Origin of the sequence: Curtobacterium flaccumfaciens (assembly GCF_013359815.1) — a bacterium.
Classification (GTDB): domain Bacteria; phylum Actinomycetota; class Actinomycetes; order Actinomycetales; family Microbacteriaceae; genus Curtobacterium; species Curtobacterium flaccumfaciens.
On sequence record NZ_JABMCF010000039.1, the window covers coordinates 336,201 to 447,804 of the forward strand.

Here is a 111,604-nt window from a genome sequence, read left to right on the forward strand (position 1 = left end):
CAACCGATTCCACAGTGGGGATAATCACACTGGTGTAACTCACCAACTTCTCCACACCTGTGGATAACTCCCAGTGCCGCTGTGGACAGCTGTGGATGAGCAGGACGCGGACAGCCCTGGGAACGACGAACGCCCCGCCGCAGTGCGACGGGGCGTTCGGGGAGCGTTGTGGCCGCGTCAGCCGATCGTGACCGCGTACCCGACAGCGGTGAGCGCGATGCCGAGCACCGCCGCACCGATGATCAGCGCGATCTGCAGCGGACGCTTCCGGATGTTGCGCGTCTGTGCGAAGACGAAGCCCATCAGGAACCCGCCGATGATCCCGCCCACGTGCGCCTGCCACGAGATGTTGACTCCGGGCAGGAACCCGATGACCAGGTTCAGTCCCATGAGCACGAGGAGCTGCACGGCGTTGTTCCCCAGGCTGCGCTGCAGCACGAAGAACGCGGCGAACAGCCCGAAGATCGCACCCGAAGCACCCACCACGGTCGTCCCCGGCGCCAGGAAGGTGACGAGCATGGACCCGAAGATCCCCGTGATGAAGTACAGCGCCACGAAGCGCCAGGTGCCGAGCATGTTCTCGAGCATGCGACCGAAGATCCAGAGCGCCCACATGTTGAACAGGATGTGGAAGATGCCCGAGTGCACGAACAGCGAGGTCACCACACGCCAGGGCTGCGTCGGCAACAGGAACGAGTTGTAGGCGAGCAAGCTCGTGAAGAACCGCCCGCTGACCTGGTCGAGCAACCAGATCGCCACCGTGATCGCCACGATGACGGTCGTGCCCTTCTGGTCGAGCATGGCGAAGCGCCGCCGAGCGACCGTGAACCCGCTGGGGGCTCCGGACGCTCGACGGTTCGCTGCGAACTGTGCGCGCTGTTCACGCACGCACTCCGGGCAGTGCACCCCGACCGCCGCCGGCGTCTGGCACTCCGGGCAGATCGTCCGCCCGCAGCGCTGGCAGAGCACGAAGCTCTGCCGGTCCGGATGCCGGTAGCAGGTGTTGTTCGGGTTGTACGCCTGGTCGGTCACGTGCTGGTCAGACGCCTTCGACGTCGATGCTCTGGATGACGACGTCCTCGACGGGCTTGTCACGACCGTCGGTCTGGACGCCCTCGATCGCGTCGACGACCGCGCGGGACTCGTCGTCGGCGACCTCACCGAAGATGGTGTGCTTGCCCTGCAGCCACGGCGTCGCCACCGTGGTGAAGAAGAACTGCGAGCCGTTGGTGCCGCGGCCGCCCTGGATGCCGGCGTTCGCCATGGCGAAGATGTAGGGGTTCTGGAACGTGAGCTCCGGGGAGATCTCGTCGTCGAAGCGGTACCCGGGGCCACCGATGCCCTGGCCGAGCGGGTCGCCGCCCTGGATCATGAAGTCCTTGATGATGCGGTGGAAGATCACGCCGTCGTAGAGCTTGTCGGTCGAGACCTTGCCCGTGCCGGGGTGGGTCCACTCCTGCTGGCCCGTGGCGAGGTCGACGAAGTTCTTGACGGTCTTCGGTGCGTGGTTGCCGAACAGGTTGACGCGGATGTCGCCCTTGTTGGTGTGGATCGTTGCGACAGCGGTGTGCAGAGACATGTTCCGATTCTCGCATGTACTCCTGACCGCGGACGGATTGCACAGCTGCGGTTCCGTGACCTGTCAGGCAGTGTGGTGGCAGGATGGGGTCACGCCGATCCGATGGAGGTACCAGATGACGACGATCGAGATCCCGCGAAAGCGTCGGAAGCAGATCAAGAAGCTCAAGGGCCAGACCGCCTCGCTCCTCGGCGAGCAGCGCAAGGTCCTCGAGCACGCGAACGCGATCCTGGCTGAGGCCCGGTCGAACGCCGCGGACGCAGCTCGCAAGGACATCGCACCCCGCGTGCAGAACGCGATCGACAACGGGATCCGTCCCGCGTTCGCCACCGGCGTGCACGCTGCCACCTCGGCAGCGCAGAGCGCTTCGCACAAGTTCCAGTCCGAGGTGGTCCCCGGACTCGTCTCGACCGCTGGCTCGGTGCTGAGCGTGACCGACCTCGCGAAGGACCCCCGGGTCAAGAAGATCGTGAAGAACGCCCAGAAGAAGGGCAAGAAGGCCAAGAAGGCCGCTGCGAAGTACGTCCCGTCGCAGCAGAAGAAGGGTCTCGGCTTCGGCGGAGTCGCACTCATCATCGTCGGCGTCGTCGCCGTCGCCGGTGCTGCGTACGCCGCGTACCAGACGCTCCGCGCCGACGACGACCTGTGGGTCGCCGACGACGCTGACACGGCGGAGAAGCCCGCCGCCTGACCTCCCGGTTCGTACGAAGGGCCCCGGCTGCTGCCGGGGCCCTTCGTCGTTCCCCGGGCCTGGCGTCCACAGACCCGCGCACGACGACCGGCCTGGAGCGCGCCCACCTACCTGCCTGGAGGCGCAGACCGGCCTGACCCCGCGCCTCCCGTCCGCCATGCGCTTGCGCAACACGCCCCGGGGCAGCCACCGAGAGGTCGCAACCTGTCGCTCAGACGACGCGCAGACGACAGTTCCAGCCACCTCGGCGAACCGCACACGGCATGTCGCGACCACTCAAAGGCGATGAAGCGGTCCGGCGGACCCGACCATCGCGGAGCGGCGCGTCGCCAAAGGAGCGCAGACAAACACGACGACCGAAGACGGCGGAGCGAGGAACGAGCGAAGCAGCACTCGTGCAGAGGGAGTGGAGCCTGGGAGAATCGAACTCCCGACATCCTGCTTGCAAAGCAGGCGCTCTACCAACTGAGCTAAGGCCCCGAGTGCCACCGAGGTGATCGGCGACGGGATGGAATTGTCGTGCTGTTCCGGAGAACTGGTGGGGCTACAAGGACTTGAACCTTGGACCTCTTCGTTATCAGCGAAGCGCTCTAACCGCCTGAGCTATAGCCCCTCAGACCGGATGAAAGCCTACCGTACGATCCCGCCGGAACGAAATCGAGCAGTGGGCCCATCCGGCCCGGGTGTGTCAGTTGTTCGTGAAGCCCACGAGCAGACCGCCCGTGATCCGAACACTGAGGTTGTAGAGCACGCTCACGATGGCGCCGAGCACGGTGCCGACGACCACGTTGAGGATGCCCACGACGATGGAGAACCCGAGGACCTGGCCCAGCGAGAACTGGTCCATGATCGAGTAACTGTTCTGCCCGGTGACGTCCTTCAACAGGGCGTCGACCTGGGTGAACACACCCGTCTGGTTGAGGATGACCCACACCAGTGCCGTGGCGACCACGATCACGATGCTGCCGGCCAGGGCGATGAGGAAGCTCAGCTTCACCATCGACCAGAAGTCGACGTAGACCAGTCGCAACCGCACCTGGCGGGTGCCGACGGGTCGCTTCGCCTTCTTCTGGAGCTTCTCGGCGACACTACTCATTGCTTGACTGGTCCTCTCCGGCCTCGTCTGCGACGGGCTCGGTGTCGATGGGATCAGTGGAATCCGGGGCCGCTTCGGCTGGGCTGACCGTCTCCACCGGGCCCGCGGGCTCGATCTCGGCGTCGTCCTGGTCGTCCAGGTTCCGCTCGGTGTTCCGGGCCACCGCGATGATCCGGTCGTTCTCCGCGAACCTCGCGAAGACGACGCCCATCGTGTCACGGCCCTTGGCAGGGACCTCGGCCACGGCAGACCTTACCACCTTGCCCGATTGCAGCACGACGAGCACCTCGTCGTCCTCGCCGACGATGAGAGCGCCCACAAGATCGCCTCGGTCGAGCGCCAACTTGGCCACCTTGATGCCCAGACCACCACGGCCCTGCACCCGGTACTGGTCGACCGCGGTGCGCTTGGCGTAGCCACCCTCGGTCATCACCCAGACGAAGCCGTCGTCGGAGACGACCCGGGCCGCGAGCAGCGAGTCGCCGTCGCGGAAGGACATGCCCTTCACACCCGAGGTCGAGCGACCCATCGGACGCAGGGTGTCGTTCGTCGCCGTGAACCGGAGCGACATGCCTTGGCGGGACACCAGGAGCAGGTCGTCGTGCTCGTCGACGAGCAGCGCCTGCCGGAGCTTGTCACCGTCGCGCAGGTTGATCGCGATGATGCCGCCGGTGCGGTTCGTGTCGTACTCGGTGAGCGCGGTCTTCTTCACCAGACCGTGCTCGGTCGCGAGGACGAGGTACTGCGCCACCTCGTAGTCGCGGATGTCGAGCACCTGCTGGATCTGCTCGTCGGGCTGCATCGCGAGCAGGTTCGCGACGTGCTGGCCCTTCGCGTCGCGGCCGGCCTCCTGCAGCTCGTACGCCTTGGCACGGTAGACCCGGCCCTGGTCGGTGAGGAACAGGAGCCAGTGGTGCGTCGTGGTGACGAAGAAGTGCTCGACGATGTCGTCGGCGCGGAGCTGGGCCCCGCGGACACCTCGGCCGCCACGGTGCTGCGAGCGGTACTGGTCGCTGCGCGTGCGCTTGACGTAGCCACCGCGGGTGATGGTGACGACCATCTCCTCTTCGGGGATCAGGTCTTCCATCGACATGTCGCCGTCGTAGCCGAACATGATCTCGGTACGACGGTCGTCGCCGAAGCGGTCGACGATCTCGCTCAGCTCGTCGCGGATGATCGAGCGCTGACGGCTCTCCGACCCGAGGATGTCCTGGAAGTCGGCGATCTTGCGCTCGAGTTCTTCGGCCTCGTCGTGGATCTTCTGACGCTCGAGGGCGGCGAGACGACGGAGCTGCAGCTCGAGGATCGCGCGCGCCTGGATCTCGTCGACGGACAGCAGGTCCATCAGGCCGGTGCGGGCCTCTTCGACGTCGGGCGAGCGACGGATGAGCGCGATGACCTCGTCGAGGGCGTCGAGCGCAGCCAGGTAGCCACGCAGGATGTGGGCGCGCTTCTCGGCCTCACGCAGACGGAACTGCGTGCGGCGGACGATGACGTCGACCTGGTGGGCGACCCACGCCGAGATGAAGCCGTCGAGCGGCAGGGTGCGGGGCACCCCGTCGACGATCGCGAGCATGTTCGCGCCGAAGTTCTCCTGCAGCTGGGTGTGCTTGTAGAGGTTGTTGAGCACGACCTTGGCGACGGCGTCACGCTTCAGCACGATCACCAGGCGCTGCCCGGTACGACCGGAGGTCTCGTCACGGATGTCGGCGACACCGGCGAGCTTGCCGTCCTTGACCAGCTCGGCGATCTTGATCGCCAGGTTGTCGGGGTTGACCTGGTACGGCAGCTCGGTGACGACGAGGCAGGTGCGACCCTGGATCTCCTCCACCGAGACGACGGCACGCATCGTGATCGAACCACGGCCGGTGCGGTAGGCGTCCTGGATGCCCTTGGTGCCGAGCACCTGTGCACCCGTCGGGAAGTCCGGGCCCTTGATGCGCTGCATGAGCGCGGCGAGCAGCTCTTCACGGGTGGCGTCGGGGTTGTCGAGCGCCCACTTGGCGCCCTCGGCGACCTCGCGCAGGTTGTGCGGCGGGATGTTCGTGGCCATGCCGACCGCGATGCCGACCGAGCCGTTGACGAGCAGGTTCGGGAACCGGGCCGGCAGGATCGCCGGCTCCTGGGTGCGGCCGTCGTAGTTGTCCTGGAAGTCGACGGTGTCCTCGTCGATGTCGCGGACCATCTCGAGCGCGAGCGGCGCCATCTTCGTCTCGGTGTACCGCGGGGCGGCGGCGCCGTCGTTGCCCGGCGAACCGAAGTTGCCCTGGCCGAGCGCGAGCGGGTACCGGAGCGACCACGGCTGCACCAGGCGGACGAGGGCGTCGTAGATCGCCGAGTCACCGTGCGGGTGGAACTGGCCCATGACGTCACCGACGACGCGGGAGCACTTCGAGAACGCACGGTCCGGCCGGTAGCCGCCGTCGAACATCGCGTAGATCACACGGCGGTGCACCGGCTTGAGACCGTCGCGGACCTCCGGCAGGGCGCGACCGACGATGACCGACATCGCGTAGTCGAGGTACGAGCGCTGCATCTCGAGCTGCAGGTCGACCTGCGAGATGCGGTCACCGGAGACGACGATGTCCCCACTGTCGCCGTGGACGATCTCGGGCAGCTCGTCGGCGCCGTTCTCGTTGTCGTCAGCCATGTGGCTTGGTTCCCTTTCTGGACAGCCTGGAGGCTGTGGTTCCGTTGGTCGCGCCGGGCGCGACCACAGGTGGTCAGGACTGGTCGACGCGGCTCACGCCGCGCCTCCTGGCCGTTAGATGTCGAGGAAGCGGACGTCCTTGGCGTTCTGCTGGATGAACTGACGACGTGCGTCGACGTCTTCACCCATCAGCGTCGAGAAGGTGCTGTCCACCGCAGCCGCGTCCTCGAGCGTGACCTGCAGGAGCGTGCGGGTGTCCGGGTTCATCGTGGTGTCCCAGAGCTCCTTGTAGTCCATCTCGCCGAGGCCCTTGTAGCGCTGGATCCCGTTGTCCTTCGGGATCCGCTTGCCGGCTGCGAGGCCGGCCTGCATCAGGGCGTCGCGCTCCCGGTCGCTGAACACGTACTCGTGCGCCGAGTTCGACCACTTCAGGCGGTACAGCGGCGGCTGCGCGAGGTACACGTAGCCGTGCTCGATGAGCGGACGCATGTAGCGGAACAGCAGCGTGAGCAGCAGCGTGGTGATGTGCTGGCCGTCGACGTCGGCATCGGCCATCAGCACGATCTTGTGGTACCGGGCCTTGTCCGGGTCGAAGTCCTCACCGATGCCGGCACCGAACGCCGTGATCATCGACTGGATCTCCTGGTTGGCGAGGGCGCGGTCGAGCCGGGCCTTCTCGACGTTCAGGATCTTGCCGCGCAGGGGCAGGATCGCCTGGGTCATCGGGTTGCGGCCCTGCACGGCGGAACCGCCGGCGGAGTCGCCCTCGACCATGAAGATCTCCGACACGGTCGGGTCCTTCGACTGGCAGTCCTTGAGCTTGCCGGGCATGCCGCCCGACTCGAGCAGCCCCTTGCGGCGGGTGGTCTCGCGCGCCTTGCGGGCGGCGAGCCGCGCCTGCGACGCCTGGATCGCCTTGCGGACGACGTCGCGTGCCTGCGTCGGGTTGCTCTCGAACCAGTGGGTCAGCTCGGTGCCGACGACGCGCTGCACGAACGACTTCGCCTCGGTGTTGCCGAGCTTGGTCTTCGTCTGCCCCTCGAACTGCGGCTCGCCGAGCTTCACGGAGATGACGGCCGTCAGCCCTTCGCGGATGTCGTCACCCGTGAGGTTGTCGTCCTTCTCCTTGATGATCTTCGTGTCGCGCGCGTAACGGTTGACGAGGGTCGTGAGCGCTGCACGGAAGCCCTCTTCGTGGGTGCCGCCCTCGTGCGTGTTGATCGTGTTCGCGAAGGTGTGGACGCTCTCCTGGTACGAGGTGTTCCACTGCATCGCGACCTCGAGCGCGATCTTGCGCTCCGGGTCCTCGGACTCGAAGCCGATGACGTCCGGGTGGACGAGGTCGGCCTTCTTCTGCGCGTTGATGTACTCGACGTAGTCGGCGAGACCACGCTCGTACATGAACGTGTCGTTGCGGGCCTCTTCCCCTTCTTCCGGGGCGCGCTCGTCGCGGAGGTTGATCCGCAGGCCCTTGTTCAGGAAGGCCATCTGCTGGAACCGCGTGCGCAGGGTCTCGTAGTCGAAGACGACGGACTCGAAGATCTCGGCGTTCGGCCAGAACGTGATCGTCGTGCCGGTCTCGTCGGTCTCTTCGTCCTTGGAGACGGGCGCGACGGGGACACCGTCGGTGTAGCTCTGGCGCCAGACGTGGCCCTGCCGACGGACCTCGACGTCGAGCTCGGAGCTCAGCGCGTTCACGACGGACGAACCGACGCCGTGCAGACCACCGGAGACGGCGTAGCCGCCACCACCGAACTTGCCGCCGGCGTGCAGGACGGTGAGGACGACCTGCAGGGTCGAGACCCCCTCGGCCGCGTGGACGTCGACCGGGATGCCACGGCCGTTGTCGACGACGCGGACGCCACCGTCTTCACGGATGCTCACGTCGATGGTGTCGCAGTACCCGGCGAGGGCTTCGTCGACGGAGTTGTCGACGATCTCCTGGACCAGGTGGTGCAGGCCGCGAGGGCCGGTCGAACCGATGTACATACCCGGGCGCTTGCGGACGGCCTCGAGCCCCTCGAGCACCTGAATCTGGTCTGCGCCGTAGGACGGTTCGCTCTGCGGGGTCTCCGCACCGAGCGGGTTCTGCCGGTCGTCTTCAGATTCTGCTGCCATGTCGAGCGTGCTCCTGCCTGCGCGCGGAACGCCCGCGCACTGCACCTCCCAGTCTACCGCAGAGCCCCCTCTTTCGAGGGCTCATCTGCCCCGCAGACGGGCTTTTCTGGCACTCCAGGATGATTTCGTCGCCTCAACCGTAGGTGTCGCGAGGACCGCGCCCCTGGACCGTCCTGGGGCCGCGTTTCCACGTGGGGGCGTCCGGGCCGGAAACCCTGATCGACTCGACCCCTGCTTCTGGGTGCCGTTCCGCGATGGTCGTCGTGACCGTCGCACGCATCAATCGGAGCTGGGTCGCCCAGGCCGTCGAGTCGCACCGGATGACGAGTGCGCCGTCCTCGATGGTGACCGGTCGGGAGTGCTTCGCCAGCTCCTCGCCGACGACGCTCGGCCAGTCCACGAAGAGCTCGGAGCGGGCGAGGGGTTCGGTCCAGCCGAGTTCCTGAGCGAGCGAACCGACGATGTCCGCGAGGCCCTTCGGCTCGCGGCCGCGCCCGTACGGCACGGTGTCGGCGTCGAACTCGCGGGCACGGCGGCGGCGGGCATCGGTGCCGCGCTTGGACGGGTCGCCGAACACCGCGCGCAGGTGGCGGTACACCTGCGAGGGTTCGGTGGGCTTGCGGGGCTTCGGCATCAGACGTCGGCTTCGGTCGGGTCCGTCTTGCTGTCCGCGACGGTCGCGTCGGTCCCGTCCGGCGCGTCGATCGCGTCGGTCCCGTCCGTCGCGTCGATCGCGTCGGTCCCGTCCGTCGCCGGACTGGAGGCCCGGGTCGCGTCCGCCTCGTCGGTCACGATCGTGCCCGCCTCGATCCGCACGGTGTGCGCCGCCAGCTTCCCGGGCACGTCACCGAAGACCGCGGCCGTGATGAGCACCTGCTCGTAGTCCGCGACGGCGTTCGCCAGCCGTTCCCGCCGCGATTCGTCCAGTTCGGCGAAGACGTCGTCGAGGATGATGATCGGATCGCCCAGGTTCGACTCGGCGCGCAGGATCGAGGCGCTCGCGAGCTGGATGGCGAGCGCGAAGGACCAGGATTCGCCGTGACTCGCGTACCCGCGAGCTGGTAACCCGTTGAGCTGGAACAGAACGTCGTCCCGGTGCGGCCCCACGAGGGTGAGCCCGCGGTCGAGTTCGTCACGGCGACGACGCTCGAGGGCGGCCGCGAACGCTTCGGCAGCCGACGCCACCGTGACGGGCTCGTCGGGGGTCCCGAGCACGGGGTCGGTGGCTGCCGCGGACTCGGGGTCGCCCCCGCGGATCGACAGGACTCCGGTGATCGAGGCGTCGTGGTGTTCGCCGGCGACGGTCGCGTAGGCCTCGGCCACGAAGGGTGCGAGCCGCCGGGTCAGGTGGTCACGCGCCGCGACGATCTCGGCGCCGAGCCCGACGAGCCGGTCGTCCCAGACGTCGAGCGTCGACAGGGCGTTCGCCTTCGCGCCGGTGGCACGGGCCGACTTCAGCAGGGTGTTCCGCTGGCGGAGCGTGCGGTCGTAGTCGGCGAGCACGCCCTGCATCCGCGGTGCGATCTGGCCGAGCAGCTCGTCGAGCATCCGGCGTCGCCCGGCCGGCTCGCCCCGCACGAGCGCCAGGTCCTCCGGAGCGAAGAGCACACTCGTGCAGTAGCGCGGCAGCTCACGTGGCTTGATCGCCGACCGGTTCACCTGCGCACGGTTCGCACCGGTGCGGTTGATCTGCACCTCGGCGAGGATGCTGCGGTCCTCGTGCGCGAGACGAGCCCGGACGATCGCAGCGTCGCATCCTTGACGGACGAGCGCTGCGTCGGTGGGGACGCGGTGCGAGCCGAGGGTGGAGAGGTACCCGATCGCCTCGACCAGGTTGGTCTTGCCCTGTCCGTTGCGCCCGACGAACAGGTTCGGCCCGCGTGCGAGGTCGACGTCCGCCTCCCGGTAGTTCCGGAAGTCGGTCAGTTGGAGATGGTCGACGTGCACGCGGGCCGAGTCCGGGTTCCCCCGGGAAGTCCTAGGACTTCTTGACGGCGTGACCGCCGAACTGGTTGCGGAGCGCCGCGACGGCCTTCATCGTCGGCGAGGCGCTGCCCTGACGCGAGACGAAGCGCGCGAAGATCGACGCCGAGAGCGCCGGCATCGGCACGGCGAGCTCGATGCCCTCTTCGAGCGTCCAGCGGCCCTCGCCCGAGTCCTCGACGTAGCCCTCGAGCTCGTCGAGCTTCGGGTCCTCGTTCAGCGCGAGCACCATCAGGTCGAGCAGCCAGGAACGGACGACCGTTCCGCGCTGCCAGCCGGCGAACACGGCGGGGACGTCGGTGATCAGGTCCTTGGCCTCGAGGAGCTCGTAGCCCTCGCCGTACGCCTGCATGATCGCGTACTCGATGCCGTTGTGGACCATCTTCGTGTAGTGGCCGGCGCCGATCGGGCCGGCGTGCGAGAAGCCCTCTTCACGGGGACCCTCGGGGCGCAGTGCGTCGAACACGGGCATCGCGAACTCGACGTCCGCGGCGTCACCGCCGACCATGAGGCCGTAGCCGTTGTCCTTGCCCCAGACACCACCGGAGACGCCGGCGTCCATGTAGCGGATGCCGCGCGCAGCGAGCTGCTCGGCGTGCGTGGTGTCGTCCAGCCACTTCGAGTTGCCACCGTCGATGACCAGGTCGCCCTCGCCGAGGACACCGGCCAGGTCGGTGATCACGTCGTCGGTGATCTTGCCGTGCGGGACCATGACCCACACGAGACGCTTGCCCTCCGGGAGGGCAGCGGCGAGGGCGCCGAGGTCGGCGACGTCCGAGACGGCGGGGTTGGCGTCGTACCCGGTGACCTCGATCCCTGCGTTGCGGAGACGGGCACGCATGTTGTTGCCCATGCGACCAAGGCCGACAAGACCGATGTGCATGATTTCCTCTTCTGTTCGTCGTCGCGCTGATGCTGCCGGTGGTGTGCGCCAGCGCAGGTTGCCTGTTGCGCCTATCGCAGCAGCAGGTTCGGCTGCAGCAGGTACCGGTATCCATCGGTCGCTGCGGCCTCTTGCGAAGTCTGGCCGGTGATCAGCACCGGGCCCGGCTTGTTGGGGTTCTCCGTCTTGGTGAAGGAGATGCGGACGAACTCGGAGTGCACCGCGTTCAGCCCGTCCAGGAGGAAGGCGGGCTTCAACGAGACCACCGTTTCCTCGCCGGTCAACAACGCACTGATCGACTCTGACGCCTGCGCTTGTTCGGATCCGATCGCCTCGAGCGTGAGCCCGTCGACCGTGAAGGAGAACCGGAGCGCCGCTTCGCGCTCCAGGACGAGGGAGACCCGTCGGACCGCTTCGACGAGCTCCGCGGTGTTGATCACCGCGTGGTCGTTGACGGTCTCGGGGAAGAGGCGGCGGACCGGCGGGTAGTTGCCCTTGATGAGCAACGACGTCACGGTCTTGTCGTCGGCGTGGAACGCGATGAGCTCGCGGTCGGAGTTGCCGCTGATCGAGACCGACACCGTGGACGCCGAACCGAACGTGCGGCCGACCTCCTGCAGGGTGCGGGCCGGGACGAGTGCGTGCAGGGGGTCCGAGCCGACTCGGCCGGAGTCCCACGCGATGGTGCGGACGGCGACGCGGTAACGGTCCGTCGCGATGAGGGAGAGGTCATTGTCGCCGACCTCGAGCTGCACGCCCGTGATGACAGGGGTGACGTCGTCGCGGCTGGCGGCGACGGCGACCTGGGACACCGCTTCGGAGAACGCGTCGCCGGGGATCACACCGGTCTGCGGCCCGATCTCCGGCAGCGTCGGGTACTCCTCGACCGGCATGGACAGCAGCGTGAAGTGCGCGGACCCGCAGGAGACGGAGATCTTGGCGTCCTCGGTGGTGAACGACACGGGGGCGTTCGGCAGCCGGCTCGCGATGTCGTTCAGCAGTCGACCGGAGACCAGGACCGTGCCCGGCTCGTCGATCTGGGCCGAGATCGACGTCTGCGCCGACACCTCGTAGTCGAACGACGAGAGCGTCAGACGATCTCCGTCGGCGTGGATCAGGACGCCCGAGAGGATCGGGAGGGTCGTGCGCTGCGGGAGGAGCTTCACTGCGAAGGAGACGGCTTCGGAGAAGACGTCCCGGTTGACCTCGAACTTCACAGCTGGAACCCCTGTCGATCGGCTTGGACTGTCCGGCCGCCCCATTCTGGCACAGGCGGACGGGGGCCGGATTTCTTGTCATCCCGCCGTCCACAAGGTTGTCCCGCGGAGATTGATCGTTAACCAGGAGTAATGGTGTTAACGCCTGTGCACACTGTGGATAACCCTGTGCATCCCGCTCCGCAGTAGGGAACTACACGCTTGTGACTTGTGAGCGGTGTGTGAGCGTTAACGGGATGAATGAATCTCATCTATCCACTTCCATCCCCAGTCTCCACAGGTGACCCCCCACCTGTGTACAACCGGGCGGCGTGTCCTCCACAGTTATCCACAGGCTATCCACACTGTGAGAAGTCCGGCCCATGGAACCGTCTCAGATGGTGGATGGGGCCGGGAACGGGCCGATCTCAGCGGTAACGGCGGTCCTGCTTGATGCGGCTGGTGAGCTCGGTGACCTGGTTGTAGATCGACCGACGCTCCTTCATCAGCTCGGTGATCTTCTTGTTCGCGTACATCACCGTGGTGTGGTCGCGGTTGCCGAACAGCTGCCCGATCTTGGGCAGGGACAGGCTCGTCAGCTCACGGCACAGGTACATCGCGATCTGTCGTGCCGTGGCGATCGCCTGGGAGCGGGACGACCCGTAGAGGTCGTCGACGGAGAGCTTGAAGTACTCCGCGGTGTGGTTGATGATGTCCGTCGGCGCGACGACGTTGTCCTCGTCGAGGGTGATCAGGTCCTTGAGGACCGTCTGCACCAGGGCCATGTCCACGGCCGTCCGGTTCAGGCTCGCGAACGCGGTGACCCGGATCAGGGTGCCTTCGAGCTCGCGGATGTTGCTCGACACCTTCGACGCCATGAACTCGAGGATGTCGTCGGGCACCTGCAGGTGGTCGGACTGTGCTTTCTTGCGGAGGATCGCGATGCGGGTCTCGAGCTCGGGCGCCTGCACGTCGGTGATCAGGCCCCACTCGAAGCGCGATCGCATCCGGTCCTCGAACCCGGTCAGGTGCTTCGGCGCGACGTCGGACGTGATGACGACCTGCTTGTTGTGGTCGTGCAGGGTGTTGAACGTGTGGAAGAAGGCCTCCTGCGTGGAGTCCTTGCCCTGCAGGAACTGGATGTCGTCGATCAGCAGGATGTCGATGTCGCGGTACCGCTGCTGGAACTGGTTCGAGCGGTTGTTCGCGATCGAGTTGATGAAGTCGTTGGTGAACTCCTCGCTCGACACGTACCGGACGCGGATCCCCGGGTAGAGGCTCTCGGCGTAATGCCCGATGGCGTGGAGCAGGTGGGTCTTGCCCAGCCCGGAGTCCCCGTAGATGAAGAGCGGGTTGTAGGCCTTGGCCGGTGCCTCGGCCACGGCGACCGCTGCCGCGTGTGCGAACCGGTTCGACGAGCCGATGACGAAGTTGTCGAAGTTGTACTTCGGGTTGAGTCGCGACTCGGGCCGACCGCTGGTGCCGGGAGAGTCGATCTGGCTCGGGACGAACGGCGCCTCGATGTACTGGCGCGGAGCGGCACTCTGCTCGACGGCTTCCTGCACGGGCTCGGCGTACTCGGGGACGTTCGGGTCCACCCGCGGTTCCGACGCCATGTCGGGGTTGACCGTGATCGCGAAGTTCGCGACCGAGTCGTCACCGATGCGCGCGACCGCCTCGGTGATCGGGATCCTGATGCGCTGTTCGAGCATGCCCCGGGTCAGGTCGTTCGGGACCTCGAGGTACAGGGTGCCGGCGAGCACGCCCTTCGGCTCGACCAGGTTCAGGAACCCGTGGAGCTGCGGCGTGATGCGGGGGTCCTCGGCGAGGAGTCCGAGTACGGATGACCAGAGGTCCTCGACGGGGTCGGCCGGCATCGTCATGTCGCGCTCGTCTCCAGGGGTCGTGTCGTGCGTTCACTGCCGGACGAGGGTGCGTCCTGCGGGGTCGGACATGCCGTGGCATCCTCGGCGACCGCACTCGGGACCAGGTCGTCGCCGGCGGATCGTCGGTGGCTCCGGGGGCTTCGTCGACGCCTCGTTGCCGCGGAGGTTCCCACAGGGTTGTCCACAGTGTTGTCCACGACCACCTCGAGCCGTCCGACAGGAGTACTTCCCTGTCGTACCGGCCATCGGGGCGATCGATCACACCACTGTAAAGGACCGGACCGAGTCCCACCGAACGGAAGTTGTCCCCAATGTGGAGAATGGGCTCGAGCGACGGCAGACCCGACGGCGCCGACGCAACCGGTCCGGGCGGGGTTTGACCTGCTCGCCGCTGTCACGTACCGTTAACCAGTTGACTGCGGCCCTTTGGTCGCGCCCATCTGCGTCGTTCGACACCCGGACGGCTACACATACGTGACGGCTCGCCGCGAGCAGCCGTGTGGAGAACATCATGAGCAAGCGCACCTTCCAGCCGAACAACCGCCGCCGCGCCAAGAAGCACGGCTTCCGCCTCCGCATGCGGACGCGTGCCGGCCGCGCCATCCTGTCGGCGCGCCGCGCCAAGGGCCGTACCGAGCTCTCGGCCTGATCAGGCTCATCGCCTGATCCGGTCCTCGGTCTGACCCCGGCGTCGCAGTGTTGGCCAGCGCCAACCGCATCGTGCGCGGGGATGACTACCGGAACGTCGTGCGTCGTGGTCGCAAGAGCGCCACGGCGCACGTCGTCGTGTCCGTGGTCCGTCAGCCGGCAGACCGCAACGGACCGACGCGGTTCGGCTTCATCGTCGCGAAGACGGTGGGGAACGCCGTGACCCGGAACCTGATCAGGCGGCGGCTGAAGGCGATCGCGCACGACCTGCTCGCCGAGACCCCCCAGGGCTTCGACGTGGTGGTCCGTGTACTGCCAGCCGCATCGCAGGCCGGATGGCCTACCCTGCTCGAAGACGTCACGCGCTCCTTCGCGCGCGGGGTGGAGAAGGCAGCATGAACCGCACTCTGTGGACCCGGCTTGCCTGGGTCATCGCGTTGCTCCCACGCAACGCGTGCGTCGTCGTGCTCCGGGCCTACCGTGCGGTGATCTCCCCGCTGTACGGCAACGTCTGCCGCTACCACCCGTCGTGCTCCCGGTACGCCCTCGACGCGATCCAGCAGTACGGCGTCGTCCGCGGATCCGCCATGGGCGCCTGGCGCATCGCCCGTTGCAACCCCTGGGCTGCTGGTGGCATCGACGACGTCAAGGAACGTCGTCACCCGTTCGTCGTCAACCGGTTCGGGTTCGTCCTCGCGCCGATCCCGCAGCAGCCGCACCCCGCGGTCGGAACGGCCCGGCCGGTCCTGCTCCCCCAGCGCACTCGAAAGGCGTAGCCGTCCCCATGGACATCATCGGATTCGTCCTCTGGCCGCTCAAATGGGTGGTCTCCGCCATCCTCGTCGGCTTCCACTGGATCTTCGAGAGCATCGGCATGGACCCGAACGAGGGCATCACGTGGGTGCTCTCGATCATCTTCCTGACGTTCGTGGTGCGCGCAGCGCTGATCCCGATCTTCGTCCGGCAGATCAAGTCGCAGCGCCGCATGCTCGAGGTCGCGCCGCAGCTGAAGAAGATCCAGGACAAGTACAAGGGCAAGAAGGACCAGTTCTCGCGTGAGGCCATGAGCCGCGAGACGATGGCGCTCTACAAGGAGACCGGGACCAACCCGCTCAGCTCCTGCCTGCCGCTGCTGCTGCAGATGCCGATCTTCTTCTCGCTGTACTCGGTGCTGCACGAGGCCCAGATCAACAAGACGGGCATCGGCCTGCTGACGAACGACCTCGCGGGGTCGTTCGGCAACGCGGCCCTGTTCGGCGCTCCGCTGCACGAGACCTTCACGAACGCCTCCGGCTGGGAGGTCCGTGCGATCGCGGGCTTCATGATCGTCGTGATGACGGCGTCGCAGTTCATCACGCAGCTGCAGCTCGTCGCCAAGAACATGTCGCCGGAGACCAAGGAGTCTCCGATGTACCGCCAGCAGAAGATGATGCTGTACATCCTCCCGCTGGTCTTCGTGATCTCGGGCCTGAGCTTCCCCCTCGGCGTCATGTTCTACTGGCTGGCCTCGAACCTCTGGACGATGGCGCAGCAGTACTTCGTCATCCGCAGCATGCCGACCCCCGGCTCCGAAGCCGCTCTGGCTCGTGAAGCCCGCCTGGCCAAGAAGGCACAGCGTCGCGGAACGGCCACCCCGGTGCTCGCCGAGGCCGGTGCCGGCGCCGGTGCGACGGAGATCGAGCCCGTGCGCGTCACCACCCAGCGTCAGCAGCCGGTCGGCAAGCAGCGCCAGAAGAAGAACGGGAAGAAGTAAGTGACCGAGCAGGACACCGCAGGCGCCGTCGAGACGACGGACACCGAGACCGAGGATGCCCGCGACGAAGCGGACATCGCAGCGGACTACATCGAGGAACTCCTCGACATCTGCGACCTCGACGGCGACATCGAGATCGAGGAACGCGCCGGTCGCGTGTACCTGTCGGTCACCGACGACGGCGAGGCGCTCCGCGTGCTGTCGAAGCCCGACACCGTGACGGCGCTGCAGGAGCTCACCCGGATCGCCGTGCAGGCGGAGACCGGCGAGTTCAGCCGGCTCATCCTCGACGTCGGTGGCTCGCGGGATGCCCGTGCTGACGAGCTCCAGCGGCTCGTGGACACCGCTGTCGAGCGCATCGAAGCCGGTTCGTCGTCGGCTGCGCTCCCCCCGATGTCGTCCTACGAGCGCAAGCTCGTCCACGACCTGGTCGCTGAGAAGGGCTTCCACTCGGAGTCCGAGGGTGAGGGTCGGGACCGCCACACGGTCGTCACCCGATGACGGACGCACCCGTCCCGACCGACGCAGCACCGGTGCTCGAGGCTGAGCCCACGGCGGCTGCAGCACTCTTCGGTGACCAGATCGAGGTTGCGCGCTCGTTCACCAACGAACTCGCGCGGCGGGGTGAGGAGCTGGGCCTGATCGGCCCGCTTGAGCTGCCCCGCCTGTGGACGCGACACATCCTCAATTCTGCGTTGCTCGCACCCCTCCTGGAGGCTCGGGGGCGCGTTGCCGACGTCGGTTCGGGAGCAGGGTTGCCGGGTCTCGTGCTCGCGATCGCCCGTCCGGACGTCGAGTTCGTCCTCATCGAGCCAATGGAGCGCCGGACGGATTGGCTTCGCGCTGAGTCTGACCGGCTTGGCTTGCAGAACGTCACGGTGCTCCGTGGCCGTGCTGAGGACGTAGCGGACGACGTCGTGGTCGACCAGGTCACCGCGCGCGCCGTCAGCGCCCTGTCGAAGCTCATCCCCCTCACCGTGCCGCTGGTCCGTTCCGGCGGCCAGCTCATCCTGATGAAGGGTGCGCGGGTCGACGAAGAGATCGAGAAGGCCCGCAAGGTCATCCTTCGGAAGCGCCTCTCTGATGTCGAGGTGCTCGAGCTCGGAGAAGGTGTGGTCGACGAGACCACCCGCGTCTTCCGGGCTACAGTTGACTGACGCTGCGGCTCGGGCCGGGTCCTCCGGCCGCCAGTGGCTCCGCGTTCCACGTGAAACATCGAACCGGGGAAGAGGCACTCGTTGAGTTCATCGACCGACTACGACGCGTCGACACCGCTCGCTCGCGAGATCGCCGACCTGAACCGTCGCCGGCGCGCGATCGCCACGCAGCAGTTTCCACTCCCTTCTGAGACACGGATCATCACCGTCTCGAACCAGAAGGGTGGCGTCGGCAAGACGACCACGACCGTCAACCTGGCCGCGGGTCTCGCCCATGGGGGCGCTCGTGTGCTCGTCATCGACCTGGACCCGCAGGGCAATGCCTCGACCGCGCTGGGCGTCGATCACCAGGCCGAGGTCGCGAGCATCTACGACGTGATCGTCGATGAGGCACCGATGGCCGACACCGTGCAGGCCTCCCCCGAGTCGGACACCCTCTGGTGTGTGCCGGCCACCATTCACCTCGCCGGCGCCGAGATCGAGCTCGTGTCACTGGTGGCACGTGAACAGCGTCTCCGGACCGCGCTCGACATGTACCTGCAGTCGCTGGACGAGCCGTACCACTACGTCTTCATCGACTGCCCGCCGTCTCTGGGCCTGTTGACGATCAACGCCTTCGTTGCGGCACAAGAGGTACTCATCCCGATCCAGTGCGAGTACTACGCGCTCGAGGGCCTGAGCCAGCTGCTGCGGAACATCGAGTTGATCGAGCGACACCTCAACCCGAACCTCCGGGTCTCCACGATCCTGCTGACGATGTACGACGGCCGTACGAACCTGGCGAACCAGGTGGCGAACGACGTCCGGGAGCACTTCGGGGACCAGGTACTCAAGGCCATGATCCCCCGCTCCGTCCGCGTGAGCGAAGCACCGAGCTACGGCCAGAGCGTCGTCGCCTACGACGTGAACTCCACCGGGTCGCTGTCCTACCTGGAAGCGGCCGCCGAGATCGCAGCACGAGGAGCGAAGCACTGATGGCACCGAAGCGAACCGGACTCGGCCGAGGCATCGGCGCCCTGATCCCGACGGCGACCGATCAGCAGGACCGTCCCGTCGACGTGTTCTTCCCGACCGGTGGCTCGCCGGCATCCGCTCCGACGGTAGACGAGTTGGTGGCCGTACCGGGAGCCCGTCTCGCCAACCTCAATCCGCTCGACGTGATCCCGAACGCGCAGCAGCCGCGGAAGGAGTTCCGCGAGGAGGAGCTCCAAGAGCTCGTGCACTCGATCCGTGAGATCGGCGTGCTGCAGCCCATCGTCGTCCGGCCCATCCCCGGCGCGACGGGTACCGAGCCCCAATACGAGCTCATCATGGGTGAGCGCCGTCTGCGGGCCACGAAGGAACTCGGCCTGAGCACGATCCCCGCGATCGTGAAGGACACCCCCGATGACGCAATGCTGCGGGACGCGCTGCTGGAGAACCTCCACCGGGCGCAGCTCAACCCCTTGGAAGAGGCATCGGCGTACCAGCAGCTCCTCGCAGACTTCGGGATCACCCAGGAGCAGCTCGGGCAGCGCATCGGTCGATCGCGCCCGCAGATCACGAACACGATCCGACTCCTGCGGCTCCCCTCCCCCGTGCAGCGGCGAGTGGCCGCAGGCGTGCTCTCTGCCGGACATGCTCGTGCCATCCTCGCCGCTCCGGACGCCGAGGCGATGGAGTACCTGGCCGAGAAGATCGTCAACGAGGACCTGTCCGTGCGCGCGGCTGAGGCGATCGCGCAGCAGCTGTCAGCCAAGACGCCGGCCACGAAGCCGAAGCCCGAACCGTCGAAGCGCCAGGCACACTTCAACGATCTCGCTGAACGGCTCGGTGATCGCCTCAACACGCGGGTGAAGATCGCGGTCGGTGCTCGCAAGAGTTCCGTCACGATCGACTTCGCGAACGGCGACGACCTCAACCGTATCCTCGGTGAGCTCGGGGTAGAGGACCTCGAGGGCTGAACCAGGCCGTATGCGGCGCTGCGCGGCGCTGTGAGCCCCTGCGACGGTCGGGCCGGGGTCGATGGACCAGCGACTCCTGCCGAGCGGTCTTGCGGCAATGCAGCGCTCGGGACGACGCCTTCGTCGGACGCGATCGGACTCAGCTGAGTTGGTCGTGTCGTGACCACCATCGGCTCGCCCTTCATGCCGGCGATCCGAGGGACGTTCTTCCGAGCGGTCGACCCGAGGTCCCGTGAGTTCACTCTCGAGGGATCGTGTTCAGCCAGCCGCTACTGCAGAGCGTACGATCCGACGCGCTACCTCGGATTGCCAGTTGAGGGGGTCGACGCTTCGATGCTTGCGCACAAGGGCGTGCGCCCGCGCACCGTGGAGATTGAGGTCAAGGCCTCTCGGATCGTCTGTTCACCCGGTTCGGGCGCCTCGGGGCCCGCCGAGCGCGCTGGGGGCCAACACGGGCGCCGAGTGACGATCCTCGCGGCGAGATGTTCCACGTGGAACATCTCGCCTCGCGAAGGACGAAAGTCGTCCCGAGGCCGACGTTTCACGTGGAACATCGAACCTCGCCCGCCGGGTCGGCCAAAAAACGGGGCCGGTGTTCCACGTGGAACATGGGTCAGCACCAATCAGGCGCGGTGATCCCGGATGGCCTGCTCGGCGAGCTCGGCGTAGGTCCAGCCGAGGTCGAAACCGGACGCGGACAACGCCTGCGGCAGCAAAGACGTCTCGGTGAGCCCGGGGAGCACGTTCGCCTCGAGGAACCAGGGCGTCCCGGCCCCGTCGATGATGAGGTCGACACGGGACAGATGCCGGAGGCCCAGTGCCGAGTGCGCTGCGACCGCTGCCTCCGCGGCTGCTGCGGCGAACTCGTTGGACAGACGCGCGGGGGTGTAGAAGGTCGTCTCCCCCGCGTTGTAGCGCGCCTCGAAGCCGTAGATACCGTTGCGCGGCACGATCTCCACGGCGGAGAGCGCCACGGGGCCATCGCCGGTGTCGATGATCCCCACGGCGACCTCGGTCCCCCGGATGAGCTGCTCGACCACGACGTCGTCGCAGTACGTGTACGCCGTCACCATGGCCCGGGGCAGGTCCTTGACGTCGTCGACCAGGGTCACGCCCTGCGCACTCCCGCCGCGCGCCGGCTTCACCGCGAGCGGCACCGGGTGCTCGGTTGCGATGGCCTCGAGGACACCGACGGCACCGAGCTCACGGAAGACGTCGTGGGACAGCGTCACCGAACGAGGGGTACGGACGCCGGCGCGGGCGACCAGTGCTGACGCCGTGGGCTTGTCCCATGCCAACCGAGCCGACGTCGAACGTGAGCCGACGAACGGGATGTCCACAGCCTCCAGGATGCCCCGCAGGGCCCCGTCCTCTCCGGAGGCGCCGTGCAGCGCCGGCCACACGACGTCCGGGCGTGATTCGGTGAGAGCCGGCAGGAGCATCGCGTCGGCGTCGCGCAAGTCCACCTGCCAGCCGTAGCCGGTCAGTGAGTCGGCGACCCGACGACCGGAGCGGAGGGAGACATCGCGCTCGTGCGAGATGCCTCCGGCGACGACGACGACGTGACGACGGGTGAGCTCGGCCATGCGGGGTCCTCCGGTGTGGAACTGCGGTGCTGTGCGATCAGTACCGAGGAAAAGCGCTGATCAGGAGATGTTCGGGGGCGGTGCACTGACGGACGAGGTCTCGCGGACCACGGTGTTCGGGCGGGTGGTCGGGCCGAACGTCTCGATGAGTTCGAGTTCGTCGTTGACGACGTTGGCCAGACGCTTGACGCCCACCCGGATCTGCTCCGGGGTCGGGTAGCAGAACGACAGACGGATGTGTCCGCCTCCGCGCCCGTCGGCGTAGAAGGCCGTGCCGGGCGTGTAGGCCACGAGCTCCTTGACCGCGCGCGGCAACATCCCCTTGGAGTCGAGCGACTCGGGCAGGGTCAGCCACACGAAGAAGCCACCGTTCGGCTTCGTCCAGGACAGGTCGGGCAGGAACTCCCCCAGTGCGGACAGCATGGCGTCACGGCGATCGGCGTAGATGCCCCGGAAGGTGTCGACCTGACCCTTCCAGTCCGCGGCGTCGAGGTACGCGTTCACGACGTACTGGCCGAAGGAGTTCGGCGCGAGCACGGCCGATTCGTTGGCGAGCACGAGCTTCTCGCGGATGGCGTGCGGCGCGAGGGCCCAGCCGACGCGGAAGCCCGGTGCGAGGGTCTTCGAGAAGGAGCCGAGGTACACCACGCCCTCTTCGTCGATCGATCGGATCGCCTGCGGCGCAGGCTCGTCGAACCAGAGGAGCCCGTACGGGTTGTCCTCGAGCACGAGGATGTTGTTCGACCGGCAGATGTCGAGCACCTCGATGCGGCGCTCGCGGCTCATGGTGACGCCGGCCGGGTTGTGGAAGTTCGGGATCGTGTAGAGGAACTTGATCCGCTTGCCCTGGGTGCGGAGGTTCGCGATTGCTTCACGCAGCGCCTCGGGGACGAGACCGAGATCGTCCGTCGTGACGTGCACCGTCTCGGCCTGGTACGACCGGAAGACCCCGATCGCACCGACGTAGGACGGCGACTCGGCGAGCACGACGTCACCCGGGTCGATGAACAGCCGTGTGACGAGGTCGAGGGCGTGCTGCGAGCCCGTGGTGACCACGACGTCCTCGGCGCTGGCACGGATGCCCTCGAGGCTCATGACGTCCACGATGTGCTCGCGGAGGGACCGCAGGCCCTGTCCGCCGCCGTACTGGAGCGCCATGGCGGAGTGCTCGTTCATGACACGGTCCAGGGAGCCCGTGACGAGCTCTCTGGGGAGCGCGGAGACGAACGGCATGCCGCCGGCCAGCGAGACCACTTCGGGGCGCGAGGCGACGGCGAACAGGGCTCGGACCTCGGAGGCGCTCAGCCCGGCGGTGCGCTGGGCGTAGGAGTCGTACCAGGGGTCGAGGCTGTTGCCGTTCGTCATCGAGTGCTCCGTTCAGTGGGACATTCCCGCCACACTACGACATCGGCCCGGGGAACCAGGGTTCCGCGACGGGGCCGATCGTCATCCGGTGGCTCCGGACGAGAACGGCCCCGCTCTCCGGGGAGAGCGGGGCCGTTCGGGTGGGGCGACCTACGCGAGGAACTCGGCGAGGTCGGCCTCGAGCGCGGGCTTCGGCTTGGCGCCGATGACGGTCTTGACGACCTCGCCGCCCTTGAACACCTTCATCGCCGGGATCGAGGTGATCTGGTAGTTCATGGCCGACTGGGGGTTGTCGTCCACGTTGAGCTTCACGATCTCGATCTTGCCGGCGTGCTCTTCGGCGATCTGGTCGAGGATCGGCGAGACCGCGCGACACGGGCCACACCACTCGGCCCAGAAGTCGACGAGGATCGTCTTGTCGGACTTGAGGACCTCGTCCGAGAAGGTGGCGTCGGTGACAGCCTTGGCGTTGGACATGTGTGCTCCTTCGAGAAGTCGTTCAGGGGGTACAACGGCGATGCCGTCGTGGTATTCCGAGGCGGGTCAGGCGCGGGCGGCGATGACGTCGACCATGGCGGGCTCGGTCGGGGCGACGCCCTCGGCCTCGTCCGTCAGTGTGTCGTCGAGCTCGGCGAGGTACTTCTCGGCGTCGAGCGCGGCGACCGTGCCCGAACCGGCAGCCGTGATGGCCTGGCGGTAGGAGGGGTCGATGACGTCACCGGCTGCGAAGACACCCGGCAGGTTCGTCTTCGACGAGCGGCCCTGGACGGCGATCGTGCCCTCGGGCGCGATGTCGATCTGCCCGTGGATCAGGTGCGTGCGCGGGTCGTTGCCGATCGCGATGAACAGGCCGTCCAGCGCGAGCTCAGACTCCTCGCCCGTCACGGTGTCCTTGAGCGTGACGCCCTCGACCGCGGAGTCACCCGTGATGCCGGTGACCTCCTTGTTCCACGCAAACTCGATCTTCGGGTCGTTCATCGCGCGGTCCTGCATGATCTTCGACGCACGCAGGGAGTCCTTGCGGTGGATGACCGTCACCTTGTCGGCGAAGCGGGTGAGGAACGTCGCCTCTTCCATCGCGGAGTCGCCACCACCGACGACGGCGATGTTCTTCTGACGGAAGAAGAAGCCGTCGCAGGTCGCGCACCACGAGACACCGTGGCCGGACAGGCGCTCTTCGTCGGGGAGGCCGAGGTGACGGTAGGCCGAGCCGGTGGCGTAGATGACCGCGAGGGCCTCGTACGTCTCGCCGGAGCCGACGGTGACCTTCTTGACCTTGCCGGTGAGGTCGACGGAGACGGCGTCGTCGTACAGGACCTCGGCACCGAACTTCTCGGCCTGTTCCTGCATCTTGATCATGAGGTCGGGGCCTTGGATCCCCTCGGGGAAGCCCGGGAAGTTCTCGACCTCGGTCGTCTTGGTGAGTTCACCGCCCGTCTCGACACTGGAGGCGACGATGAGCGGCTTGAGCTCTGCGCGCGCTGCGTAGATGCCGGCGGTGAACCCGGCCGGGCCGGAACCGATGATGATGAGCTGGCGCATGCCTGATTGCCCTTCCGTTGCGTCTGACCGGGTCAACCCATCGTACCGGCGAGGCATTCCACACGCCCCGTGAGCGTGCGGTGCGCGGCTGGGATCAGCGGCCGAGCTTGCTGCGGAGCATCCGGACGGCGTTGCCGATCTCACCGTTCTTCGCGACGACGAGGGCTCCGAAGTACACGGCTGCCATCACCGCGCCGGCGAGGACGAGGGTGATGGCCGCTCCGGTGAAGTCGGCCATCGCGAAGCCGCTCGCCGAGAACGACCCGAAGAAGTTCACGACGAGGAGTCCCACGACGCCCGCGATGAGCGCGGCGATGACGAACTGCACGTGCGAACGGGTGACCACGGGTCCTTCGATGCCACCGAGCCGCTTGCGGACGAGCACCAGGGCGACGATCGTCTGCGCGGTGCCCGCGAGGGTGGTGCACGCTGCGATCGCGACACCGATCGCCTCGTTCGGGAGCGTGCTGACCGCGAGGGCACCGATCACGAACAGCACCGACTGGACGCACTGCATGAGGAACGGCGTCCGGTGGTCGTGCATCGCCCAGAAGACGCGCTGGATGATGAACAGCATGCTGAAGAGCACGAGCCCCGGCATGTAGGCCAGCAGCACCGCCCCGATCGACAGCGCCCCGTCGAAGGTGTTGGAGAACATGCGTCCGAACGGCACGGCGACGACCATCAGCGCGATCGAGGCGAAGACGGTGAACAGTCCGACGATCCGCAGCGAGAGCGACAGGTTCTTCCGGACGGCGTCGAGGTCGCCGCGTTCCGCGTCGTGGCTCATCCGTGTGAAGTACGCCGTGGCGATGGAGACCGTGATGATCGAGTGCGGCAGCATGAAGAGCAGCCAGGCGTTCTGCAGTACCGCGTTGCCCGCGGCACCGGAACCCAGCGATGCGACGCGCGACTGCACGATGCCGGCCAGCTGGGTGACGAGGATCATCGCGAACAGCCACCCGGCCGCCGTGCCCGTCGACTTCAGGCCGACGCCACGCCAGCGGAAGTCAGGTCGGAAGCTCAGGCCAGCCCGGCGCCAGAAGAACGGCAGGAAGGCGGCCTGAGCGAGGACGCCCAGGGTCGCACTGCCGGCGAGGACGGCGATCTTGAGCGGAGTCCAGTCGTCGACGCCGGAGTTCGCGGCCCTGCCGCCGAACATGGCGATGAAGACGACGAGCCCGGCGATCGAGATGACGTTGTTGATGAGCGGCGCCCACGTGAACGGCCCGAAGACCTGCTTCGCGTTGAGGACCTCGCCGAGCAGCGAGTACATCGCGTAGAAGAGGATCTGCGGAAGGCACCAGAACGCGAACGCCACTGCGAGGTCGATCTGACCGGGCGTGAACCCCTTGCCCTCGCCTGAGGCGGTCTGCGCGTACACCTGCACGAGCAGTGGAGCGATCAGGGTCGCGACGACGGCGATGACGACGAACAGGGATCCGCCGAGCGTCACGATCTTGTTGACGTAGGCCGTGCCACCGTCGGTGTGCTGCTTCATCGCACGCACGATCTGCGGGATGAGCACGGCGGACAACAGGCCACCCGCGATCAGCGCGTAGATGTTGTTCGGGAGCTGGTTGGACACCGCGAACGCATCCGCCGCCGGTGACTGCGTCTGCCCGATCGCGTACGCCAGCACGAAGGTCTTCGCGAAGCCGAGGATGCGCGACAGCATCGTGCCGGCGGCCAGCATCGCGCTCGCCCGGCCGAGGCTGCGCTCGGCGACCGGCTCGGCGTCGACGTCGGGCTGGGGCTGGCTGGCGCTGATGGTCGGCTCCTCGGGGTCGCGGTCGTCCGCGACGGTGTTGCGTACGGCGTCGGACGGGAGGCGCGGCTCGGCCCCGGCGCGCACGATGGCGTCCCGCAGGGGGCCCTGGTCCACCGCCGTGGTTGTCTCTGCAGCGGTCGCTGCAGCCGGGGCCGCGGCCGCCGCTCCGGTGGCCGTGCCGGCCGTGGACGCGGCCACGCTGGGTGTGGAAGCTGCTCCGGAGCGGTGATCCGTGCCTCCAGGCCGGGTGGTGGACGCCTGCGCGCCCCCGACCGTCGGCTGGACCGCAAGGGGGCGGTTCGGGTCGTCGTCGTCCTCGTCGTCGAGTTCGCCGTTGCGGCGGCGGATGCGCTTGCGGATGCTGCGGAAGATGCCGAAGCCGAAGATGCCGATCAGGGCGATCGCGGCGGCCGCGGTGATGACCGTCTCCCACTGCGCCTGCACGTTCAGCTCGACGGTCGCGGGCTGGGCCACGCCGACGCCCGTCGGGCTCGAGAGCGACATCGTCAACTCGACCTTGCCGTTCGCGACCGACTGCACGGGGACGGTCGCGCGGGTGGATGAGTCGGGCTGGATCTCGACGACGATGTCGTTGCGGACCACACGCAGCGCCGAGTTGGACGGCTGCACGGACAGGTGCACCGTGACCGGGTAGTCGGAGCTGTTGCGGATCGACACCGGCAGGGACGACCGGTCGCCGAGCAGGGTGAGGCTGCTCGAGTCGACGATCCCGACCTCGGTCGTGCTCTTCGCCCAGGCGGCCGTGCGGGCCTCCACCGCGGCGGCGAGGCCCTGGTCGTCGTCGCGCCATGCGTTCGAGGCGAGCGCGAGCAGACGGAGCCGGGCGGGCGCGGTGAGCTGGTTCGGGTCGCCGAGGATCGTCGCGAACGCGGAGAGCCCCTGTTCCCCCCGCACGAGTCGCTGCAGCTGGTCGATGCGGGCCTCGCCGGTGGACGCGCTGGCGAGCGTGAGCGACCCGGCGACGGCCTTCGAGGCGGTGGAGAGGTCGGCCGGGGCGACCCAGGCGGTGCTCTCGAGGGCGTCCAGCGCCTGGCTGAGCCGGGTGGAGTCGGACGGCCACTCGCGCCCGAGGGTCAGCAGGATCGGCCCCGTGGCGGTGGCGGCACGGGCCGAGGTGGCCAGCGTCGCGGTGAGCTCGGACATCGTCGACGACCAGGTCTGCCGGTCGGTGGCGGCGGCGGCTCGGCGGAGCATCGACGACATCGACTGGTCGGAGACGAGCACGTGGTCGTCGCCGATCTTCTCGGACGCGGTGATGGTGGTGTCCGCGCCGGCCGAGGTGTTGCCGCTCGAGACGATGGTGGTCTTCGTGCCGGCACGCTCGAGGGCGGGCAGGTCGGCGGAGGACACCGTTCCCTCGGTCGGCCAGGCGATCGAGTCCATCGAGTACGGGAAGTCGAGCAGGGACTCCGTGGTCGGCAGCGTCTCCTGCGCCTGGTCGGCACCGTCGTCGGTGGTGGTGCCGTCACTCGAGGCCTCGGTGGGGGCCGGCGACGAGGTCTGCCCCGGTGTTGCCGCCGGAGTCGGTGCCGGGGTCTCGGCGCCGGGGAAGTTCTCGGACTTGACGGACTGGTCGAGGGAGATCGGCGACAGGATGCCGTCGGACCCGGCCTGGCGCAGGCCGGTGACGTCGGCGTCGGCGTAGGGCAGCGCGAAGGTCTCGTTGCGCAGTGCTTCGAGACGCTGCAGCCAGGTGATCGCACTCGACGGGGCGTTGTCGCCGAGGATCCGGATCGAGGCGATGATCCGCGGGTCCACCGCCACGGCAACGTTGTGATCCTCGGCGGCGTCGAGCTGCTGCGTGAGCGTGCCGTCGACCGAGGTCGCGGCAGCGAGCACGGGGGCGGTGAGGATGCCGTCGGTCGACTTCGGCACGGTGATCGGCATCGCGACGGAGACGCTGACCGGGGCCTGTTCGAAGTCCGGGTACCAGGTGATCGCAGAGCGGTCGACGGCGAAGGCGTCGCCCGCCGTGTACTCGGCCGCGATGCGCCGGGCGCCGAACGAGGAGTACCCGCCGAGTGCCACGTTGCCGGAGACGATCTCGACCGAGTCGATGGTGATCGAACGGTGCGCCGGGATCGCCGGGATGTCGACGGAGTCCATCGGGGCGCCGAGGTAACCGGTCGTGGTGGTGTCGTTGAGCCAGCTCGCCAGGACGTCACGCGTGCTCACCGAGCGGAAGATGTCGAACTCCGCGGTGCCGGCCGGCAGTGCCGCGTCGGTGTCGTTCGTGACGGTGACCGACAGGGTGAGGTCCTGGTCGCGCTGGACGACGCCGCGGTTCGCCGGGGCGATCGAGATGGTCGCCTTGCCCGCGTCTGCGGCGGCCGGATCGGCGATGTGGCTCTTGGCGGCGGACACCGTGGCGGCCGAGGCGTGATCGGTGGCGACGGGCGCGACGACCAGGCCGAGCGCGACGAGGGTCGACGCGGCTGCGGCGAGCGTGGTGCGGAGCATCTGCATACGGGGAGCGGGCCACGGGGTCGGTTCGGGCCGAGCACGAGTGTATGAGGCGCGACCATGAACAGGTCCCGTGCGCGCGCGGCTTGTGGAGAACTCGGGGCCTCGATCTGGGAGGATGAGCACCGTCATGCAGTCCGTTGCCCAGGCCGTCGAACGACTCGACGCACTCGCCACCACCGAGCCCGTCGACCTCCTCGCTCGGGCCTTCGCCGACGCCGGACACGAACTCGCCCTCGTCGGCGGCCCCGTCCGTGACGCGTTCCTCGGCCGTCCGGTGACCGATCTGGACTTCACCACCGACGCCCGGCCGGACGACATCCTGCGGATCGTCGAGCCCATCGCGAGTGCCACCTGGGACGTCGGTCGCCAGTTCGGCACCATCGCCGCACGGGTCGCCGGCGAGCAGGTCGAGATCACCACGTACCGCAGCGACGTCTACGACGGCGAGACCCGCAAGCCCGAGGTCGCGTTCGGCGACACCATCGAGGACGACCTGCTCCGTCGCGACTTCACCGTCAACGCGATGGCCCTGCGGCTGCCGGACCGCGAACTCGTCGACGTGCACGGCGGCGTCGAGGACCTGCTCGCCGCACGGCTCCGGACGCCCCAGACCGCAGTCGTCTCGTTCCGCGACGACCCCCTGCGGATGATGCGCGCGGCACGGTTCACGTCCCAGCTCGGCTTCACCGTCGACGACGACGTGCGGGCCGCGATGGAGGAACTCGTCGCGTCGATCGACATCGTGTCCGCCGAACGGGTCCGCGACGAACTCGTCAAACTGCTCAACACGGACGACCCGGTCCCCGGCCTCCGGCTGCTCGTCGACACCGGCCTCGCCGAGCGGTTCCTGCCCGAGCTGCCCGAGATGCGGCTCGAGGTCGATGAGCACCACCATCACAAGGACGTCTACGAGCACTCCCTCACCGTGCTCGAGCAGGCGATCGGGTACGAGGCCGAGCGGCACGCCGGCGATCCCCCGGACACCGTGCTCCGGCTCGCGGCGCTGCTGCACGACATCGGCAAGCCCGCGACGCGCAAGCTCGAGCCCGGCGGCGCCGTGAGCTTCCACCACCACGACCTGGTCGGTTCCAAGATGGCGAAGAAGCGACTCCGTGCGCTCCGCTTCGACAACGACACCATCGCCGCGGTGTCCCGCCTGATCGAGCTGCACCTGCGCTTCTTCGGGTACACCGAGGGCGCCTGGACGGACTCCGCCGTCCGCCGCTACGTCCGCGACGCCGGACCGCAGCTCGAACGGCTGCACGAGCTCACTCGATCGGACGTCACCACCCGCAACCGCCGCAAGGCCGACCGGCTGGCGTTCGCATACGACGACCTCGAGGACCGCATCGAGGTGCTGTCCAAGCAGGAGGAGCTCGAGTCGATCCGTCCGGACCTGACCGGCGACGACATCATGCGGATCCTCGACATCCCGCCGGGGCGTGCCGTGGGCGATGCCTACCGGTTCCTGCTCGAGGCCCGGATGGACGAAGGGCCCCTCGGACCGGAGACGGCCGAGGAGCGCCTGCGCGAGTGGTGGAGCACCCGAGGCGACGCCGACGCCTGAGACGCGACCGCCTGCCGGGCGGAACCGCTCTCCACAGGCCGGTGGCGCGCCTCCAGGCAGTCCGGTAGGCTACCCAGGTTGCCCCTCGCGCACCTGCGTGGTCTGGGGCACATGCATCAACCCTCCTGCCCCGGGAACCGCCCGGGGCCGCTGAGACCAGAGGAGGTGGGTTCCGCATGCACCAGTACGAACTGATGGCGATCCTCGACCCCGAGATCGATGAGCGCACCGTCGCTCCCAGCCTGGACAAGTTCCTGGCCGTGATCCGCAACGCGGGTGGCACCGTCGACAACGTGGACGTCTGGGGCCGTCGCCGGCTCGCTTACGAGATCGCGAAGAAGTCCGAGGGCATCTACGCCGTCGTCGACTTCACGTCGTCGCCCGAGGCCGCCAAGGAGCTCGACCGTCAGCTCGGTCTCTCCGAGGCCGTGCTCCGCACGAAGGTCCTCCGCGCTGAAGAGGGCATCGCGCAGGTCGCCGCCCAGAAGCAGCGTGACGAGGCTCGCGCGGCCCGCAAGGCCGCCAACGCCTCCGCAACCGCGACCGCGAGCGCCGAGTAACCCGTGGCCGGCGAAACCGTCATCACGGTGGTGGGCAACCTCACCGCGGACCCCGAGCTGCGCTACACGCAGAACGGGCTCGCCGTGGCGAACTTCACCATCGCGTCGACTCCTCGCACGTTCGACCGTCAGGCGAACGAGTGGAAGGACGGCGACGCGCTGTTCCTCCGTGCGAGTGTGTGGCGCGAGTTCGCCGAGCACGTGGCGGGGTCGCTGACGAAGGGCTCGCGCGTCATCGCGCAGGGTCGTCTGCGTCAGCGTTCCTACCAGGACCGTGAGGGCCAGCAGCGCACGAGCATCGAGCTCGAGGTCGACGAGATCGGCCCGTCGCTCCGCTACGCGACCGCACAGATCACCCGCGCTGCGGGTGGCAGTGGCGGCGGTCGTGGCCAGGTCGGCGGCGGCGCCAGCGCCCCCGCGGGCAACGGCGGTGGCAACTGGAACAACAACGGTGGCGGTCAGTCGGACGCGCCCTGGTCTCCCCAGGGCGGCCAGCAGGGTGGCGGCAACGCACAGTCGAACGACGTGTGGAGCACCCCCGGCGGCAACTTCGACGACGAGACCCCGTTCTGATTCTCCCGGTTCCGACGGACACACAACTTTTCTTCTAAGGACAAATCACTATGGCTGGAAAGAGCACCGGCGACCGCCGGAAGCCTCGCGGCAAGGGCGGCAAGAACGCTGCTCCCGCGAAGTCGATCAAGGTCGGCGTCATCGACTACAAGGACGTTGCGACCCTTCGCAAGTTCATCTCGGAGCGTGGAAAGATCCGCGCCCGTCGCATCACCGGCGTCTCCGTCCAGGAGCAGCGCCTCATCGCCCGTGCCGTGAAGAACGCCCGTGAGATGGCGCTCCTCCCCTACGCCGGCTCCGGCCGCTGATCGGAGGTCGACACATGTCGAAGCTCATCCTCACCCACGAGGTCTCCGGCCTCGGTTCCGCTGGTGACGTCGTCGACGTCAAGAACGGCTACGCCCGCAACTACCTCATCCCCCAGGGCTTCGCTGTCGCGTGGTCCAAGGGCGGCGAGAAGCAGGTCGAGTCGATCCGTGCCGCGCGTACCGCGCGCGAGCTCGCCACCATCGAAGAGGCACAGGACCTCAAGATGAAGCTCGAGAACGCGACCATCACCCTGTCGGTCAAGGCCGGCAAGGACGGTCGTCTGTTCGGCTCCGTCCGTCCGGGCGACGTCGCTGACGCCGTCCAGGCGCAGGGCGTCGGCTCGCTCGACAAGCGCAAGGTCGAGGTCCCCGCGACCATCAAGACCGTCGGTGACCACGAGGCCACCGTGCGCCTGCGCGAGGACATCACTGCCGTGATCTCGCTCAAGGTCGTCGCTGCCAAGTAGCACTGACGTTCCGCTCCACGACGGGCGGGTCTCCTCCGGGAGGCCCGCCCGTCGTTGCGTTCCGGGGGCGGTCGCGCGGCTTGTCCCACGGCTGTCGCCGACATGGTCACGGGCCTGGAGGCGCGGCTCGACTCGGGCTGGCTGGTTACGCTTCAGACGGGGTCGCGCTGGCTGGGAACAGGCCGAGAACTCTTCCCACAGGAGGGGTCCTTGTCAAGTCGTTTTACACAGTGGAAACGTGTCAAATCGGAACCTTCAAGGGGTACTTGAACCCCACTTTTCCACACATGGTGTGAAACAGGAAAGCCCAGGTCAAGTGGTCGAAAGTGTGTTCGTATGGGTCTTTTTCCACAGGCCCGTCCACAGTTCTCCACACAGCGCTCCGGCGTGTTCCGCAGGCTCTCCACAGAGTTATCCACAGGGCCGTTTGTTGGGGATAACTCTGGGGCCGTACGTTGGCCCAGCGACTCGGGGATGTCGGTTGCCGGGGGTAGAAACAGGGGTGCGGGTTCCGGCCGGTGGGTGCTGTCCCGCCGGTCCAGGTCCGTGTCGTCAACAGAGGAGAGCGTGTGTCGATCGCACATCTTGAGCCCGCACCGCAGGACTACGCGGAGCGCGGCATGGAACGCACCCCGCCGCACGACATGCTCGCGGAGCAGTCGACCATCGGTGGCATGCTCCTGTCGAAGGACGCCGTCGCCGACGTCATCGAGACCGCCCGAGGCGTGGACTTCTACGTCCCCAAGCACGAGGTCATCTTCGACGCCATCCTGTCGCTCTACTCGCACGGTGAGCCCACCGACGTCATCGCCGTCACCGACGAGTTGACCAAGACCGGACTGCTGTCCCGCGCCGGCGGCGCCGAGTACCTGCACAGCGTCACGAGCATGGTGCCGACCGCCGCGAACGCCGGCTACTACGCCGGCATCGTCGCCGAGAAGGCGGTGCTCCGCCGCCTGGTGGACGCTGGCACCCGCATCGTCCAGATGGGCTACGCGTCCGAGGGTGAGGTCACCGACCTCGTCAACAGTGCGCAGGCCGAGGTCTACAACGTCGCCGGTGGTGTGCAGACCGAGGACTACGTCCCGCTGACCGACGCCATCTCGGCCGCGCTCGACGAGATCGAGGCCGCCAAGGGCCGCGACGGCCAGATGACCGGCGTGCCGACCGGGTTCGCGCAGCTCGACGGCCTGACGAACGGCTTCCACCCCGGACAGCTCATCATCGTCGCTGCCCGACCGGCCCTCGGTAAGTCGACGCTGGCGCTCGACCTGTGCCGCGCCGCCGCGATCAAGCACGACCAGACCGCCGCGTTCTTCTCGCTCGAGATGGGTCGTGCCGAGATCGCGATGCGTCTGCTCTCCGCCGAGACCAGCGTGCCGCTGCAGAACATGCGCAAGGGCACCGTGGACTCCCGCGACTGGACCACCATCGCGCAGACCCGCGGTCGCATCAACGACGCCCCGTTCTTCATCGACGACTCCCCCAACATGACGCTCGTCGAGATCCGCGCCAAGTGCCGTCGACTCAAGCAGCAGCACAACCTGAAGCTCGTGGTCATCGACTACCTGCAGCTGATGACCTCGGGCAAGAAGGTCGAGAGCCGCCAGCAAGAGGTCTCCGAGTTCTCGCGTGCCCTGAAGCTGATGGCCAAGGAGCTCCAGGTCCCGGTCATCGCCCTGTCGCAGCTGAACCGTGGTCCGGAGCAGCGTGCCGACAAGAAGCCGGCGATCTCCGACCTCCGTGAGTCCGGCTCCATCGAGCAGGACGCTGACATGGTCATCCTGCTGCACCGCGAGTCGGCGTACGAGAAGGACAACCCGCGTCAGGGTGAGGCGGACCTGATCGTGGCGAAGCACCGTAACGGACCGACGGACACCATCACCGTGGCGTTCCACGGCATGTTCTCGCGGTTCGTCGACATGCCGCAGTAGGCGCTGTCGCCGCGCATACAACGTGTCTCCTTCGCGTTCAACTTGTCGCCTCCCCGAGCAGCCGCCCCGCCCCCTCGTCTTCAGCGTCGTTGGAGGCCGTCGAGTATGACCCCGAGCATGTGGGGAGCCCGATCCGATGGCCCAGGGGCGGCACGCCAAAGCGCACCGGTAAGTTGCAGGAAGTCGCCCGGGTCCGCGTCGTCGCGGAAAGTACCGTCGCGTCTGCCAGCATCGAGCATGGTTTGGATTGCCGCGACGACGGGGCCGTAGGTCTGTTCGTTGATGGCTTGATGAGCGCTGGGGCTGAGCGCGTCGCCTAGCCCGTGCTTTCGCCGCATGGCCTCAACCAGCCCGATCGTCCACTGCCGGAGCGCCTCGCGCGGCGGCAGCTCGGACAGCAAGGTCGGGGCGGTGTCGATGATCCGAGCGACTTCGTCTTGGTAGACGGCGAGCACCAGGGCTTCGCGGGTCGGGTAGTTGCGGTACAGGGTGCCTGCACCGACGCCGGCGCGCTGCGCGACCTGGTTCATCGACGTCGTGCCGTCCTCAGCAAACGCCTCGCGTGCCGCGGCGAGGATGCGCGCTCGATTCTCTCGGGCGTCGGAACGGACCACAGGAAACCCCTCTTGCTAACTGGAGAACTCTCCGTTACCTTAACGGAGAACTCTCCACATCCTACAGAGGAGCACCATGGAATACACGAAACTCGGCACAACCGGCCTCGACGTGTCCCCGATCGCGATCGGCGCGATGACCTACGGCGAGCCCGACCGCGGCCACCCCGTCTGGTCCAAGGGCGAAGACGAGGCCCGCCCGTTGATCAAGCACGCCCTCGACGCGGGGATCAACTTCTTCGACACCGCGAACATGTACTCGAACGGCTCGAGCGAGGAGATCCTCGGCCGCGCGCTCAAGGACTACGCCAACCGCGACGACGTCGTCATCGCGACGAAGCTTCGCCACCCGATGCGTCCCGGCCCGAACGGGAAGGGGCTGTCGCGGAAGGCGATCATGACCGAGGTCGATCACTCGCTTGAACGCCTCGGCACTGACTACATCGACCTGTACCAGGTGCACCGCAACGATCACGCCACCCCGCTCGAGGAGACCCTCGAAGCGCTCAGTGACCTGGTGAAGGCCGGGAAGGTGCGCTACCTCGGTGCGTCGTCGATGTTCGCGTGGGAGTTCGCGAAGGCCCTCCACATGCAGAAGACCAACGGCTGGGCTCGGTTCGTCTCCATGCAGGACCACTACAACCTCCTCGCCCGTGAGGAGGAGCGCGAGATGATCCCGCTCGCCCTCGACGAGGGTGTGGGCACCATCATCTGGAGCCCCCTCGCTCGCGGCCGTCTCGCCCGAGCGTGGGACAAAGCCCGCTCGACGGCTCGCTCCGATTCGGACGGCGACTACGCCGACCTGCTCTACTCGCCGGCGGAGGAGGAGTCGAACCACCAGATCATCGACGCTGTCGGGCAGGTTGCCGAGCGCCACGGTGTCAGCCGCGCTTCGATCGCCCTCGCCTGGCTGCACCGCCAGCCAGTCGTCACCGCCCCGCTCGTCGGCGCCGGCTCCACACAGCAGATCGACGACGCCATCGCGTCGCTCGACGTGCAGCTCACCGACGAAGATCTGACCGCGCTGACGGCCCCGTACACGCCCCGCTATGACTGGCAGGGCGTCTCGGACGAGGCCACGATGAACGCCATCCGTGCCCGCGTCCCCGGTATGGCTCTGAAGTGATGCCGATCATCCGCTCCGGCGCGGCTCTCCGCGCCGGAGCGGTGCTCCTCCTCGCCGGCCCGCTCGTCTCCTGGCTGGCAGAGTTCATCACCGCTGCCGCCTGGCAGCACCCGCACTACGCGCCCCTCTACAACTGGGTCAGCCACCTCGGCCTCACCGGCCCCCGCCAGGTCGCTTTCGGGCAGGTCGGCAACTCACCGCTCGGCGCCGTCATGGACGCCGGTTGGGTCCTCTACGGCGTGAGCCTGATCGTCGGCACCCTTCTCACCTTCGACGTTCGCCGCGGCGGACGAGCCGCCGTGATCGTCGTGGTCGGGATCATCGCCGGCATCGGCGTGTCCCTCGTCGGGATGTTCCAGGGCTCCAACGCGAACGTCGCCAGCGGACTGATCAACTTCCACCAGTTCGGTGCGCAGGGCGTCATCATCGCCGGCAACATCATGGCGATCCTCGTCGGCGCTGCCGCCTCCCGCATTGGCCTGCCCCGGGCCCGCGGCACGCTCAGCGTCCTCCTCGGCATCTTCGGCTTGGCGATGTTCGTCGTGTTCATGGCCGACGTGTTCACCGGGTGGGCGTTCAACATCGGCATGTTCGAGCGCGGGGCGATCTACCCGATCATGGTCGGCCACGTCCTCCTCGGCTCCGGCATCTTCGCCGCCCACTTCTCTCCTGCCCGCACGACCAGAAAGACAGCGTGACCGTCATGGCACAAGTACTCGTCACCGGCGGCTCCGGCTTCATCGGCAGCTGGTGCGTCCTCCAGCTGCTCGAGGCCGGGCACACCGTCCGCACCACCGTCCGCACCCTCACAAGAGAGCCCGCGCTCCGCGAGCAACTGCACGCCGCCACCAGTTTCACTGACGACCGTCTCGAGGTCGTCGCGGCAGATCTACAGAGCGACCTCGGCTGGACGAACGCCGTTGCCGGGTGTGACTTCGTCCTCCACGTCGCCTCCCCAACACTCCGAAACGCCGGCGCGACCGAGGAGGAGATGGTCGCCGCAGCACGCGACGGCGTCCTCCGAGTACTCCGGGCATCCCGTGACGCCGGCGTGAGGCGTGTTGTCCTGACCAGCGCGTTCGGCGCCATCGGCTACGGGCACCCCCGCCGCGCTGCGCCGTACACCGAGGAGGACTGGACGAACGTCGACGCAAACATCGCCCCGTACCAGAAGTCGAAGACTCTCTCCGAGCAGGCGGCGTGGCAGTTCATCGAGGAAGAGGGCGGCACCCTCGAACTCGCAGCCGTGCACCCGGTGGCCGTCATCGGCCCGGTCCTCGGACCCGACGACCCGCCCTCGCTCCGGATCATCCGCAACATGCTCAACGGGGATGTCCCCGCATGCCCGCCGTTCGGGTCGAGCTGGGTCGACGTCCGCGACGTCGCAGACCTGCACCTCCAAGCGATGACCGACCCTGCCGCCGCCGGCCAACGGTGGCTCGCCTCAGCAGGCAAGAGTCTCCGCATCATCGAGGTAGCTCGCATTCTTCATCAGCAGCTCGGCGACCGCGCCGCGGAAGCACCCACCCGCGAGCTGCCGCTGCTCATCGCCCGCGCTCTCAGCCTCGTCAACCCGCAGATGAAAGCGCTACGCCCACAGCTTGGCCGCGACTTCGACGCCACCAGCGCCAAAGCGGAACGACTCCTCGGCTGGCGAGCCCGCCCCATCGAAGACACCATCCGCGACACCGCCGAGAGCCTCCTCGCCCACGGCGTCATCGACTAGCGCTCAACCAGTCCACGTCCCCTCGCGCATCGGCCGTTGGGGAGACGGCGACAAGATGTCTGATCAAAGCGACCGACATGCGCGCCGACAGCGCGTCTGGAGGACCGGGGCAGGCGACAAGTAGTGCGTCCGTCGACAGCATGGGTGCGCGAGGCCTCGCCAACGTCGCATCGACTAGCGGGCGATCGTGAGGGCCCCGTTGTCCTCGCGGATGCGGCCGTCCTTCGGGACCCACACGCGCAGGCCGTCGAGCCTGCCCGTGGTGAAGGACGAGGCGTCGTCCTGCAGCAGGTTGGTCACGGCCTCCGGTGCGGGGAGCCGCTGGTCGCGTCCGACGACGATGGCGACGTAGGGGCCGCGGTCGAGTCGGTTGGTGCCGTGGTCGCCGACGTACGGCTGGAAGAGCGTGGGAGTCGCCGACACGAACAGGATCCGACCGTCGGGCACATCGTGTTCCTCGAGGTACCCGGGCAACAGCGCGATCCCGGTCGGGTGCGCCCGCGCGACGGCCTGGCTCACCCGGAACGAGGGGACGACGAGCGTCGCGACGAGGACCAGCACGACCGGGACGGTCAGGGCCCTCGGGGGGACGGTGGCGAGTCGCGCGAAGCCGATGGCGGCGAGGACCAGCAGGAACGGCATCCACGCGGTGTAGTAGGTCGGCAGCGCGATCTTGGCCACGACGACGTAGAACCCGACGAGCAGCACCAGGGATGCGCCGACGTACGCGACCAGGCGGTCCGCCCGCACCACCAGGGCAGCGAGCACACCGATCGCGAGGACGACGAGCATCCCCTTGCCGGTGCCGTCGAGCAAGAACCGGAAGCTCGCCCACCACGGTGCGAACGTGTAGATCTGCCCGTCGATCGTGATCGGGTGCCCGTTGGTGTTCTGCCCCTCCTGGAACGCGACCATGTACTGGATCGCCGAACGGATGCCCATCGGGACGTACAGGGCGACGAACGTCACCGTGAAGGCGGCGACCCACAGCGCGCCGCCGACGAGGCCCTTCCGCCAGGCCTTGAACAGGACCGGGAGCAGCAGGAACGCCGGGAGCAGCACGATGGTCGACAGCTTGGACGTGACCGAGGCGGCCATGAGCACGCCGGACACGGGAGCGAGCCACCAGGCCCGCTCGCTGCGGATCCACCACCACGCGGCGACGATCGCGAACACGGCGAAGGCCGTCATCACCGGGTCGAGCAGGGCGAGCCGGTCGACGCGGGCACCCGCACCACCACGCGGAGTCAGCCACCACAGCGACGCCGCCAGCAGGGCACCCCAGTACCCGATCTCGCGACGCAGCCACAGGTACAGGACCACGCCGACCGCGAAGGTGAGCACGCCGACGAGGACCCGCGGGCCGATCGCACCCTGCCCGGTGAGGAGCTGCACGAATCCGAACAGGTACTTGGCCGTCGGCGGGTGTTCGCGGTTCGCGGTGAAGTCGCCGTGGACGTACTGCCACCCGCTCTGCAGGTAGATGTTCTCGTCGCCGGTGATGTTCGAGCCGGCCAGGTTCCAGAAGCACTGGTAGAGCGCCGCGATCACGACGAGGGAGGCGATCGTCAGGCGGAGGCGGAGGTCGCCGGCGAACCCGGACACTCGTGATGGCACCAGACGAACCTACTGGCCCTTCGAGCGTCTTCGGCATCGACGTGTTAGGTTGTGCGCAACCTAATGGAGCGCAACGTGAAACTCACCAGCTGGATCGACCTCGTCACCGGCGGCCTGCTCGCCGGGCACGGCATCGCCACGGTTCGCCGCACCCCGCTGCGCGCTCGAGCCCAGCAGATGCAGCGACGTGGATTCAAGCCGGGCGTCCCACACGCGCTCGGCATCCCTGGCCTGGAAGTCCTGTCCGGGCTCGGACTCGCCAGCGCAGCGGTCCGCCGTGCATCCGGGAGCGACCTGGTCGGCACCGGCTCCGCCGTCGCGGCGACGGCCCTCGGTGGGACCCGGCTCGTGATCGACCGCGAAGACGGCTCGGTGACGAGCACGACCGGCGGTGCTGCCGCACTCACACTCGCCGGCGTGCTGCGACTGCTCACCTCCACCCGCGGCCGTCCGGTCGCGCGGATCCTCACGCTCGGTTCCGCCGCTGCCGCGATCACGTTCGAGGCCGCACGCCGACGCCGAGTCCTCTGCAGCCGCTGACCTCGGCTCCCCCACTCCACCGAACCCCACCACGACCGTGAAAGGCACCACCCCGATGGCAACCCGCACCCCCGCAGTCCGCTCCACCCGCCCCCGGACCATCGTCCGCATCCTGTTCGGCGCGATGCTCACCTGGGCCGGCATCAGCCACCTGACGGTGGCCCGCGAGGAGTTCCAGGCGCAGGTGCCGAAGTTCGTGCCGCTGCCGACCGACGTCACGGTGATCGCCTCCGGTGTGGTGGAGATCTCCCTCGGGGCTGCGCTGATGCTCCTGGCTCGGCGTCAGGTGACGGTCGGGTGGGTCGTCGCGGTGTTCTTCCTGGCGGTCTTCCCCGGCAACATCGCGCAGTGGATGCACCACCGCGACGGGTTCGGTCTGGACACCGACACCAAGCGCTTCGTCCGCCTGCTGTTCCAGCCCGTGCTCATCGCCGTCTCGCTGTGGGCGACGAACGCGCTGCGCAAGCGCCGCTGAACCGGTCTGCGCGAGCGCCACTGACCGACGCTGCACTCGCGCGACCGTGACCATGGGGCAGAATCGGCCCCATGAGCGGGGACGACATGGACCAGCCGCGCGTGGTCGCGGTGAGCAAGGACGGCGAGCACCGGTTCAGCAAGCCGTTGGTCGACGCGGTGACGCTCGTGGCGGGGTGGGGCATCGAGGGTGATGCCCACGCCGGCACGACCGTGCAGCACCGCTCCCGGGTCGCCCGTGACCCCTCCCAGCCGAACCTGCGCCAGGTCCACCTGCTGCACGCCGAGCTGTTCGACGAGGTCGCCGAAGCCGGGTTCAGCGTCGAACCGGGACAGATGGGCGAGAACGTCACGACCAGTGGCATCGACCTGCTCGGGCTGCCCGAGGGTGCAGTGCTGCACCTCGGCGACGACGCCTCCGTGCAGGTCACGGGCCTGCGGAACCCGTGCCAGCAGATCAACGGCTTCGAGCCGGGGCTCCTCCGTGCCGTGTTGGGGCGCGCCGAGGACGGCACGGTCGAGCGCAAGGGCGGGGTGATGAGCGTCGTGCTCACCGGTGGCACGGTCCGGCCGGGCGATCGCATCCGGGTCGAGCTCCCCGACGGTGAACGACGACCCCTCCAGCCCGTCTGATGACGCAGCGCGTGCGACGCGTCCTGGTACTCGGCGGAACCGGTTGGCTCGGGCGAACGATCGTCGACGAGCTGTTGGCCGCGGGTGCCGACGTCACCTGCCTCGCCCGGGGCACGACCGGCAACGTTCCGGAGGGAGCGCGTTTCGTCCAGGCGGATCGAGCCCTGGCCGGCGCCTACGAACAGGCCACCGGGAACTGGGACGAGGTCATCGAGCTCGCCAGCGCCCCCGAACTCGTCGCCCCGGCGCTCGACGCCCTCGCCGACCGAGCCGCGCACTGGACCCTGGTGTCCACGGTCTCGGTGTACGCGGACAACGACGAACCGGGCGCCGACGAGTCCGCCCGGCTGGTGGAGCCGAAGGACCCGTCCGAGTACGCCGACGCGAAGGTCCTCGCCGAGCGCATGACGCGGCTCCGGCTCGGGTCACGGCTGCTCATCGCACGCCCGGGGCTGATCGTCGGCCCTGGTGACCCGAGTGACCGGTTCGGGTACTGGCCGGCACGCTTCGACCGTGGTGGGCCGGTGCTGGTGCCGACGCCGGCGGAGCGGTTCGTCCAGGTGATCGACGTCGCGGACCTCGCCGCCTGGCTCGTCCGGGCCGGGCGCGACGGGTTCGTCGGGACGGTCAACGCCGTGGGCGCTCCGGTGCCGATGCAGGACTTCTTCCGATGCGTGGCCGAGGTCACCGGGTTCGACGACGGGCTGGTCGCGGTCGACGACGACGTCCTGCTCGCGCACGACGTGGCCTACTGGGCCGGCCCCCGATCACTCCCCCTGTGGATCCCGGTGTCGGAGGGCGGGTTCGCGCAGCGCTCCACCGTGGCGTTCGCTGACGCCGGCGGGGTGACCCGATCCCTCCGGGACACCGTCGTTCGGGTGCTCGAGGACGAGCGTGTCCGCGGGACGGATCGGGAACGCCGTGCCGGCCTCACCTCGACCGAGGAACGGGCGATCCCCACCAGGTAGACGCGCGGTCCCCACGAGCGAGATCAGGACGCGGCGGCAGCCTGCTCGTACAGACTCGTCGCGAGGTCGTTGAGCACCCCGTGCAGTTCGCCCTTGTGCGCCCCGTCGACGGCCCGGAGCATCGCTGCGTACCGCTCCTGGTAGTCCGAAACGACGACATCGCCCGGAGGCAGCAACCGCAGCAGTGAGCCGCGACGATCGGCCGGGTTCGGTGCGCGTTCGAGCAGGCCGGCGGTGCTCATCCGGTCGATCATGTTCGTCACCGCGCCCGAGGTCAGCCCCAGGTACCCGGCGACCTCGGTCGGCGTGGAGTACCCGGTGTCACTGATGAGCACGAGCGCTCGCAACGCGTTCTCGTGCACGCCCGCACGAGCGCTCAGCTGACTCACCAGGCTCGCGTTCGCACGCACGACGGCGGTGAACGCGGCCATGAGATCGGCCGCGTCGTCGTTCCGTCCTGCTGCCACGAGGGCCTTCTTCCGTGTCGGGTACCGGGGGGACAAGAGGCGTCCCCCGCACTGGGGTGAGTATACGAGTGGTCAACTTGGTGAATCACTGACTATCTTAACCATTGAAGCAAAACAGCCCGAAGGTCTTGCTCCCCCCGACTTCCTGCAACCACCACCGAACGAAGAGGTACCCCGTGTCCACCAAGCTCCGCACCTCCGCACTGAAGCGGATCCGCTTCGCCCCCGTGGCGCTCCTCGCGGGTATCTTCGCCGCCGTCCTGCTCTCCCTCTCGCTCACCGGCACCCTCTCCGGGTTCGCCGCGAGCATCACCAACAGCAGCAACACCGCCGGCAGCGGCACGCTGATCATGCAGGAGCAGAACGCCGGCGCGACCGTCACCTGCCTCAGCACCGACGGCGGCTCGGTCTCGACGAACTCGGCGACCTGCTCGACGATCAACAAGTTCGGCGGCAGCACGACGATGACCCCGGGCAACACGGTCAACACCGCGATCTCGATCAAGAACACCGGCACCGCGAACGCCAGCACCTTCACGCTGAACCCGGGCGCGACGTGCACCCAGTCGGCGAACGGCTCGGCCAACGGCACTGCGACCGACCTCTGCGCCAAGATGAACCTCGTCGTCACCTCCGGCTCGACCACGGTGTTCAGCGGCACCCTCGCCAGCTTCAAGGGTGCGGCGGCGTCGGCCTTCACGATGCCGCAGGCCCCGGCCGCCGGCGCGAGCGTCCCGTTCAACTTCGCGGTGACCCTGGACTCCTCGGCCGGCAACACCTACCAGGGCCTCGCCGCCTCGGTCCCGATGACCTGGACCTTCACGGCCTGATCCAGCCTGATCCGGCCTGATCCGGCCTGATCCGCCCCCCATCCCCCTCCCCCAGACCGGCGACGCTCGGCCGACCCCCCTCCGGTCGAGCGTCGCCACCCGCAACAGAACCCGCCCCACCCCGACCTCCCGGAGCAGCGCCCATGAGCCAGACCGCAGCGATCCCGCTCAGCGGCATGCTCGACCGCCCGGTCCTCCGCGGCCGTCAGGTCACCCGCTCCGAGACGGTCCTCGCCTGGTCAGTCGCCGCGATCGCCGCACTGCTCCTCACCGCCGCCGTCCTGTTCCTCTCCGCCGGCGGCCGCTGGTTCGTCGTCGAGACCCCCTCGATGGGCGAAGCCGCCCCCGTCGGCACCCTCGTGCTCGACCTGCCGGTGGACGTCGCCACGCTCAGCGTCGGCGACATCGTCTCGTTCGAGACCTCCGCCAACCCGGACGTCGTCTACACCCACCGCATCATCTCGATCGACGCGGACGGCGGGCTCCACACCCGCGGTGACGTCAACGGCGCGACCGACCCGTGGACGCTCACCCAGGCCGACGTCATCGGCACCCCCGCGCTCCTGGTCCCCCGCATCGGCTGGCTGCTCCGTGCCGCCCCGGTCCTGCTCATCGGCACGCTGATCATCCTGACCCTGACCAGCGCGTTCACCGACCGGGTGACCCGCACGTGCCTGCGGATCGCGGGCGGCGCCCTCACCGTCTCCTACGCGGCGTTCGTGTTCAAGCCGTTCGTCAACGTGACGACGATCACGAACACCTCGAGCCCGACCGGCGTCGAGGCCACCGTGATCTCGTCGGGGATCTTCCCGGTCCGCGTCGACGCCCACGGCGGCAACAGCGTCCACCTGGTCGACGGCGAGATGGGCAAGGTCGTCATCCACGAGCTGACGAAGAACGGGCACTACCAGCTCATGTCGAACATCGACCTCGACCCCCTGGGTTGGGTCGCCCTGTTCGCCGTGTGCCTCGCGCCGCTCGTGGCGTGCCTGGCGGTCGGCCGCGTCGAGGCGGTGCGTCCGTCGTGATCCTCCGTCGCCTGCGCGACGGTCGCGTCGTCGCTGTCCTGCTCGTGGTCGCGCTGGCCGTCGTCGTCCTGCTGAACCAGTTCGCCCCGACCCGCTCGGCCTACACCGCACGCGTGACCAACAGCGCGAACACGGCCGCGACCGCCCCGTACTTCACGTGCACGGGTGCCGTCGGCGCGGACACCGCGAACGCCCTGTTCGCCTACCGCCTGACCGAGGCCTCGGGTTCGCGGACGGCCACCGACTGGTCGGGCCGCGGCGCGAACGGCACCTACCAGGGCACCATGACCGCGACCACGCCGAGCCCGAACGCCTGCCCGCGTGACAGCGGGAGCGCCTACGCGCTCAACGGTTCGACGAGCTACGTCTCCACCCCGCGCTCGTACGCCAACCCCACGACCTTCAGCGAGGAGGTCTGGTTCCGCACCACGGTCGCCGGCGGCATGCTCATCGGTTTCGGCAGCAGCCAGACCGGCGCGTCGAGCCAGCACGACCGGAAGCTCTACCTGACCACGACCGGCCAGCTTGCGTTCGGCACGTACAACGGCGCCACGCAGGTCCTCACCTCGCCGAAGGCCTACACCGACGGCGCCTGGCACCACACGGTGGCGACGATGTCGCCCACCAACGGCATGCGCCTGTACGTCGACGGCACGCTCGTCGCGTCGAACGCGGCCTTCAAGAGCCCCGAGAACTTCACCGGGTACTTCCGCGTCGGCTACGACGTCGTCAGCGGGTGGCCGGGTGCCACGAACAACCCGTACTTCACCGGGTCGATGCGGTACGCCGCCGTCTACGGCACCGAGCTGACGGCCAGCCAGGTCGCCGCGCACGCGGCCGCCGGTTCCTGACGCACTGCCTGCCGGACTGGAGGCTCGTGGCCGTGCCCGCCACGAGCCTCCAGTCCGTCCCCTGGTCACGTCGAGAACGTGGGCCGGGTTCGCGGATCGGGCCCACCAACCCGCGGATTCGGGGCGACGAATCCCGCTGATCAGGCCTTTTCGTGCTCGGGACCGTGCCAGGATCGTCAGGTCCTGAGACGTCGGAGTCTCCATCCGACCGTCTCGAAAGGCGCCTCCCCCATGTCGTTCTGGGCCCTCTTCCTCATCGCGCTCGGCGTCTCCGCGGACGCCTTCGCCGTCGCCCTCGGCAAGGGCCTGCACATGAAGCGCTTCGACGTGCGGCACGCGATCGTGATCGCGCTGACGTTCGGGGTGTTCCAGGCGCTGATGCCTTTGCTCGGCTGGCTGCTCGGGTCGGCGTTCGCGCAGTACATCGCGGCCTTCGACCACTGGGTCGCGTTCGGGCTGCTCGCGCTGATCGGCGGGAAGATGCTGTGGGAGGCGTTCTCGAAGCACGAGGACACCGAGCAGGACACCGATCGGCTGCCGGTCCGGGAACTCCTCGTGCTGGCGGTCGCGACCAGCATCGACGCCCTGGCGGTGGGCGTCACCCTGGCGTTCCTGCCCGTCTCGATCGGCGGCGCGGTGCTGCTCATCGGCATCACCACCGCGGTGCTGTCGTTCGTCGGGGTCCTGGTCGGTCGCCGTGTCGGTGCCCGCTTCGGCAAGCCGGCGGAGATCGCGGGTGGTGTCGTCCTGATCCTGATCGGTCTGAACATCGTGCTGGAGCACACCGGCGTCATCGGCTGAGGCCACGGTCCGGAACCAGCCCCAGACAGACCGGAGGCCCGTGGCGAGCTGCCACGGGCCTCCGGTCTGGTGCTGGTGGGTGTCAGTAGCTGCCCATGCTGCCCGCCGGAGCGTTCGCGACGACAGCGATCACGAAGATGATCCAGATGATGCCGAAGACGAGCGACAGGGCGCTGATGATGACGCCGGCGAGGGCCAGGCCGCGGCCGCGCTCCCCGGTCTTCTTGATCTGCGAGAGCGCGATGATCGACACCACGAGGCCTGCGATGTTCACCACGAAGGCCAGGACGAACCCGACGATCGCCATGACGTTGAAGCGGTCCGACGACGGCTGCATCGGAGCGCCGTAGGGCTGCCCGCCGGCGGCGTAGGGGTTCGGGTTCTGCTGGTTGTACTGGGGCGTGCCGTCACTCATGGCGCCGCGTCCTCTCTGATCAGGGGGATGTCTACACAGGAAACGTACAGGACCAGCGGGCCGCGCGGGGCGGTGGGATCAGGCAGGACGGCACCCGTCAGATGTCGAGCACCCCGTCCACCGCGTCCGACCGGTCAGCGATGTGGCCGGTGGCGATCTCCTCCTCCAGGTGCACCGTGACGTAGGTCCAGTCCTCCACGTGCCCGGCGTCGTCGAACACCCGGTAGCGCCGACGGAGCCGCAGGTACGGCACGGCGCGGTGCTCGAACGACACCACGAGCTCGGTCGCCGGCCACTCCCCCTCGACGGTGACCTCGACCGCCCGGTAGTCACTCGCCGACCGGCGGGGCTCCGGGTGGTCGCGGGTCCACAGGATGCCGGGCTGGTCGAGGGCCTCGAACACGTCCACGAGGTCCGCGACCGCGCGCTCCCGTGCGGCAGCATCCAGGTCGTGCAGCGGCCAGTGCGCGCCCTCGACGTCGGTCAGGTCGAAGCGCTCCGTCCACGGTGCGAGGGCTGCTTCCAGACGTTCCTGTTCGTCCTCCCACGACGTCTCGTCCTCGTCGCTCGCGGGGCGGGACGGCAGGTCATCGGTGGTGACGGCGCTGGGTAGGCCGGCAGCGACGTCGAGGTCGACCTCCCGAGCGTCGTAGTGGTAGGTCAACCCGCCCGTCGGATCGGGCGTGCGCCGGGGTCCGGTGGGCATGTACCGGATGGTGAGGACTGAGCCGGTACGGCGGACGTCCTCGACCAGGTGGTCGACGGCGATCGTCGTCCGGCTGCCGTCGGTCCGGACGAGCACCAGTTCAGTCGACGGGGTCGGCAGGGGCGGAGCGGGTTCCGCCTGCGGTTCAGGCGGCGGGACGAAGCCGCCCTCGACGCCGCCGAAGCTGACGCTCCAGTACCGGGGCCCATCGTCGTCATCGTCGTCCAGCAGCTCGGGCTCGTCGTCCTCCGCCTCCTCGCCGGCAGCCAGCGCCGCCGCCCACTCCTCCGGTGACGGCCAGAACGGCTCCGACGGCGCCCAGGGCAGGGTCTCCGGGTCGACGCCGTCGAGCGGGTCGTCCGTGTCCTCGTCGTCCTCGACCGCCTCGTCGTCCTCCGGATCCTCGAGGCCCTCGTCCTCGGAGTCCTCGTCCTCGTCCTCGTCCTCGTCCTCACCCATCCACATCGACGCGTCACGCGGGTCGCCGATCCACAACCCCTCGACGTCCGCCCCGAGCACGCGTCGATCACCGAGGTCGACGGTGCACGTCACCCCGGTCGGCGTGACGTGCACGGCGGTCCGAGACATCTCGTCGAGGTCGTCGCCCACCTCCTCGCGCGATCCGTAGACGACCCACGCGCCCCCGTCGGTCGCGAGGACCCCGACCTCGTCGACCGCACCGTCCGGCAACGGGGCGTCCGGCCACGTCACCCACCGCACGTCGTCGCCCGTGACGACCGCCGCGACCGGTCGCGTGGCGTCCGGCACGATCGTCGCGTCACCGACGCCGACGGCGTCGATCGGCTCGAGGAAGCTGCTCATGCAGCGACCGTACCGCGGCCCTGTGGCCGGCCCGTGAACAGCCGGGAGGCCCGTGGCGGGCCCGCACCGCGCCTCCCGTCCGCTCGTTGCCGGTCCACCTGCCGGACCCGCCGCAGCGGTCGGGCGCATGATGGGCGGATGGCACGCATCCTCGTCACCGGATCCACCGACGGCCTCGGGCGGGGAACCGCCGACTCGCTGCTCCGCAGCGGGCACGACGTCGTCGTCCACGCGCGCAACCGGGCCCGCGCCGAGGCGGTCGCCGACCTGGTGGAGCGCGGCGCCGAACTCGTCGTCGCCGACCTGGCGGACCGTGACGCCGTGATCGCCACCGCCCGGGAACTCGACGCCTGCACCCCGCTCGACGCCGTCGTGCACAACGCCGGCGTGATCTCGGGCCGTTCCCTGGTGCCCGTCAACGTCGTGGCGCCCTACCTGTTCACCGCGTTGCTGCGCTCGCCGGAGCGGCACGTGTACCTGAGCAGCGGGATGCACCGGGGTGGCCGCCCGCGCCTGGACACCGTCGACTGGACCGGCGCGTCGGAGACGAACTCGTACTCCGACACGAAGCTGTTCGTGACGGCGCTCGCCGCCGAGGTGCCGCTCCGACGCCCGGGCGTGCTGAGCAACGCCGTCGACCCGGGCTGGGTGGCGACCAAGATGGGCGGGGCCGGCGCTCCGGACGACTTCGAGCTCGGACACCGCACGCAGGAGACGCTCGCGACCGACCCGGACCAAACCGTGACGGGCGGTTACTGGTTCCACGGAGAGCGGCAGGAGCCGCATCCTGCGGTCGCCGACCAGCGGTTCCGCACCGAACTGCTCGACGCGCTCGCCGAGGCCACCGGCATCACGCTCTGAGTCGCTGACGGAACCGCCGCGACCGGTCGGGTGCTCCTGCGAAGGCGTTCGTCGCGCCCGGACGAGGATGGCGTCGACACGACGAACGGAGGACCCGGTGACCCTCGGCCTGCACAACGGATCGAGCGGGTGGCAGCGCGTGCGACGGCACGGCCTGCTCCTCGCGAACGTCGCTGTCTTCGTCGTGTGCTTCGTCGGCATGGTGTTCGCCGGGTGGCGGGTGTCCGCGGCGGACGCGCTGCAGCACGGCGAGGCGGCCGTGTCGCTCTGGGGCTTCCTGACGAGCGGTGACTTCGCCGAGGCGACCTTCGAGAACTGGGAGAGCGAGTTCCTGCAGATGGGCGCGTACATCGTGTTCACGGTGTTCCTGTTCCAGAAGGGGTCGAGCGAGTCCGAGCCCCTGGACGAACAGAGCCCGCAGGACGAGGACCCCCGCGAGCACGCCGACGACCCGAAGGCCCCGTGGCCCGTGCGCCGGGGCGGGATCGTGCTCGTGCTGTACGAGAACTCCCTGCTGATCCTGTTCGCGGTGCTGTTCCTCGGCAGTGTCGTCGGGCACGTGATCGGAGGCGCTGCGGCCTACAACGAGGAGCAGCTCGAGCACGGCGACAGCGTGGTCTCGGCGTGGGGCTACCTGGGCACGAGCCAGTTCTGGTTCGAGTCGATGCAGAACTGGCAGTCGGAGTTCCTGGTCATCTCGGTGATGGTGATCGCCACCGTGTCCCTGCGGCAACGAGGGTCGAGCCAGTCGAAGCCCGTGGCCGCACCGACGGAGCAGACCGGGGCCTGAGCCGACCCGGCTGACGATGATCGCGGGGTTTCCCCACCGCCCACGGGGGGGCAGCACCGGTGTGCGGGCGGACCCCCGCGGCGAGGCTGGTGTCGGGCAATAAGCTCGTCACCGACACGAAGAGGTCCGCATGTACACCGCCGTCGCCACCCCGGGCGCACCCACCACCGTCCCCCGGTTCCGACCGTTCCGAGCCGTCGCCGACGGCAGCACCTGGCGGGCCTTCGCGTTCCACGCCGCGCACCTGCCGATCGCGATCGCCGCGCTGGCCTGGTTCGTCGTGGTGCTGGCCGTCGGCATCCCGGTGTCGCTGACCTGGGTCGGCCTGGTCGTCGCCGCGTTCCTGCTCGGTGGGTCGCACTGGTTCGCCGCGGTCACCCGCCGGATGTCCGCCGCGCTGCTCGGGCAGGTCGTCGTCGCCCCGGCACCGCCCCGTGCAGGTTCGACGCCGCTCGGCACCGCGTTCGCCCGGCTGTCGGACGGCCCCACCTGGCGGGCGTTCGCGTACCTGCTCGCGGGGTTCGTGCTGACCACCACCACGTTCGCCGTCTCGACCGCTGTGCTCGTCAGTGGTCTGGGCGCGATGACCCACGCGGCGTGGGGGCACTTCCTGCCGGCGCAGCGGGGCGCGGACGGCGAGCTCCACAGCGGTGCGCAGTTCCTCGGCGTGTACGTCGACACCCCGTCGCTGCAGGTCGCGTTCGCGGTGCTGGGCCTGCTCATCGTGCTGTTCCTCTGGCCCGCGGTGAACCACGGGCTCGCGGCACTGCAGCGTGTGGTCATCCGCGCCCTGCTCGGTGCCACCGCCCGCGACCTGCGGCTCCGCCAGGTCACGGCCTCGCGCGACGCCGCCGTGCTCGACGCCGACACCACCTTGCGCCGCATCGAGCGGGAGCTGCACGACGGCACCCAGGCCCGGCTCGTCGGCCTGGCGATGACCCTCGGCGACGCCCGCGACCGCCTGCAGACCGGCGCCGACCCGGACGCGGTCACCGCACTGGTCGACCGGGCGCACGCGTCGACCAAGGAGGCCCTGGTCGAGCTCCGCGCCCTGGCCCGCGGCATCCACCCGCCCGTCCTCGACGAGGGGCTCGAGGCCGCGCTGACCTCGGCGTGCTCCCGGACCCCGTTCCCCGTCGCGCTGTCGGTGGACCTGCCTGTCCGGCCGTCCCGCGTCGTCGAGGGCATCGCGTACTTCGGGGTGCTCGAGCTGCTGACGAACGTGTCGAAGCACGCCGGAGCCTCGGCCACCGCCGTCCGGGTCGGCATGCTCGGCACCGACCTGCTCGTCGAGGTCGAGGACGACGGCCACGGCGGGGCACACGTCGCGCTCGGCACCCCCGACGGTCACGGCACCGGCCTGGCCGGGGTGCTCGAACGGCTGCGCGCCGTCGACGGCGACCTGCAGGTGGACAGCCCCGCCGGCGGCCCGACCCGCATCCGGATGCGCATGCCGAGCGGAGCCGAACGGTGAGGATCGTCGTCGCCGACGACAACACGATCGTGCGCGAGGGGCTGACGTCCCTGCTGCGCGGTCGCGGGCACGAGGTCGTGCCGGTGTCGGACGGCGACGCCGCGGTGGCCGCCGTCGCGCACGGCGCGGTCGACGTCGTGGTGATGGACATCCGGATGCCGCCGACCCACACCGACGAGGGCGTCCGCGCGGCCATGCGGGTGAAGGACGTCCGGCCCGACGTCGGGGTGCTCCTGTTCTCGCAGTACGCCGAGGCGCAGTGGGCGCGGGCGCTGCTCGACGTCGCCACCGTCGGCGTCGGGTACCTGCTGAAGGACCAGGTCGCCGAGGTCGGCACCTTCATCGACTCGCTGCACCAGGTCGCAGCGGGCAACGTGGTGCTCGACCCCGAGGTGGCGGCCGCACTGGTCCAGGCGCCGCGTGCCACGAGCGGTCCGCTCGACTCGCTGACCGCCCGCGAGACCGACGTGCTGCGTCTGATGGCCGAGGGGCGGTCGAACGCCGCCATCGCGGACACCCTGTTCCTGTCCGGCGGGACCGTCGAGAAGCACGTCACCGCCGTCTTCACCAAGCTCGGGCTCGAGGCGACGCCGAACGAGAACCGGCGGGTGCTCGCGGTCCTGCGGTTCCTGGCGGACTGAGCGGGGCCCTGGACGGGCGACGGACCGGACGGGAGGCCCGTGGCGGGCCCGCCACGGGCCTCCCGTCCGGTCCGCACCACGCTGGTGCGGTAGGTTCCTGCCGAACGCAGTCCGCACGTGAGAGGGGGCGCCCGATGGCGCAGGGGCACCGCTCTCCGCCCACGATGAGCGACGTCGCCGCCGTGGCGGGTGTCTCGAAGAAGACCGTCTCGAACGTGCTGTCCGGCTACGAACACGTCTCCGTCCGCACCCGTGACCGCGTGATGGCCGCCGTCGACGAGCTCGGCTACGAGCTCAACGTCTCGGCCCGGAACTTCCGCGCCGGACGCTCCAAGGTGCTCGGCCTCGCGGTGCCGGAACTGCGGCAGGCGTACTTCGCCGAACTCGCCGACGCCGTCATCCGCGCTGCCGGAGCCGTGGGCTACACGGTGCTCATCGAGCAGACCGCGAGCGGCGTGCGCGAGGCGGACGCGATCACCCGGATGCGCGAGCACTCGATCGACGGCATCATCTACAGCCCGCTGACCGTCCGGCCGAGCGACGCCGCCGCACTCGAGGTGAAGTTCCCCCTCGTCGTGCTCGGTGAGCCGATCCCGGACGCCCCCGTGCCGTTCATCGCCATGTCGAACGCCGACGCGCTGCGGGACGCGACCGCGCACCTGCTCGACGCCGGCCGCCGGTCGATCGCGTTCATCGGCTCCGACCCGTCCGGCCCCGTGCGCACGGCGCAGGAGCGACTGCGGGGCTACCGCGAGGCGCTCGACGACCACGGCCTGCCGTTCGCGCCCGAGCGGGTGGTGCCGACCGCGCTGTGGCACCGGGCCGAGGGTGCGGCGGCCGCGCGCCAGCTCCTCGATGCCGGCCTGCCGGTCGACGGGATCGTCTGCTGCAACGACGCGCTCGCGCTCGGGGCGATGAGTGCCCTGCAGCTCGCGGGCCGGACCGTGCCGGACGACGTCGCGGTCGTCGGGTTCGACGACATCGAGGAGTCGGCGTACTCGACCCCGGCGCTGACCACGGTGTCGGCCGACCTGGACCGCGTCGCGGCGACGGCGGTCGGGGTGCTCGTCGCCCAGCTCGAGGAGGGCGCCCCGGCGACGCCGGGGGTGCTGCGCTCCCCGCACGCACTCGTCGTCCGGGCGTCGTCCGGACCGTTGCGTCCGTTTGCTGCCTGACCCGTTGACCACGGGTGCTCCCCGACCCCTTGACCGGGCGGTCGAGCACCGGCTACTGTCCACATTTACACCGGTGTAAATCCGGGATGGACGAGGTCCGCACACCGACGTGCCGGACGGATGGCAGGTTTTCGATGAAGAAGCACATCGCGGTCGTCGCGCTCGCAGCAGCGGCGTCGCTCTCCCTCGCCGGGTGCGCCGGCTCCCCCGGGTCGTCGGGTGACGGCGGCCACGTCGACCTGACGTTCTGGCACGGCTACACCGAGGCCGACGGCAAGGTCCTGGACGGCATCGTCAAGGACTTCAACGCCTCGCAGGACAAGGTCACCATCACGACCCAGACGAAGACCTGGGCCGTGATCGACGACACGATGCTCCCCGCCCTGTCCGCGAAGAAGGGCCCGGACCTCGTCGCGATGACCTCCGACCGGCTGCCGGTCTACGCGCAGAAGAAGGCGCTGGTCGACCTCAGCGACTTCTACGCCGACGACGCCAACAACACCGCGGACCTGAAGGAACAGGCCGTCGCGATGGAACGGGTCGACGGCAAGGAGTACGGGGTGCCGAGCGGGTTCGTCCCGCTCTCCGTGATCTACAACAAGAAGCTGTTCGCAGCTGCCGGCATCGACTCCTTCCCGACCACCTGGGACGAGTGGGTCGCCGACGCGAAGAAGCTCACGAAGGACGAGAACGGCGACGGCACCCCCGAGCAGTACGGGCTCGTGCTGCCGGACCACCAGACCGTCGGCAACGGCATCTGGCCGAGCCTGTTCGCCGGCAACGGCGGATCGATCACGAACGAGGCCGGCACGAAGTCCACCATCGACTCCGCCGCGAACGCCGAGACGCTCGAGTACTGGGCGAAGGCGGTGCACGACGACAAGATCTCGCCGACCGGTGTCGACGGCATCGCCGCGGACAAGCTCTTCACGGCCGGCAAGACCGCCATGGAGATCGGCGGCCCCTGGATGGCCGGCGTCGCCGAGGCGTCGGACATCGACTACGGCATCGCCGCGATCCCGGCGGGCCCCGAAGCACAGGTGGCCTCGGCCATCGGCATCTCGCTCGGTGTGACGGCCCAGACCGACGACGCGAAGCAGGCCGCGGCCGAGCGGTTCCTGCGCTACTTCAACGAGCAGTCCGTCGCGACGAAGTGGGCCCTCGGGTCCGGCTGGCCGCCGCTCCGCACCGACGTCACCGCCGCCGACGTCGACGAGAACCCGACCGTCGCGACGCTCACGGGGCTGCCGGGCACCACGGTCCCGCTCCTGCCCGGCGTGGTCGACAGCGCCGACGTGCTCACCGCCGTGGACACCGCGACCCAGAAGGCGATGGCGGGCGGGGACCCCGGATCGCTCCTCGCCACCGCCGACGCCGACGTGCAGTCGGCCCTGAAGTAGCAGCAGCGGCCCTCGGAGGACCCTCGTGACCACGCAGCAACTCGGCCGACGCCGTCGGTACCGACCACCGGGCCAGCTCGGCGGACGATCGCCCCTCAACGGCACGTTCCGCCGCCGCGCCACCATCGTCGGGTTCCTCGCACCCGCGATCGTCATCCTCGGGGCGTTCGTGCTCTGGCCGATGCTCTCGGCGCTCCAGCTGTCGTTCACCGACGCCAGCGGGTTCGGCGACCCGTCGTTCATCGGGTTCGCGAACTACGTCCGGGTCTTCACCGACCCCGACGTCCTGCGGTCCATCGGCAACACCGCGCTGTACTCGGTGCTCTTCACCCCCGTCGCGATCGTCGTCGCCCTGGTGCTCGCCCTCGTGCTGAACCACCCGGCCCTGCCGTTCCGCGGGTTCTTCCGGTCGGCGTTGTTCCTGCCGTTCATCGTGTCCCTGGCCGTCGCCGCGTTCGCGTGGTCGTACCTGCTCGACCCGCAGATCGGCCTGCTGAACCACTGGCTGCAGCTCGTCGGCATCCGGCTCGGCAACGTGCTGCAGGACCCGACGCTCGCGATGCCCACCGTGGTGCTCGTGGCCGTGTGGAAGAACTTCGGCTTCTACATGGTGATCTTCCTGGCCGGGCTGCAGGAGATCCCCACGAGCCTGTACGAGGCCGCGCAGCTCGACGGGGCCAACGGCCGCCAGCGGTTCGCGAACGTCACCTTCCCGATGCTGAGCAACACGATGGCGTTCGTCGTGATCGTCGCCCTCATCGCCGCGCTGCAGGCGTTCGACCAGATCTACGTCCTGACCGGCGGTGGTCCGTACCGGTCGACCGAGACGATCGTCATGCAGATCTACCAGTCCGGCTTCAAGGACCTCGACCTCGGGTTCGCGAGCGCCCTGGCGTACGTGCTCCTCCTCGCGACCCTGCTGCTCAGCCTCGTGCAGTTCCTGTTCTTCGGGAAGCGCGGAGGGGACACCGCATCATGACCGCGCTCCCCCGTCCCGCGACCGCCGTGCGCCGTCGCACCGTGGCCCGTCGACAGCCGTCGATGCGGTGGCTCGGCTTCGCAGCCGTGGCCGTCGTGACCCTGGCGGTGCTGCTCCCCGTGCTCGTGATCGTGTTCACCGCGTTCAAGCCGGCGAGCGAGGTCAACGCCTACCCGCCGACGCTGTTCCCGCACACCTGGACGCTCGACAACTTCCGGGCGATCTTCACGCAGCTGCCGTTCGGGCGGCTCATCCTGAACAGCTTCGCCTTCGCCGGCGGTGTGACGGTGTTCGCGCTGGCGTTCGACGCGCTCGCCGCCTACGCCCTGGCACGGCTCGACTTCCGGGGCAGCAAGGTGCTGCTCATCGTGATCGTCGCCAGCCTGATGATCCCGTTCCAGGCGACGCTCATCCCGATCTACCAACTGGTGTCCGACCTCGGGTGGGTGAACACGTTCGCGGGGCTGATCGCGCCGCGGGCGGCCGACGCCTTCGGGATCTTCTTCCTGCGCCAGTTCTTCGTGTCGCTCCCCCGCGACCTGGACAACGCGGCGCGGATCGACGGGGCCTCGGAGTGGCGGATCTTCCGGAGCGTCGTCCTGCCGAACGCCGTCCCCGCCCTGCTCACCCTCGGCATCTTCACCTTCGTCAACAACTGGAACGACCTGCTCTGGCCGCTGGTGTTCACCACCGACCAGGACATGGGGACCATCACGTCCGGCCTCACCCTGCTGACCGGACCCGGCGGGATCATCCCGCAGGGCGTGATGATGGCGGGCGCCCTGATCGCCGTGCTGCCCCTCGCCGTCATGTTCCTGCTCGTGCAGCGCCGCTTCATCGAGAGCGTCGCCAGCACCGGGCTCAAGTGACGACGACACCGCACGAGCCCGGAGCGGCCGTGCCCACCACGAAACGAGACACCATGCACTGGTCCGACGACGGCAGGCTGCACTTCGCCCTGGGCATCGAGGACACCTTCGTCCCGCAGGCCCGACCGGGTGAACGGCCCATCGACGAGTACGAGCTGACCGACCACTACCGGCAGTACGCCGCTGACCTCGGGCTGGCGGTCGACGTCGGCGCCGAGCTCCTGCGCTGGGGCGTCCCCTGGTACCGGGTCGCCCCCGAGCCGGGCGTCTGGGACTGGTCGTGGGTGGACGGCGTCATGGCGCGGTTCCGCGAGACCGGCCTGCGCCCCGTCGTCGACCTGCTGCACTACGGCACACCGCTCTGGCTCGACGGGCAGTTCGCCCACCCCGACTACCCGGCACACGTCACCGAGTACGCCGCCCGGTTCGCGGCGCGGTACGGCGACGTCGCCACCGACTACACGCCGGTCAACGAGCCCGTCATCCACGCCCTGTTCTCGGGTGAGTACGGGTACTGGCCCCCGTACCTGACCGGCGCGGAGGGGTCGGCCCGGATCGCGTCCGCCCTGGCCAAGGGGTTCGTCTCGACGCAGCACGCGATCACCCGCGAGCTCGGAGACGCCGCCACCTTCGTGCACGTGGACGCCGGCATCCGGTACGTGGGCGACGTCGACGCCCCGGAACACCGCGACACGGTCGCGCGCCTGCGCGCCCAGACGTTCCTGGTCGAGGACCTGGTCACCGGTGGCGTCGACGACGCGCACCCCCTGGTCGGTCGACTCCGGTCCGGGGGCGTCACCGACGCCGACCTCGACTGGTTCCGGCAGCACGCCGTCCGGCCCGACGTGATGGGCGTCAACTACTACCCGCTGCACTCCACCGAGGTGTTCGAGGCGGGGGTGCACCACGGCGGCGGGTTCGCCGACCCGCGGCCCTACGAGGACACCGGCGTCGAGGGGCTCCGCGACGTGCTCACCACCTACGCCGAGCGCTACGGCGCCCCGGTCATGCTCACGGAGACGTGCGTCACGGGTTCGGTCGAGGAGCGCATCGGCTGGCTGGACGCGTCGGTCACGGCCGTGCGGGAGCTCCGCGACGAGGGGGTGCCGGTCGTCGGCTACACCTGGTGGCCGCTGTTCGACATGTACGAGTGGACCTGGCGGCACACGGACGCCCCACGCCAGGAGCACCTGCTCACGATGGGCCTCTTCGACCTCGTCGAGGACGGCGCCGGCGGCCTCGACCGTCGCCGCAACCCGGTCGCCGACGCGTTCGCTGCGCACACGCGAGAGGAACGGGCCGTGGCAGCGGCCCTGTCGGCGACCACCTGAGGGTCTGGAGGCGCGGGTCGGGTCGGTCCCGCGCCTCCAGTCCGTCTCCGCCCACCACCACTGCACCACCAACCGAACGGAGCACCATGTCCCTCCGCCTCGGCGCCGCTCCGGCGCCTCGTCGACGCCGAACGCTCGCGCTCGTCGTCACCGCTGCCGCCGCGGCGGCAGCCCTTGTCGCCGGCGTCGCCGGCCCCCTCCCCGCACAGGCGGTCACGACCGGCAACGGAGCCCTCGTGTACTCGCCGGCAGCGGGTTCCTCGTTCAACCCCGAGGGCGGCCGCGCTGCCGGCACCACCTACGCGAAGAACATCGTCCTGAAGAACAGCGGATCGGCCAACGGCCAGCAGTTCGTCACCTTCGACCAGCTCGTGCTCGAGAACGGCGTGCAGGTCTACCCGATCTACCGGAGCACGGACAACGGCACCTCGTGGAGCCGCGTCGCCACGGTCAAGCCGAGCACCCAGTTCCCGACGCTCACCCGCACCGCGCAGCCCTCGCTGTACGAGACCCCGGTCCAGCTCGGCACGATGCCGGCCGGCACGCTGCTGCTGAGCGGCATGATCATGCCCACCGACCGCTCGAGCAGCCGACTGGTCATGTACAAGAGCCTCGACCACGGGCTGACCTGGTCCTTCGTGAGCACCGTCGACACCGGCGGTCCGGCCACCTACGACCCGAGCCCGAGCTCGACGACCTCGACGGTGTGGGAGCCGTCCGTCGCCGTCGACGCGAACGGCGGGCTGGTCACCTACTTCTCGGACGAGCGGCAGAAGGCGAACAACGTCCTGCAGGCCGTCAGCTACCGGCGCTCCACGGACGGCGGCCTGACCTGGGGTCCCCTGGTCAACGTGTCCGCACCGACCAACAAGAGCGACCGTCCGGGCATGATCACGGTGACGAGGATCCCGAACGGCAACTACGTGGCGACGTTCGAGGTCGTGAACCGGCCGAGCCAGACGAACAACACGGCGCCGGTGTACTTCAAGACCTCACCGGACGGTCTGAACTGGAGCCCCGAGACGAGCATCGGCACCAAGATCGCGTTGCCGGACGGCCGTGGGGTCGGGTCGTCGCCCGAGGTGCGCTGGGTGCCGACCGCCGGCAACGCCAACGGCATGATCGTCGTCTCGTCCAAGTGGTCCCTCGACAGCGCGGGCAACATCGACGGTGGCCAGAACTTCGTCGTCAACCGCAACCAGGGCACGGGTTCGTGGGAGCAGCTGCCGTACGCGGTGACGTACGACGCGCGGGACGCCGAGGGCGGGACGTTCAGCGGCTTCGCCCAGGGCTTCGACTCGAGCGCCGACGGCAAGACGCTGTACCAGGCGACGAACGTCGAGAACCTCACCACCACGTACAACGACGTGCGGGTCGGGTCGATCCCGATCAACGCGCAGCGGTACGAGGCCGAGTCCGCGGTCCGGAACGACACGAGCACGGTCACGCAGGCCGACGCGGTCGGCGGCGCGAAGGTCGGCAACATCAACAACGCGACGAGTTCCGTGCAGTTCACCGTGCAGGCCGCGACCGCGGGGACGTACACGGTGAACGTCCGGTACGACAACGGCACGGGTGCGACGAGCACGCACGCGCTCGCGGTCAACGGGACCTCGGCCGGTTCGGTCAGCTACGCGCCGACCGTCAACTGGGGCCGGTTCGGATGGGCGCAGAAGACGGTCACGCTGAAGGCCGGCGCGAACACGCTCACCTTCACCAAGGGGACCGGGTTCGCCGAGCTGGACCAGATCCAGGTGTTCCAGCCCTGACGCCGCACCCGCGGCCCTGGTCGTGACCAGGATGCGGACGGGAGGCCCGTGGCGGACCCGCCACGGGCCTCCAGTCCGTCCTGGTGCCGCGTCTCAGGCCGCGACCGGCTCCGCAGGTCGGTCACGCAGTGCCGGGCAGTGCTCGGCCGTGGGGTGCTCGGTGATCTCGATGACCTGGTCGAGCCGCCCCCGGACCACCTCGAGCTCGGCCAGCTGTGCAGTGATCCGGTCCCGCTCGGCGATGAGGAGCGCGAACGACTCCGGCGTCGACTCCCCGCGGTCGACGCAGGGCAGCAGCTGCACGATCGTGCGGCTCGCGAGCCCGGCGGCGAACAGCTGCTGCACGAGCTGGACCCGCTCGACGGCTGCGTCCGTGTAGATCCGCTGCCCGCTCGCGGTGCGCGACGCGGTGAGCAGCCCCTGCTCCTCGTAGTACCGCAGCGAGCGGACGCTGACGCCGGTCTCTGCTGCGAGGTCACCGATGCGCATGGTGCTCCGATCCGGGCTTGCCCCTGACATGGATGTGAGGTCTTAGCGTAGCCGAGCCGCTGCGGGAGACACCCGCGCGGCAGGAGGAGACACCATGGACATCGCTGGATCGGTCGCACTCGTCACCGGCTCGAACCGGGGCATCGGACGCCGCTTCGCCCTGGAGCTGCTGGAGCGCGGGGCGTCGAAGGTCTACGCGACCGCACGCCGCCCCGAACTCGTCGACGTCGAGGGCGTCGTCGCGCTGCCCCTCGACATCACCGACCAGGCCTCGGTCGACGCGGTGGCCGCCGCCGCGGGGGACGTGACGCTGCTCGTGAACAACGCCGGCATCTCGACGCAGGGCTCCCTGGTGACCGACGACCTGACCATCGTCCGGAAGGCCATGGACACGCACTTCTGGGGCAGCCTGTCGATGATCCGTGCCTTCGCACCGGTGATCGAGCGGAACGGCGGCGGCGCGATCGTCAACGTGCTGTCGGCCCTGTCGTGGTTCGCGGCGCCCGGCGCCGGTGGCTACGCCGCGGCGAAGGCGGCCGAGTGGAACATGACGAACGCCGTCCGCCTCGAGCTCGCCGACCGGGGCATCAGCGTGCAGGGACTCCACCTCGGTGCGGCCGACACCGACATGATGGGCGACTACGACGGCCCGAAGACGGACCCGACGGATGTGGCCCGAGCGGCACTCGACGGTGTGGAGCGTGGCGTGGCCGAGGTGCTCGTCGACGACTGGAGCCGGATGGTGAAGGCGTCGCTCGCCGATGCGCCCGAGCGCTTCTCCGCACAGATGGCCTGAGCGCCGCCCCTGACTGGGGGTGTGTCCCCGCAGCGCAGTCCTGGACCCGCTGCGTGGTCATCGGCGAGCATGGACCCCGATCAGGAGCGGGGGCACGTCGCCTGCCGCTGGAAGGGAACCATGCGTCCTGTCAGGAACGCGCTGAGCACCGGGGCGATCGTCGCGATCCTCGCCGGTCTCACCATCACCGCAGCACCCGCCCAGGCGGCGACCCCGGGGGCCGGCGCGAGCTGCGCCCCCGGGACCCTGTCGGTGCAGACGCTCGAGAGCGGCTGCACGGCGACCTCCGGCACGGTCGTGACGCCGGACGGCCGCACCTTCGCGCTCCCCGCGCCGGGTGAGAGCGTCATGGCGAGCAGCTCGGCCGCCCCCGGGGCGCCCGAACTCGCCGACGTCCTCATCGCGAACAACGGCTCCGCCGGTGTCGCCGTCCGCGTGGACGAGGCCTGGACCGGTTCGGCCCCCGCCGTCCAGCAGGAGCGTGCGCAGAGCCAGGCCGCGACGGCACAGGCAGCCCCCGCCGCGACGACCGCTGCGACCACGAAGTGCACGAGCACGGCGTACAAGGCGTCCGGCTACACCTGGCCGAGCACGGTCAAGTGGTACTACAACCAGACCGGGCAGAAGTCGACGTACGCCAAGGACGCCCTGCGCAAGGGGGCGAACGCCTGGAACGGCACGATCTCGGCGTGTGACCGGACCGTCACGTCGACGGCGAAGAACGACTACCTGCGCCTCGCCACCCAGAAGCCCAACCTCACCGACCAGGGCGGCTGCTCGCGGAACAACGGCTACAACGTGATGGGCTGGGGCAAGCTCCCGACCGGGACCCTCGGTGTCACGTGCGTCTGGTTCGACGGCAACGGCAACGCCCGCGAGGCCGACCAGCGCTACGCCACCGGCTTCAAGTGGAGCTCGACGGCCACCTGCTCGGGCGCGCGCTTCGACACCCAGGTCGTCGCGACGCACGAGTGGGGCCACCTGTACGGTCTCGACCACGTCGCCACCGGCACCGGCCAGGTCATGGAGCCGTCCGGCGGCTACTGCGAGCTCGACGGCCGCACGCTCGGCCGTGGCGACATGACGGGGATCTCGACGCTCTACTGAGCTCGACGTTCTGCAGGGACACGGACGGGGTCGTGGCGGAGAACCGCCGCGACCCCGTTGGTCTGACTGGCTCGGTCAGTCCGCGTCGGCGCGGTCGGTCTTGCTCAGACCGCGTCGGCGCGCAGGAACTCCGCCACCGGAGTCGACCCCGTGTTGAACCGGAAGGTGTTGCCGGCCGTGCCGGGGTTCTCGACCACGTCGGCGACCACGTGCGCCACGTCACCGCGCGGCACCTGCGTCGACGAGCCGTCCCAGTCGACGGAGCCGGTCGGCTCGTCGTCGGTCAGGGTGCTCGGGGCGACGATCGTCCACTGCAGCCCCGAGTCGCGGAGCACGGCGTCGGCGATCATCTTCGACTGCGCGTACGCGAAGAAGTCCTGGTCCTGCGGGACGCCGTGGTCGAGCTGCGAGCCCGAGAACGACACCATCACGTAGCGGTCGACGCCGGCCTGCTTCGCCCCCTGGATCGACAGCACCGCAGCGTCGCGGTCGATCGCCCAGGTCCGGTCGACGGACCCGCCACCGGCACCGGCCGACCACACCACGGCGTCGTGCCCGCGGATCAGTTCGGCGAAGTCGTTCAGGGACTGCTGCTGGATGTCCGCGACGAGCGGTTCGCCGCCGTGCGCTCGGATCTCGTCGGACTGGTCGGCGTTCCGGATGACGGAGGTGACCGTGTGTCCGCGCTCGGACAGGATGCGGGTGGCGAGGAGTGCGACCTTGCCGTGGCCGCCGAAGACGATGACGTTGCTCATGGTCCGGACGCTACTCGGGGCGGCTCCGTGCCCGGGGAACGCCCGGGGAGCGCCGGACGGTCGCCCGTCGCCCGCGATGCTCGGAACACCCGGGGGCGCCGTGCGTACCGTCGGGGGCAACACGACAGGAGTCACGATGAGCAAGCAGCACGAGCAGCACACCCTGGTCCGCACCCTGGTCCTCGGCATCATGAGCGGCGGCCGGAGCGCCACCCCGCTCGCCGTCCTCGCACTGAACCACGACCGGTCCTCGCTGAAGGGTTCGTGGCAGCAGTGGAAGGTCTTCAGCACCCCGGTCGGCCGTGGGCTGCTCGTCGCCTCCGCCGTCGGTGAGCTCATCGGCGACAAGCTGCCGAAGACCCCGAACCGCATCGCCCCCTCGGCACTGCTCGGACGTGTCGCGTCCGGTGCCCTCGCCGGCGCCGCACTCGGCACCACGGGCAAGCGTGACCTGCGGATCGAGGGCGCGATCCTCGGTGGCGTCGGTGCCCTCGTCGGCAGCTTCGTCGGCTGGGGTGCGCGCAAGGCCCTCGGGGGCGCGGGCCTGCCCGACCCCGTCGTCGCGCTCGCCGAGGACGCCGCGACCATCGCCGGCTCCGTGAAGGTCATCACCGCCGACTGAGCGTGCCGCTCGGGCGCGGCGAGGGCCGCGCTCTTGGGCGCCGCGCTCGCCGCGGGCGCGTTTGGTGAGCAGGAACGGTCGGGTCGCACCGCCGCACCCGACCATTCCTGCTCACGATGCGCACGCCTCGGCCTACGGTGGCCACCATGCACATCGTCGTCATCGGAGCCACCGGCCACATCGGCTCGTTCCTCGTCCCCCGTCTCGTCCGCTCGGGGCACCGCGTCGTCGCCGTCACCCGCGGCACGAGCACCCCGTACGCCGACGCCCCGGAGTGGCAGCAGGTCGAGCGGATCACCGCCGACCGCGAGCAGGAGGACCGCGACGGCACCTTCGGCAGCCGCATCGCCGCGCTCGGTGCCGACGCCGTCGTCGACCTCGTCTGCTTCACCGAGTCCTCCGCCGCAGCGCTGGTCGACGCGCTCCGCGGCACCGGTACGCACCTGGTGCACTGCGGCTCGATCTGGCGCGCCGGCGTCTCGCACGTGCTGCCGATCACCGAGCAGAACGCGACCCCGCCGTTCGGTGACTACGGCGTCCAGAAGGACGCCATCGCCCGGATGCTCAAGGAAGAAACCGCATCAGGCGGTTTGGTCACGACGTCGCTGCACCCCGGTCACATCAGCGGTCCGGGCTGGATGCCGATCGGTCCACTCGGCAACCTCGACACGTCGGTGCTGACGAAGCTGTCCGCCGGTGAACCGCTCGAGGTCCCCGGCCTCGGCGCCGAGACGATGGCCCACGTGCACGCCGACGACGTCGCGCAGGCGTTCCAGCTCGCGGTCGAGCACCCCGATGCGGCGGCGGGCGAGGACTTCTTCGTCACGGCTCCGACGGCGCTCACCGCGCGCGGGTACGCCCACCTGGCAGCGTCGTGGTTCGGCCAGGAGGCCCGGCTCGACCCCGTCACGTGGGACCGGTTCCGCGAGACCACGGCTCCAGAGCACGCTGACGCCAGCTGGGAGCACCTGTCCCGCAGCCAGGTCTTCAGCACCGAGAAGGCGCGTCGTCTGCTCGGCTACGCGCCGGCGTTCACCGCCGAGGAGACCGTGCTGGACGCCGTGCGCTGGCTCGTCGACCACGGTGAGCTCGAGGTCGCGAACCCCCTGGTCCGCTGAGCCCCGTGCTCCCGGCCCCGGGCTGCGCATCAGCTTCAGCTAATATTGCTCAAGGAACGACGCGGAGCGAAGGAACGATGATGGGCAAGAAGGACTTCGTCCGCGGGAACGACCGCGTCGAGCGTCTCCTACGGCAGCCGGACATCGCGGACGCTGTTGCCGCGCTCGAGACCGAGGCCGACGACCTCGACCGAGTCCACGCGATGAGCCTGGCGATGGTGCGTGAAGCGGGGAAGCGCACGCAGGCCGAGATCGCACACGAGCTCGGCATCAGTCAGGGGGCGGTGTCGCAGATGGAACGGCGCGAGGACATGTTGCTCTCCACCCTCCGGAGCTACATCACCGCGACCGGTGCCGAGAACCCACGCATCATCGTCACGGTCAACGGCCGTGACGTCGAGTTGGCGATCTGACTCAGGCCCGCTCCGGCTCGACCACGAGCCCGCGGTTGCGGTGCACGACCCAGACCGTCGCGGCGAACCCCGCCAGCACCGCGGCGCCGATCGTGACCGCCGTCCAGCCCCCGGCGTTCCACAGCACCGACGCCAGCGCGGAGCCGATCGCCCCGCCGATGAAGTTCGAGGTGACGAACGCCGTGTTGAGCCGGCTCCGCGCGGCCGGGTCCACCGAGAAGAGCCGGGTCTGGTTGAGCACGTTCGCGGCCTGCACGGCGACGTCGAGCAGCAGCACGGCGAGCAGCACCACGACGATCGAGTGCGCACCGATCCCGGCGACGACCAGGGAGACGAGCAGGAGCACGATCGCTCCCCCGGTGACGGGTACCGACAGTCCCCGGTCGTGCAGCCGCCCGACCCGCTGCGCCGCCACGGCACCCGCGAGCCCCACCAGGCCGACCAACCCGATGCTGCTGGTGGAGAAGTCGTAGGGGTCGCTGCTCAGCAGGAACGTCAGCGCGGTCCAGAACATCGTGAACACGGCGAACACCGACGAGCTGATCACGAGCGTGACCTGCACGGTCCGGTGGGTCCGGACGGCACGGAACACCGACAGGATGAGCTGCGGGTACGCCACCCCGCCGCGGGCCTCGAGTTCGGGGATGGCGCGCCGCAGCAGCAGGGCCAGGACCACCGCGACGACGGCGGCGAGCACGTAGATCGCGCGCCACCCGAACGCGTCCGCGACCAGGCCGCTGATCGTCCGCGACACGAGGATGCCGGTGAGCACCCCGGAGGCGATCGTGCCGACGACGCGTCCGCGCTGCGCGGGGTCCGCGAGGTCCCCGGCAAGCGGGATGAGGAGCTGCCCGGCGACCGTGGTCAGCCCGACCAGTGCCAGGGCGACCAGGAGCGTCGCGAAGGTCGGAGCGATCGCGGCGAGCAGCAGCGCGACGGCGGAGGCGACGAGCACCCAGGGGATCAGGCGACGGCGGTCGAGGACGTCCCCGAGCGGCACGACGAGCAGGATGCCGAGGGCGTAGCCGACCTGGGTCAGGGTGACGAGCAGCCCGGCGAGCGACGCCGAGGTGCCGAGCGACGATGCGATGTCGTCGAGCAGTGGCTGGGACCAGTACAGGTTGCCGACCGCTGCTCCGCCGGCGACGGCGAACAGCAGGGTCCGGCCCGTCGACATCGAGTGGTCCGTGCTCATGCTGCGGGTGCTCCCTCGTTCAGCGCGGCCAGGGCGTTCAACGTGCGCGGGTAGCCGATGAGCGGGACGAGCACGGTCAGGACGTCCAGCATCTGCTGGCGGGTGTTCCCGACGTTCAGGTTGCCGGCCACGTGCCCCTGCACCTGGGCGTCGGCCCCTCCGAGTGCCGCGAGCAGCGCGAAGGTCAGGAGTTCACGGGTGGGCAGCGACAGCCCGTCCCGGCCGACGGTGTCCCCGAAGCAGTTGCCGGACAGGAACCGCTGGAAGTGCACGGCGTCCGCGGGGGCGTTCTCGTACATCGCGTCGACGCGGTCCGCACCGACGACGGCGCCCTGCACCGCTCGGCCGCGCTCGAGCCGGTCCGCCGGGGTCGTCGTCGACTGCCCGGCCAACGGCAGGGTGACCCCGCGGGCGACCAGTACGGCGTTGGTGATCGTCAGGAAATCGCCGACGCGTGCGGATCCGACGTACGCCACGGCTTGGTAGACGATCTCCTTCGCCTCGGTGGGCGAGAGCGGGCCGTCGAGGGCCTCGTCCAGCAGGTCACGGAACGCCGCCGGCGCCCCGGCCGCGATCGTCGCACCGAGCTGGACGACCACGCGGTCGTGCTCGCTGAGTGCTGCGTTCCGCAGGGTCTCGTCCACGAAGTCGGCGTGGTACCGGGCGAACTCGGGGTCGGTGTCGGCGAAGGTCATGTCCTCGACGCTAGGGCCGACCGCGGAGCCGTGACAGGTGCTGTCCTCCCCCCTCAGCCGTCACCGTCGCCGGAACAGCTCCCCCAGGTGCCACGGGCCGGGCGCGAGCCGCACCGCTGCCTCGGCTCGGACCCGCTCTTCGAGTTCACGGTCGCGGGTGAGCTCGTGGATCTCCTGCTCGGCACGCCACCGGAACCGCAGTCGGCCGAGGAACCCGGTCGGCGGAGCCGGGACGACGGTCTCGACGGACTCGGTCTCGTTCACGCGTCCTCCCCGGCAGCAGCAGCAGCACCAGCGACGGAAGCAGCACCGGCGACGGAAGCGGTCGAAGCAGCCGCCGCACTCGTCGCACCGGTTGCGCTCGTCGCCGCGAGGTTCGCCAGCAGCTGCAGCCGTTCCTCGGACGCCGACCCGGGCTCGGTGCCGTACACGACCATGGTCAGCCCCGAGTCCGTGACGAGCTCCATCGTCTCGTAGCTCATGTCGATGTCGCCTACGTCCGGGTGGTGCACGCGCTTCACACCGCTCCGGTGCCGCATCACGTCGTGTGCGGCCCAGCGCCGCCGGAACTCATCACTGCGGGTGGAGAGCTCCCCGATCAGGTCGGTCAGTCCCTTGTCGTACGGCGAGCGGGCCGCCTCGGCGCGCAGGGCGGCGACCACGTCGCCGGCGACCGAGTCCCAGTCTCGCCAGAACTGCTGACCGCGCGGGTCGAGGAACGCGAAACGCGCGGTGTTCGGGGTGCCGGAGGGCGACAGGAACAGCGGCGAGTACACCGCGCGGGCGAGCGCGTTGCCGGCGAGGAAGTCGAACCGGCCGTTGCGGACCCAGGCCGGGGCGCTGATCGAGTCGAGCACCCGCTGCACGTTCGGCCGGACCTTCGACGTCGGGATCGTCCGGCGCGAGGCGCCCGAAGCGTTCTGCAGACGGGCCAGGTCGAAGAGGTGCGCGTGCTCGGCATCGTCGAGAAGGAGCGCGCGGGACAACGACTCGAGGACGCTCTCGGAGACCCCGGTCAGGTTCCCGCGCTCGAGGCGGACGTAGTAGTCGACGCTCATCCCCGCGACCAGTGCGAGCTCTTCGCGCCGCAGCCCCTTGACGCGGCGGACCCCACCGAAGTCGGGCAGACCGACCTGCTGCGGTGTGACGCGCTCGCGGCGTGTGCGGAGGAAGTCGCGCACTTCGCTTCTGGTGTCCATGCGTCAACGGTACGGCCGGCCGGGTGCCGGAAGCAGGGGTTGCTGGTACCCGTCAGCAGGGGGTCGGCGGCGTAGCGTCGTCGGCATGGAGACAGTCACCCTGAACAACGGACTCGAGATCCCCGCCATCGGTTTCGGCGTGTTCCAGAGCGCCCCGGAGGAGACCGTGGACGCCGTCCGCACGGCGCTGGAGACCGGGTACCGCCACATCGACACCGCCGCCGCGTACGGCAACGAGCGCGAGGTCGGCGAGGGCATCCGCGCCTCGGGCGTCGACCGCGACGACATCGTGGTCGAGACCAAGATCTGGGTCTCGGACTACGGCTTCGACGAGACCCTGCACGCCTTCGACAAGGCCACCGGCAAGCTCGGCTTCGACACGATCGACGTGCTGATCCTGCACCAGCCCGCACCGGACCGCTTCGAGCAGACCGTGCAGGCGTACCGGGCCCTCGAGCGCCTGTACGCCGACGGCCGGGTCCGCGCGATCGGTGTGAGCAACTTCATGCCCCACCACCTGCGCTCCCTGCTCGAGCAGTCCGACGTCATCCCGGCGCTCAACCAGGTCGAACTGCACCCGTACTTCACCCAGCCGGACGTCCAGCGCGCCGACGCCGAGCACGGCATCCTCGACCAGGCGTGGTCTCCCATCGGTGGCATCACGTTCTACCCCGGCTGGGGCGACGAGCGGGTCAGCGTGATGGACGACCCGACGATCCGGTCGATCGCCGAGGCGCACGGCAGGACGCCGGCGCAGGTGATGCTCCGCTGGCACGTGCAGCAGGGGCGGAACGCGATCCCGAAGTCGACGAACCCCGGTCGCATCGCCGAGAACTTCGCCGTCTTCGACTTCGCGCTGACGGACGACGAGCTCGCGCGGCTCGACGCCCTGGACACCGGCCGTCGCAACGGCCCGGACCCGGACGGGACGGACACGAGCCGGTTCGACCGGGTGATCCCGGAGGTCTGACGCGACCACGAGCGGCCGGGAGGCGCGGTGCGGGCCCGCCCCGTTCCTCCCGGCCCATCGGTGGTCGCGACCACCGCGTCAGGCGAGCTGGCGCGCCCGCTCCGCGATGCCCTCGGTCGCCGCCCACGAAGCCAGCACCCGCAGGGCGTCGGCCGTCGAGCTGCCCGGCGTGGCCGGGTAGATCGTGAGCGAGAGCCCCGGGTCCTCAGCGAGTTCGAGCGTCTGGAAGTGCAGTTCGAGCGGCCCCACGACGCTGTGCCGGAACGACTTCACGCCGGCGTAGTGGCGGCGGACGTCGTGCGCGGCCCAGAGCTCGCGGAAGTCGTCGCTCCGCATCGACAGCTCGCCGATCAGCGCGGCGAGGTCCTTGTCGTTCGGCGTCCGGCCCGCTTCGCGGCGCAGGATCGCGACGTTCGTGTGCGCAGCCCGTTGCCAGTCCTGGTAGAAGTTCCGCGCCTGCGGGTCGAGGAAGATGAAGCGCGAGAAGTTCATCGGCCGGGCCGGTGCCGCGACCAGGTCCGAGTGCATCGCGAAGCCGAGCGCGTTCGCGGCGACGATGTCCTGCCGGTTGTTGATGATCATCGCCGGGGCGTCCGTGACGACGTCGAGCAGGTACTGCAGCTCGGGTCGGACGGCAGCGACGGGCACGACACGACCAGCGCGACGCGGGGTCTCGTTCTGGTGCTGCGACAGGTCGCGCAGGTGCTCCTGCTCGGCGGGGTCGAGCTGCAGGGCCCGGCCGATGGCGTCGAGCACGCTGTCCGAGACCCCCTGCAGGTTCCCGCGCTCGAGCCGCGTGTAGTAGTCGATGCTGACGCCGGCCAGGCGTGCGACCTCTTCGCGACGCAGCCCGGTGACGCGACGCCGCGTGCCGAAGGTCTCGACGCCGGCCTGCTCGGGGGTGATGCGGGCGCGACGGCTGGAGAGGAAGTCGCGCGCTTCGTCGCGGTGGTTCATGCCGTCACGGTACTTCGCCCCGTCCGGCGCGAGCGAGGGGCTGCGGGAACCCCTTTCACGTGCGCGTGAACGGGACGGAGACGATCCGGTCGTCCCCGCTCGACGGTGTCCCGCGGCCGTCGGTGTTGTTCGTGACGAACCAGAGCGTGTCCGACGGGCCCTCGAGCACCGTCCGGATGCGGCCGAAGTCGCCCGCGAAGTACTCGGTCGCGGTGCCGGGGTCGTCGGCGGGGACCGCACGGAGCACCTCGCCCCGCAGGTTCGCGACGAACACCGTGTCGTCGACGACGGCGAGGCCGCTCGGGGACGCCTCGTCGGTGGACCACTGCTGCACGGGGTCGACGAAGCCCTGGTCCTCGCCGCCGGTGCCCTCGACCTCGGGCCAGCCGTAGTTCGACCCGGGCTCGATCACGTTGAGCTCGTCGTGGGTGTTCTCACCGAACTCCGACGCGAACATCGTGCCGTCCGACGACCACCCCATGCCCTGCACGTTGCGGTGCCCGAGGCTCCACACCGGTGACCCGTCGATGGGGTTGTCGGCGGGGACGTCGCCGTCCGGGGTGAGCCGCAGGATCTTGCCCGCGAGCGACTCCTCGTCCTGCGCGTCCGTGCTCGCGCCGGCGTCCCCGACGGTCGCGTAGAGCATGTCGTCGGGCCCGAACGCGATCCGGCCGCCGTCGTGGAACGTGTTCTTCGGCAGGCCGTCGATGATCGTCGTCGCCTCGCCGAGCCCCCACGACCCGGTGCTCCCCGTCAGCTCGTACCGCTGGATCCGGTTGCCGTCGTCGGCCGTGGAGTAGACGAACAGGTCGTCGTCGTGCAGCGCGAGCCCGAGCAGTCCGCCCTCGCCGCCGTGGCTGACACCGTCGACCGTACCGACCTGACGGGTGGTGCCGTCGGACCGCAGCTCGAGCACCCGGGCCGAGTCGCGCTCGCTGACCAGCGCGTCGCCGTCGTCACCCGTCAGGACCACCGACCAGGGGGCCTCCAGGCCGGTGACCACGTCGGTGGTGTCACCGTCGAGCGCCACCTGACCGGCCGACAGGTCGGCGGGCGCGGTCGCGCGCGCCGACGGCGAACCGCCCCGGTCGGAGCCGTCCTGCTCCGTACCGTCACCGCTCGTGCACGCGGTGAGGGCCAGTGCGGCGACGGCGGCGAGGCCGGCCAGCGACCAGAGGCGGCGGTTGCGGGGCGTTCCGGCGGGTGTGTCCACGATGATCCTCCCGGGCTCGTGCGTCGATCACACACGCTGCGTTCGGGAAACCCCTGAGGGGGTCTGTCGGCACCTCCCAACGGTGCGCACGGCGGCCTACCGTCGTCGGCATGCAGATCGAACCGAAGCAGCCGACCGTCAAGAACCCGCCCGAGCAGTTCACGGGCGACGTGTACCTCGACGCCATCGCCTCGCCGAAGGAGCCCGGTCAGACGATGACCGTCGCCAAGGTCCGGTTCCTGCCCGGCGCCCGCACCGCGTGGCACTCACACGCCAAGGGGCAGACCCTGCACGTCACCGAGGGTGTCGCCCGGATGGGCACCCGGGACGGCCGCGTCATCGAGGTGCAGGCTGGACAGACCGTCTACACGCCCGCCGGCGAGGAACACTGGCACGGCGCGACCCCCACCGACTACATGGAACACCTCGCGATGCTCGAGGCTGCCGACGACCCGGCGACCACCACCACCTGGCTCGAGCACGTGAGCGACGAGGAGTACACCGCATGACCACCATCGCCATCGTCGGGGCCGGCAAGGGCCTCGGCCTCGCCGTCGCCGAGCGCTTCGCCCGTGAGGGCTTCGCCGTCGCCCTGATCTCCCGCAACCAGGACCGGCTGGACGGCCTCGCCGCAGAGCTGCGCGAGCGCGGCCACACCGCAGCCGGGTTCGCCGCGAACGTCCGTGACGGGGACTCCCTGCGCGCCGCACTCGAGCGCGCCACCGAGCAGCTCGGCCCCATCGAGGTGCTGCAGTACAGCCCGCTCCCCGCCAAGGAGTACATGCGTCCCGTGCTCGAGACCACGGCGGACGACCTGGTCGGCCCGATCGAGTTCTCGGTCTACGGCTCGGTCAACGCCGTCCGCCAGGTGCTGCCCGGCATGCGCGCGATCGGCCACGGCACGATCCTGTTCGTGAACGGCGGCAGCGCGGTCCGACCGGGCGCCCGCGTCACCGGAACGTCCGTCGCCTTCGCCGCCGAGAGCGCCTACGCGCAGCTGCTGCACGACGCCGTCCGCGACGAGGACGTCCACGTCGGCCAGCTCATCATCCCGTTCGGCATCGACGACGGGCGGCCCGAGCACTCCGGGGAGTCCATCGCCGACCGCCTGTGGGCGATCCACACGGAGCGCGGCGACTTCCGCACCTACGCGGAGGCGCTGCCCGAGCTCGCGTGAGCGCGGCGCTCGCCGCTTCGTGAGCAGGAATGGTCGGGTCCGGCACAGCGACCCGACCATTCCTGCTCACCATGTGACGGACTGGAGGCCCGTGGCGACGCCGCCACGGGCCTCCAGTCCGTCCCGGGGTGCGTGCAGGGCGATGGGTCCCGAGTCGTAGGCGGGACACCAGAGCGCCGCGCTGCTCGACGGTCCCGCTAGCGTCGCGGCGTGGAACCACGAGCCTTCGACGGTGCAGCCTGGGCAGCCCTGATGCTGCTCATGCCGACGTCGGTGCTGTTCGTCGCAGCGGCGCTCCGTCGACTCCGGCTCCCCCGCTGGACGTGGCTGCTGTACCTGCTCGGCGTCGCAGGCGGACTCGCGTTCCTGCACGTCGCCGGGCACACCCGGTACGAAGCACCGGACACCGGGTCCGGATCGAACTGGTGGGACTTCGGGCAGTTCGTCGGACTCGCTCTCGGGCGGATCGGCATCGGCATCAACGCCGTCGCGGCGACGGTGTGGATGCTGCGTCGTCCTCGGCTACCCGACGACCAGCTCGACCGACGTGAGAACCGCTTGGTCGTCCTGTCCTACCTAATGATGGCGGTGGCGTCCGCACTGCCAGCGATGTGGTGGGGCATCGGTCTCGGGATCGTGCCACTCCTGATCGAACTGCCGATCGTGGTGGTGGGTTGGGTCTGCCTGGCGGTGGCGGTGGTCCTGTACCGCCGCAGGATCCTCGGGGTGCCGGGAGCCGACCGCTCCCTCGGGCCCGTGTGGCCTGTCGACGCGATCGTGGTCGCCTGGCTCGTGGGGACGCTGGCCGTCGGCCCGCTGTTCGCCGGGAGCGGTCTGCCAACCACTTCGTGAGCAGAAGATGTCGAGTCCGAGCAGGCGACTCGACATCTTCTGCTCACCAAGCGAAGCCTCACGCCGCCACGGGCCTCCCGTCCGTCAGTGCGCCCGTCGCACCGCCACCCGCCGCCGACCCCGCGAGGTCAGCCACGCCCCGGCCGTCACCACGAGGGGCAGGCCGATCGCGAGCAGCGCCAGCACCGGCCAGTCAGGCACGAACGGCATGTGATTCACCCCGACCGGACTCTCGGTGAACCGCAGGGTCAGGGCGCGGATCGGCAGGAGTCCGAGGAGCGTCCCGATCACCGAGCCGACCGTGGCCAGGATCGCCGCCTGCCAGGTCGACACCCCACGGCGCAGGCGTGGTGCGGCACCGATGGCGTCGAGCACTTCGTCGTCCCGCCGACCGTCGGACCGTGCGAGTCCGATCGCCACCGCCGTCGCACCGATGGTGACGGCCGCCGCGAGTGCGAGCACGATCGCCCGGATGATCGCCTCGTTGTCGATCGGGCCGGCCTCGTACATGAACGACGGGCCGCTCCACCGTGCACGGTCGTCGCCGCCGAAGCTCTGCCATGCCGAGCTCAGCTCGTCCGCCTGCGCCGGGTCGAGGTCGTGCGGCAGCGTCGTGACGAGCATGCCGTCGACCACGGGCACGCCGTACCGTTCGGCGGTCGCCTTCGTCATGAAGACGCCGACCTGGATCCGCGGGGTCTGCACGTCGAGCACGGCTGGGATCGAGACGCTGGCCGCCGGTCGGCTCCGCTCGGTGATGGGGTCGCTCTCCCACGTCCGGTCGTGGAAGGTGTCGACGCGGACCGCGCCGTCGTGTGCGTACTCGGGCCAGAGCGACACGGCCCGACCGCCCTCGAGCGCGCTCCGGACGGCGGCGGACGGCCGGTGCCCGGTGAGCACGGCGTAGTCGTCGACGGTGCCCGTCCAGATGTGCGGAGACGACGCGCTCGCCGTGTCCAGGTAGTACGAGCAGCTCGTCGTGTCGTTCGCGGGGCAGTCGTACGCGCTCCAGCGGTGCGGGATCGTGACGGTCGAGGGGGTGTCGCCCGGCTGCTCCTGCGCGACACCGAGCACCCGGATGCGGTCCTGGTCGAACACCCCGGACACGACCTTCGCCGCGTGCGCAGTCAGCGCTGCGTCGTGGCGACCGGTGCTGCCGCCGTCCTTCGTCTCGGTCTGCACCTCGGCCGTCGCCACCCCGACCGCCGTGGAGTACTCGTACCCACGGACGTACTGGGCGTGACTCGACGCACTCCACGTGATCACGACCGAGGCCACGAACACGACGCTCATCACGCTGGCGAGCACCGGCACCGTGCGGACCGGGTTGCGGCGGGCGTCGCGGGCGGCGAGCCGGGCGGACAGACCGGCCCGCGAGGTGAGCCGGGTGATCAGGGCGAGCAGCCACGGTGAGCAGATGGCGATGCCGAGCTGCATCAGGCACGGCCCGATCGCGACGCCGACACCGACGACGTAGGCCCACCGGTCCTGCTGCACCGGACGGTCGTTGAGCATGAGCACGCCCACGCCGCACGCCAGCGTCATCACGGCGCCGAGGACCACGAGCAGCGGGCCCCAGATACGCCGACGACGGCGGGCCGGACGGCTGACGGGCACCGGACGGAGCGAGCCCCGCAGCGCCGCGAGCACGTTGATCCGGGTCGCCGACCGTGCGGCGACGAGCGCGGAGACGAGTCCGGCGAGCACCCCCGCGGCGGCGATGGACAGCAGCAGGAGCGGCGGCACGTGCAACCCGGGGAACGACGCCACGTTGCCGTTGTCGATCAGTCGGTAGGCGAGCACGCCGATCCCGGTGCCGGCGGCGACCCCGAGGACCGCGCCGACGAGCCCGAGCACCAGGCCCGACCCGGCGACGATCGTGCGGACGAACCGCTTGTCCCCGCCGACGCTCGTGACGATGGCGTACGAGCGGGTGTCCGCCCGGGTGCCGACCAGGAACGCGGCCCCGGCGAGCAGGGCGACCTCGAACATCGCGAAGACGCCGAGCAGTCCCATCGCCCCGAGGTACCAGCCGAGCGACGAGCCCAGCTGCCCGCCGGGGAGCCGGGCGTCCGGCGGATCGAGCACGACCGGACGTGACTGCACGATGATGCCGTGCGCGTTGAGCTGCCGGATCTCCGACCACGTCGGGGCGTCCGACGGCAGGTACACGGTGACGTCGGTGAGCCCCACGTCGTCGGTGGTGTCGGTCGTCGAGAGCGTCGTGCCCCAGGGCAGGAAGATGCCCTGCGATCCCGGGTCCGTCCCCAGGTCGGTCATGGTGCCGGTGATCGTGAAGCGCTTGGTGACCGGGTCGGTCAGGTCCACCGTGTCGCCGATATGCGCCCCGAGGCGTTCGAGCGTCGCCGGCGTGACCATGAGCTCACTGCGCGTGGTCGGCGTGGAACCGTCGAGCACGTGCCAGTGACCCTCGAGTGACGGATCCCAGACGCTGCCCTCCACGGCGGTCAGTCCGACCGGGCCGTGCGCACCCTGCAGCACGACGGGCGTGCTGCCCACCGGGATCGACAGGGCGCCGTCGGGCACGTGGGCCAGGACGTTCGTGAACGGGGAGTCCTCGTCCGACTTGGTGACGGGGCTGTCCCGCTTCGAGTCGGTGGACTCCCACTGCACCGGGTCCTGCACCATGCCGGGCAGGTCCGGGCCGGACACCCGCATCTGCGCCGATGCACGGCCGAGGTCGTAGTCGAGCCGCTCGGTGACCGTGGCTTGCGTCGACTGCACGACGACGGCGACGGCGGCGAACCCGGCGGTGGGGATCCCGATGAGCGCGATGATCAGTGCCGCGCGGCCCGCCTTCGCGAACGCCAGTCGACGCCCCAGACGGAGCGCCGGTCTCAGGGCGAACGGCGTCCGGCCGGTCCCGGCACGCCGACCCCGGCTCACGAGGCGGTCCGGTCCGTCAGCGCCGCCTCGACGCCCGAGTACACGGTCTCGTCGACCACCCGACCGTCGCGCAGGAACACGATCCGGTCCGCCCAGGCCGCGTGCCGGGCGTCGTGGGTCACCAGGAGGGCGCCGGCTCCGGCGTCGACGTGCCGACGGAGCATGCGGAGCACGACCTCGCCGGTCTGCGAGTCGAGGGCTCCGGTCGGCTCGTCGGCGAGCACGAGCCGGCGCTCGCCGACCACGCCGCGGGCGATCGCGACGCGCTGCTGTTGCCCGCCGGACAGGTCGTCCGGGTAGGCGTCGGCTCGGTGCGACAGCTCGACGTTGTCCAGCGCGAGCTCCGCGGCACGGCGGGCCTGCGAGGCCTTCCACCCGTCGAGCTCGAGCGGCAGTGCCACGTTCTCGACCGCGGTCAGCGAGGGGATCAGGTTGAAGTCCTGGAACACGAACCCGATGAGCCGGCGTCGCAGCGCTGCGAGTTCCTTGGCGGGACGGTCGGACACGAAGGCGCCGTCGATCAGCACCTCACCGCTCGTCGGCGGCAGCAGGGTGCCGGCGCAGGCGAGCAGCGTCGACTTGCCCGACCCCGAGGTGCCCATCACGGCCACCATCTCGCCACGCTCGACCCGCAGGTCGATCCCGGCCAGGGCGGTGACGGCCTTCGCGCCGGAGCCGTAGTGCACGCTCACGGCGTCGAGCTGCAGGAGCGGTGCGGCGGTCACCGTGCGCTCCGGGGAGCGGCAGCGGCAGCGTCGGCACCGGCAGGCGCCGCCGGGTGCTCGTCCGGCCGGTACCGCGCGACGCTCGACTCCACGTGGTCGAGCCAGCGCACCTCGGCCTCGGCCTGGAACACCATCGACTCGAGCACGAGCGACCACGCCAGGTCGGTCGACGGGTCGGTCGTCCGCTTCAGCCGCGTCAGGTCCTGCAGGTTCCGGATCGCGGCACCGCGCTGCACCTGCACCAGCCGGGCGACGTCGACCCCGGGCACGGTCACGGCGAGGGCGAACTTGATCGCCAGCTCGTCGCGGCCGCGCTTGGCCGGCACGGGCTCGCTGAACCAGCGGGCCACCTCGGCCCGACCCGCGTCGGTCGCCGTGTAGACGACGTGTCCGTCGTCGTCGGCGTCGCCGCGGGCCACGAGGCCGTCGCGTTCCAGGCGGTCCAGGGTCGTGTAGACCTGGCCGATGTTCAGCGGCCAGCTCCCGCCGGTGCGGTGCTCGAACTCCCCCCGGAGCTGGTACCCGTAGCCGGGTCCCCCCACCAGCAGCGCGAGTACGCCCATCCGAACGCTCATGACACTTCCCCTGTCTCGGGCCACCGTGGCCATACTGAGTATGCACATACCCGGTATGCGTGCGCAAGCACGGATGTGGAGAGGGCGGAAGACGGACGGGAGGCGCGGTGCCAGCTGGCACCGCGCCTCCCGTCCGACCGGTCGTCGCGTTCGCGACCCGCGGTCGCGTCCGAAGGGTCAGTGACCCAGCTTCGCGAGCTCCTCGAACTCGTCGTCGGTCAGCTCGACGGTGGCACCCGCGAGGTTGTCCTCCAGGTGCGCGACGCTCGACGTACCGGGGATCGGCAGCATCACCGGGGAGCGCTTGAGCAGCCATGCGAGCGCGAGCTGTGCCGGGGTGGCACCCTTGCGCTCGGCGATCTCGGTGAGCGGCGAGTCCTCGCCGGTCAGGCCACCCGTGGCCAGGGGGAACCACGGGATGAAGCCGATGCCCTGCTCCTCGGACCAGTCGAGCAGTTCCTCGGCGTCACGCTTCTGCAGGTTGTACAGGTTCTGCACGGAGACGATCGTGGCGATCTCCTGCGCAGCCTTGACCTCGTCGACGGAGACCTCGGACAGGCCGATGTGGCGGATCTTGCCCTCGTCCTGCAGCTTCTTCAGCTCGCCGACCTGGTCCTCGAGCGGGACCTTCGGGTCGATGCGGTGCAGCTGGAACAGGTCGATGCGCTCGAGGCCCAGGCGGCGGAGGCTCATCTCGGCCTCTTGCCGGAGGTACTCCGGGCGGCCGACGGGCGGCCAGACGTTCGGGCCGGTGCGGGTGAGGCCGGCCTTCGTGGCGATGACGACGTCGTCGCCGTAGGGGTGCAGGGCCTCCTTGAGGAGCTCCTCGGCGACGTAGGGGCCGTACGAGTCGGCGGTGTCGAAGAAGTTCACGCCGAGCTCGACGGCACGCTTGAGGACGCGGATCGCCTCGTCGTGGTCCTTCGGCGGTCCCCAGACGCCGGGGCCGGTGAGCTGCATGGTGCCGTAGCCCAGCCGGTTGACCTCGAGGTCGCCGCCGATGCGGAAGGTGCCGGAGGACGCGGCCGGACGGTTCGTGGTGTCAGTGCCTGTGGTCATGTCCCCGGTCTACGCCCGGTGCGTTGCCGGTCCCTGAGTCGGTGTCCCCCGACCGCTTTCCGGGTTCGCAGGGTCTACGGACGGGTGGGCCGCGGGTACGGGGTCTCGCCGCGTTCGAGTCCGCCGACGAGCTTGGCGAGCCGGTTCGTCCGCACCGTGGCGTTCGGGGCGGTGGTGATGCGGTGCAGCACGGCGTACCGGTTCGTGGCGTCGAGCTCGGCGAACAGCGCGGCGGCTGCGGGGGCGGCGTCGAGTGCGGCCTGCAGGTCCTCGGGCACCGTGGCCGTTGCCGAGCCGGCGTAGGCGCGGTCCCACCGGCCGTCGCCCTTGGCGCGCTCGATCTCGGCGTGCCCGCGCTCCCGCATCCGCCCCTCGGCGATGAGTGCGGCGACCAGGCCGAGGTTCCGCTGCGACCACAGCGAGGCCTTCCGGCGCGGGGTGAACCGCTGGCGGTAGGTGGTGTCGTCACGCCCGCGTCGCTGCCCGTCGATCCACCCGGAGCACAGTGCTTCGTCGAGGGCCGTGTCGTACGTCAGGGTCGTCGGCTCCGTGACGCCCTTCTTGGCGAGGACGAGCCACACGCCGTCGGGTTCGTGCTCGTGGTCGTCGAGCCAGGCACGCCACGCGGCGACGTCCAGCAGCACCAGGTCGACGATGTCCATGTGGTCATCGTAGGACCGGCCGGCCGCGCGGGTCAGGCCGCGCTGCTGCTGATCCGGGTCGCACTCGCCCAGTCGTGCACCCAGTCGGGTACGGTCAGGTCGCGGTCCGCGCCACCCGCCGCCTCGAGCAGGTCCGCGGTCGGCACCGTCCCGCCGGAACGCCGCAGGAACCGGGCCTGCACCACGGCGCGGGCCATCACGGCACCCTGTCGCACGAACGTCTGCTCCAGGTACACGGCACGGTCGTCGACCCCGAGCACGTGGGTGCGGAGCTCGAACCGCTGGCCGAGCGTCAACGACCGCTTGTACGTGATCGTCTGCGCCGAGACGACGGGGTACCAGCCGTGCTCGGCCAGCGCGGCCCAGTACCCGGATCGGAGCATCAGGTCGAGCCGACCGAGGTCGAGCATCGACAGGTACTTGCCGTTGTTGACGTGGCGCAGCGGGTCGAGGTCGGTGGGAGCGACCCGGAACGGCGTCCGGACCTCGTCCCAGAGCGACGCCCGGCGGCGTCCACCGACCCGAGCGCGCAGACGGGTGCGCAGCTGCAGCAGGAGCAGTCGGAAGTACAGGTTCACGTGTCGATCACACCAGTGCGCGGACCACTCGTGCGAGCACCTTGGAGGAACCTCACGAAGCGCGGGCAGCCCGGGTCACCGCGGACCCGCTGCTCCCGACAACCGCCGGAGCGGCCGGGTGGGTCAGCCGGAGAACATCCCGCTGGAGGCGCTGCCACCCGGGTGCGCGGTCTTCGACACGCCTTCGGCCGTCGATCGAGCGGCGTCGGCCTCGACCATGGCACGTGACCCGGCCGTGGGGTCGGAGAAGTCCTCGAGGTCCGCGAGCGCTCGCCGCCGACGACGGTTCTGCACCTCGAGCACGACGAGCAGGGCGCCGAGCACGACGACCACGGCGATGACGATCCAGATGACGACCATGACACTCCCCCGAGCCCGGGGCGTCTGCCCCGTCCCTCGCAGCGTAGCGGTGCGGAGGCGGGTACAGCCAGTGCCTCCCGCCGTCAGGGGGACCGGGAGTAGACCTGCAGCATGCAGACACGCAAGCTCGCAGACCTCGAGGTCGGACCGATCGGCCTCGGAACCATGGGCATGAGCGCCTTCTACACGGGCGCCGGCACCGACGACGACGAGTCGATCCGCACCATCCACCGCGCGATCGACCTCGGCGTCACCCTGTTCGACACCGCCGAGGCGTACGGCCCCTACACGAACGAGGAACTCCTGCGCCGTGCGCTCGAGGGCCGTCGCGACGACGTCGTCATCGCGACCAAGTTCGGCCTGTACCGCCACGAGGCCGGTGAGGAGACCCCGACGCAGCAGCGCGGTCTCTCCAGCCAGCCCGAGTCCGTGCGCGAGGCGCTCGAAGGCTCCCTCCGCCGCCTGGGCACGGACCACATCGACCTCTACTACCAGCACCGCGTCGACCCGGCCGTCCCGATCGAGGACGTCATCGGCCAGCTCGCCGGCTTCGTGCAGGAGGGCAAGATCCGGCACATCGGACTGTCCGAGGCCGGTGCCGAGACCATCCGCAAGGCCCACGCCGTCCACCCGATCACCGCGTTGCAGAGCGAGTACTCGCTGTGGACGCGGGACCCCGAGGGCGACGTGCTCGACACCCTGCGCGAGCTCGGCATCGGCCTGGTGCCGTACTCGCCGCTCGGCCGTGGGTTCCTGACGGGTGCCATCACGAAGCCGTCCGACCTGGACTCCGACGACTTCCGCCTGGCGAACCCGCGCTTCCAGCAGGAGGCGTTCGAGCAGAACATGCGCATCGTCGACGCGGTCAAGGAGATCGCCACCGAGGCCGGCGCCACCCCGGCGCAGGTGTCGCTCGCCTGGCTGCTCGCCCAGGGCGACGACATCGTCCCGATCCCCGGCACGAAGCGGGTCTCCCGCCTCGAGGAGAACGTCGGCGCAGCCGACCTGACCCTCACCGCGGACCAGCTGTCGCGCCTGTCGGCGCTGCCGGTCCCGACCGGCGACCGCTACCCCGACATGTCGACCATCGGTCGGTAGGAGCGACCGGTTGACGGCCTGGAGGCCCGGTGCCAGCTGGCACCGGGCCTCCCGTCCGTCGTCAGTCGCGTTTGCGGACGCGAGACGCCGGCGTCAGCGCGAGACGCCTCCGAATCCGGCGGCGTCTCGCTGACTCGGCGGCGTCTTCCGAGGACGCCGGCGTCTCAGACCTCGGCGGCGAAGGACGCGGCCCGGACCTGCAGGTCCTCGATGCGCCGGAGGCGCGCTGCCTCGACGTCGTAGCCCTCGTAGGCGGGCGGCGGCAGCTTCCGGACGTTCCGCGAGCACTGGAAGTCCTGGCAGACCAGGGTGCCGACGGTGTTGCCGTTCCGTCCGGCTGGCCCGGACCGTTTCGCGCTGTAGAACGCGACGTCGTTCGGCAGCTTGACGTCCTGGCACCACGAGCACTGGGCACGGGAGCGGGGCGAGGCCTCGGCCTGCCGGAGCAGGATGCCGATCAGGTCGCCGTCCAGGGTCGGCACGACGGCGTACGCACGCCGCCCGATCTTCGGGTCGCGCCAGCCGAGGTAGTCGAGCGCGTCCCAGTCGAGCGTCTCGAAGTCGGCGGGCAGCGTGAGGTCGGACACCTCCTTGCGCGAGGCGTTGACGAAGGACGTGCGGAGGGTCTTCTCCACGATGGGGAGCATGGGTGATCGCTTTCGTGCGGGCCCGGGGCGTGCGGACGCACACCGCACCGGGCGGAGGAGGTCAGGGTTCGACGAGGGCGGCCGCACCCGAGGGCACGACCGAGGGTCTCACGCCCTGATGCCGGCGATACGGGCGCCGACCACCTCCTGGAAGCTCACCCGACCAGCCTACGACCGGGTGTCAACCCCGGCCCGGTCCGCCCGCGGTCGGTTCGGCGTCGCCGTGACCAGGACGACCGAACCCTCGTACGTCGGGCGGATCCGCAACGAGCCGTGCCGCCGGTCCCACTCCCCCGACTCGAGCGCGGTGCGGAGCGCTGCCACCGACCGCCGGACGGTGAACTCGTCGACCAGGCCCCACGCCGGGTCCGCCTGGCGCACGCCGGGGTCGAGGAGTCGCTCGGGGCGGGCGTAGTACGCCTCGGCGAACCCGTCGACGCACGTGAACGGGATCGGCAACGGGGTGCTCGTCACGGTGTCGTCGCCGAGCGCGTCGGCGATCCGCGGCAGTGCGGGGTGGCGACGGGCGTCGGCCGCCAGCACCTCGGGCGCGTACTCGGCGAGCCAGGAGCGCTCGATGCGGTCGGGGTCGAACGTCAGGACCACGATCGGGCCCCGGGTGACCCGACGCACCTCGGCGAGCCCGCGTTCGAGGTCGTGCCACTCGTGCAGCGAGAAGGTCGACACCGCGGCGTCGAAGGTGTCGTCGGCGAAGGGAAGGTCCTCGGCGGCCTGCACCGCGGTCACGTCGCGGTCGGTCGGCGCGTAGGACCCGGCGGCACCGGCACCGGCACCGGCCTCGTCACCCGCACCGACGTCGAGTACGGTCCGGGCATCGCCGAGGGCCTTCGCGACCGCACGGGCGAACGCGGGTTCGGGCCGGCGGTGCTGCCGGTGGTCCGCGTCCCCTGCTGAGCCGTCCGTGGTCCTCGTCACGTCCCCACCCTACGAACCCGCGCTGCTATGTTCGACGGATGCTCGCAGACAGTGGTCTCGGATTCGTCGTCGTCCTGTACGCCCTGTTCGTGCTGGCGCTCGCCGTGCTGGCCGTCGCCCTCATCGTGCTCGTGTTCGCCGCGATCCGTGTGCTGCGGTTGTCGGCGACGGAGCGGCAGCTGCGCATCGAGCGGATGCGCTCGCCGGAGCTGTTCGACGGCGACGTGCCGCCCCAGGCCTGACGGTCCGACCACGGCGCTGACGCACCTGCCCGTCGGCGGGCCAGGTCAGTCGACCGACTCGGACTCGGACTCCGACTCGCGCAGGGCCGCGTACTGCTCGGCCCGCTCCGTCGCGGCCCAGCTGCCGAGCAGCGCGAGCGACCGCTCGGACTCGCTGCCCGGCTCAGCCGAGTACGAGAACAGCGTCAGGCCGGGGTCGGCGACGAGGTCGAGCGCCTCGTACGACAGCCGCAGCTCCCCCACGATCGGGTGGTCGATGCGCTTCTTGCCGGTGCGCTGCATCCGGACGTCGTGGGCGGCCCACCAGCCGCGGAACTCTTCGCTCCGGGTGGAGAGCTCACCGACGAGCGTGATGAGCCCTGGCTCGCAGGGGTTCGACACCGCGGCGGTCCGGAGCACGGCCACGGCGTCCTTCGCGGTCTGTGCCCAGTCCGGGAAGAAGTCGCGGGCGGCCGGGTCGAGGAACGTGAAGCGTGCGGTGTTCACCGGGCGTCCGGGGCCGGCGAAGAGCGGTGCGTAGAGCGCGCGGCCGAGCTCGTTCGTCGCGACGACGTCCCCCCGCTCGTTCCGGACCCAGGCCGGTGCGCCGGTGATGGCGTCGAGCAGCCGCTGCACGCCGGGGCGCACGCGGGTCGGCACGTTCCGGTGCATGACCTTCGCGCCGGAGTTCGCCAGGCGCGTGAGGTCCCACAGGTGCGCTCGCTCGTCCTCGTCGAGCTGCAGGGCGCTCGCCAGGCCCTCGAGCACGCTGTCCGAGACGCCCTTGAGCGAGCCGCGCTCGAGTCGCGTGTAGTAGTCGACGCTCACGCCGGCGAGCATGGCGACCTCGTGCCGACGCAGCCCGGGGACCCGTCGGACCCCGCCGCCGAACGACGGCATGCCGACCTGCTCGGGGGTGAGCCGCGCCCGCCTGGAGGACAGGAAGTCGCGGATCTCGTTGCGCACGTCGATACCCATGCGACGAGCGTACGTGCCCGGGCCGTGCGTCCGGCAGGCACGGGCGGTACCCGTCAGCCGGTCAGGGCGCGGCGGGGCCGCCGGCCGTCGCTGACTGGTCACGACACGTCGCGTGCCGTGCGCCGTCCCGTCGCAACCTGTCGGCTGGTGGCGCCGCAGGCGACGGCCGGTGACCGCTCGTCGGCGTCTGGCGGGGTGTTGTGAGCGCCCGAAGCGGACGGGAGGCGCGGGGCGGCCCCGCCACGCGCCTCCCGTCCGCCGTCTGGTCGCGTTCCGTTGCGCGACCGGCCGTACCCGACCGGTCGCGACACGTCGCGTGCCGCCCGCCGGGTGGTCGCGACCTGTCGGCTGGTGGCGCCGTAGACGACGGCCTGTGACCGCTCGCCGGCGTCCCGCGGGGTGTTGCGACCGCCTGCGCCACGGGCTTCCCCCCGCTCTGTCCCGCGGTCAGGGCGCGGCGTCGGCCCCGATGCGCACGCGCGCGACGCGGTGACCGTCCATGGCGGTCACCTCGAGGCGGTGGCCGCCGGCCAGGACGACGTCACCGACCTCGGGGACGCGATCCAGCTGCACCTGCACGAGCCCACCCACGGTCTCGTAGTCGCCGTCGGGCAGGACCGGGCCGCCGTCCGCAGCCAGGTCCTCGAGCACCGTGGCACCGTCGACGCCGTCGTGCGCCAGCACCGACTCGTCGTACTCGGTGGAGTCCCACTCGTCGCGGATGCGGCCGACGAGGTCCTCGAGCAGCGCCTCGAGCGTGACCATGCCGGCGCTGCCGCCGTACTCGTCGACCACCAGGGCGATCTGGTGGCCGTCGGTGCGCATGTCCGCGATCGCGCTCGACAGCGACTTCGTCTCCGGCAGGGCGAGCACCGGCCGGACGAGCGTGGCGACGGGTGCCGAGGGATCGACCGGACGCAGCAGGTCACGGAGGTGCACGAAGCCCTGCACCTCGTCACGCCCGCCGGAGGTCACGAGGTACCGGGTGTGGCCGGCCGCGATGGCCTGGTCGGTGGCCTCGGCGACGGAGAGGCCGGCATCCAGCGTCGAGACGTCGTACCAGGGGCGCATCGACTCGCGCAGGATGCGGTCACCGGCGTCCAGGGCGCTGCGGGCGATCCGGCGTCCCTGCTCGTCGACGCCGGTGTGCTCGTCGACCAGGCCGCGGAGCTCCTCGGTGCTCATCGACTCGCTGCGGGCGTTCGGGTCGCCGCCGAGCAGTCGCACGACGGTGTCGGTGGACTTCGAGAGCAGCCAGATCACCGGCCGCATCAGCACCGCGAAGCGCTCCAGGGTCGGGGCGACGGCCATCGAGAAGCCCTCGGCACGCTGCAGGGCGAGGCGCTTCGGCACGAGCTCGCCGAACACGAGCGACAGGTACGCGATGACGAGGGTCATCAGCACCAGCGCGACGGCTTCGGCCGCGCCCTGCTCGAGGCCGAGCCCCTGGAACAGCGGTGCGACGTCGGGTGCGATCGAGGACGCACCGTACGCGGCGGAGAAGAAGCCGGCGACGGTCACGCCGATCTGCACGGCAGACAGGAACCGGTTGGGGTCACGGCCGAGCTCGGCGACCCGCATCCCGCGGGGGCCGCGGCGTTCGAGCTGCTGCAGCTGGGATTCGCGGAGGGAGACGAGTGCGATCTCGGCGGCCGCGAAGACCCCGCCGACGAGCACGAAGAGGATGACGAGCCCGAAGGCGATCCAGGTGTCGGCGCCCATCAGCGGGCAGCCGCCTCGGATCGACGACGGGCGGGCGGTCTGTGGGGATCGTCCATGCCTGTGAGTCTGCACAGGCCGACTGGGACATCACCGTGCTGCCGCTCGACAGCGGCTGTGGATCCGGCGTCGTGACGGGGAGCGGTCGGTGCGGGGCGCGGTCGCTACAGGGTGAGCGACCGACCGATGCGGGCTTCGAGCCACGCCTTCGGGTCGATCGGCGTGACGCCGTCCATCAGGACCTCGAGGTGCAGGTGCGCACCGGTCGAGACGCCGGAGGACCCGACGAGCCCGATGAACTGCCCGGCCGCGACGGTGTCGCCGACCTTGAGCGGCGAGGAGCCGGGGATCATGTGGCCGTAGAGCGTGGAGACCTGACGGCCGTCGACCACGTGGTCGATGATGACCGCGTTGCCGTACGAGAAGTAGGTGCCCGAGACCCGGACCTTGCCCGCGGCGACGGCACCGATCGGCGTGCCCATGCCCGGGGTGAAGTCGAGGCCCTGGTGCAGCGACGAGCACGCCCCGCACGGTGCCGAGCGGTACCCGAAGCCGGAGCTCATCTGCACCGGGCCGGGGAACGGCGAGCGGACCGCGCCGCCGAACGAGACGGCGCCGCCCGCGGTCGCCGCGGTGTCGGCGGACCCAGCGGTCTTCGTGGTGACGGTCGAGCCGCCGCCGACGGTGAACCCGTCACGGTCGAACCCGGCGGCCGTGACCGCCTGGGTCACGGCGTAGTCCTGGGTGCGCACGACGGGCGCGATGGTCGAGGTGGCCATCGAGGTGCCGGCGCTCGCGTGGGCGGGCATCGCCGAGGCGGCGAACATCGCGATCGCGGCGGCGGCGCTGGTGAGCGTGATGCGTCCGGCGCGGGCCGACCGGGAGGCCCGGGGTGCGCTGGCGACGCGGGTCACCTTGGGCGCAGGGCGACGGACGACCCGCTGGATGCGGTCATCGACGTGCTCGGTGGTGGCGCGTGCGGCTGCGGAGCGGCGGCCGGCCGGCTCGGTGGCCGAGGACGCTGTCGCGAGGACCACGGCCTGCACGGGCTTGGCGACCTTCGCGGCCTTCGGCGCCTTGGCCGGCTTCGCGGCCTTCGCCGGCTTGGCGACCTTCGCTGCCTTGGCCGGCTTCTCGGGCTTGGCGGCCTTCGCGACCGGCGCCGTCTTGCTGCGACGCTGCGGTCCGCGGGCTGCTGCACGCTCGGCCTCGAGGGCGGCGCGACGGGACAGGTGCACCACCGGGGTCTCCGGGTGCTGGTCGAGTTCGGGTGCAGTCGTCATGGCCGCCCACCATTCTGCACGACTCTGTCGCTTTGTACAGGCCCTTTCGTGATCTTTTCGTTACCGAGTGCGCTGGGAGGCCTCTGATCACCACGGGCGGAAGCGTCCCCCGGGCCCTCCGCATCGGTACGGTCAGGGGAAAGCGACGGAAGGACCCGCACCATGGCCCGATCGCCGCGTGAGCGGTACGGAACGGTCGACCTGGCGTCGGCCGACGTCGTGCTGGCCGGTACCCAGGAACTCCTCCCCGTGCTCCGGGCCGCCGCCGTGCGCGCCGGGATCGACGCTGCGCGGATGCGGGTCATCGGGGTCGACGACCTACCGGACCCCGAGGAGACGTGGGACGCGGCGTTGGCCGTCATCGCGATCCGTCGCCCCGGTGACGACCCCGCGTTCCACCGGGCGCAGGCGGCTGCCGAGCTCATCGCACCGATGCTCGCGCCGCACGCCGTCCGCATCGTCGTCACGGTGTCCGGGGTGACCCGGCTCGCGCCGAAGCTCGAGCGCACCCTGACGTCCGAGGTCCTGCACCAGATCGATGCCGCGTCGGCGTCGTCCGGGTTCCGCCGGCCCTTCCGGCCGCTGCGCATGCGGCTCGGGCTCGCCGGGCTCCGTGCCGCCGGCGTCCGGGTGTTCCGCGTCTCGATCGGCGACTGAGGCTCAGGCTCCGTCGGCTCCGGAGCCCTGCGCGGTGCCCGCCTGCAGCGACGGGTGTGGCGGAGCGGCGTGCGCGACGACGGAGACACTGCCGACGGCGAGCACGAGTGCCAGCGCTCCGGCGGTGCAGGCCGTCCCGATCCGCCGCAAGCGCGACCGGCTGCCACGCTGGCGCGGTGCGAACCGCTTCGTGCTCCGACGGGGCTCGGGTCCGACGAGCCACGGACCGGAGCCGTCGGGGTCGTACGAGAACGGGCCGGAACCGTCCGGTGCGTAGCGGTAAGGGCCGCTGCCGTCCGAGGCGTAGGCGGACCGCAGGTCCTCCGCCCTCCAGCCGAAGTCGTCCGGGGTCTGCCGTGTGGTGGTCATGCGCGCTCTCCCTCGCTCTGGTGCTGCGGAAGACCAGTCCACGCACCGTTCCTATGTGTCGACAGTGCGCCTCCAGGGTGTCGGCCGAGCATCTGCCGCGCGGAAGCGGGGGCCATGTATCTTGATGTCGAGACATCCTGCGCCACGAGTACCGTGGACGTACCGACGGTCGAACAAGGGAGTACCCGCCAGCATGGCCAAGATCATCTACACCCTCACGGACGAGGCGCCGTTCCTCGCCACCCACTCCTTCCTCCCGGTCATCCAGGCCTTCGCCGGCACCGCGGGTGTCGACGTCGAGACCCGCGACATCTCGCTCGCCGGCCGGATCATCGCCCAGTTCCCGGAGCGGCTCACCGACGAGCAGCGCCTGGACGACGCCCTCGCCGAGCTCGGTGACCTGGCGAAGACCCCCGAGGCGAACATCATCAAGCTGCCGAACATCTCGGCGTCGATCCCCCAGCTCAAGGTCGCGATCAAGGAACTGCAGGCGCAGGGCTACGACCTGCCCGACTACCCGGACGAGGCCACGACCGACGAGCAGCGCGACGTCCGTGCCCGCTACGGCCGCGTCCAGGGCAGTGCTGTCAACCCGGTGCTGCGCGAAGGCAACTCCGACCGCCGCGCACCCCTGTCCGTCAAGAACTACGCCCGCAAGCACCCGCACCGCATGGGCGCCTGGTCGCGTGACTCGAAGACGAACGTCACCACCATGGGCGTCGACGACTTCCGGTCGAACGAGAAGTCCTGGATCGCCCCCGCCGACGACGTCCTGACGATCACCTTCGTGGCCGAGGACGGCAGCGAGCAGGTCCTCAAGCAGTCGATCCCCGTGCTGCAGGGCGAGGTCGTCGACGGCACCGTGCTGCACGTGGCCGCACTCGAGTCGTTCCTGCGCAAGCAGATCGAGCGCGCCGCCGCCGAGGACGTCCTGTTCTCCGTGCACCTCAAGGCCACGATGATGAAGATCTCGGACCCGATCATCTTCGGCCACGTCATCAAGGCGTTCTTCCCGTCGGTGTTCGAGCGCTACGGCGCCGACCTCGCCGCCGCGGGCCTGACCCCGAACGACGGCCTCGGCTCGATCCTCGCCGGCCTCGCTGCGCTGCCGAACGGCGCCGAGATCGAGCGTGCCTTCAAGCAGGGCATCGCCGACGGCCCCGAGCTCGCCATGGTCGACTCGGACAAGGGCATCACGAACCTGCACGTGCCGAGCGACGTCATCGTCGACGCGTCGATGCCGGCGATGATCCGCACCTCGGGCCACATGTGGGGCCCGGACGGCGACGAGCACGACACCCTCGCCGTCATCCCCGACTCGAGCTACGCCGGCATCTACCAGGCCGTGCTCGACGACTGCCGCGCCCACGGCGCCTTCGACCCGTCGACGATGGGCTCCGTGCCCAACGTCGGCCTGATGGCGCAGAAGGCCGAGGAGTACGGCTCGCACGACAAGACCTTCGAGCTGCCCGGCGCCGGTGTGGTCCGCGTCACGACCGCCTCGGGCGACGTCGTCATCGAGCACGACGTCGAGCCCGGTGACATCTGGCGCGCCTGCCAGACCAAGGACGTCGCCATCCGCGACTGGGTCAAGCTCGCCGTCACCCGCGCCCGTGCCTCCGCGACGCCGGCCGTGTTCTGGCTCGACGAGACCCGCGCGCACGACGCGAACCTGATCGGGCTTGTCCGCGAGTACCTCGGCGAGCACGACACCGAGGGCCTGCAGATCGAGATCCTCGCGCCCGAGGACGCCATGCGCTTCTCGCTCGAGCGCATCCGCCGCGGCGAGGACACCATCTCGGTCACCGGCAACGTCCTGCGCGACTACCTGACCGACCTGTTCCCGATCATGGAGCTCGGCACCTCGGCGAAGATGCTCTCCGTCGTCCCGCTGCTGGGCGGTGGCGGCCTGTTCGAGACCGGTGCCGGTGGTTCCGCGCCGAAGCACGTGCAGCAGCTCGTGCAGCAGAACTACCTGCGCTGGGACAGCCTGGGCGAGTTCCTCGCGCTGGCGGTCAGCCTCGAGCACCTCGCCGGTGTGACGGGCAACGAGCGGGCGAAGATCCTGGGCGAGACCCTCGACCGAGCCACCGGGACGTTCCTGGAGCAGGACAAGTCCCCTGGTCGGAAGCTCGGCTCGATCGACAACCGCGGCAGCCACTTCTACCTGGCGAAGTACTGGGCCGAGGAGCTCGCGGCGCAGACCCAGGACACCGAGCTCGCGGCGTCGTTCGCGGACCTCGCGGCGAAGCTCGGTGAGCAGGAGCACACCATCGTCGACGAGCTCGTCTCGGTGCAGGGTCACCCGGCCGACATCGGCGGCTACTACCGCCCCGACGACGCCAAGACGAGCGCGGTCATGCGCCCGTCCGCCACGTTGAACGCGGCGCTGGCAGCGCTCTAGCAGCGACCAGCCGACGGACGGGAGGCCCGGTGCCAGCTGGCACCGTCCCTCCAGGCACGGCCGTCACCCCGCTGGCGCGGTGCGCCGGTACCGGCTGGTGGGGCCCACCTCCCGTCCGTCCGTGGTCGCGACCACCGCCGCGCTTCGTGAGCAGGAATGGTCGCGTCCGCACCACGCACCCGACCATTGCTGCTCACGAAGTGACGCGGGGGCGCTCGTCGGGTCAGCCGCGGGACGGCACGGGCGGGCCGGCGGCGAGCAGCCCGGTGAAGACCAGGGCGACGGCCACGACCCCGATGCCCGCGGCCACGGCGGGCCGACGCACCACGAAGAACAGCAGGCGGTCCCAGAAACCCGAGTGGGCGTCCGGCGAGCGTCGCCAGGAGCCCTCGAGCATGCCGCGGCGGGCGACCGCGACCTCGAACGGCACCGTGGCGTACGGCACGACGGCACTGGCCCAGCCGAGCACGAGCGCCCCGAACGACCACCGCTGGTTCACCGCGACGACCGTCGTGACCACCAGGTACGCCAGGAACACGAAGCCGTGCACCCCTCCGCCGATGCGGACGCCCCAGTCACCGACGTCCAGGCCGTACTTGAGCACCATCCCGAGGATGAGCAGGGTCCAGGTCACGAGTTCGGCGACCGCGGCGGCGCGGAACAGGGAGCGCGGAGTCATGCCGTCAATCGTGGCGGACCCGGTTGACAGACAGCAGAACGCCCCGGATCGTCCGACCCGGGGCGCGCTGCAGGTCCGCTCAGTGCCGCACGACCACCGTCTGCCCGAGGCGGTTCACACCCGCGCTCGCGTCCCACGTGCCGGTGTTCGCCGTCTGGATCGCGAAGGCCGGGTCCGCCGCCACCGAGGCCTCCGGCGCGGGCAGGGCGAGTGCGACGCTCCAGCGCCCGTTCGGCACGTCGGCCAGCGACGCCCGGACGGTCACGGTCCGTCCCGGCTGCCAGGACGACGCGTCGGCGACCACGGGCACGGTCACCCGGCGATCGCCGTCGGTCAGGACGAGCTGCACGGGGCGGCTGTTGTACGGCGCCGCCCAGCCGTCGTTCCGGATCGACACCGCCACCGACGGCTTCGCTCCAGAGGTGGCGGTGCTCGACGTCATCGTGAAGCGGTAGCCGAGCTTCTTCGCGGCGTCGGTCATGCCGTCCGCGCCCCAGGTCGCCAGGACGTCCTTGTTGTAGTCGAGGTTGAGGTAGCTGTAGTGGTACTTCGCCATCTCGGCCGAGGCGGACGGGTAGTCGGTCCGCGGCGCGTTCACCGCGCAGGTCTCACCACCGACGGGGACGTACCGCGACTCCGCCGCCAGGTAGTCCTGGTCGAGCGACAGCGGGTTGCTCAGGAACGTGCCGAAGTCGTCCGGCGAGGCGAGGAAGCAGTCGTTGTGGTGCCCGATGCGCGACGCTGCCGATCCGTCGTGCGCCTGCTCCGGGGTGAGCGCCCCGGCCGTGCCGGACGGGGTGCGGAGTGCGTCCTGCTTCATCTGCATCGTGCGGACCTGGACCGAGCGGCTGGAGGGCAGGGCGGCGAGTTCGGCCTGCAGGACCTGTCGTCGGGCGTCCTTGTCGGCCTCGGTCAGCGCGCCCGGGTTCGCCGGGTCGCTGGCGAAGTGGTCGGTGTAGTAGCCCTCGCCCCAGAGCCCGATGAACCCCTGCTGCAGGGTCGGGATCACGTCGGCGTTCCGGCGGAGCGTCGGGGTGAGCTGCTCGATGTGCGCGAGCACGGTCGGCAGGTCGGCGTCACCGTAGGGCGCCGAGTACGGGTACGAGCCACCCTGGACGTACGCGAACCGGGTGATCACACCCACGCCGGCTGCGCGCGCCGTGTCGTAGTCGTGCTGCACGAGCGCGAGCCAGGCCGGGCTGAGTTGCCGCTGCTGGACGAACGCCTCCATGTAGAACACCCGGACGACCTGCGTGACGCCCTCGGCCCGGTAGCCGCGGAGCGTCGCGGCGTCGAGCGGCGTGTACCCGGTGCCGTCGGCGCGGTAGTGCGTCTCGGTGGTGTGGTCGAACCCGCGCGAGGGGTTCGGGATGACCGCGTCGCTCGCCGTGTAGGTCACGGTCGAGGTGGTCGCGGTCCGTGTCGGGTGGTGGCCGGTGGGCGACGCCCACGCGGTGGTCGGTACGGCGAGCGCGAGCGCCGCCGCGAGTGCGACGGTGGTGATGGTGCGGTGCTGCATCGGACGAGCCCCTGTCCTCGGCGCGGGCGGTGACCGGCACCCCCTGGCACCGTCGCCTGCGCGATTGTGATCTGAAGGTAGGCCGAACGATCAGAAAACGCCAGGACCTGCGCAAAGCGATCACGGGTAGCGTGGGTCCCATGTCGCCGTCGACCGAGAACCGTCCCCTGAACATCGTCGTCTGGAACGAGAACGTGCACGAGACCCGCGGTGACGCGACGGTCATCGGGCACTACCCCGACGGTATGCACACCGTGATCGCCGAGGCGCTCCGGCAGCTGCAGCCCGGGGCCGACGTCTCCACCGCCACCCTGCAGGAACCCGACCACGGCATCACCGCCGAACGACTGGCAACCACGGACGTGCTGTTCTGGTGGGGCCACGCCGCCCACGACGAGGTGAGCGACGCCGTCGTCGACCTGGTCGTCGACGCCGTGCACGCCGGCATGGGCCTGGTGGTGCTGCACTCCGGCCACTACTCCAAGCCGTTCAAGCGCCTGATGGGCACGACCTGCTCGCTGAAGTGGCGGAACGACGGCGAGCGCGAACTCGTCTGGACCGTCGCGCCCGAGCACCCGATCGCCGCCGGGGTGCCGCACCCGATCGTCATCGACCGGCAGGAGATGTACGGCGAGTACTTCGACATCCCGCGCCCCGACGAGGAGGTGTTCCTGTCGACCTTCGCCGGCGGCGAGGTCTTCCGTTCCGGCGTCGCCTACCGCCGGGGGCTCGGCAAGGTCTTCTACTTCTCGCCCGGCGACCAGGAGTACCCCGTCTACCACCACCCGGACATCCAGCGCGTGCTGTCGAACGCCGCCGCCTGGGCCGCCCCGGTGTCCGAGCGCCGCGAGCTGACGGCTGACCCCCACCCACGGGACTGGTTCCTGTCGGACGATGGGGGTAGACAGGCCGGGTGACCAACCATCTCGACGGTGCGGACAAGCGCACCGCGGTGATCGAGGCGCTCGCCATCTTGGGATCAGGACCCGAGGAGCGCTTCGACCGCATCACCCGCATGGCCCACGAGGCGTTCGACGTCCCGTTGACCTTCCTCAACCTCGTCCACCACGACCTCGTCACCACGCAGTCGACCTTCGGCTGGCACCAGGGGTCGAGTGTTCCCGCCAGCGAGCAGTTCTGCGCGTCGACGGTGCTCACCCGCGAACCGATGGTGATCCCGGACGCGTCGCTCGACGCCCGGTTCGCGCACACGGCGGCGGTGGCCGAGCACGGCATCCGGTTCTACGCGGGCGCACCGTTGACCATGGTCGACGGCACCCGGGTGGGCACGCTGTGCTTGATGGACGCTGTTCCGCGCACGTTCTCGCCGGACGACGTCGCCCTGCTGGGTGACCTGGCCCGGTGGGCGGAGCGCGAGCTCGGCGTCGCCATCGACCGCGGGCGGGTCCGTCGGGTGCTCGACGGCCTGGTGCCGGACCCGGTGGCGGTGCCGGGGTACGACCTCGACGTCCTGGTGGCCCAGCACGACGACGGCGGGGGTGACGTCGCCGACTGGCGCGTCGCACCGGACGGTGCCCTGCACGTCACCGTCGGCCGGGTGAGCGCCGCCGGCCCGGCGTCGGGCCTGCTCGCCGCGGCGGTCCGCGGTGCCGTGGCGGCACGGACCGGCACCGACATGTCGGACGCGATGGTCGGCCTGGAGGCGCAGGTCACCGCCGATTTGTCGGCTGCGGACGCCGTCGGCTCACTCTTCCACCTGCGGCTCGACCCGACGTCGGGTCACGCCGACTTCGGCGACGCCGGCCACGGCCTCGCGGTGCTCGTCCCCGCCGACGGTCCGGCTCGCGTCCTGCACCCGCTCGACCTGCCGCTCGGACTGCAGCCGGCATCGATCCCCCGGTCGCCCGGCGCGCTCGACCTGGAACCCGGGGACCGGCTGGCGATCTGTACCCAGGGCGTCCTGTCGCTGGAGGGGCTCCGGCACCTGGACGACCTCGCCGCGCTGGTGCGCTCGGCTCCGGACGGGGCCACCGTGGTCGAAGGGGTGCGCACGCCCGTCCCCACGGACGCCGTGGTCGACGTCACGCTGGTGGTGCTCACGCGGCACTGACCGTGCGTGCCGCGCCACCCGGTCGTGCGGCGCCACCTGATCGTGCCGCGCGCGTCAGGAGCGGAAGCGGTCCTGCCGCGGGCGCGGGGTCCCGGTCAGTGAGACCACGAGCAGGGTCGCGAGCAGGGCGAAGCCGGCCAGCTCGATGCCCAGGCCGGCGAGCTGCCAGTACGCGCTGCCGACGTGCTGCGGCTGCGTGATCGATTCCGGCCACCACGACTGGATGAGCGGGAACGAGCCCGGGAACGGGTCGAGGCCGAACACGACGAGGCCGCCGAGCAGCAGCACCACGCCGAGGCCGGCCATCGCCCCACGGGACCGACGGAGCATGTGCACCACGAGGGCCGCACCCATCCCGGCGAGCCCGACGACGGCGATCAGGAACGCGAGCACCACGATGGTCTGCGGCGCGAGCGCGACCCAGTCCAGCACCGCGATCGGCAGCAGCAGCCACCGACCCGTCCGTGCCCAGCGCGCAGGGTTCCGCCATCCGTCCATGGCGACCGACCGTAGGGCACCCGGCCGAACGCATGCCGAATGCGGCCAGTGGGTCCCGGCGGCAGCGTGCGCTGACTACGATCGGACCCCATGGCGCAGGACCGACCGACCCGGCAGCAGCGGTCGCTCGCGACCCGCACGGCGATCATCGAGGGCGCGGCCGCGGAGTTCGACGAACGCGGGTACGTCGGTGCCTCGATGGATGGCATCGCCGAGCGCATCGGGATGACCAAGGGCGCGCTGTACTTCCACTTCACGTCGAAGGCCGACATGGCGGGTGCCGTGATCGCTGAGCAGCACGCGATCTCCCGGCGGTACGGCGAGGCGGCGGTGTCGAAGGGGACGACCCCGCTCGAGTGGATCCTGTGGTTGGCACAGGGGCTGGCCGTGCAGATGACGACCGAGGTGGTGGTCAGCGCCGGTGTCCGGCTGTCCACCGACGTGGCCGCGAGCGATGTCGACCGGCAGGACCCGTACACCGACTGGACCACGGTGGTCGCCGACTTCGCGCGGCAGGCCGTCGACGCGGGCGAGATCGACCCGCGGTGGGACCCGGACCTGGTCGGCCGGGTCGTCGTCCGCGCCTACACCGGCGTGCAGACCGTCTCGGACGTGATGACCCGTCGGGCTGACCTGTTCGCGGGCCTGCGGGAACTCTGGACGGTCCTGCTGGACGCGTTCGTCACCGAACGGCTGCGTCCGGAGATCCCGCGGTTCGTCGCGCTCATCGCTCCGGAGTGACGCGGGTCCCCCCAGGGAAACACCCACGTCACCTCGCCTCTGAGACTACCGAGAAGGGTGTCGCGCCACCGGCCCCAGTTCGCGGGCATGTGTCCGGCGGCCCACTAGCCTGACGCGGTGCCCACACCCGCTGCCGAGGTCGACGTCGACGTCCCGCTCGTCCGGTCCCTGCTGCGCGACCAGCACCCCGACCTGGCCGGGCTCCCGCTCGAGGTCGTCGCGAACGGCTGGGACAACGTCGTGCTGCGCCTGGGCGACGACCTGGCCGTCCGGGTGCCCCGTCGGGAGCTGGCCGCACGGCTCGTCGAACACGAACAGCGCTGGTTGCCGGACATCGCCGCCCGGGTCGGATCGGTCGTCCCGGTGCCTGCCCCGGTGCGCACCGGACGCCCCGCCCTCGGCTACCCGTGGTCGTGGAGCATCGTGCCGTGGCTGCCCGGTACCGCGATCGGTGAACGGGCGGCCGGGGTCCCCGTCGCCGAGGCGCTCGCCGCGTTCGTCGGGCTCCTGCACGTTGCCGCCCCGGCCGACGCCCCGGTGAACCCGTTCCGTGCGGTGCCGCTCGTGTCGCGGAGCGACGCCGTGCTGACGCGACTCGACGAGCACGGCGTGCACCGGGCCGGAGAGCTGGCCACGCTGTGGCGGACCGCAGCTGCCGTGCCCGCGTACGCCGGGCCTCCCGTCTGGGTGCACGGCGACCTGCACCCCTTCAACCTGCTCGTCGACTCGTCGGACGGAGCCGACCGCCTGTCGGCCGTGGTCGACTTCGGGGACGTCACCGCGGGCGACCCGGCCGTCGACCTCGCCACCGCCTGGCTGACGCTCGACGTACCGGGGCGTTCCGCGTTCCGGGCGCGCGTCGCGGCCCCGGACGCCACCTGGCTGCGCGCACGGGGGTGGGTGGTCGCGCTCGCGTCCGCGCTGGCGACCGCCGACGAACGCGCCTTCCGGAGCGTCGCGCGACGGAGCATCGACGCGGTGCTGGACGACTGAGTCCCCGCGGGGCTATCGTGACCGCACCATCCGTGCACAGCCGATCGGAGGGGCCACCATGACCCTCGAGCTCCGCGTCCAGCACGACGTCGCCACCGACGCCTCCCCCGCCCCCGTCCGACCCGAGCGACGCGGTCTCCGCGGCCTGCTCGACCGTCTGTCGGACCGCCGCGCCGCCGCCCGCGCGCGACGGGTCGACGACCGGGTGCGCGAACTCGGCGAACTCGTCCACCTGCTCTCCGATGCCCGCGCGGTCGTCGAACGCGGGTGGGTCCAGCACGCCTGGTTCGCCTACCTCGACGAGCACGGCCGCGAGCGGAAGGCCTCGAGCGCCGCCGCGATGGACGTACAGGGCCGGCCGCTGGTCGGCGCCTGCCTGGTCGGCGCGGTCGTGTCCGCCGCCGGCGGGCCGCACGCGGTGCACGCTCCCCGGGTGCAGCACGCGCTCGACGTCGTGTGGCACGCCCTCGCCCGCGACGAGGGCGAGCCCGTGCTGTGGTGCCCCGCGCCGGACATCCGGATGGGGCGGGTACGGGACCTGACGAGCTGGAACGACGCCCCGGCACGCACCGGCACCGAGGTCGCCGGCCTGCTGCTGACGGCCGAACGGGTCGCCGTGCAGGAGTCGACGCGCCTGCAGGAGCTCCGGGTGGCACGATCGGGGGCATGAGCGACGTCGAAGCGGTCCCCGAGGTGCACCCCGCGAGCACCAGCACCCTGGCCGCGAGCGGCAACGCCCTGCTGTCGGACGAAGGGGCAGTGCGGAACCCCGACGGTGCGGCGGCCGCGGACGGCGCGGGCGCGCACGCGGACGCCGCTGCCGCCGACGCCGCGGTGAAGCGGACGCTGCACCGGTACCTGCAGAAGCACCGTGCCGCCCTGCTGGCCAAGCTCGACGGGCTGGCCGAGCGCCAGGCACGCTGGCCGGTGACGCCGACGGGCACGAACGTCCTCGGGCTCGTGAAGCACGTCGCCGGGGTGCAGGCCGGCTACTTCGGCGAGGTGTTCGGGCGGCCGTTGCCGGACCAGCCCGCCTGGCTCGAGTCGGAGGACGGCGAGGACATGTACGCCTCGCTCGACGAGACCATGGCCGACATCGTGGCCTTCCACCACCGGAGTGCCGCCCACGCCGACGCCATGATCGAGGCGCTCGACCTCACCGCCACCGGGACCGTGCCGTGGTGGCCGGAGGGGCACCGGGAGGTCACGCTGCACCGGATCCTGGTGCACATGGCGTACGAGACCGCTCGGCACGCGGGTCACGCCGACATCGTGCGCGAGATGCTCGACGGCCTGGCGGGGGACGGTGACGGCAACCTGGCCGACAAGTCCCCGGAGGAATGGGTCCGGTGGCGCGAGCAGCTCGTCGACATCGCTGAGCGAGCGGGGTTGCGCGGCCTGGGCGCATAGCCGAGCACGCAGACCGATCGTTACCGTTCTCCCAGGCTCGCCCGGGTGAACCCCTGCTGATCAGGGGTTGTCATCCTCGCAACTGCAAGGGAAACCGCCGTCACGGCGGGGTTGCGTTGTACAACCGGTCCAGCTGCTGCGTAGCTTTGGCCGAGCTCGTGCCCCGATCTGTGGGCAGTTCAGCCGACCGGAAGGGGAGCGCCCACCCGTGTTCCAGTACGTCGTGGAGCGATGGAACCAGATCTGGTTCGCATCGTGGCAGCACTTCTCACTGGTCGTCCAGTGCGTCGTCCTCGCCACGGTCATCGCCGTGGTGCTCGCCACACTCGTCTACCGCAGCCCGCGCCTGACCGCGTTCGCGAACGGGGTGTCGGCCATCGGCCTCACCCTGCCGTCGTTCGCCGTCATCGGCCTGCTCATCGTCCCGCTCGGCTTCGGCGTCCTGCCGTCGGTCGTGACGGTCGTCTTCTTCGCCGCGCTGCCGATCCTGCGCAACGCGGTCGTCGGTCTCGCCGAGATCCCGCCTGCCGTCGTCGAGTCGGCGCGCGGCATCGGCATGAGCCGGTTCCGCACCCTGCTGCAGGTCGAGCTGCCGATGGCGTGGCCGATCATCCTGAGCGGTGTCCGCGTGGCCGCGCAGATGGTGATGGGCATCGCCGCCATCGCCGCGTACGCGCTCGGCCCCGGGCTCGGCGGCTTCATCTTCTCCGGGCTGTCCCGCCTCGGCGGCGCCAACGCCCTGTTCTCCGTCGTGGTCGGGGTGGTCGGCGTCGTCCTGCTCGCCCTGGTCCTCGACCTGCTCCTCATCGGCCTCGGCCGCCTGACCATCTCGAGAGGTATCCGTGTCCAGCACTGACTCCGCCACCACCACCGCGCCCGACGGGGACGTCACCGGGCGCAGCATCCTGCTCGACGAGGTCACCAAGCGGTACCCCGGGCAGTCGAAGCCCGCCGTCGACGGCATCACGCTCGAGATCCCGGCCGGCAAGATCGTCATGCTCGTCGGCCCGTCCGGCTGCGGCAAGACGACGACCCTCAAGATGATCAACCGTCTGATCGAGCCCACCCAGGGCCGGATCGTCGTCGGCGACGACGACGTCACGGGCATCGACGGCGACGAGCTCCGCCGCCGCATGGGCTACGTGATCCAGGCCGGCGGGCTCTTCCCGCACATGACGGTCGCGGCGAACATCGCGATCGTGCCGAAGATGCTCGGCTGGTCGAAGGAGAAGATCGCGGCGCGTGTCGACGAGCTGCTCGACCTGGTCTCGCTCGACCCCGACACCTACCGCGACCGGTTCCCCCGCGAACTCTCCGGCGGCCAGCAGCAGCGCGTCGGCGTCGCCCGTGCGCTCGCGGCGGACCCGCCCGTCCTGCTCATGGACGAGCCGTTCGGCGCCGTCGACCCGATCACCCGCCAGCGCCTGCAGGACGAGCTCCTGCGCATCCAGGAGGAACTGCACAAGACGATCGTCATCGTCACGCACGACTTCGACGAAGCCGTGAAGCTCGGCGACTGGATCGTCATCTTCACCGAGGGTGCGCACATCGTGCAGTACGACACCCCGGAGCGGATCCTGGCCGAGCCGGCGAACGAGTTCGTCGAGAACTTCATCGGCTCCGGCGCGGGCCTGAAGCAGCTCACGCTGAACCGCGTGCGCGACGTCGAGGTCGAGTCGGCCGTGACCTGCTCGCCCGGCGAAGAGGTCAAGGCCGTGCTGCAGCGGATGAACGAGGCCGGCGGGCACCAGCACGCCGTCGTCGTCGACCACCGCCAGCGCCCGATCGGGTGGCCGTCGCGCCGACAGCTCGAGCGCCTCGACCGCATCCCCGACGGCGTCGAGCCCGGCCTGCCCGTCGTGGGCGAGGCCGCGACCCTCAACGACGCGCTCGACACCATGCTCGTCTCGAGCGCCGGCGCCGCGCTCGTCACCGGTCGTCGTGACGCGTTCCGCGGGGTCATCACCGTCGAGACCGTGATGGAGGCGATCACCCGCTCCCGCGCGACCGCCGCAGGCGACCAGGCCTACACACCGGTCGGCACGAACACGAACCCGATCGAGACCATGCCGTCGTCACCGGTGTCGGCCATGCCCACCGGAGAAGACCTGTGAGCGCAGTCGCCACTGCCGGCCCCGCCACCGGTGCGAGCACCTCGTGGAAGGGCCTGCTGTTCCAGCCGATCGCGATCCTGGTCGTCCTGGCCGGCTTCGCGGTGTGGCTCGCGACGGCTGACCTGACCCCGACGGAGCGCACGACGCTCAACCCGGCGGACATCCTGGTCCTGACCGGTCAGCACCTCGTGCTGACCCTGCAGTCGACGGTCCTGGTGCTCGTGATCGGCATCCCGCTGGGCGTCGTGCTCACCCGCGGGCCGCTGCGCCGGGCGAGCCCGTACGTGCTCGCCGTCGCGAACTTCGGGCAGGCGGCCCCGGCCGTCGGCCTCATCGTGCTGCTCGCCGCCTGGCTCGGCCTGAACAGCTCGTCCGCCGTCATCGCGCTCGTGCTCTACGCGATCCTGCCGGTGCTCCGGAACACCATGATCGGCGTGCAGAGCGTCGACGACCGCCTGGTCGAGGCCGGTCGCGGCATGGGCATGAGCGCCTTCAGCGTGCTGATGCGCGTCGAACTGCCGCTCGCGGTGCCCGTGATGCTCTCGGGCATCCGGACCGCCCTCGTGCTGCTCGTGGGCACGGCGAGCCTGGCGACCTTCGTCGGTGCGGGCGGACTCGGTCTGCTCATCACCACGGGCGTGACCCTGTTCCTGCCGAAGGTGCTCGTCGCCGGGGCCCTGCTCGTCGCCCTGCTCGCCCTCTCCATCGACTGGCTCGGCCGCGTGGTCGAGACGGTCGCACGACCGAAGGGACTCCGATGACCCGCCGCACCCGCCGCACCCGCAGCACCCGCCGCACCCGCACCCGGGTCGGAGCCGCCGCGTTCGTCGCCGGTGCCACCGCCCTCGTCCTGACCGGGTGCGGCCTGCAGCCCGCCACCTCGTTCGTGCCCGAGGCCGGCGCCGGCTCCATCCAGCGCATCGACGACCTGCCGGCCGGCGCCCACATCACCGTGACGTCGAAGAACTTCACCGAGCAGCTCGTGCTCGGCAAGATCGCCGTGCTCGCCGCCAAGGCCGCCGGGTTCGACGTCACCGACGAGACGAACGTGCCCGGCAGCGTCGCGGTCCGTGAGCTGATGACCTCGCACGCGGCCGACTTCACGTACGAGTACACCGGTACCGCCTGGCTGACCTTCATGGGCCACACGAAGGGGATCCCGGACAAGACCGAGCAGTGGACGGCGGTGAAGAAGGAGGACGCCGGCAACGGGCTGACCTGGCTCGAGCCGGCGCCGATGAACAACACCTACGCGTTCGCCGTCCGCAACGAGGCCGTCAAGGAGCTCGGGGACGTCAAGACGCTCTCCGACATCACCAAGCTGCCGGTCGACCAGCGCACGTTCTGCGTGGAGTCGGAGTTCAACTCCCGTGCCGACGGCTTCAAGCCGATGCTCAAGAAGTACGGCTTGGAGCTCGGTGGTTCCGGGTCGAACGGTGTCCCGAGCAGCAACGTCAGCATCCTCGACACCGGCACGGTCTACACGGCCACCGACCGCGGCAAGTGCAACTTCGGTGAGGTCTTCACCACCGACGGCCGCATCAAGTCGCTCGGGCTGACGGTGCTCGAGGACGACAAGGGGTTCTTCCCGGCGTACAACGTCGCGCCCGTCATCGACTCGAAGACGCTCAAGGAGTACCCGCAGCTCGAGGGGATCTACGACCAGATCTCGCCGAAGCTGACGGACGCGGTGCTGCAGGAACTCAACCGTCAGGTCGACGTCGAGGGGCGTGAGCCGGCCGACGTCGCCTTCGACTGGATGGTCAAGGAGGGCTTCATCACGAAGCCCTGACCGTTCTCGACGCATCCACGTCACGGACAGGAGGCACGGTGCCAGCTGGCACCGTGCCTCCCCTGCGTTCGTGGTCGAGTCTCAGGCCGCGGCGATGCGCGCAGCCGTGTCGCGGATCGACGCGACCACCGCCGCCCGCACCTGTTCCGGGTCGGAACCCTCGTGCCGAGCGGCACTGCGGAGCCCCGTCATGCACATGCCGAGCAGCATCTCCGCCGCCTGCGGGGTCGCCGCCTCCGGCCCCCAGGCCGGGTCGCGTTCGAGGATCGTGCGCACCGCGCCGGTCATCGCCTCGGCGACCGTGGTCATCCGCGTGACCTGCCGACGCATCAGCTGCGGGAACCGCACGATGACGGCCTTGCGCTCGAGCCGCTCGTGCTCGTCGCCGAACGACGAACCGAACACCAGGAACGCCAGGTCCACGACGGCCTGTGCCGCCGGCTCCCCCGCGACGGCGGCCAGGTGCGCCTCGAGGGTGGCGGGTTCGAGGTCGAGCTCGGTGTGCCCGAGGACCGCGTCCTCCTTGCTCTCGAAGTAGTTGAAGAACGTCCGCGGGGAGACGTCGGCTCGTGCTGCGATCTGCTCGATCGTGGTGCCGTCGACGCCCTGCTCGAGGGCCAGGGACCGAGCCGCCTCGGCGATGCGGTTGCGGGTCTCGATGCGCTTGCGGTCACGGAGACCGAGTTCTGACGGCGTCGCGGAGTCGGGCATGGCCCGACTGTAACCGGAACGTCACATGATCTACAGCAAACGCAAACTTGCAGTCGTGCATCGGACACTACGGTGAACCCATGACCACTCCCGTGCTCGAGGCCCGTGACCTCGCCAGGACCTACGGCCGCGGCGCGACGCGGTTCGACGCGCTCAAGGGGGTGTCGCTGGCGGTGCACCAGGGCGAGAGCCTGGCGATCGTCGGCAAGTCCGGCTCCGGCAAGTCGACGCTGATGCACCTGCTCGCTCTGCTCGACAAGCCGTCGGCCGGACAGGTGCTGCTCGACGGCACCGACGCCGCGACGCTCGGAGCGCGGCAGGTCAACCGCACCCGGAACAGCACCTTCGGGTTCGTGTTCCAGCAGTTCTTCCTGACGCCGAAGACCTCGGTGCTCGACAACGTCGTGCTCCCGCTCAAGATCGCCGGCGTCTCCGGAGCCGAGCGCAAGCGCCGGGGCATGGCGGCGCTCGATGCGCTCGGGCTGGCCGACAAGGCCAAGAACGATGCCAACGACCTGTCCGGCGGCCAGAAGCAGCGCGTGGTCATCGCCCGGGCGCTGGTCGGTGAGCCGAGCGTGATCTTCGCCGACGAGCCGACCGGCAACCTCGACACGAACACGGGGCAGGTGGTCGAGGACATGCTGTTCGGGCTGCAGCGCGAGCGGGGGATCACGCTCGTCGTGGTCACGCACGACGAAGAGCTCGCCGCGCGCTGCGACCGCAGCGTGAACGTCCGCGACGGCCTGATCGTCGGCGGACCCGACGACGCGGTCGACGCGTCTGCCACGCACGGAAGGCACTCCGCATGAACTTCCTCGACCTCCTGCGCACCGCGGTCTCGAACACCTTCCGCTCGAAGCTGCGCACGACCCTGACCGTCATCGCGATCTTCATCGGCGCCTTCACGATCACCCTGACCTCGGCCATCGGCACGGGCGTCAGCAACTACATCGACAGCCAGGTCTCCTCGATCGGAGACGACGGCACCCTGGTCGTCACGAAGGCCGTGGACTCCACCTCGACCGACAGCGGCCCGGCGAAGTACGACCCCGAGGCCTCGGGCCAGAGCGTCGACCGCGGCCCGGCGTCGTTCTCGTACCTGTCGCAGTCCGACGTCGACGCGATCAAGAAGACGGACGGCATCAAGAGCCTCCGCCCCGCGGTCGCCCTCGCACCGAAGTACGCCGAGTACGGCGACCAGGGCAAGTACGTCGTGTCGCTCACGGCCAACGCCGGCGAGCTCGACGCCGACCTGGCGAGCGGCCAGCAGCTCGACGACGAGACCGACGCCAACCAGGTGATGCTGCCGACCGACTACCTGAAGAACATGGGTCTCGGCAGCGCCTCGGCCGCCGTCGGCAAGGAGCTCACGATCGCCGTCGACGACTACCAGGGCAAGGAGCACACGCTCTCCGCCACCGTCGTCGGGGTGCAGAACGAATCGCTGTTCGGCAGCGGTGCCGGCGCGAACGCCGCACTGACCGATGCCATGCAGGCCGCTCAGGAGATCGGCAAGCCCGACTCGATCGCGACGTCCTACGCCAGCGCCACCGCGACGCTCGACACCGGCGCATCCGTGACCACGGTCAAGAAGTCCCTGGCCGACGACGGGTTCCTCGGCCAGACCATCCAGGACCAGCTCGGCCAGTTCCAGACCGTCATCAGCGGCATCGTCGGGGTCCTGAACGCCTTCGCCGTGATCGCGCTCGTCGCCGCCGGCTTCGGCATCATCAACACCCTGCTCATGAGCGTGCAGGAGCGCACCCGCGAGATCGGCCTGATGAAGGCGATGGGCATGGGTGGCGGCAAGGTCTACACGCTGTTCTCGCTCGAGGCGGTGTTCATCGGGTTCCTCGGCAGTGCCATCGGCGCCGGGGTCGCGATCCTGCTCGGCACCGGGATCTCGAACGTCCTGGCGGGCACGCTCCTCAAGGACCTGCCGGGGCTGCAGATCATGCAGTTCGCGCCGGGGTCGGTCGCCACGATCATCCTCGTCGTGATGTTCATCGCGTTCCTGGCGGGCACCCTGCCGGCACGACGAGCCGCTCGGCAGAACCCGATCGAGGCGCTCCGGTACGAGTGACAGGCAGGGGTGCCTAGTGTCGGAACGGTGACGACGTTCGGACGCGACCTCGGTGACGGCTACACGCTGACGCTGCGCGACCTGACGACGGTCGACCAGGTGCTCGCACTCGTGCACGCCAACACCGATCGTCTGCGGGCCGCCGAGCCCTGGGCCTGGGATCCCCAGACCCGCGAGGCCATCGCCCTGCACACCGAGCGGCTGCTCGGCCAGTTCGCGATGGACCGCGCGCTGCCCTGCGTCATCCGCCAGGACGACCGGATCGTCGGGGTGGCCTCGTTGACGTTCGACCCGTACCTGGGCCAGGCATCGCTCGGCTACTGGGTGGACGCCGGACAGGAGGGCCGTGGTGTCGTCCGGCGGGCCGCCACCGTACTGATCGGGGTCGCCCGGGCGCGCGGGTCCGCACGGATGGAGATCCGGACGGCGGTCGACAACGCGCGGAGCCGGGGGCTCGCCGAGCGGCTCGGCTTCACGCACGAGGGCACCCTGCGCGGGGCGCTGCCCCTCGGGCCCGAGCGTGTCGACGTGGCGGTGTACGGCCTGCTGCTCTGACGAACGACTCCCTCGTGCAGGCCGACCGACACCGGTCGCCGGTATCGTCGGAGCATGGCCTTGTTCGGACGACGCAACCACGACGTGCGCGATCGACCCATCAGCCAGGTCGAACTGAAGCGGGCGGTCGACGAGGGCTTCCTCATCGCGAAGGCCGCCGTCACCATCGCGGTGGCCAACCGCATCATCACGAACGCCCTGCGTGACCAGGGGTACTTCGACCACGCGCTCATCGCCGAGGCCACGCGCGAGGAACTCCACCGCATGGCCGAGGAAGAGCGGGGCGACGCCGCACGGATGCGGGAGATCCGCTCCACCTCGAGCAAGCAGAAGGGCCGTTCTCGCCACCAGCACGACTACCGGAGGGGCGACGACCTGAAGCTCCGGATGCGCGAGGCCACGTACGAGCAGCTCGCCACCATGCTCGACAAGCGGCGCGACGACCAGCACTTCGTCGACGGGATCGTGCTCGCCGCGCGGGCCCGCGCCTGGGACGACATCGGCACCACCGTGGTCGGGCGCCTCGGGTGGGCCCAGCGTCCGGCTGACGACTACGAGATCGGCCGCGACGACCGGCTGCAGCAGATGCTCGACGAGGACTTCGCCGAGTTGCTCGCCGAGCACCCCGTCGGATCGACCCCGGTCGACGCCGACGAGCCCGACGACGCCGACGGTGACCAGGACGAGTCGGACCCGGCCGACCCCGACACCTCGCGCACCTGACCGGTACTTGATATACCGGGGCATCTTCGATACGCTGATCGAGTAACGCCCCAGGACCATTCGGCTCGCCGGACTCCTGGGGCGATTGCTGTCTCAGAGGGGTGCGACGAGGGGCGCGATGATCGATGCAGCCACGCTGCAGGCGCTCCCGAGGCTGCAGCGTTCATCGCCGGTGCGCACCGTATCGACGACGTCCTGGATCGGAAGCGAGTGGCGGTGTCGACAGGCGCCTCGGTGATCTGACCGACACCACACGCAGTCACGAGTCCCTAGGCTCGGTGCATGGTTGATGCGGTGGTCGTCGGAGCGGGACCGAACGGGCTCGCGGCAGCGGTGACGCTCGCACGCGCCGGACTGTCGGTCGAGGTCGTCGAACGGAACGACACGATCGGCGGCGGCGCCCGGACGGCCGAGCTCACCCTGCCCGGCTTCCTGCACGACGTCTGCTCCGCCGTGCACCCGATGGCCCTGCAGTCGGAGTTCTTCCGGCTGTTCCGGATGGAGGAGCGCATCGAGCTCCGCCTGCCCGAGGTGCAGTACGGCCACCCGCTCGACGGCGGCCGCGCCGGCATCGCCTACCAGGACCTCGACCGCACCGCCGCCGAGCTCGGGGTGGACGGGCCGGCCTTCAAGCAGCTGATGGCCCCGCTGGCGGAGAACGCGGACCAGGTCGCCGACTTCGCGACCGACGCGCTGCTGCACGTGCCGCGGCACCCCCTGACGGTCCTGCGCTTCGGTCTGCGGGCGCTCGAGCAGGGCACCGCGGCGTGGAACCTGCGTTTCCGCGGCGAGGCCGCCCCGGCGATGGTGTCCGGCGTCGCCGCGCACTCGATCCAGCACCTGCCGTCCCTGTCCACCGCGGCGGCTGCCCTTTCGCTCGGCTCGTACGCGCACGCCCGCGGCTGGCCGGTGCCGATCGGTGGCAGCCAGGCGATCGTGGACGCGCTCGCCGCGGACCTCGTCGCGCACGGCGGCCGCATCGTCACCGGGCAGGAGGTCCGGTCGCTCGGTGACCTCACCCCGGCGAAGGCGGTGCTGTTCGACACCAGCGTGCCGGGCATGCTCCGGATCGCGGGCAAGCAGATCCCGACCCCGAAGCACGGTGCACTGCGGCGCTTCCGGTTCGGCAACGCGGCGGCGAAGGTCGACTTCGCGCTGTCCGACCCGGTGCCGTGGACCAACGAGTCGCTGCGGAAGGCCGGGACCGTGCACATCGGCGGGACCCGCCAGGAGATCGCGGAGGCCGAACGGGCGGTGGCGCACGGGCAGCACGCCGAGCGCCCGTACGTGCTCGGCGCGGAGCCGACCGTGGTGGACCCGACCCGCGCCCCGAAGGGCAAGCACGTCTTCTGGGCCTACGCGCACGTCCCCGCGGGGTCGGACGTCGACCCGACCGAGGCCGTCACCCGTCAGATCGAGCGGTTCGCGCCGGGGTTCCGCGACACGATCCTGTCGTCGAGCTCCCGCACCGCCGTGCAGATGGGCGAGTACAACCCGAACTACGTCGGTGGCGACATCGCCGCCGGTGCCGCGAGCTTCTGGCAGCTCGTCAAGCGCCCCGTCCTGTCCAGCGACCCGTGGCGGATGGGCGGCGGCATGTACCTGTGCTCCGAGTCCTCCGCGCCCGGCCCCGGCGTGCACGGCATGGCCGGGTGGCACGCGGCGAAGAGCGCACTCCGGCACACCTTCGGCCTGCCGGAGGACGTCGACCTCACCCCGGAAGGCTGATCACCATGGCGAAGAACGTCCGCATCCTGCACTGCCGCCCCGAAGCCGTCTTCGACGTGCTCGGCGACGGGTGGCTCTACACGACCTGGGTGGTCGGGGCCTCGCGCATGCGCAAGGAGGAGTCCGGTTGGCCGCAGGTCGGTACCCACCTGCACCACTCGTTCGGCGCGTGGCCGATCGTCATCAACGACGTCACGACGTCGCTGGTGTGGGAGCCGCCGCACCGCATGGTCATCCAGCCGAAGGGCTGGCCCATCGGCGAGGCCCGCGTCGAGCTGACCGTCGAACCGCACCGGCACGGCTGCAAGGTCACGATCACCGAGAACGCGGTGGCCGGGCCGGGTTCGTACGTGCCCGACTTCCTCATGCAGCCGCTCATCTGGATCCGCAACCGCGAGACGCTCCGCCGCCTCGAGTGGGTGGCCGTCGGGCGCGCGGTGAACGCCTGAGACGTCCCACGAGACGGACGGGAGGCCCGCGGCGGCGCCGCTGTGGGCCTCCCGTCCGTCCTGTGGGTGCGTCGACTACTCGGCGCGCGAGAACTCGCTGGCCCGCGCCACCTGGTCGTCGGTCAGGGCGACGCCCGTGTACCGCTCGAACTGACGGGCCGCCTGCAGGGCGATGACCTCGGCACCGGTGATGACGTGCTTGCCGGCGTCGCGTCCCGCTCGCACGAGCGGGGTCTCCGACGGGAACGCGACCACGTCGAAGACGGTGTGCGCCGCCTCGATCCGTTCCGGCGCGAAGGCGAGTGCGTCCTGCTGGTCGCCGCGCATGCCGAGCGGGGTGACGTTGACGACCAGGTCGGTCTCCCCCGCCTCGCGCTCGTCGGCCACCCACTCGTAGCCGTACTGCGATGCCAGGGCCGGGCCGGTCTGCTCGTTGCGGGCGACGACCGTCAACCGGTCGAAGCCGGCGCCGCGGAACGCCGCCGTGACGGCCTTGGCCATGCCGCCCGAGCCGCGGAGCAGCACCCGCGAAGCCGGGTCGACCTGGTGCGACCCGAGCAGGGCGGCGATCGCCTCGTAGTCGGTGTTCGACGCGGTGAGCACGCCGTCGTCGTTCACGACGGTGTTGACCGACTGGATCGCGGCGGCGGAGTCCTCGACGTGGTCGACCAGCGGGATGATCGCCTCCTTGAAGGGCATCGACACCGAGCAGCCGCGGATCCCGAGCGCACGGATGCCGGCGACGGCGCCGGGCAGATCGGTCGTGGTGAACGCCTTGTACAGGAAGTTGAGGCCGAGCTCGTCGTACAGGTAGTTGTGGAACCGGGTGCCGATGTTGCTCGGTCGCGCGGCCAGCGACATGCAGACCTGCATGTCCTTGTTCAGGATGGGCATGCCCCCAGTCTCGCACCCTCTCCCTTTCGCGTCCTCGCAGGGATGGAGCGGTCCACGCAGACCGGGTGCCGCGCGCCGGGGTAGCGTCGGTGCGGATGACTGAGATCCCGGAGACCATGCGCGCTGTCCGCTTCGACGAGTGGGGTGACCGATCGGTCCTGCACGTCGCCGAGGTGCCCGTTCCCGAGGTGACGCCCGGGCGGGTGCTCGTCCGCGTCCGCGCCGCAGGCATCAACCCCGGTGAGTCGGCCATCCGCCAGGGTGCGTTCGGCGGCGACCTGCCGTCCGGGCAGGGCACCGACTTCGCCGGCATCGTGGTGGCCGTCGGGGCCGAGGTGGACGGCGTCGACGAGGGCGAAGAGGTCATCGGCTGGTCGTGGGACCGCGCCAGCCAGGCCGAGTACGTCTCCGTGCCGGCCGTCCAGGTCGTCCAGAAGCCACGCCTGCTCGACTGGACCGTGGCGGGTGGCCTCGACGTCATCGCGACCACCGCGGCCGCAGCCGTGCGTGCGGTCGACCCGCGTCCGGGCGAGACCGTCGTCGTGTCCGGCGCCGCCGGCGGGGTCGGTGGCTTCGTCACCCAGCTGCTCGCGAACGAGGGCATCGACGTCATCGCCGTCGCCTCCGAGGCGAACCACGAGTGGCTCCGTTCCAAGCGTGCACGGCCGGTCGCGTACGGCGACGGGCTGCAGGAGCGCATCACCGAACTCGCGACGAACGGCATCGACGCCGTGATCGACACCCACGGCGCCGAGTACGTCCGGCTCGGCATCGCCCTCGGGGTGCCGGTCGACCGCATCGAGACGATCATCGCCTTCGACGAGGCCGCCGAGGTCGGGGCGAAGGCCTCGGGCAGCGCGGACACCGCCGACCCGGAGATCCTCGGGGCGCTCGCACTGGAGGTCGCGAACGGCGCGATCGAGGTGCCGATCGCCGCGACCTACCCGCTCGACCGCGTGCAGGACGCCTTCGAGGAGCTCGAGCAGGGCCACACCCGCGGCAAGATCGTCCTCATCCCCTGACCACGGGGCCGCTCAGGGCCGGTCCGGGGGTTTCCCCCACCACGCTCGGGGTGCGTCCCGGATGCGCTCGACCGGCGGGGTTGCGTAGCGTCGTCGGTATGAGCACACTCTCCCGTCCCCGCAACGGTCGTCTGCTGGCCGGCGTCTGCGCCGGTCTCGCCGATCGCTTCAACCTGTCCCGCACCCTGGTCCGGGTGGTCTGGGTCATCCTGAGCTTCTTCCCCGGGCCGCTGTGGATCGCGTACGTCGTGCTGTGGTTCGTGATGCCGCCCGAGGGCGGTCGGCGGCGCTGAGCACCGGTCCGTCCGGACGGGTTAGTGTGGCGGCGTGCCGGTCTCCGTCTTCGATCTGTTCAGCGTCGGTGTCGGCCCCTCGAGCTCGCACACCGTCGGCCCGATGCGGGCCGGTGCCGAGTTCGCCACCCTCGTCCGTGGCCTGCCCGTCGCGTCCGTGGTGGTCGACCTGTACGGGTCCCTCGCGTCGACCGGACAGGGCCACGGCACGCTCGGTGCCGTCGTCGCCGGGCTCATGGGGTCGCACCCGGAGACCGTCGACCCCGATGCCATGGTCCTCGCGCTCGACGCCGTGGAGCGCGACGGTGTCCTGCGGCTCGACGGCGGTGCGAGCGTGCCGTTCCGCCTCGCCGACATCGTCCTGCACCCCCTGACGATGCTGCCCCGGCACCCGAACGCCATGCGGCTGCGCGCCCGTGACGCCTCCGGTGCCGACCTGGCCGACGAGACCTACTACTCGATCGGTGGTGGGTTCATCGCACGGGACGAGGCGGCGGAGCCCGCGGCCGACGCATCCGCTGCCGTCGCCGGTGCCGCGATCCCGGTCGACGACGCCGTACCGTACCCGTTCTCGAGCGGCGCCGAGCTGCTCGCCGCGTGTGCCGGTTCCGGCCTGCCGATCAGCGGCGTCGCCCTGGCGAACGAGGCCGTCACCCGGACCGACGCCGAGATCCGGTCCGGACTGCTGGGGATCCACGGGGTGATGGAGTCGTGCGTCGACCGATCCGTCCGCCGGGACGGGTGCCTGCCCGGCGGGCTCGACGTCCGCCGTCGCGCCGCCACCTGGCACGAGCAGCTCACCCGCGAGGACCCCGACCACGACCCGCTGTTCGCGATGGAGTGGGTGAACCTCGTCGCCATGGCGGTCAACGAGGAGAACGCCACCGGGGGCCGCGTCGTCACCGCCCCGACGAACGGCGCAGCCGGCATCATCCCCGCGGTCCTGTACTACGCGCTCACCTACGTGCCCACGGTCGCCGACGCCCCCGCCGCCGAACGGGACGACGCCGTCGTGCGGTTCCTGCTCACCGCCGGGGCGATCGGGTCGATCTACAAGGAACGGGCGTCGATCTCCGGTGCCGAGGTCGGCTGCCAGGGCGAGGTCGGTTCGGCGGCGTCGATGGCGGCTGCAGGGCTCGCCGAGGTTCTCGGGGGCACGCCGGAGCAGGTCGAGAACGCCGCCGAGATCGCGATGGAGCACAACCTCGGGCTGACCTGCGACCCGATCGGCGGCCTGGTGCAGATCCCGTGCATCGAGCGGAACGCGATCGCGGCGAACAAGGCGATCAACGCCGCCCGGATGGCCCTGCGCGGCGACGGGGTGCACCACGTGTCGCTCGACCAGGTCGTCGAGACGATGCGGCAGACCGGGGCGGACATGTCGTCGAAGTACAAGGAGACCGCGATGGGCGGGCTCGCGGTGAACGTCCCGCTCTGCTGAGCGCCAGCTCGCGCCCGTTCGCGCGTCAGGCGTGCAGGAGCGTCAGCAGCCGTGCCGTCTCGGTGGCGATGGCGTCCCGGCCCGCCGACACGTACTTGCGCGGGTCGACGACGTCCGGCCGCTCGTCGAGCACGGTGCGGAGCGCACGGGTGAACAGGCCGTTCAGGTGCGTCGAGATGTTGACCTTCGTCATCCCCGCGTGCACGGCGCCACGGAGTTCGTCGTCGGACAGGCCGGAGGACCCGTGCAGCACGAGCGGCACCGGCACCGCGGCACGGAGGCGCTCGACCAGGTCTCGGTCCACCGACGCCTCGCGGGTCTGCATCGCGTGCGAGGTCCCCACCGCGACCGCCAGGGCATCGACCCCGGTGTCGGCCACGAACGCGGCGGCGTCGGTCGGATCGGTCCGGACGCCGGGCGCGTGCACGCCGTCCTTGCCGCCGACCTCGCCGAGCTCGGCCTCGATCGCGACGCCCGCGGCGTGACACCGAGCGGCGAGCTC

The 111,604-nt window shown here is 70.2% G+C and carries 115 protein-coding genes and 2 tRNA genes (1 of these 117 running past the window's edge); 68 read left to right on the forward strand and 49 right to left on the reverse strand.

Annotated features, from left to right (window positions below):
• Window positions 1–177 precede the first annotated feature (177 nt).
• Window positions 178–1,032 carry a rhomboid family intramembrane serine protease gene (locus HP445_RS13160; RefSeq protein ID WP_128780336.1) on the reverse strand — a complete coding sequence of 285 codons (855 nt, stop codon included), beginning with the start codon at window positions 1,030–1,032 and terminating at the stop codon, window positions 178–180.
• Between the two features lie 7 nt (window positions 1,033–1,039).
• A complete protein-coding gene (locus tag HP445_RS13165; protein WP_128780337.1) occupies window positions 1,040–1,579 on the reverse strand; it encodes a peptidylprolyl isomerase in 540 nt (179 codons plus the stop codon).
• 115 nt (window positions 1,580–1,694) lie between these two features.
• Between HP445_RS13165 and HP445_RS13170 the strand changes: the two genes are divergently transcribed.
• Window positions 1,695–2,270: a hypothetical protein gene (locus tag HP445_RS13170; RefSeq protein ID WP_111022496.1), complete on the forward strand. Its 576-nt coding sequence runs from the start codon at window positions 1,695–1,697 to the stop codon at window positions 2,268–2,270.
• A 407-nt stretch (window positions 2,271–2,677) separates the two neighbouring features.
• Here HP445_RS13170 and HP445_RS13175 read toward each other — a convergent pair.
• From HP445_RS13175 to dnaA, 10 genes are all read right to left on the reverse strand, one after another.
• A tRNA-Ala gene (locus tag HP445_RS13175) sits at window positions 2,678–2,750 on the reverse strand.
• A gap of 56 nt (window positions 2,751–2,806) precedes the next feature.
• Window positions 2,807–2,883, reverse strand: a tRNA-Ile gene (locus tag HP445_RS13180).
• A 75-nt stretch (window positions 2,884–2,958) separates the two neighbouring features.
• Entirely contained in the window at window positions 2,959–3,366 is a 408-nt protein-coding gene (locus tag HP445_RS13185) for a DUF3566 domain-containing protein (RefSeq protein WP_027466922.1), read from the reverse strand.
• Window positions 3,359–6,016: a DNA gyrase subunit A gene (gyrA, locus tag HP445_RS13190; protein ID WP_111022497.1), complete on the reverse strand. Its 2,658-nt coding sequence runs from the start codon at window positions 6,014–6,016 to the stop codon at window positions 3,359–3,361. The genes HP445_RS13185 and gyrA overlap by 8 nt, the downstream gene beginning before the upstream one ends.
• Before the next feature lie 114 nt (window positions 6,017–6,130).
• Window positions 6,131–8,134, reverse strand: coding sequence for a DNA topoisomerase (ATP-hydrolyzing) subunit B (gyrB, locus tag HP445_RS13195; RefSeq protein WP_111022498.1), 2,004 nt, complete (start codon window positions 8,132–8,134; stop codon window positions 6,131–6,133).
• Between the two features lie 133 nt (window positions 8,135–8,267).
• Window positions 8,268–8,768, reverse strand: coding sequence for a DciA family protein (locus HP445_RS13200; RefSeq protein WP_027466919.1), 501 nt, complete (start codon window positions 8,766–8,768; stop codon window positions 8,268–8,270).
• A complete protein-coding gene (gene recF, locus HP445_RS13205; protein WP_128780338.1) occupies window positions 8,768–10,081 on the reverse strand; it encodes a DNA replication/repair protein RecF in 1,314 nt (437 codons plus the stop codon). The genes HP445_RS13200 and recF overlap by 1 nt, the downstream gene beginning before the upstream one ends.
• A gap of 31 nt (window positions 10,082–10,112) precedes the next feature.
• Window positions 10,113–11,000 carry a phosphogluconate dehydrogenase (NAD(+)-dependent, decarboxylating) gene (gnd, locus tag HP445_RS13210; protein WP_128780339.1) on the reverse strand — a complete coding sequence of 296 codons (888 nt, stop codon included), beginning with the start codon at window positions 10,998–11,000 and terminating at the stop codon, window positions 10,113–10,115.
• Window positions 11,001–11,071: 71 nt separating this feature from the next.
• Window positions 11,072–12,217, reverse strand: coding sequence for a DNA polymerase III subunit beta (dnaN, locus tag HP445_RS13215; RefSeq protein WP_027466916.1), 1,146 nt, complete (start codon window positions 12,215–12,217; stop codon window positions 11,072–11,074).
• A 407-nt stretch (window positions 12,218–12,624) separates the two neighbouring features.
• A complete protein-coding gene (gene dnaA, locus HP445_RS13220; RefSeq protein WP_027466915.1) occupies window positions 12,625–14,079 on the reverse strand; it encodes a chromosomal replication initiator protein DnaA in 1,455 nt (484 codons plus the stop codon).
• 514 nt (window positions 14,080–14,593) lie between these two features.
• On the opposite strand from dnaA, the gene rpmH reads away from it, so the two are divergent.
• The 8 genes from rpmH (at window position 14,594) to HP445_RS13260 (ending at window position 19,583) form a co-directional block, all read left to right on the forward strand.
• Complete coding sequence (rpmH, locus tag HP445_RS13225; RefSeq protein ID WP_022889115.1) at window positions 14,594–14,731, forward strand: 50S ribosomal protein L34; 138 nt, start codon at window positions 14,594–14,596, stop codon at window positions 14,729–14,731.
• A 47-nt stretch (window positions 14,732–14,778) separates the two neighbouring features.
• Complete coding sequence (gene rnpA / locus HP445_RS13230; RefSeq protein ID WP_111028837.1) at window positions 14,779–15,129, forward strand: ribonuclease P protein component; 351 nt, start codon at window positions 14,779–14,781, stop codon at window positions 15,127–15,129.
• Complete coding sequence (yidD, locus tag HP445_RS13235) at window positions 15,126–15,506, forward strand: membrane protein insertion efficiency factor YidD (RefSeq protein WP_017887819.1); 381 nt, start codon at window positions 15,126–15,128, stop codon at window positions 15,504–15,506. Before rnpA ends, yidD begins: the two co-directional genes overlap by 4 nt.
• Before the next feature lie 8 nt (window positions 15,507–15,514).
• Window positions 15,515–16,483 carry a membrane protein insertase YidC gene (gene yidC / locus HP445_RS13240; RefSeq protein ID WP_111045691.1) on the forward strand — a complete coding sequence of 323 codons (969 nt, stop codon included), beginning with the start codon at window positions 15,515–15,517 and terminating at the stop codon, window positions 16,481–16,483.
• Window positions 16,484–16,984, forward strand: coding sequence for a Jag family protein (locus tag HP445_RS13245; RefSeq protein ID WP_071248630.1), 501 nt, complete (start codon window positions 16,484–16,486; stop codon window positions 16,982–16,984).
• The gene (rsmG, locus tag HP445_RS13250; protein ID WP_128780340.1) at window positions 16,981–17,640 is read left to right on the forward strand and encodes a 16S rRNA (guanine(527)-N(7))-methyltransferase RsmG; all 660 of its coding nucleotides are present in this window, start codon (window positions 16,981–16,983) and stop codon (window positions 17,638–17,640) included. Before HP445_RS13245 ends, rsmG begins: the two co-directional genes overlap by 4 nt.
• A gap of 81 nt (window positions 17,641–17,721) precedes the next feature.
• Complete coding sequence (locus tag HP445_RS13255; protein WP_269149421.1) at window positions 17,722–18,615, forward strand: ParA family protein; 894 nt, start codon at window positions 17,722–17,724, stop codon at window positions 18,613–18,615.
• Complete coding sequence (locus tag HP445_RS13260) at window positions 18,615–19,583, forward strand: ParB/RepB/Spo0J family partition protein (protein WP_128780341.1); 969 nt, start codon at window positions 18,615–18,617, stop codon at window positions 19,581–19,583. The genes HP445_RS13255 and HP445_RS13260 overlap by 1 nt, the downstream gene beginning before the upstream one ends.
• Window positions 19,584–20,206: 623 nt before the next feature.
• Here the strand turns inward: HP445_RS13260 and HP445_RS13265 are convergent.
• The 5 genes from HP445_RS13265 to HP445_RS18690 form a co-directional block, all read right to left on the reverse strand.
• A complete protein-coding gene (locus HP445_RS13265; protein WP_128780342.1) occupies window positions 20,207–21,169 on the reverse strand; it encodes a D-alanine--D-alanine ligase family protein in 963 nt (320 codons plus the stop codon).
• 60 nt (window positions 21,170–21,229) lie between these two features.
• Window positions 21,230–22,534 carry an aminotransferase-like domain-containing protein gene (locus HP445_RS13270; RefSeq protein WP_128780343.1) on the reverse strand — a complete coding sequence of 435 codons (1,305 nt, stop codon included), beginning with the start codon at window positions 22,532–22,534 and terminating at the stop codon, window positions 21,230–21,232.
• A gap of 150 nt (window positions 22,535–22,684) precedes the next feature.
• Window positions 22,685–23,011, reverse strand: coding sequence for a thioredoxin (gene trxA, locus HP445_RS13275; protein ID WP_017887828.1), 327 nt, complete (start codon window positions 23,009–23,011; stop codon window positions 22,685–22,687).
• 66 nt (window positions 23,012–23,077) lie between these two features.
• A complete protein-coding gene (trxB, locus tag HP445_RS13280; protein ID WP_128780344.1) occupies window positions 23,078–24,076 on the reverse strand; it encodes a thioredoxin-disulfide reductase in 999 nt (332 codons plus the stop codon).
• A gap of 94 nt (window positions 24,077–24,170) precedes the next feature.
• Window positions 24,171–28,334: a DUF6049 family protein gene (locus HP445_RS18690; protein WP_241660390.1), complete on the reverse strand. Its 4,164-nt coding sequence runs from the start codon at window positions 28,332–28,334 to the stop codon at window positions 24,171–24,173.
• A 127-nt stretch (window positions 28,335–28,461) separates the two neighbouring features.
• Here HP445_RS18690 and HP445_RS13290 point away from each other — a divergent pair, with 127 nt between their 5' ends.
• The 6 genes from HP445_RS13290 to dnaB all read left to right on the forward strand — a co-directional run bounded on the left by HP445_RS13290 (window position 28,462) and on the right by dnaB (window position 33,743).
• Window positions 28,462–29,901 carry a CCA tRNA nucleotidyltransferase gene (locus tag HP445_RS13290; protein ID WP_128780345.1) on the forward strand — a complete coding sequence of 480 codons (1,440 nt, stop codon included), beginning with the start codon at window positions 28,462–28,464 and terminating at the stop codon, window positions 29,899–29,901.
• 176 nt (window positions 29,902–30,077) lie between these two features.
• Entirely contained in the window at window positions 30,078–30,461 is a 384-nt protein-coding gene (rpsF, locus tag HP445_RS13295; RefSeq protein ID WP_027466903.1) for a 30S ribosomal protein S6, read from the forward strand.
• Between the two features lie 3 nt (window positions 30,462–30,464).
• Complete coding sequence (locus tag HP445_RS13300; RefSeq protein WP_027466902.1) at window positions 30,465–31,034, forward strand: single-stranded DNA-binding protein; 570 nt, start codon at window positions 30,465–30,467, stop codon at window positions 31,032–31,034.
• Window positions 31,035–31,084: 50 nt separating this feature from the next.
• Window positions 31,085–31,342 carry a 30S ribosomal protein S18 gene (gene rpsR / locus HP445_RS13305; RefSeq protein WP_017887834.1) on the forward strand — a complete coding sequence of 86 codons (258 nt, stop codon included), beginning with the start codon at window positions 31,085–31,087 and terminating at the stop codon, window positions 31,340–31,342.
• Between the two features lie 14 nt (window positions 31,343–31,356).
• On the forward strand, window positions 31,357–31,809 hold the full coding sequence (gene rplI, locus HP445_RS13310; protein WP_027466901.1) for a 50S ribosomal protein L9: 453 nt from the start codon (window positions 31,357–31,359) through the stop codon (window positions 31,807–31,809).
• Window positions 31,810–32,378: 569 nt separating this feature from the next.
• On the forward strand, window positions 32,379–33,743 hold the full coding sequence (gene dnaB, locus HP445_RS13315) for a replicative DNA helicase (protein WP_031260130.1): 1,365 nt from the start codon (window positions 32,379–32,381) through the stop codon (window positions 33,741–33,743).
• 80 nt (window positions 33,744–33,823) lie between these two features.
• On the opposite strand, the gene HP445_RS13320 is transcribed toward dnaB, so the two are convergent.
• Window positions 33,824–34,357: a TetR/AcrR family transcriptional regulator gene (locus HP445_RS13320; protein ID WP_128780346.1), complete on the reverse strand. Its 534-nt coding sequence runs from the start codon at window positions 34,355–34,357 to the stop codon at window positions 33,824–33,826.
• A gap of 76 nt (window positions 34,358–34,433) precedes the next feature.
• Here HP445_RS13320 and HP445_RS13325 point away from each other — a divergent pair, with 76 nt between their 5' ends.
• Genes HP445_RS13325 through HP445_RS13335 form a run of 3 tightly spaced genes read left to right on the forward strand, consistent with a single transcriptional unit; the run spans window position 34,434 to window position 37,209 of the window.
• Window positions 34,434–35,483, forward strand: coding sequence for an aldo/keto reductase (locus tag HP445_RS13325; protein WP_128780347.1), 1,050 nt, complete (start codon window positions 34,434–34,436; stop codon window positions 35,481–35,483).
• The gene (locus HP445_RS13330; RefSeq protein ID WP_206647600.1) at window positions 35,483–36,181 is read left to right on the forward strand and encodes a DUF998 domain-containing protein; all 699 of its coding nucleotides are present in this window, start codon (window positions 35,483–35,485) and stop codon (window positions 36,179–36,181) included. Before HP445_RS13325 ends, HP445_RS13330 begins: the two co-directional genes overlap by 1 nt.
• A 5-nt stretch (window positions 36,182–36,186) precedes the next feature.
• Window positions 36,187–37,209: an NAD-dependent epimerase/dehydratase family protein gene (locus HP445_RS13335; RefSeq protein WP_128780349.1), complete on the forward strand. Its 1,023-nt coding sequence runs from the start codon at window positions 36,187–36,189 to the stop codon at window positions 37,207–37,209.
• Between the two features lie 174 nt (window positions 37,210–37,383).
• Here the strand turns inward: HP445_RS13335 and HP445_RS13340 are convergent, their stop codons facing one another.
• A complete protein-coding gene (locus tag HP445_RS13340) occupies window positions 37,384–38,826 on the reverse strand; it encodes an ArnT family glycosyltransferase (RefSeq protein WP_164941153.1) in 1,443 nt (480 codons plus the stop codon).
• Window positions 38,827–38,901: 75 nt separating this feature from the next.
• On the opposite strand from HP445_RS13340, the gene HP445_RS13345 reads away from it, so the two are divergent.
• From HP445_RS13345 to HP445_RS13360, 4 genes are all read left to right on the forward strand, one after another.
• On the forward strand, window positions 38,902–39,366 hold the full coding sequence (locus HP445_RS13345) for a hypothetical protein (RefSeq protein ID WP_128780351.1): 465 nt from the start codon (window positions 38,902–38,904) through the stop codon (window positions 39,364–39,366).
• Window positions 39,367–39,421: 55 nt separating this feature from the next.
• Window positions 39,422–39,841 carry a DoxX family protein gene (locus tag HP445_RS13350; protein WP_027466888.1) on the forward strand — a complete coding sequence of 140 codons (420 nt, stop codon included), beginning with the start codon at window positions 39,422–39,424 and terminating at the stop codon, window positions 39,839–39,841.
• A gap of 71 nt (window positions 39,842–39,912) precedes the next feature.
• Window positions 39,913–40,473 carry an MOSC domain-containing protein gene (locus HP445_RS13355; protein ID WP_228516464.1) on the forward strand — a complete coding sequence of 187 codons (561 nt, stop codon included), beginning with the start codon at window positions 39,913–39,915 and terminating at the stop codon, window positions 40,471–40,473.
• A gap of 11 nt (window positions 40,474–40,484) precedes the next feature.
• Complete coding sequence (locus HP445_RS13360) at window positions 40,485–41,441, forward strand: NAD-dependent epimerase/dehydratase family protein (RefSeq protein WP_241660391.1); 957 nt, start codon at window positions 40,485–40,487, stop codon at window positions 41,439–41,441.
• 23 nt (window positions 41,442–41,464) lie between these two features.
• On the opposite strand, the gene HP445_RS18980 is transcribed toward HP445_RS13360, so the two are convergent.
• Window positions 41,465–41,908, reverse strand: coding sequence for a MarR family winged helix-turn-helix transcriptional regulator (locus tag HP445_RS18980; protein ID WP_276340534.1), 444 nt, complete (start codon window positions 41,906–41,908; stop codon window positions 41,465–41,467).
• 176 nt (window positions 41,909–42,084) lie between these two features.
• Between HP445_RS18980 and HP445_RS13370 the strand changes: the two genes are divergently transcribed.
• The 4 genes from HP445_RS13370 (at window position 42,085) to HP445_RS13385 (ending at window position 45,418) form a co-directional block, all read left to right on the forward strand.
• A complete protein-coding gene (locus HP445_RS13370; RefSeq protein WP_027466885.1) occupies window positions 42,085–42,738 on the forward strand; it encodes a COG1361 family protein in 654 nt (217 codons plus the stop codon).
• Window positions 42,739–42,881: 143 nt separating this feature from the next.
• Window positions 42,882–43,766 carry a S26 family signal peptidase gene (locus tag HP445_RS13375; RefSeq protein ID WP_128780353.1) on the forward strand — a complete coding sequence of 295 codons (885 nt, stop codon included), beginning with the start codon at window positions 42,882–42,884 and terminating at the stop codon, window positions 43,764–43,766.
• Window positions 43,763–44,617, forward strand: a complete 855-nt coding sequence (locus HP445_RS13380) for a LamG domain-containing protein (RefSeq protein ID WP_128780354.1) — start codon at window positions 43,763–43,765, stop codon at window positions 44,615–44,617. Before HP445_RS13375 ends, HP445_RS13380 begins: the two co-directional genes overlap by 4 nt.
• Window positions 44,618–44,848: 231 nt before the next feature.
• The gene (locus HP445_RS13385) at window positions 44,849–45,418 is read left to right on the forward strand and encodes a manganese efflux pump MntP (RefSeq protein ID WP_128780355.1); all 570 of its coding nucleotides are present in this window, start codon (window positions 44,849–44,851) and stop codon (window positions 45,416–45,418) included.
• Between the two features lie 82 nt (window positions 45,419–45,500).
• On the opposite strand, the gene HP445_RS13390 is transcribed toward HP445_RS13385, so the two are convergent.
• On the reverse strand, window positions 45,501–45,833 hold the full coding sequence (locus HP445_RS13390) for a DUF4190 domain-containing protein (protein ID WP_128780356.1): 333 nt from the start codon (window positions 45,831–45,833) through the stop codon (window positions 45,501–45,503).
• A gap of 97 nt (window positions 45,834–45,930) precedes the next feature.
• On the reverse strand, window positions 45,931–47,361 hold the full coding sequence (locus HP445_RS13395; RefSeq protein WP_128780357.1) for a hypothetical protein: 1,431 nt from the start codon (window positions 47,359–47,361) through the stop codon (window positions 45,931–45,933).
• Window positions 47,362–47,499: 138 nt separating this feature from the next.
• Between HP445_RS13395 and HP445_RS13400 the strand changes: the two genes are divergently transcribed.
• The 10 genes from HP445_RS13400 (at window position 47,500) to HP445_RS13445 (ending at window position 58,650) form a co-directional block, all read left to right on the forward strand.
• Complete coding sequence (locus tag HP445_RS13400; RefSeq protein ID WP_128780358.1) at window positions 47,500–48,222, forward strand: SDR family NAD(P)-dependent oxidoreductase; 723 nt, start codon at window positions 47,500–47,502, stop codon at window positions 48,220–48,222.
• Between the two features lie 97 nt (window positions 48,223–48,319).
• Window positions 48,320–49,012, forward strand: a complete 693-nt coding sequence (locus tag HP445_RS13405) for a DUF6766 family protein (protein ID WP_164941154.1) — start codon at window positions 48,320–48,322, stop codon at window positions 49,010–49,012.
• Window positions 49,013–49,142: 130 nt separating this feature from the next.
• Complete coding sequence (locus HP445_RS13410) at window positions 49,143–50,486, forward strand: sensor histidine kinase (protein WP_128780359.1); 1,344 nt, start codon at window positions 49,143–49,145, stop codon at window positions 50,484–50,486.
• Window positions 50,483–51,127 carry a response regulator transcription factor gene (locus HP445_RS13415; protein WP_071248572.1) on the forward strand — a complete coding sequence of 215 codons (645 nt, stop codon included), beginning with the start codon at window positions 50,483–50,485 and terminating at the stop codon, window positions 51,125–51,127. The genes HP445_RS13410 and HP445_RS13415 overlap by 4 nt, the downstream gene beginning before the upstream one ends.
• A gap of 134 nt (window positions 51,128–51,261) precedes the next feature.
• Entirely contained in the window at window positions 51,262–52,302 is a 1,041-nt protein-coding gene (locus tag HP445_RS13420) for a LacI family DNA-binding transcriptional regulator (RefSeq protein ID WP_241660392.1), read from the forward strand.
• Between the two features lie 134 nt (window positions 52,303–52,436).
• On the forward strand, window positions 52,437–53,702 hold the full coding sequence (locus HP445_RS13425) for an ABC transporter substrate-binding protein (RefSeq protein ID WP_128780360.1): 1,266 nt from the start codon (window positions 52,437–52,439) through the stop codon (window positions 53,700–53,702).
• A gap of 25 nt (window positions 53,703–53,727) precedes the next feature.
• A complete protein-coding gene (locus HP445_RS13430; RefSeq protein ID WP_128780361.1) occupies window positions 53,728–54,681 on the forward strand; it encodes a carbohydrate ABC transporter permease in 954 nt (317 codons plus the stop codon).
• Window positions 54,678–55,550 carry a carbohydrate ABC transporter permease gene (locus HP445_RS13435; protein WP_111109524.1) on the forward strand — a complete coding sequence of 291 codons (873 nt, stop codon included), beginning with the start codon at window positions 54,678–54,680 and terminating at the stop codon, window positions 55,548–55,550. Before HP445_RS13430 ends, HP445_RS13435 begins: the two co-directional genes overlap by 4 nt.
• A gap of 53 nt (window positions 55,551–55,603) precedes the next feature.
• Entirely contained in the window at window positions 55,604–56,881 is a 1,278-nt protein-coding gene (locus tag HP445_RS13440; protein ID WP_071404105.1) for a family 1 glycosylhydrolase, read from the forward strand.
• 86 nt (window positions 56,882–56,967) lie between these two features.
• Window positions 56,968–58,650: a CBM35 domain-containing protein gene (locus HP445_RS13445; protein WP_128780362.1), complete on the forward strand. Its 1,683-nt coding sequence runs from the start codon at window positions 56,968–56,970 to the stop codon at window positions 58,648–58,650.
• A gap of 93 nt (window positions 58,651–58,743) precedes the next feature.
• Here HP445_RS13445 and HP445_RS13450 read toward each other — a convergent pair whose 3' ends face one another.
• Window positions 58,744–59,139: a MerR family transcriptional regulator gene (locus HP445_RS13450; protein ID WP_128780363.1), complete on the reverse strand. Its 396-nt coding sequence runs from the start codon at window positions 59,137–59,139 to the stop codon at window positions 58,744–58,746.
• A 94-nt stretch (window positions 59,140–59,233) separates the two neighbouring features.
• Here HP445_RS13450 and HP445_RS13455 point away from each other — a divergent pair, with 94 nt between their 5' ends.
• Window positions 59,234–59,935, forward strand: a complete 702-nt coding sequence (locus HP445_RS13455; protein ID WP_128780364.1) for an SDR family oxidoreductase — start codon at window positions 59,234–59,236, stop codon at window positions 59,933–59,935.
• A 120-nt stretch (window positions 59,936–60,055) separates the two neighbouring features.
• Entirely contained in the window at window positions 60,056–61,042 is a 987-nt protein-coding gene (locus HP445_RS13460; protein WP_111094104.1) for a matrixin family metalloprotease, read from the forward strand.
• A 104-nt stretch (window positions 61,043–61,146) separates the two neighbouring features.
• Here the strand turns inward: HP445_RS13460 and HP445_RS13465 are convergent, their stop codons facing one another.
• Entirely contained in the window at window positions 61,147–61,797 is a 651-nt protein-coding gene (locus HP445_RS13465; RefSeq protein WP_128780366.1) for an NAD(P)H-binding protein, read from the reverse strand.
• Between the two features lie 136 nt (window positions 61,798–61,933).
• Between HP445_RS13465 and HP445_RS13470 the strand changes: the two genes are divergently transcribed.
• The 3 genes from HP445_RS13470 (at window position 61,934) to HP445_RS13480 (ending at window position 63,950) form a co-directional block, all read left to right on the forward strand.
• Entirely contained in the window at window positions 61,934–62,419 is a 486-nt protein-coding gene (locus tag HP445_RS13470) for a DUF4126 family protein (RefSeq protein ID WP_164941155.1), read from the forward strand.
• Between the two features lie 146 nt (window positions 62,420–62,565).
• Window positions 62,566–63,537, forward strand: a complete 972-nt coding sequence (locus HP445_RS13475; protein ID WP_128780368.1) for an NAD-dependent epimerase/dehydratase family protein — start codon at window positions 62,566–62,568, stop codon at window positions 63,535–63,537.
• A gap of 80 nt (window positions 63,538–63,617) precedes the next feature.
• Window positions 63,618–63,950: a helix-turn-helix domain-containing protein gene (locus tag HP445_RS13480; protein ID WP_206647601.1), complete on the forward strand. Its 333-nt coding sequence runs from the start codon at window positions 63,618–63,620 to the stop codon at window positions 63,948–63,950.
• A gap of 1 nt (window position 63,951) precedes the next feature.
• Here the strand turns inward: HP445_RS13480 and HP445_RS13485 are convergent, their stop codons facing one another.
• The 4 genes from HP445_RS13485 to HP445_RS13500 are packed head-to-tail and all read right to left on the reverse strand — an operon-like array spanning window position 63,952 to window position 67,039.
• On the reverse strand, window positions 63,952–65,145 hold the full coding sequence (locus HP445_RS13485) for an MFS transporter (protein ID WP_128780369.1): 1,194 nt from the start codon (window positions 65,143–65,145) through the stop codon (window positions 63,952–63,954).
• Window positions 65,142–65,840, reverse strand: a complete 699-nt coding sequence (locus tag HP445_RS13490; protein WP_128780370.1) for a carboxymuconolactone decarboxylase family protein — start codon at window positions 65,838–65,840, stop codon at window positions 65,142–65,144. Before HP445_RS13490 ends, HP445_RS13485 begins: the two co-directional genes overlap by 4 nt.
• A gap of 60 nt (window positions 65,841–65,900) precedes the next feature.
• Window positions 65,901–66,104 (reverse strand): hypothetical protein, encoded by a 204-nt coding sequence (locus HP445_RS13495; RefSeq protein ID WP_071404097.1) that lies wholly within the window; start codon window positions 66,102–66,104, stop codon window positions 65,901–65,903.
• Window positions 66,101–67,039, reverse strand: a complete 939-nt coding sequence (locus HP445_RS13500; protein WP_128780371.1) for a helix-turn-helix transcriptional regulator — start codon at window positions 67,037–67,039, stop codon at window positions 66,101–66,103. The genes HP445_RS13495 and HP445_RS13500 overlap by 4 nt, the downstream gene beginning before the upstream one ends.
• A gap of 85 nt (window positions 67,040–67,124) precedes the next feature.
• On the opposite strand from HP445_RS13500, the gene HP445_RS13505 reads away from it, so the two are divergent.
• Window positions 67,125–68,009 (forward strand): aldo/keto reductase, encoded by an 885-nt coding sequence (locus HP445_RS13505; RefSeq protein ID WP_128780372.1) that lies wholly within the window; start codon window positions 67,125–67,127, stop codon window positions 68,007–68,009.
• Window positions 68,010–68,087: 78 nt separating this feature from the next.
• Here the strand turns inward: HP445_RS13505 and HP445_RS13510 are convergent, their stop codons facing one another.
• Both HP445_RS13510 and HP445_RS13515 read right to left on the reverse strand, forming a co-directional pair.
• Window positions 68,088–68,966 (reverse strand): helix-turn-helix transcriptional regulator, encoded by an 879-nt coding sequence (locus HP445_RS13510; RefSeq protein ID WP_128780373.1) that lies wholly within the window; start codon window positions 68,964–68,966, stop codon window positions 68,088–68,090.
• A gap of 55 nt (window positions 68,967–69,021) precedes the next feature.
• A complete protein-coding gene (locus HP445_RS13515; protein ID WP_128780374.1) occupies window positions 69,022–70,179 on the reverse strand; it encodes a PQQ-dependent sugar dehydrogenase in 1,158 nt (385 codons plus the stop codon).
• 110 nt (window positions 70,180–70,289) lie between these two features.
• Between HP445_RS13515 and HP445_RS13520 the strand changes: the two genes are divergently transcribed.
• The 3 genes from HP445_RS13520 to HP445_RS13530 all read left to right on the forward strand — a co-directional run bounded on the left by HP445_RS13520 (window position 70,290) and on the right by HP445_RS13530 (window position 72,208).
• A complete protein-coding gene (locus HP445_RS13520) occupies window positions 70,290–70,688 on the forward strand; it encodes a (R)-mandelonitrile lyase (protein WP_071248546.1) in 399 nt (132 codons plus the stop codon).
• Window positions 70,685–71,356 (forward strand): SDR family NAD(P)-dependent oxidoreductase, encoded by a 672-nt coding sequence (locus tag HP445_RS13525; protein ID WP_128780375.1) that lies wholly within the window; start codon window positions 70,685–70,687, stop codon window positions 71,354–71,356. Before HP445_RS13520 ends, HP445_RS13525 begins: the two co-directional genes overlap by 4 nt.
• A gap of 210 nt (window positions 71,357–71,566) precedes the next feature.
• The gene (locus HP445_RS13530; RefSeq protein ID WP_128780376.1) at window positions 71,567–72,208 is read left to right on the forward strand and encodes a hypothetical protein; all 642 of its coding nucleotides are present in this window, start codon (window positions 71,567–71,569) and stop codon (window positions 72,206–72,208) included.
• An 84-nt stretch (window positions 72,209–72,292) separates the two neighbouring features.
• Here the strand turns inward: HP445_RS13530 and HP445_RS13535 are convergent, their stop codons facing one another.
• From HP445_RS13535 to HP445_RS13565, 7 genes are all read right to left on the reverse strand, one after another.
• Window positions 72,293–75,115 (reverse strand): ABC transporter permease, encoded by a 2,823-nt coding sequence (locus tag HP445_RS13535; RefSeq protein ID WP_128780377.1) that lies wholly within the window; start codon window positions 75,113–75,115, stop codon window positions 72,293–72,295.
• Entirely contained in the window at window positions 75,112–75,840 is a 729-nt protein-coding gene (locus tag HP445_RS13540) for an ABC transporter ATP-binding protein (protein WP_027466859.1), read from the reverse strand. Before HP445_RS13540 ends, HP445_RS13535 begins: the two co-directional genes overlap by 4 nt.
• Window positions 75,837–76,415 (reverse strand): PadR family transcriptional regulator, encoded by a 579-nt coding sequence (locus tag HP445_RS13545; RefSeq protein ID WP_241660393.1) that lies wholly within the window; start codon window positions 76,413–76,415, stop codon window positions 75,837–75,839. The genes HP445_RS13540 and HP445_RS13545 overlap by 4 nt, the downstream gene beginning before the upstream one ends.
• Before the next feature lie 177 nt (window positions 76,416–76,592).
• A complete protein-coding gene (locus HP445_RS13550; protein WP_027466858.1) occupies window positions 76,593–77,474 on the reverse strand; it encodes an aldo/keto reductase in 882 nt (293 codons plus the stop codon).
• Window positions 77,475–77,548: 74 nt separating this feature from the next.
• On the reverse strand, window positions 77,549–78,136 hold the full coding sequence (locus tag HP445_RS13555; protein ID WP_128780378.1) for a YdeI/OmpD-associated family protein: 588 nt from the start codon (window positions 78,134–78,136) through the stop codon (window positions 77,549–77,551).
• A gap of 32 nt (window positions 78,137–78,168) precedes the next feature.
• Window positions 78,169–78,714 carry an acyl-CoA thioesterase gene (locus tag HP445_RS13560; RefSeq protein ID WP_128780379.1) on the reverse strand — a complete coding sequence of 182 codons (546 nt, stop codon included), beginning with the start codon at window positions 78,712–78,714 and terminating at the stop codon, window positions 78,169–78,171.
• Window positions 78,715–78,837: 123 nt separating this feature from the next.
• Complete coding sequence (locus HP445_RS13565) at window positions 78,838–79,074, reverse strand: hypothetical protein (RefSeq protein ID WP_128780380.1); 237 nt, start codon at window positions 79,072–79,074, stop codon at window positions 78,838–78,840.
• A gap of 111 nt (window positions 79,075–79,185) precedes the next feature.
• On the opposite strand from HP445_RS13565, the gene HP445_RS13570 reads away from it, so the two are divergent.
• Window positions 79,186–80,172 carry an aldo/keto reductase gene (locus HP445_RS13570; RefSeq protein WP_128780381.1) on the forward strand — a complete coding sequence of 329 codons (987 nt, stop codon included), beginning with the start codon at window positions 79,186–79,188 and terminating at the stop codon, window positions 80,170–80,172.
• Window positions 80,173–80,336: 164 nt separating this feature from the next.
• Here the strand turns inward: HP445_RS13570 and HP445_RS13575 are convergent, their stop codons facing one another.
• Window positions 80,337–80,819 (reverse strand): FBP domain-containing protein, encoded by a 483-nt coding sequence (locus tag HP445_RS13575; protein ID WP_128780382.1) that lies wholly within the window; start codon window positions 80,817–80,819, stop codon window positions 80,337–80,339.
• 168 nt (window positions 80,820–80,987) lie between these two features.
• Window positions 80,988–81,755 (reverse strand): class I SAM-dependent methyltransferase, encoded by a 768-nt coding sequence (locus HP445_RS13580; protein ID WP_128780383.1) that lies wholly within the window; start codon window positions 81,753–81,755, stop codon window positions 80,988–80,990.
• A 38-nt stretch (window positions 81,756–81,793) separates the two neighbouring features.
• Between HP445_RS13580 and HP445_RS13585 the strand changes: the two genes are divergently transcribed.
• Window positions 81,794–81,997: a hypothetical protein gene (locus tag HP445_RS13585; protein WP_017887883.1), complete on the forward strand. Its 204-nt coding sequence runs from the start codon at window positions 81,794–81,796 to the stop codon at window positions 81,995–81,997.
• Between the two features lie 45 nt (window positions 81,998–82,042).
• Here the strand turns inward: HP445_RS13585 and HP445_RS13590 are convergent, their stop codons facing one another.
• The 3 genes from HP445_RS13590 to HP445_RS13600 all read right to left on the reverse strand — a co-directional run bounded on the left by HP445_RS13590 (window position 82,043) and on the right by HP445_RS13600 (window position 85,956).
• Entirely contained in the window at window positions 82,043–82,954 is a 912-nt protein-coding gene (locus HP445_RS13590; protein ID WP_071406260.1) for a helix-turn-helix transcriptional regulator, read from the reverse strand.
• Between the two features lie 447 nt (window positions 82,955–83,401).
• Window positions 83,402–84,676 (reverse strand): hemolysin family protein, encoded by a 1,275-nt coding sequence (locus HP445_RS13595; protein ID WP_128780384.1) that lies wholly within the window; start codon window positions 84,674–84,676, stop codon window positions 83,402–83,404.
• Window positions 84,677–84,837: 161 nt separating this feature from the next.
• Complete coding sequence (locus HP445_RS13600) at window positions 84,838–85,956, reverse strand: M23 family metallopeptidase (protein WP_111028886.1); 1,119 nt, start codon at window positions 85,954–85,956, stop codon at window positions 84,838–84,840.
• A gap of 162 nt (window positions 85,957–86,118) precedes the next feature.
• Between HP445_RS13600 and HP445_RS13605 the strand changes: the two genes are divergently transcribed.
• On the forward strand, window positions 86,119–86,613 hold the full coding sequence (locus HP445_RS13605) for a hypothetical protein (protein ID WP_071406257.1): 495 nt from the start codon (window positions 86,119–86,121) through the stop codon (window positions 86,611–86,613).
• A gap of 3 nt (window positions 86,614–86,616) precedes the next feature.
• Here HP445_RS13605 and HP445_RS13610 read toward each other — a convergent pair whose 3' ends face one another.
• Complete coding sequence (locus HP445_RS13610) at window positions 86,617–86,982, reverse strand: hypothetical protein (protein ID WP_128780385.1); 366 nt, start codon at window positions 86,980–86,982, stop codon at window positions 86,617–86,619.
• A 193-nt stretch (window positions 86,983–87,175) separates the two neighbouring features.
• On the opposite strand from HP445_RS13610, the gene HP445_RS13615 reads away from it, so the two are divergent.
• Window positions 87,176–89,386 carry an NADP-dependent isocitrate dehydrogenase gene (locus HP445_RS13615; RefSeq protein WP_128780386.1) on the forward strand — a complete coding sequence of 737 codons (2,211 nt, stop codon included), beginning with the start codon at window positions 87,176–87,178 and terminating at the stop codon, window positions 89,384–89,386.
• Window positions 89,387–89,609: 223 nt separating this feature from the next.
• On the opposite strand, the gene HP445_RS13620 is transcribed toward HP445_RS13615, so the two are convergent.
• Entirely contained in the window at window positions 89,610–90,065 is a 456-nt protein-coding gene (locus tag HP445_RS13620; protein WP_128780387.1) for a DUF3817 domain-containing protein, read from the reverse strand.
• A 79-nt stretch (window positions 90,066–90,144) separates the two neighbouring features.
• Window positions 90,145–91,584: a DUF4832 domain-containing protein gene (locus tag HP445_RS13625; RefSeq protein ID WP_128780388.1), complete on the reverse strand. Its 1,440-nt coding sequence runs from the start codon at window positions 91,582–91,584 to the stop codon at window positions 90,145–90,147.
• A 140-nt stretch (window positions 91,585–91,724) separates the two neighbouring features.
• On the opposite strand from HP445_RS13625, the gene HP445_RS13630 reads away from it, so the two are divergent.
• Together HP445_RS13630 and HP445_RS13635 are read left to right on the forward strand one after the other, a co-directional pair.
• The gene (locus HP445_RS13630) at window positions 91,725–92,501 is read left to right on the forward strand and encodes a ThuA domain-containing protein (RefSeq protein ID WP_027466841.1); all 777 of its coding nucleotides are present in this window, start codon (window positions 91,725–91,727) and stop codon (window positions 92,499–92,501) included.
• Complete coding sequence (locus tag HP445_RS13635) at window positions 92,498–93,655, forward strand: GAF domain-containing protein (RefSeq protein WP_128780389.1); 1,158 nt, start codon at window positions 92,498–92,500, stop codon at window positions 93,653–93,655. Before HP445_RS13630 ends, HP445_RS13635 begins: the two co-directional genes overlap by 4 nt.
• Window positions 93,656–93,709: 54 nt before the next feature.
• Here the strand turns inward: HP445_RS13635 and HP445_RS13640 are convergent, their stop codons facing one another.
• Window positions 93,710–94,153, reverse strand: coding sequence for a disulfide bond formation protein B (locus tag HP445_RS13640; RefSeq protein WP_111109501.1), 444 nt, complete (start codon window positions 94,151–94,153; stop codon window positions 93,710–93,712).
• A gap of 90 nt (window positions 94,154–94,243) precedes the next feature.
• Here HP445_RS13640 and HP445_RS13645 point away from each other — a divergent pair, with 90 nt between their 5' ends.
• The 8 genes from HP445_RS13645 (at window position 94,244) to HP445_RS13680 (ending at window position 101,203) form a co-directional block, all read left to right on the forward strand.
• On the forward strand, window positions 94,244–94,894 hold the full coding sequence (locus tag HP445_RS13645) for a ScbR family autoregulator-binding transcription factor (protein WP_128780390.1): 651 nt from the start codon (window positions 94,244–94,246) through the stop codon (window positions 94,892–94,894).
• Window positions 94,895–95,011: 117 nt separating this feature from the next.
• Complete coding sequence (locus tag HP445_RS13650) at window positions 95,012–95,887, forward strand: aminoglycoside phosphotransferase family protein (RefSeq protein WP_128780391.1); 876 nt, start codon at window positions 95,012–95,014, stop codon at window positions 95,885–95,887.
• A gap of 58 nt (window positions 95,888–95,945) precedes the next feature.
• A complete protein-coding gene (locus HP445_RS13655; RefSeq protein ID WP_111028893.1) occupies window positions 95,946–96,557 on the forward strand; it encodes a DUF6197 family protein in 612 nt (203 codons plus the stop codon).
• Window positions 96,554–97,297 carry a DinB family protein gene (locus HP445_RS13660; RefSeq protein WP_128780392.1) on the forward strand — a complete coding sequence of 248 codons (744 nt, stop codon included), beginning with the start codon at window positions 96,554–96,556 and terminating at the stop codon, window positions 97,295–97,297. Before HP445_RS13655 ends, HP445_RS13660 begins: the two co-directional genes overlap by 4 nt.
• Before the next feature lie 208 nt (window positions 97,298–97,505).
• Complete coding sequence (locus HP445_RS13665; protein ID WP_071245638.1) at window positions 97,506–98,153, forward strand: ABC transporter permease; 648 nt, start codon at window positions 97,506–97,508, stop codon at window positions 98,151–98,153.
• The gene (locus HP445_RS13670) at window positions 98,140–99,411 is read left to right on the forward strand and encodes an ABC transporter ATP-binding protein (protein ID WP_017887899.1); all 1,272 of its coding nucleotides are present in this window, start codon (window positions 98,140–98,142) and stop codon (window positions 99,409–99,411) included. Before HP445_RS13665 ends, HP445_RS13670 begins: the two co-directional genes overlap by 14 nt.
• Window positions 99,408–100,172, forward strand: coding sequence for an ABC transporter permease (locus HP445_RS13675; RefSeq protein WP_128780393.1), 765 nt, complete (start codon window positions 99,408–99,410; stop codon window positions 100,170–100,172). Before HP445_RS13670 ends, HP445_RS13675 begins: the two co-directional genes overlap by 4 nt.
• Window positions 100,169–101,203: a glycine betaine ABC transporter substrate-binding protein gene (locus HP445_RS13680; protein WP_128780394.1), complete on the forward strand. Its 1,035-nt coding sequence runs from the start codon at window positions 100,169–100,171 to the stop codon at window positions 101,201–101,203. Before HP445_RS13675 ends, HP445_RS13680 begins: the two co-directional genes overlap by 4 nt.
• 81 nt (window positions 101,204–101,284) lie before the next feature.
• Here the strand turns inward: HP445_RS13680 and HP445_RS13685 are convergent, their stop codons facing one another.
• Window positions 101,285–101,914, reverse strand: a complete 630-nt coding sequence (locus tag HP445_RS13685; RefSeq protein ID WP_071406244.1) for a TetR/AcrR family transcriptional regulator — start codon at window positions 101,912–101,914, stop codon at window positions 101,285–101,287.
• 80 nt (window positions 101,915–101,994) lie between these two features.
• Between HP445_RS13685 and HP445_RS13690 the strand changes: the two genes are divergently transcribed.
• From HP445_RS13690 to HP445_RS13715, 6 genes are all read left to right on the forward strand, one after another.
• Window positions 101,995–102,723, forward strand: a complete 729-nt coding sequence (locus HP445_RS13690) for an ABC transporter ATP-binding protein (protein WP_031260145.1) — start codon at window positions 101,995–101,997, stop codon at window positions 102,721–102,723.
• A complete protein-coding gene (locus HP445_RS13695) occupies window positions 102,720–103,997 on the forward strand; it encodes an ABC transporter permease (RefSeq protein WP_128780395.1) in 1,278 nt (425 codons plus the stop codon). The genes HP445_RS13690 and HP445_RS13695 overlap by 4 nt, the downstream gene beginning before the upstream one ends.
• Window positions 103,998–104,024: 27 nt before the next feature.
• Window positions 104,025–104,552 (forward strand): GNAT family N-acetyltransferase, encoded by a 528-nt coding sequence (locus HP445_RS13700; RefSeq protein ID WP_164941156.1) that lies wholly within the window; start codon window positions 104,025–104,027, stop codon window positions 104,550–104,552.
• A 54-nt stretch (window positions 104,553–104,606) separates the two neighbouring features.
• Window positions 104,607–105,275, forward strand: coding sequence for a hypothetical protein (locus HP445_RS13705; protein ID WP_111032176.1), 669 nt, complete (start codon window positions 104,607–104,609; stop codon window positions 105,273–105,275).
• A gap of 282 nt (window positions 105,276–105,557) precedes the next feature.
• Complete coding sequence (locus HP445_RS13710; RefSeq protein WP_111038416.1) at window positions 105,558–107,003, forward strand: phytoene desaturase family protein; 1,446 nt, start codon at window positions 105,558–105,560, stop codon at window positions 107,001–107,003.
• Window positions 107,004–107,008: 5 nt separating this feature from the next.
• A complete protein-coding gene (locus HP445_RS13715) occupies window positions 107,009–107,452 on the forward strand; it encodes an SRPBCC family protein (protein WP_128780397.1) in 444 nt (147 codons plus the stop codon).
• 75 nt (window positions 107,453–107,527) lie between these two features.
• Here the strand turns inward: HP445_RS13715 and HP445_RS13720 are convergent, their stop codons facing one another.
• Window positions 107,528–108,346 carry a shikimate 5-dehydrogenase gene (locus tag HP445_RS13720; protein WP_128780398.1) on the reverse strand — a complete coding sequence of 273 codons (819 nt, stop codon included), beginning with the start codon at window positions 108,344–108,346 and terminating at the stop codon, window positions 107,528–107,530.
• A gap of 95 nt (window positions 108,347–108,441) precedes the next feature.
• On the opposite strand from HP445_RS13720, the gene HP445_RS13725 reads away from it, so the two are divergent.
• From HP445_RS13725 to HP445_RS13735, 3 genes are all read left to right on the forward strand, one after another.
• The gene (locus HP445_RS13725) at window positions 108,442–109,368 is read left to right on the forward strand and encodes an NADP-dependent oxidoreductase (RefSeq protein ID WP_071406237.1); all 927 of its coding nucleotides are present in this window, start codon (window positions 108,442–108,444) and stop codon (window positions 109,366–109,368) included.
• A 98-nt stretch (window positions 109,369–109,466) separates the two neighbouring features.
• On the forward strand, window positions 109,467–109,661 hold the full coding sequence (locus HP445_RS13730) for a PspC domain-containing protein (protein ID WP_027466823.1): 195 nt from the start codon (window positions 109,467–109,469) through the stop codon (window positions 109,659–109,661).
• A gap of 34 nt (window positions 109,662–109,695) precedes the next feature.
• Window positions 109,696–111,102 carry an L-serine ammonia-lyase gene (locus tag HP445_RS13735; protein WP_128780399.1) on the forward strand — a complete coding sequence of 469 codons (1,407 nt, stop codon included), beginning with the start codon at window positions 109,696–109,698 and terminating at the stop codon, window positions 111,100–111,102.
• Between the two features lie 25 nt (window positions 111,103–111,127).
• Here the strand turns inward: HP445_RS13735 and HP445_RS13740 are convergent, their stop codons facing one another.
• Window positions 111,128–111,604 carry the 3' portion of a class II fructose-bisphosphate aldolase gene (locus HP445_RS13740; protein ID WP_128780400.1) on the reverse strand. Its footprint extends 360 nt past the window's final position, so the window shows 477 of its 837 coding nt (coding positions 361–837); the start codon falls outside the window, past its right edge — the gene reads right to left on this strand; the stop codon is at window positions 111,128–111,130.

What these genes read in the sequence shown, in the direction of transcription:
- rpsF (WP_027466903.1), top strand. Translation starts at nt 30,078, where the DNA reads ATGCACCAGTACGAACTGATGGCGATCCTCGACCCCGAGATCGATGAG.
- HP445_RS13640 (WP_111109501.1), bottom strand. Translation starts at nt 94,153, where the DNA reads ATGGACGGATGGCGGAACCCTGCGCGCTGGGCACGGACGGGTCGGTGG.
- HP445_RS13460 (WP_111094104.1), top strand. Translation starts at nt 60,056, where the DNA reads ATGCGTCCTGTCAGGAACGCGCTGAGCACCGGGGCGATCGTCGCGATC.
- HP445_RS13620 (WP_128780387.1), bottom strand. Translation starts at nt 90,065, where the DNA reads ATGACTCCGCGCTCCCTGTTCCGCGCCGCCGCGGTCGCCGAACTCGTG.
- HP445_RS13335 (WP_128780349.1), top strand. Translation starts at nt 36,187, where the DNA reads ATGGCACAAGTACTCGTCACCGGCGGCTCCGGCTTCATCGGCAGCTGG.
- HP445_RS13600 (WP_111028886.1), bottom strand. Translation starts at nt 85,956, where the DNA reads ATGACGACTGCACCCGAACTCGACCAGCACCCGGAGACCCCGGTGGTG.
- HP445_RS13525 (WP_128780375.1), top strand. Translation starts at nt 70,685, where the DNA reads ATGACCACCATCGCCATCGTCGGGGCCGGCAAGGGCCTCGGCCTCGCC.
- HP445_RS13545 (WP_241660393.1), bottom strand. Translation starts at nt 76,415, where the DNA reads ATGAGCGTTCGGATGGGCGTACTCGCGCTGCTGGTGGGGGGACCCGGC.
- HP445_RS13475 (WP_128780368.1), top strand. Translation starts at nt 62,566, where the DNA reads ATGCACATCGTCGTCATCGGAGCCACCGGCCACATCGGCTCGTTCCTC.
- HP445_RS13555 (WP_128780378.1), bottom strand. Translation starts at nt 78,136, where the DNA reads ATGGACATCGTCGACCTGGTGCTGCTGGACGTCGCCGCGTGGCGTGCC.
- HP445_RS13615 (WP_128780386.1), top strand. Translation starts at nt 87,176, where the DNA reads ATGGCCAAGATCATCTACACCCTCACGGACGAGGCGCCGTTCCTCGCC.
- HP445_RS13465 (WP_128780366.1), bottom strand. Translation starts at nt 61,797, where the DNA reads ATGAGCAACGTCATCGTCTTCGGCGGCCACGGCAAGGTCGCACTCCTC.
- HP445_RS13500 (WP_128780371.1), bottom strand. Translation starts at nt 67,039, where the DNA reads ATGGACACCAGAAGCGAAGTGCGCGACTTCCTCCGCACACGCCGCGAG.
- HP445_RS13655 (WP_111028893.1), top strand. Translation starts at nt 95,946, where the DNA reads ATGACCCTCGAGCTCCGCGTCCAGCACGACGTCGCCACCGACGCCTCC.
- HP445_RS13385 (WP_128780355.1), top strand. Translation starts at nt 44,849, where the DNA reads ATGTCGTTCTGGGCCCTCTTCCTCATCGCGCTCGGCGTCTCCGCGGAC.
- HP445_RS13695 (WP_128780395.1), top strand. Translation starts at nt 102,720, where the DNA reads ATGAACTTCCTCGACCTCCTGCGCACCGCGGTCTCGAACACCTTCCGC.
- HP445_RS13290 (WP_128780345.1), top strand. Translation starts at nt 28,462, where the DNA reads ATGCAGTCCGTTGCCCAGGCCGTCGAACGACTCGACGCACTCGCCACC.
- HP445_RS13395 (WP_128780357.1), bottom strand. Translation starts at nt 47,361, where the DNA reads ATGAGCAGCTTCCTCGAGCCGATCGACGCCGTCGGCGTCGGTGACGCG.
- HP445_RS13390 (WP_128780356.1), bottom strand. Translation starts at nt 45,833, where the DNA reads ATGAGTGACGGCACGCCCCAGTACAACCAGCAGAACCCGAACCCCTAC.
- HP445_RS13625 (WP_128780388.1), bottom strand. Translation starts at nt 91,584, where the DNA reads ATGCAGCACCGCACCATCACCACCGTCGCACTCGCGGCGGCGCTCGCG.
- rpmH (WP_022889115.1), top strand. Translation starts at nt 14,594, where the DNA reads ATGAGCAAGCGCACCTTCCAGCCGAACAACCGCCGCCGCGCCAAGAAG.
- HP445_RS13185 (WP_027466922.1), bottom strand. Translation starts at nt 3,366, where the DNA reads ATGAGTAGTGTCGCCGAGAAGCTCCAGAAGAAGGCGAAGCGACCCGTC.
- HP445_RS13450 (WP_128780363.1), bottom strand. Translation starts at nt 59,139, where the DNA reads ATGCGCATCGGTGACCTCGCAGCAGAGACCGGCGTCAGCGTCCGCTCG.
- HP445_RS13550 (WP_027466858.1), bottom strand. Translation starts at nt 77,474, where the DNA reads ATGACCACAGGCACTGACACCACGAACCGTCCGGCCGCGTCCTCCGGC.
- HP445_RS13510 (WP_128780373.1), bottom strand. Translation starts at nt 68,966, where the DNA reads ATGAACCACCGCGACGAAGCGCGCGACTTCCTCTCCAGCCGTCGCGCC.
- HP445_RS13425 (WP_128780360.1), top strand. Translation starts at nt 52,437, where the DNA reads ATGAAGAAGCACATCGCGGTCGTCGCGCTCGCAGCAGCGGCGTCGCTC.
- HP445_RS18690 (WP_241660390.1), bottom strand. Translation starts at nt 28,334, where the DNA reads ATGCAGATGCTCCGCACCACGCTCGCCGCAGCCGCGTCGACCCTCGTC.
- HP445_RS13645 (WP_128780390.1), top strand. Translation starts at nt 94,244, where the DNA reads ATGGCGCAGGACCGACCGACCCGGCAGCAGCGGTCGCTCGCGACCCGC.
- HP445_RS13455 (WP_128780364.1), top strand. Translation starts at nt 59,234, where the DNA reads ATGGACATCGCTGGATCGGTCGCACTCGTCACCGGCTCGAACCGGGGC.
- HP445_RS13730 (WP_027466823.1), top strand. Translation starts at nt 109,467, where the DNA reads ATGAGCACACTCTCCCGTCCCCGCAACGGTCGTCTGCTGGCCGGCGTC.
- HP445_RS13660 (WP_128780392.1), top strand. Translation starts at nt 96,554, where the DNA reads ATGAGCGACGTCGAAGCGGTCCCCGAGGTGCACCCCGCGAGCACCAGC.
- HP445_RS13330 (WP_206647600.1), top strand. Translation starts at nt 35,483, where the DNA reads ATGCCGATCATCCGCTCCGGCGCGGCTCTCCGCGCCGGAGCGGTGCTC.
- HP445_RS13325 (WP_128780347.1), top strand. Translation starts at nt 34,434, where the DNA reads ATGGAATACACGAAACTCGGCACAACCGGCCTCGACGTGTCCCCGATC.
- HP445_RS13400 (WP_128780358.1), top strand. Translation starts at nt 47,500, where the DNA reads ATGGCACGCATCCTCGTCACCGGATCCACCGACGGCCTCGGGCGGGGA.
- HP445_RS13685 (WP_071406244.1), bottom strand. Translation starts at nt 101,914, where the DNA reads ATGCCCGACTCCGCGACGCCGTCAGAACTCGGTCTCCGTGACCGCAAG.
- rpsR (WP_017887834.1), top strand. Translation starts at nt 31,085, where the DNA reads ATGGCTGGAAAGAGCACCGGCGACCGCCGGAAGCCTCGCGGCAAGGGC.
- dnaA (WP_027466915.1), bottom strand. Translation starts at nt 14,079, where the DNA reads ATGACGATGCCGGCCGACCCCGTCGAGGACCTCTGGTCATCCGTACTC.
- HP445_RS13445 (WP_128780362.1), top strand. Translation starts at nt 56,968, where the DNA reads ATGTCCCTCCGCCTCGGCGCCGCTCCGGCGCCTCGTCGACGCCGAACG.
- HP445_RS13585 (WP_017887883.1), top strand. Translation starts at nt 81,794, where the DNA reads ATGCTCGCAGACAGTGGTCTCGGATTCGTCGTCGTCCTGTACGCCCTG.
- rplI (WP_027466901.1), top strand. Translation starts at nt 31,357, where the DNA reads ATGTCGAAGCTCATCCTCACCCACGAGGTCTCCGGCCTCGGTTCCGCT.
- HP445_RS13725 (WP_071406237.1), top strand. Translation starts at nt 108,442, where the DNA reads ATGACTGAGATCCCGGAGACCATGCGCGCTGTCCGCTTCGACGAGTGG.
- HP445_RS13165 (WP_128780337.1), bottom strand. Translation starts at nt 1,579, where the DNA reads ATGTCTCTGCACACCGCTGTCGCAACGATCCACACCAACAAGGGCGAC.
- HP445_RS13470 (WP_164941155.1), top strand. Translation starts at nt 61,934, where the DNA reads ATGAGCAAGCAGCACGAGCAGCACACCCTGGTCCGCACCCTGGTCCTC.
- HP445_RS13520 (WP_071248546.1), top strand. Translation starts at nt 70,290, where the DNA reads ATGCAGATCGAACCGAAGCAGCCGACCGTCAAGAACCCGCCCGAGCAG.
- gyrB (WP_111022498.1), bottom strand. Translation starts at nt 8,134, where the DNA reads ATGGCAGCAGAATCTGAAGACGACCGGCAGAACCCGCTCGGTGCGGAG.
- HP445_RS13350 (WP_027466888.1), top strand. Translation starts at nt 39,422, where the DNA reads ATGGCAACCCGCACCCCCGCAGTCCGCTCCACCCGCCCCCGGACCATC.
- HP445_RS13170 (WP_111022496.1), top strand. Translation starts at nt 1,695, where the DNA reads ATGACGACGATCGAGATCCCGCGAAAGCGTCGGAAGCAGATCAAGAAG.
- gnd (WP_128780339.1), bottom strand. Translation starts at nt 11,000, where the DNA reads ATGCACATCGGTCTTGTCGGCCTTGGTCGCATGGGCAACAACATGCGT.
- HP445_RS13490 (WP_128780370.1), bottom strand. Translation starts at nt 65,840, where the DNA reads ATGACCTTCGCCGACACCGACCCCGAGTTCGCCCGGTACCACGCCGAC.
- HP445_RS13705 (WP_111032176.1), top strand. Translation starts at nt 104,607, where the DNA reads ATGGCCTTGTTCGGACGACGCAACCACGACGTGCGCGATCGACCCATC.
- yidD (WP_017887819.1), top strand. Translation starts at nt 15,126, where the DNA reads ATGAACCGCACTCTGTGGACCCGGCTTGCCTGGGTCATCGCGTTGCTC.
- HP445_RS13630 (WP_027466841.1), top strand. Translation starts at nt 91,725, where the DNA reads ATGTCGCCGTCGACCGAGAACCGTCCCCTGAACATCGTCGTCTGGAAC.
- HP445_RS13200 (WP_027466919.1), bottom strand. Translation starts at nt 8,768, where the DNA reads ATGCCGAAGCCCCGCAAGCCCACCGAACCCTCGCAGGTGTACCGCCAC.
- HP445_RS13485 (WP_128780369.1), bottom strand. Translation starts at nt 65,145, where the DNA reads ATGAGCACGGACCACTCGATGTCGACGGGCCGGACCCTGCTGTTCGCC.
- HP445_RS13265 (WP_128780342.1), bottom strand. Translation starts at nt 21,169, where the DNA reads ATGGCCGAGCTCACCCGTCGTCACGTCGTCGTCGTCGCCGGAGGCATC.
- HP445_RS13565 (WP_128780380.1), bottom strand. Translation starts at nt 79,074, where the DNA reads ATGGTCGTCATCTGGATCGTCATCGCCGTGGTCGTCGTGCTCGGCGCC.
- HP445_RS13590 (WP_071406260.1), bottom strand. Translation starts at nt 82,954, where the DNA reads ATGGGTATCGACGTGCGCAACGAGATCCGCGACTTCCTGTCCTCCAGG.
- HP445_RS13435 (WP_111109524.1), top strand. Translation starts at nt 54,678, where the DNA reads ATGACCGCGCTCCCCCGTCCCGCGACCGCCGTGCGCCGTCGCACCGTG.
- rsmG (WP_128780340.1), top strand. Translation starts at nt 16,981, where the DNA reads ATGACGGACGCACCCGTCCCGACCGACGCAGCACCGGTGCTCGAGGCT.
- HP445_RS13410 (WP_128780359.1), top strand. Translation starts at nt 49,143, where the DNA reads ATGTACACCGCCGTCGCCACCCCGGGCGCACCCACCACCGTCCCCCGG.
- HP445_RS13570 (WP_128780381.1), top strand. Translation starts at nt 79,186, where the DNA reads ATGCAGACACGCAAGCTCGCAGACCTCGAGGTCGGACCGATCGGCCTC.
- HP445_RS13420 (WP_241660392.1), top strand. Translation starts at nt 51,262, where the DNA reads ATGGCGCAGGGGCACCGCTCTCCGCCCACGATGAGCGACGTCGCCGCC.
- HP445_RS13480 (WP_206647601.1), top strand. Translation starts at nt 63,618, where the DNA reads ATGGGCAAGAAGGACTTCGTCCGCGGGAACGACCGCGTCGAGCGTCTC.
- HP445_RS13690 (WP_031260145.1), top strand. Translation starts at nt 101,995, where the DNA reads ATGACCACTCCCGTGCTCGAGGCCCGTGACCTCGCCAGGACCTACGGC.
- HP445_RS13505 (WP_128780372.1), top strand. Translation starts at nt 67,125, where the DNA reads ATGGAGACAGTCACCCTGAACAACGGACTCGAGATCCCCGCCATCGGT.
- HP445_RS13260 (WP_128780341.1), top strand. Translation starts at nt 18,615, where the DNA reads ATGGCACCGAAGCGAACCGGACTCGGCCGAGGCATCGGCGCCCTGATC.
- HP445_RS13610 (WP_128780385.1), bottom strand. Translation starts at nt 86,982, where the DNA reads ATGACCACCACACGGCAGACCCCGGACGACTTCGGCTGGAGGGCGGAG.
- HP445_RS13605 (WP_071406257.1), top strand. Translation starts at nt 86,119, where the DNA reads ATGGCCCGATCGCCGCGTGAGCGGTACGGAACGGTCGACCTGGCGTCG.
- trxB (WP_128780344.1), bottom strand. Translation starts at nt 24,076, where the DNA reads ATGCGCCAGCTCATCATCATCGGTTCCGGCCCGGCCGGGTTCACCGCC.
- HP445_RS13440 (WP_071404105.1), top strand. Translation starts at nt 55,604, where the DNA reads ATGCACTGGTCCGACGACGGCAGGCTGCACTTCGCCCTGGGCATCGAG.
- HP445_RS13680 (WP_128780394.1), top strand. Translation starts at nt 100,169, where the DNA reads ATGACCCGCCGCACCCGCCGCACCCGCAGCACCCGCCGCACCCGCACC.
- trxA (WP_017887828.1), bottom strand. Translation starts at nt 23,011, where the DNA reads ATGTCCAACGCCAAGGCTGTCACCGACGCCACCTTCTCGGACGAGGTC.
- HP445_RS13720 (WP_128780398.1), bottom strand. Translation starts at nt 108,346, where the DNA reads ATGCCCATCCTGAACAAGGACATGCAGGTCTGCATGTCGCTGGCCGCG.
- yidC (WP_111045691.1), top strand. Translation starts at nt 15,515, where the DNA reads ATGGACATCATCGGATTCGTCCTCTGGCCGCTCAAATGGGTGGTCTCC.
- HP445_RS13270 (WP_128780343.1), bottom strand. Translation starts at nt 22,534, where the DNA reads ATGACGAACGGCAACAGCCTCGACCCCTGGTACGACTCCTACGCCCAG.
- HP445_RS13710 (WP_111038416.1), top strand. Translation starts at nt 105,558, where the DNA reads ATGGTTGATGCGGTGGTCGTCGGAGCGGGACCGAACGGGCTCGCGGCA.
- HP445_RS13595 (WP_128780384.1), bottom strand. Translation starts at nt 84,676, where the DNA reads ATGGGCGCCGACACCTGGATCGCCTTCGGGCTCGTCATCCTCTTCGTG.
- HP445_RS13375 (WP_128780353.1), top strand. Translation starts at nt 42,882, where the DNA reads ATGAGCCAGACCGCAGCGATCCCGCTCAGCGGCATGCTCGACCGCCCG.
- HP445_RS13715 (WP_128780397.1), top strand. Translation starts at nt 107,009, where the DNA reads ATGGCGAAGAACGTCCGCATCCTGCACTGCCGCCCCGAAGCCGTCTTC.
- HP445_RS13575 (WP_128780382.1), bottom strand. Translation starts at nt 80,819, where the DNA reads ATGCTCCCCATCGTGGAGAAGACCCTCCGCACGTCCTTCGTCAACGCC.
- gyrA (WP_111022497.1), bottom strand. Translation starts at nt 6,016, where the DNA reads ATGGCTGACGACAACGAGAACGGCGCCGACGAGCTGCCCGAGATCGTC.
- HP445_RS13355 (WP_228516464.1), top strand. Translation starts at nt 39,913, where the DNA reads ATGAGCGGGGACGACATGGACCAGCCGCGCGTGGTCGCGGTGAGCAAG.